Here is a 115343-nt window from a genome sequence, read left to right as displayed (position 1 = left end):
TGTATCGCTGAAGAAGGCGGCCGCAGGAGTTTATGGTGAGTGGTCTTTCCGGGAAACGCCGCGGTGGGTCAAGGAGGGCTGTTTCAAGAAACGGGAAAAAAAATTTGAGATCGACCCCCGGATCAAGCGGATGGTGACCTTCTCCTGTCTCAATCTCGCCGAAGATCCGTACCCCGCGATTGTCAATGCCGCCAGGGCGATAGATATCATCTTCTGTCGCAACGTCCTGATCTATTTTTCGCGTGACAAAGCCGAGACGGTGATTCGCAGCCTTTCCCGCTGCCTGGTCGATGGCGGCTGGCTCGTCGTCAGCCCCGTCGAGGTCCCCAGCGCCGTCATGCTGCCCCACCTCCATCCGGTCCGGTTTCCGGGGGCGGTGCTCTACCGCAAAGGGGCGACGATGGAGGAGATCATCCCCCGGACGACGACCCTGCCGGCTGTTGCAGCGGCAATGCCGAAACCTGCCGATACTGGGGCAATCAGGGAACCCTCCGAGGTCGCCCGGGCAGTCCGGCCTGCAGAGAAACCTCGGGTCCCGGTCCCCGCCGCCGGTGGCGGCAGAACGCCGGATCAGGCGAGGTTGCTGGCCGATCAGGGCAAGCTCGCGGAGGCGTTGGCGGTATGCGCAGAGGTGATCCCGGACGACAAACTCAATCCGACGCTGCACTATCTCCAGGCGACCATCCTCCAGGAGATGGGGAGGACGGCCGAGGCTGTGGCGGCGCTGCAGCGGGCGCTGTATATCGACCAGGAGTTTGCGATCGCCCATTTTGCCCTCGGCCATCTGCTGCAGGGTCAGGGCCGGCGCAGGGAGGCGGGCAAGCACCTGGCCAAGGCATGTTCGCTGCTGCAGGCGTTGGACGACGACGAGGCGCCGCCGCAGGCCGAGGGTATGAGCGCCGGTAGATTGATCGAACTGATTGAGGTGATGCAGGGTTCTGCAGGTCGGGGGTGAATACATGGGTACGGGAAGGTTTGACTGGGACGAGATCCATCGCAAGGTTCAGGCGGTGGGGGTGGCGATTGACAGCGGATATGCGCCAGGTCCGGAGGAGAGCAGGCGGATATTGCAGCGAAGGGCCGCACAACTGGCGCAGAAGGTGGAAAAAGAGGGTGACGCCGAGGTCATCGAGGTCGTCGAATTCCTGCTGGCGCACGAGCACTACGGCATTGGGTCGCATTACATCCGCGAGGTCTATCCGCTCCGCGACTACACCCCCCTGCCCGGGGTCCCGTCCTTTGTCCTCGGCCTGATCAATGTGCGGGGACGTATCCTATCGGTCGTCGACCTCAAGAAATTTTTTGATCTGCCGGCAAAGGGGATCAGTGATCTCAACAAGGTCATCATCATCGGCAACGAGACGATGGAGTTCGGCATCCTGGCCGATGCGATTCTCGGGGTGCGGACTATTGCGGTCAGCGCCATCGGTCCACCCCTCCCCACCCTCACCGGCATCCGGGAGGAATTTGTGCAGGGAGTGACCGGGGAACGGCTGGTGATCCTTCATGCCGCCCGGATTCTGACCGACGGAAAAATCATTGTCCACCACGATATATGAGCACAGGGAGAAGATATGAAATGGTTTGTTGATCTGGCAACGCGGACAAAACTTTTTTTCAGTTTCGGCCTGATGATCGTGTTGATGCTGGTACTGATCATTGCGGCCTACATAGGTCTTAGCGCTATCCATCAGTCGCAGGAAAGACTGTTTCGGGACGACTTTCTGCCTTCGATCGAATTGCTCAAGTTGAGGTCATCGCAGAATCGGGCCCATGCCCAGCTCCTCGAAATGATGATGACCCCGGACAGGGGCCGGCAGCAGGCACTCGAACGGGATATCGCCGCCAGGACCAGGGAGGTGGATGAGGGGCTCAAGCTCGTCGCCGCATCACTGCAGGGTCACCCCCGGGAATTGCGGCAGTTCGACGAACTGGTTGCCGCCCTGACAGAGTATCGGAGGGTGAGGGAGCAGCAGATCTCTTTGATATATGACGAGAAGTCGAGCGAGGCCGAAAGCCTCGATGCCGCGGTCCAGGACAAACTGTACAATCGGGTGAGGACAATCGCCGTCGATCTGGGAACCACCGCCATCGCCCAGGCCACGGAGCGGGTCGTGGCGGCCAATGCCCGGGCGGAGCGGTTGTCACGGATCTTTATCGGCATCAGTATCCTCGTCTTTGTCTTCGGTGTGGTTGTCGCCCTGTATCTGAGCCGGATCATCGCCCAGCCGCTGCGGGAGATCACGACCGCGGCCCAGCGGATCGCCTCGGGGGATCTCGAGGTTGCGACCCGGAGCAAAGACAGGCAGGACGAGGTCGGGGATCTGGCGCAGGCATTCGCCACGATGGTTCGGTATCTGCAGGAAATGGCAGTGATATCCAGGAAGATCGCCCAAGGTGACCTGACGGCGACGGTCAGGCCCGTTTCCGACCGGGATGTGCTGGGGAATGCCTTTGCCGATATGACCGGTTATCTCCGGGAGATGGCGACCGTATCCAAACAGATCGCGGAAGGCGATCTGACGGTACCGGTAAAGCCCGCATCGGACAACGACATCCTGCGGAATGCCTTCGCCAATATGGTTACCATTCGTCGCCGGATAACCCAGGAGATCAGCGACGGCATCAACGTCCTGGCATCGTCGGCGAGCGAGATCCTGGCCTCGACGACCCAGATCGCCGCCGGGATGTCGGAGACGGCGGCATCGGTGACGCAGACGACGGCGACGGTCGAACAGATCAAACAGACGGCGCTGCTGTCGTCGAAGAAATCGCGGGGGGTCTCGGAGAACGCTCAGAAATCGGCACTGGTGGCCGAGCAGGGCAAGTCGACGGTTTCCGAAACGATTGACGGGATCACCCGTATCAAGGAGCTGATGGAGACCGTCGCCGAGAGCGTCGTTATGCTGAGCGAGCAGACCCAGGCTATCGGTGAGATCATCACGGTGGTCACCGACCTTGCGCAGCAGTCCAACCTCCTGGCGGTCAATGCGGCGATCGAGGCCTCGAAGGCCGGCGAACACGGCAAGGGGTTCGCGGTGGTGGCTCAGGAGATCAAGAGCCTGGCGGATCAATCGAAACAGGCGACGGAACAGGTGCGGAAAATTCTCGGCGATATCCAGAAGGCGACCGGCAAGTCGGTGCTGGCGGCGGAGCAGGTGAGCAAGGCGGTGGAAGGAGGGGTGAAGCAGGCTTCCGAGTCCGGGGAATCGATCAGGAAACTGGCGGAGAGCATCAGCGGGGCGGCCCAGGCGGCGGAGCAGATAGCGGTGTCAAGCCAGCAGCAGTTGGCCGGGATGGAACAGGTGGCAATAGCGATGGAAAATATCAAACAGGCGACCCATCAGAACGTCCTGGGAACGAAGCAGGCCGAACAGGCCGCCCATACCTTGAACGAACTCGGACAAAAACTCAAGGAGATGGTGTCACGCTCCAAAGTATGATGCGGGCAGCGTGAGGAATGGAACTGAGAGGGATCTGACATGGAAACCAGGGACGCGGAGTTTTTACAAAGATTACTTGCCATGTTCAGGATTGAAGCCCGGGAGCATCTCAATGTTATATCGATCGAACTCACGAGGTTAGAGAAAGGCGGATCGAGGGATCAGGCCGGCAGCATCGAGATCATGTACCGGGAAACCCATACTCTCAAGGGTGCGGCTCGATCGGTGAACCTGGTTGATATCGTTGCTCTCTGCCAGGCGGTGGAAAGTGTTTTTTCGGCGTTGAAAAACGGCCGTATGGTGCTGTCGCCGCAGGCAGGCGACCTGCTCCATCACACGATCGATTTCTGCTTCCGGCTGGTTGACGGCAAGGAGGCCCCGGTCGCCGCGGGAACGGTTGTCAACGATCTCATCCGTCAACTGCACGGCCTGACAGCCGGGTCGGGATCGGCTGCGGTTGCGGAAGCGGGCAAGCCGGTTGCGGGCGAATCGGCGGACCTGCCATCAGTGGAGTTGGAGAGGGTGGCTCCGCTTCATCCGACGCCAGGCCCGGATGTCGCTGAACCGCCGGATCAGGGGGCCGGCAGCGGGCCGGCGGCGGCCGGGGCGGAGACGGTCAGGATTGCCACAGCCGCCCTCGACGCCCTTCTGCTCCAGGCGGAGGAGATGGTTGCAGTCAAGATCGCCGCCACGCAGCGGATGACGGAATTGCAGGAACTGCAGCACCAGTTCGACGCATGGAAAAAAGAGCGGCAGCGAGACCTTTCCTTTACCATTCCCCGGACTGGTTCCGGTACCGGCCAGATATCGACGGAACAGTTCATCCCCACATTCGGCGCCAGGCTGACGGCGCTGGTCAGGGCGTCTGAAGACGATCATCGGGCCTCCGCCTCCCTGATCGATACGCTGCTCTACGATATGAAAAAAACGTTGATGCTGCCCTTTTCGTCACTGTTCGAGATGTTCCCCCGATTGGTGCGCGACCTCGCCCGCACGGAAGGGAAAATGGCGGAAGTGACGATCGAAGGCGGAGAGATAAAGGTGGACAGAAGGATCCTGCAGGAACTCAAGGACCCGCTCATCCATATGGTGCGCAATTGTCTGGTCCATGGCATTGAATCTCCCGCGGAGCGGGAGAAGAAGAACAAACCGGTCCACGGCGTCGTCAGGATAGAGGTCGCGTCGCGGAACGGCAAGATCGAGATTGCGGTGGCCGACGACGGCAGGGGGATCGATCTCGCCGGCGTGGTCTCCGCCGCCGTCAAACAGGAGATGATCGCAGCGGATGCGGTCGCCGCCCTCGACGACCGGGAGGCGCTGCAGCTGCTGTTCCGGTCGGGGGTGACGACGAGCCCCCTGATCACCGATCTGTCCGGGCGGGGGCTGGGGCTGGCCATTGTCAGGGAGAAGGTGGAGAAGCTCAACGGCACGGTAACCGTTCATGCCGGGCCGGAGGAGGGGACGACCTTCCGTCTGGTCGTGCCGCTCTCGCTGGCGACGTACAGGGGCGTCCTCGTCAGGGTCGCGGAGCAGCAGTTTGTCCTGCCTTCCTCCAATGTCGAGCGGGTGGCGAGAATCAGATGGGAGGAGGTGGAGACGGTTGAGAACCGCGAAACGCTGGTGATCGATGGCCGGCCGCTGGCCCTGGTCAGGCTTGGGGATGTGCTCGAGCTGAAGACCGCTGTTGTCCGGCAGCCGGTTGATGAGGCGTTCATGCAGGTGGCGGTCGTCGGCGCGGCCGAAAAGCGGATGGCGTTCATGGTCGATGAGATCCTCGGCGAACAGGAGGTGCTGGTGAAACCGCTCGGCCAGCAGCTTCCCCAGGTCCGCAATATCATGGGGGCGACGGTCTTCGGCAACGGCAGGGTGGTGCCTCTGCTCAATATTTCCGACCTCCTGAAGACCGCGATGAAAAAGGCGCCGTCGTTTATGGCCGATCCTGGTGAAACGCCGGTGAAAAGCAACTCCGTTCTGGTGGTGGAGGATTCGATCACGGCCAGAATGCTGATGAAAAACATCCTCGAGGCCGCTGGATATGAAGTCCAGGCGGTGGTCGACGGGGTCGAGGCGATCGCCGCCTTGAGAAGCGGGGAGTTCGATATCGTCGTCTCCGATGTGGAGATGCCGAGGATGGACGGGTTCGACCTGACCGCGAAGATCCGTGCGGACAACAAACTCGCCTCTCTGCCGGTCGTGCTCGTGACCGCGCTTGAGTCCCGCGAGGACCGGGAGCGCGGGATTGATGTCGGGGCCAGCGCCTACATCGTCAAGAGCAGTTTCGATCAGAGCAACCTGCTGGAAGTTATCGGGAGACTGATATGATCAGGGTCCTTGTTGTCGACGATTCTCCCGTTGCCCGGGAACTGTTGATGCACATCCTCGACTCCGATGCCGATATAGAGGTCATCGGCTCGGCCGCCAATGGCAGAGAGGCGGTTGATTTCGTGGCCCGCGACAAACCGGATCTCATCACCATGGATATCCATATGCCGGTGATGGACGGCTTTGAGGCATCGCGGACCATCATGGAAACCACTCCCGTCCCCATCGTCATCGTCACCGCCAGTTACGATATGCGGGAGCTGGAGACCTCGTTCCAGGCGATAGAGACCGGTGCCCTCACCGTTCTGCAGAAGCCATTGGGTATCGGCCACCCCGACCACGAGCGGAACGCCAGAAATCTGATCGCGACCGTCAAGTTGATGTCGGAAATCAAAGTGGTTCGGCGCTGGTTCAGAACAGGCCAAAAACGGCCGCAGCCGCAGACGACGGCGGAGGAAAATCCTGTCTGCCGTCCCTGGCCGGTGAAGGTCGTGGCGGTCGGGGCGTCGACCGGCGGTCCGCCGGTGATCGAAAAGCTGCTGGCGGCCCTGCCGAAGGAATTTCCCGCGCCCATCCTGATTGTCCAGCACATGGCCGAGGGATTCATCCACGGGTTCGCCGAATGGCTGGGCCAGACATCCTCCCTGCCGGTGCATGTGCCGTTCCACGGCAGTATGACACGCTCCGGCCATGTCTATATCGCTCCGGACGGTAACCAGATGAAAATGGGGGCAAGCGGCAGGATCTGCTGCATCTGTGACCAGCCGGAAAATGGCCTCCGTCCCTCCGTCTCCTATCTTTTCCGGTCAGTTGCGGAGACCTTCGGCAGAAATGCGGTCGGCGTCCTGTTGACGGGGATGGGAAAGGATGGCTCGGCGGAATTGAAGCTGATGAAGGACAGAGGGGCCGTCACCATCGCCCAGAACGAGGAGAGTTCGGCAGTGTACGGCATGCCGGGGGAGGCGGTGAAGCTTCATGCGGCGCACTATGTGCTGCCCGCGGAGCGGATAGCCGGGGTCTTGACGAGCGTTGTCATGCCCGGGATCACAAGTGAAGACAGTGACGGGGAAACTGTATGAACACAACGGCGGCAGAAAATCATCTGGACATACTGATTGTCGAGGACAGCCGGACGCAGGCCGAACATCTGCGATATATCCTGGGGAAAAAGGACTTTCAGGTCTCGCTGGCGGCCAATGGCGAAGAGGCCCTGCAGTTTCTGGAGAACCGCCTGCCGGATATCGTCGTCACCGACATCGTGATGCCGGAGATGGACGGCTATGAACTCTGTCGCCGGATCAGGGCTGACCAGCGGTTGAAGGATCTGCCGGTCATCCTGGTCACCTCGCTGTCGGAACCGACCGACGTCATCAAGGGCCTCGAGGCCGGGGCCAACACCTTCATCACCAAACCCTACGACGAGAAGTATATCATATCCCGCATCGAATACCTCATCGCCAACCGGGAACTGCGCGAGACCGCGAAAGCGGATACGGGTTCGGAGGTCTTCTTCTCCGGCCATACGTATCGGATCAGTGCCGAGCGCCTGCAGATCCTCGATCTCCTGCTCTCGACCTATGAAAGTGCCTATCATAAGAATCAGGAACTGCTCGTCACGCAGACGAAACTGCGGGAGTCGCATGAGCGACTGGAACAGGAAAAGGCGAAGACCGAGTCGATCATCGCCGCGATCGGCGACGGTATCAGCATCCATGACCGGAACTTGATCATTCTTTATCAAAACCAGATCCACATTTCGTACTTTGGCGATCATCGGGGAGAAAAATGCTATCAGGCATACGGGGACATCGCTGCCCCCTGTCGATCCTGTCCAGTCCTGAAATCTTTCAGCGACGGCGGGATCCATACCCACGAGATGATCAAGCCCGTTGCCGGCGGCACCTCCTGCTTCGAGATCACCGCCTCGCCGCTGCAGGATGCGACCGGGGGCATCATCGCCGGCATCACCGTCGCCCGCAACGTCGATCAACGGAAAAAACTGGAACGGGAGCGGGAGAATCTCATCCGTGATCTTCAGGAGGCGCTGGCCAATATCAAGACCTTGAGCGGGTTGCTGCCGATCTGCGCTTCATGCAAGAAGATCCGTGATGACCAAGGGTACTGGAATCAGATCGAAACCTATATCAAGAACCACTCCGATGCGACCTTTACGCATGGTATCTGCCCTCAATGCATGGAGAAACTGTACCCGGACGTATATGAAATAATGCAGGCGAAAAATAAGGGGTGAGGTGTCCAAGATCTTTCACCCTCACCTGTTGCAGAAAAGACGATCGAGCGTCGGATTGAAATAATGAGAACATTGTCATTTTTTCTCTTGCACGATCAGATGAACTGTGATAAAGAACCGGTCCCGACACACTGCGGTGTCGCATGGCGGCAGGTGTTTCACGTCGCCGCGTTCCTTCCTGGTCAAATCACCTTTCTGGCCCACTGCGGCTTTTTCATATATTGACCTGCTACAGATAACCGTAGCAGGTCTTTTTTTTTACAGGTGGGGCTGGTTTGCCATGATCGGGGTGCCTGACCGATTTCGCTGCCATCAGATCGACGTGGTCATCCGTCATGAATTCCAGTGCCGGGGGCGTCGATGGCGCTGGCGGTCGACGCTACCCTTCCCGCTGTTGTTTCTCCTTTTCAATGCGGCGGTGTTGTTGTATCTTATTTAAGAAAACCAAATTGTTAACATCTTTCCTTCCGTCAACTTCAGTTCGGAACCCGTCAATGCACTCAATACGATATTCGAATTTGATCGTCCTCATTCTCCTGATGACGGGGCTGTGGATCTGTCCGGTGGTGGCCGTCGCGGAACCGGTTTCGACCGAAAGCACCATCTATGATCCAATCAAGGGCAACCAGCAGATCAAGAAGCTGATCGGGAGTCTTGACAAAAAATCCTGGGATCCCGACCAGTACGAATCGTTGCGCAACGAGATCGCCGGCCATCTGCGCCAGGGTGAGGAGCAGCAGAAGATCCTGCAGAAAGAGGTTGTGGAGATCGATGCCGCCCTGAAGGCCCTGGGGGACAAGGTCGAGGGGGAATCGGCCCGTATGGCCAGGGAGCGTGACGGGTTGGGCAGTATGCGCAAGTTGAAGGAGGCGCAACTGGGCGAATACCGGTTGCTTGCCATCAACGGCCAGGAAGCCTTGCGGAAGCTGGAAGTGAAACGGCAGGAAGGCCAGCGCAGCCGGGTTCTGGGCAAGGAGAAACCGCTCTGGGAACTGGTGACGGAACTTCGCCGAACCCCCGGCGAGGAGCTCCTGCCTGATTGGACGAAGGCCCGGCAAGGCATTCTGGCGGTGACCGGACACCAGATTGTGGCGCTGCTGCTGGCGGTGTGCCTGACGATATGGCTGTTCGGCATGCTGGCGGTGAAGATTGAACGCTATCTGAACATGGACAGAGGCGGCAGTCTCGGCCGGTTTGTGGCCCTGATCAACCGCCATTCGCTGCTGTTTCGCCTCGGGCTCGGGATTGTGGTCGGAACCACCGCTGTTTCCTGGCTGCTTCTGGCGGGGGACGAAGCGACCTCCTTTCTGCCATGGCTCTCTTCTGCTCTGCTGGTGGCCTTCCTGCTCCCGGCCCTGGTGGAATCCCTCTGCCGTTCGACCGGACAGTCGGCTCACGGCGGTTCGTTGAACATTCTGCAGCGATGGATGGTGAGGTGTGCCGCCGCCGGTGCGGCGCTTGTCGTTTTCATGCTTGGCGCCCCCGATCTCGATCTGGTGCCTGATGCCGTCGCTCTCCCCATTCGATTTGTCGCTGTCGGCAGCACCATTTTCCTGACGGCCCTGACGATCATGACGATCTCCGGTTTTTTCCCGGTTCTGCGGGCAACAGGGCGGATAATCCGATTTCTGCTGTTTGTGGCGATGGTGGTTGTCCTGTATCTCGAGATTTTTGGTTTTCGCGCCTTTTCTTCTCATCTGCTGGCCGGATTTGCCTGGTCGTTTGTGCTTTTCGCCGCAACGGTCATGCTTCTGGATATCGTCCAGTGGCTCCTTGCGATCGTTTACGACAACCGACACCGCATGTTTGACAGGCTCGGCATCCTCCTCGAAGACGGAGATGAAGATGAATTGTTGAGGGGAATCGGATGGCTACGGGCCATTCTCAAGTTCATCATCGCGGTGTCGATTTTTCTCGTGCTGGTGGCGATCTGGGATTTTGCCGAAGTGTACGCCCGGTTGCTGCTGGGTTTTCTGGTCAACGGTTTCCAGATCGGCAAGCTGCTGATCGTTCCGGCCCGTATCGTCCTCGGCGTTTTCCTGTTCATTGTCGGCTGGTCGCTGACCTTGTGGATCAAGAAAATACTCAACCGCAAATGGGAGCAGGAGGCGGTCTTTGCGGAAAGTACCCGGGAGGCGCTCCTCACCGTGACCGGGTACGTGTGCTACGTCGTTGCCGCCATTGCCGGTCTGTCGATCGCCGGCGTCAACTTTTCCGGCCTTGCGGTGATCGCCGGGGCCCTGTCGGTCGGTATCGGTTTCGGTCTGCAGAATATCGTCAACAATTTCGTGTCCGGACTGATTCTGCTGTTTGAACAACCGATCAAACGCGGCGACTGGATCGTCGCCGGGTCGACCGAAGGATACGTCAAGAAGATCAGCGTCCGGTCGACGATCATCCAGACCTTCGACCGTGCCGATGTCATCGTCCCGAACTCGGAACTGATCTCCTCGCCGGTCACCAACATGATGTTCAACGATCATCGCGGACGACTGAAGGTTTCGGTGGGCGTGGCCTACGGCTCGGATACCGCGCTGGTACGGCGTCTGTTACTCGAGATCGCCAACGGGCATGACGAGGTCATCGTCGATGGCAGTTCGCCCCGGCCCGATGTCGTCTTCCAGGAGTTTGCCGAGAGTTCGCTCAATTTCGATCTGTTCTGTCACCTCAAAACCATCGACAGCCGGGTTCGCGTGCGCAGCGAGATGAATTACCTGATCGACGAGGCCTTTCGCCGCCATGGCATCGAAATTCCATTTCCCCAGCGTGATATCCACATCAGGACAACCTCATGAGCGATCGGAACACGGCGCAGGGCGGTCTGGTAAAGGCGTTCATCCTCGACGGCGAAGGCGGGGGTACCGCCATAAACTGGTCCGAGATTGAACGCTGGCAGCCGGGTGACGGCAAATTTTTATGGCTGCATCTCGATTACAGTCATCCGTATGTCCAGCAGTGGCTGAAAAACCGCAAAGGCCTCGATTACCTTGTCGTCGAGAATCTGCTCGCAGTAGACTCCAGGCCGCGGAGCACGCCTTTTCATGATGGTCTGTTGATGGGACTGCGTGGGGTCAACCTCAATCCGGGGGCGGTTCCCGAAGACATGGTCGCGATCCGTCTGTGGATTGACGGGCAGGCGGTTTTCAGTACGGGCCAGCGCTTTCTGCCCTCGATCGACGATATGGGGTCGGCGATTGAATCGGGAGCAGGACCGGCCGCCCCGGGTGAATTTCTGGCGCAGATGTGTGAATACGTGATGAACCGGGTTGGTGATGTGGTCGAGGATTTCGAGATCATCTTCGACGGGCTCGAGGAGGAGATGGCGATGGAAAAAGGCAGCAGTCAGCGGCAGCTCCTCTCCAATCTGCGCCGGCAGATTATCGAATTGCGTAAGTATCTCGCCCCGCAGCGGGATGCCCTTGGATACATCCAGAGCTTGAAAATAACCTGGTTGCAGGATGCCGACCGGTTGCGCCTGCGTGAGGTTGCCGATCGTCTGTTTCGCTATGTCGAAGAACTTGATTCGATACGCGATCGTTCGGTCGTTCTGCATGAGGAGCTGGTGAGTCAATTGTCAGAGGAGATGAACAAGCGGATGTACATGTTGTCTCTGGTGGCGACGATATTCATGCCGCTTGGTTTTCTCGCCGGCCTGCTGGGGGTCAACCTCGGAGGAATACCCGGGGCCTCGGGAAGGTGGGGATTCTCTCTGTTCTGCCTTCTCGTTCTGGTGGTGTTTGCCATGCAACTGATATATCTGAAGAACAAAAAATGGATGTAAGATCGGAGACGGCTGCCGAGCCGGATTTCAGGGGGAAAAGAGAATGCATGAGGTATTAAGGGTCGATTCATCGTATTCAACGGCAATGGCGAGACGGAATCCGTCCGGAATCGCGAAGATCTGGCCGTCGCTCTGCTTTTACAGTTGTTTTATCGGCATTGTCATCAAGGCGAGCAGGTTGGCCAAGGCCGGCAGGTATGACGGCGAAGAGTGGACGAAAAGCAGCCTCGAGGTCCTGCGACTGCTGGAACGGATCGGATTGCAGATAGAGATCAGCGGCCTAACCGAATTCACCTCATTCGATGGGCCTTGTGTAATCATCGGCAATCATATGAGCATGATGGAGACGCTGCTCCTGCCGGTGATGATTCAGCCGCTGAAACCGGTCACATTCGTCATCAAGGAAAGCCTGCTGACGTATCCGGTCTTTCGGCATGTCATGCGATCCCGGGATCCGGTCGCCGTCACCCGCACCAATCCGCGCCAGGACTTGAAGACTGTTCTGGAGGAAGGCGCAAAACGGCTCGGGGAGGGGACCTCGATCATTGTCTTCCCTCAGACGACCAGGACCACTTCCTTTGATCCGGCGGAGATGACCTCGATAGGTGTCAAGCTGGCGAAAAAAGCCGAGGTCCCGATCGTCCCGCTGGCTCTGCGGACGGATGCGTGGATGAATGGGAAATATTTGAAAGATTTTGGACGGTTGAATGTTCGGCGAAAAGTCTACTTTGCCTTCGGCTCAGCGCTTCGGGTTATAGGCAAAGGAAATGAGGAACAGCATCGGATTACGGAATTTATCGCGGCTCAACTGACCAATTGGAATGAGGGGTGACCAATGTGCATCCGGGTGTGCGGTGTACCGGGGAAAGTTGTGCCCTGGAGAACGTTTCAGATTTCGTCGTCGTCGAGCATTGGTTCCTCATCGATATCTTCAATATCCTCAAGATCCTCGTCTTCCGCTTCGGAATCCTCGTGAAGATCATCTTCTCCACTGTCTGATTCTTCATCCTCCTCCTCTTCGGAATCGGCGCTCAACCGCATTGCCTTGGGAATTTTCGACTCTGGAAGAATGATCTCGGTGATCTTGACGATCTCATCGTGGATGACCGGATCGGCCTGGCAGACCTCGCAATGAGCGACGTGCTGCTCAATAAAGGAAATCATGCGGGCCGGGGCCATGGTTTCATCCCTGACGCTGAGGTACCATGACTTTGCCAGTTTTATAAGTCGTTCACACTGCATATCGGCTATTGTCGAAATTGAAAATACGTGTGGAGAAAAGGGTTCGAATTTCGGGAATTCAGTACGGCAAAGGCAATTCGTTCTTTTGGACTGTCAGTATCAAAACGCGACAGTATAATAAAAACTTGTTTTCAAGGTCAACTCTAATTAGTATAGTAGCCTCCTCTTTTGAACGGCACATGCGGAAGTGGACAGGGCACTGGTGGCTCTCCCGGACTTCAAATCCGGTGTGTGGGGTTAATAGCCTCTCAGGTGGGTTCGATTCCCATGCACTTCCGCCAATTTCACGCCTTCTTCAAAAGTGGATGTCCCATCTCCTGCCGCTGAGCGACATAACTCTCGGCGACCCGCCTGGCAATATTCCTGATCCGGCCGATATACCTGGTCCTCTCCGATACGCTGATCGCATTGCGGGCATCGAGAAGATTGAAGGTGTGTGAGCATTTGAGGCAGTAGTCGTAGGCCGGCAGGATGAGGTTCTTGTCCACCAGTTTTGTCGCCTCTTCTTCGTATATATCAAAAAAGGCCGTCAACCGTTCGACATTGGCTTCTTCGAAATTGAAGGTGGAAAATTCAACTTCCGCCTGATGGAAAATTTCACCATAGGTCACCGAGTCGTTCCAGGCGATGTCGTAAACACTTTCCACCCCCTGCAGATACATGGCGATCCGCTCCAGTCCATAGGTGATCTCGACGGTGGTCGGGTGCAGGTCAATCGAGCCGGCCTGCTGGAAATAGGTGAACTGGGTTATTTCCATGCCGTCTAGCCAAACTTCCCAGCCAAGGCCGGAGGCGCCCAGGGTCGGTGACTCCCAGTCATCTTCGACAAAGCGGATGTCATGCTCGCTCAGGCTCAGCCCGAAGCGTTCGAGGCTGCCGAGATAGAGGTCCTGTACCTCGAGCGGTGACGGTTTGAGAACAACCTGGTACTGGTAGTAATGCTGCAGACGGTTAGGGTTGTCTCCATACCGCCCGTCAGTCGGGCGCCGCGATGGTTGCGGGTAGGCGGCTCGCCATGGTTCGGGCCCGAGGGAGCGGAGCAGGGTCGCCGGATGGAAGGTGCCGGCGCCGACCTCCATGTCGTATGGCTGCTGGATCAGGCAGCCCTGATCGGCCCAGTAGGCGCCGAGATTGAAGATGATGTCCTGGAAATTCATTGAGTTTTCCCGTGTAATCTGTGTCGCCGAAGAGGGTAATTTCCGTTCAGCGGCCAAGCTGATGGCAAACGACCAATAGTGGCAATGTATATAATTGCTCTCTTGACTTTTGTCTATGGCCTCACCATTATAATTCAACAGGCTACCACAGCCCATTTCACTGGTAAATCATTTTCCTCCTTCCATTTCCGGGTGCTTACGAAATTATCGGACAGGATTCGTTATGCTGCAGATCAACCCCCATATGGAAATCGGTAACCTTCTGCGTCAGGCCCGGACAATCGCGATCGTCGGCCTGTCGCCCAAGGCAGATCGGCCCAGCCACATGGTGGGACGGTATCTTCTTGACGCCGGTTACTCTGTTTTCCCTGTGAACCCGGGACAGAGCGAGATCCTGGGGCTGAAATGCCATCCTGATCTCCTTTCTATTCCAGAACGGATCGATATCGTCGATATCTTCAGACGATCTGAAGATGTGTATCCGATAGTCGAAGCGGCCGTGAAGATCGGGGCTGGAGCGATCTGGATGCAACTCGGGGTCGTCAACCCGGAAGCCGCCGAATATGCCCGCCGGCATGGGCTGCAGACTGTCATGGATCGATGCATCAAGGTCGATCACAGCACTCTTCTCTGAACTCGTCCCTCCCCAGGCAGTTCTTCATCTTTTCCGACAATCCTTGATGGAACCGAAGCTACTCTGCATCCGCGGTGCGCGGATGCATAATCTGAAGAATATCAGCGTTGATCTCCCTCGAAACCAGCTCGTTGTTTTTACAGGGTTGTCGGGGTCGGGTAAATCGACCCTGGCCTTCGATACCCTGTATGCCGAAGGCCAGAGAAGGTATGTGGAATCGCTGTCGACCTATGCCCGCCAATTCCTGGGGCAGATGGATAAACCCGATGTCGACGTCCTCGAGGGGCTGTCTCCGGCGGTATCGATCGAGCAGAAGACGACAAGCAAAAACCCGCGCTCGACCGTCGGCACCGTCACCGAGATCTACGACCATCTGCGGTTGCTCTTCGCCCGTTGCAGCCACCCCCATTGTCCCCATTGCGGCAGCGAGATCGTGGCCCAGTCGGTGGAGGATATGGTCGATATCCTGCTTCAACTTCAGCAGGGGACAAAACTCCTGTTACTGGCTCCGATCGTCCTCGACAAGAAGGGGCGCCACGATCAGGTGCTGGAGCGTATCCGCAAGGAGGGTTTTGTCCGGGTCCGTATCGACGGCGCGATCATGGACATGACGGAAGCCCCGGAATTGGACAAGAATCGCCGTCACACCATAGAGGTTGTTGTCGATCGGGTGATCGTCAAGGATTCGCTCCGCAGACGGTTGTCGGATTCGGTGGAAACCGCCGTCAAACTCTCGGATGGCTACCTGCTCGTGCACTTCGTCGATCAGCAGCGGGACCAGCTGTTCAGCGAACATGCGGCCTGTCATCAATGTTCGATTTCCCTGCCGTCGCCCTCCACCCAGCTTTTCTCGTTCAACAACCCCCAGGGCGCATGTCCCGAGTGCGGCGGGTTGGGAGTAAAACAGTTTTTCGATGCCGCCTTGGTGATTCCCGACGAGAGCAGGAGTATCGTCGAGGGCGCGATTGCACCATGGGGTTGGAGAAAGGAATCGTCGTACAGCGGCCAGATTCTGGCCGCGGTCGCCGATCATTACGGTTTCTCGCTGGACACCCCTTTCGACAAGCTGCCGGCCAAGGTGCGCAAGGTCATCCTCTATGGTTCGGGGAGGGAAGATATCCGCTTCCACTACCGCAACGAGCGCCGGACGATGACCGATGAGCGCCGTTTCGAGGGGGTTATTCCCCAGTTGGACCGAAGGTTTCACGAGACCCGGTCGAACATGATCAGAGAAGAACTGGGCCGGTATATGAATGAACAGCTCTGTCCGTCCTGCCGGGGAGCACGGCTGAAGGCCGAGGCGCTGGCGTATCGGATCGGGAACTGGTCGATCGATGATATCGTCCGTCGATCGATTGCCCAGTTATTGGATGATCTGCCGGCACTTCCCTTTACCAGTCGGGAACGGAAGATCGGCGCGCCGATTCTCAAGGAGATCACCGAACGGTTGGCCTTTCTTCGCAACGTCGGTCTCGGTTATCTCTCGCTGGAACGCCGGGCGGGGACATTATCGGGGGGAGAAGCTCAACGCATCCGGCTGGCCTCCCAGATCGGCTCGCGCCTGGCCGGTGTCCTGTACATTCTCGACGAGCCGAGTATCGGTCTGCATCAGCGCGATAATCAGAAACTGATCAATACCCTGCGGGAACTGCGGGATCTGGGAAATAGCGTCATCGTCGTTGAACACGATACCGACACGATTCTTGCCGCCGACCATGTCCTTGATATGGGCCCGGGAGCCGGGGTGCATGGTGGCGAGGTCGTCTATAATGGATCGGTTTCCGGGCTCCTGCAGGAGGAGCGGTCGGCAACCGGGGCGTATCTGGCCGGCAGGAAAAAGATTGTCGTGCCGGCGCGCCGTCGCCCTGTCTCCAACGCTGGAAAAGACAGTCTGCGGGTCCGGCATGCCTCGGTGAACAACCTGCAGGCGGTCGAAGCCGTTTTTCCTCTTCGTGTCCTGACCTGTGTGACCGGTGTCTCCGGCTCCGGCAAAAGTTCTCTCGTCATCGAGACGTTGTACAAACTGGCCAGAAAGGGGCTCGAACGCAAGAAAGGTACGGCAGAACTTGACGGTGCGCTCCTGTCGGGGTTGGAACATATCGATAAGATCGTCGATATCGACCAGAGTCCTATCGGCAGAACCCCGCGCTCCAACCCTGCCACCTATACCGGGGTCTTTACCCCGATCCGGGAACTTTTCAGCCGTCTGCCGGAGTCCAGGGCCAGGGGATACACCGCCAGTCGTTTCAGCTTCAACGTCAAGGGCGGAAGATGCGAGACCTGCGAAGGGGGTGGTGAGATCAGGATAGCCATGCACTTTCTCCCGGACGTCTATGTCGTATGTGAAAAATGCATGGGGAAGCGGTATAACTTTGAAACCCTGGAAATCGCCTACCGCGGCAAAAACATCCATCAGATACTGGCGATGACGGTGGAGGAGGCCTTGGAATTCTTCAAAAATGTTCCGGCCATCAAGAATCGCCTGCAAACCCTCTGTGATGTCGGACTTTCGTATATCACTCTCGGCCAATCCTCGGTAACCCTTTCAGGTGGTGAGGCCCAGAGAGTAAAACTGGCCAGGGAGCTGTCAAGCCGGGCCAGTGGAAAAACACTGTATATCCTCGACGAGCCGACGACCGGGTTGCACCCGGCGGATATACAGTACCTGCTGGATGTCCTGAACAGGCTGGTGGATCAGGGCAACACCGTCGTCGTGATCGAGCATAATCTCGACGTCGTCAAAACAGCGGACTGGATTATCGATGTCGGTCCTGAAGGCGGGGCCGGCGGCGGCACGATCGTGACCTGCGGCCGGCCCGAGTCCGTCGCCGATGTCCCGGAATCCCATACCGGCAGATTCCTGAAACAGGTCCTGTGATTTTTCCGGTTCTCCTGAAAAACTTGCCTGATCGGCTCAAGTACAGTTTAATGGCGCGGCAGGACGGGGGATATCGACAACGCACAGACGATCTGAAAACCATTTAACGACGAGGAAAAGAATGGCTGAAAACAATGGAAGCCCTGAGGTCAATCCGCGACCGGAGTTCCGTATGCAGAAAATGTATATCAAGGACCTCTCTTTTGAAAACCCGTACGCCCCTCAGGTCTTTATCACGCCGCAGAAGACCGAGCCGAAAGTTGAACTCAATCTGAACATGAACAACAAGAAGATTGACGACGATCACTGGGAGGTCTCACTGCAGATCACTGCCAAAGTGATTTCCAAGGATGATGACAAGGCCATGTTTATTCTGGAAATTGAGCATGCCGCGGTATTTCTCCTGAGGAACATTCCGGAAGAACATATGGAGATGGTGCTGAAGGTCGATTGTCCGACACTGCTGTTCCCGTTTACCAGACAGATTGTCAGTCAGATATCGATCGATGGCGGGTTCACCCCCTTCCTCATGGAGCCGATCAACTTTATGGGTCTCTTTCAGAGTGCGAAGAAAAGAAGAGAGGCGGAAAAGCAATAAAAAAAGAGCCGCAGTTCTGCAAGGAACTGCGGCTCTTTTTCAGTGGGAGGTTGAAACAGTTTCTTCTATAAGCCGGTGGTGACGAAATTATCGACCAGGGTCATCACCCCTTTCTCAATCGCCTTGTTGAACAGGGCGTCATACTGGTTGTCGGCAAAGAAGGATTCCGGTGTGACCTTCACATCGACCCTGTTGGTCCACACGACGTTGCCGGAAGTCGCTTCCTGCACCCACATCCGCAATTGCACGACCGCTTGCTGGACATCGCCGCTGCGATACGCCTGTTTTCCGATTTCAGAACCGATCGAACCCCAGAGAATGGCATTGGCGTCATCGCCGTCGCTCATACCGAAGATGGCGTCGCCGTCATCGTTGTTGTCCCACGGCCAGTTGCTGTGTTCGTAGCCAATCCGTGCACCGTAGGCGGCGCCGGTGATCTGCTGGTTCCACTGATCGTACAGATCGGAGCTGGCAAAGCCGAAAATGATCCTGCTGGTGCCGCCGTTGATGAACGGCAGGATGCCTTTTTTCCATGGTTCCCACGTCGGATCCTGGCGGGACTTGTATTCAAGAATCCGCCCCCGGACGATATAGTCGGCCTTGAAGGATCTGCCGATCTTGGCAACGGTATTGGTTGTCAGAGCATGGGTCCCGGGGCTGTTGCCGGCATTGACTCCGGTTGTCGTGTTGTTTCCGGCGAGATAGCGCGAGATCTCCGCTTTCATGGTATCGGACCACTCGTTGGCCAACTCGTTGACCAGGGACACGGACCGGGTCTCTTCGTAGGGAACGATGTTGATCACGCCTTCATCGACGAGATACTGGAAAACATCTTCCTGGACGGGCATCGAAAAACCGTTGGCGGAGAACCTGTCGGTCAGCGCTTCGGTGACTGCCATGTTTCTCCTGAAGGCGGAGTCGAAATTGCCGGCATTCGAGTAGTCGGCAAAGGGGAGGATGACAACCGACCTCCCTTTGCCCGGGGCATCGAAGCCCGGGGCGTGCGGGACATTGAGCGTTTCGACGATCGTTTGACCGCAACCGGCCAGGGTCAGCGCGAGGATTCCAACGACCAGAAATTTCAGCCTCTCCATAATTGTCTCCCTACCTTGATAATGGACGTTATCCGTTACAGAAAATGGTGTATGCATCAGATGATGTTGGGCTTAAGCAGAATGATCAATTCGCGTTTTCGATTCGATTTCTCTTCATGGCCGAAGAGGTATTTGATCAACGGAATCTTGCCGACCACCGGGGCGAAATTACCTGTATTACCTTCAACGTCGCTTATTAATCCGCCGATGACGAGCATCTCGCCATTCTTCACCTTTACCGTCGTGCTCATTTCTCGAATTTCAACAACAGGTATACCAGCCTCTGACCCATCAGGAAATCTTCTGTAAGCAACTTCACCGTTTTCGAGTTCAGTCGTGACGGGCACTAGATTGAGTATAATTTGATTGTCATCAAGTATGGTGGCAGTTAAAGACATACCTACGCCTGACAGTATGCTTGCAATTTCAGGAGTGTACTCAGTATCGTTTTCTGTTCCAGCGGATCCTTTAGTAATGGTCTTCGTGAGAGCCTTAATATATGTGGTGTTTCTTCCAACTGAAATAAGAGCCGGTTGGCCATTCATTACACTGATCTTCGGGTTGGAAAGAACTTTGGTATCACCTTGTGTCTCTAAAGCGTTCAAAAAAACATCAAAATTTGCGGTATTGATAGAAACCTTGGATACGAATCTGGTAGGGTCCTGAATTTTCCCATGATTGGTTCCATCATCCCAATTGCCGTCGGTCCCGTCCTCGTTGGCAAAGATATAGGGGTACACCTGCCCCCCAAGAGCCTTTGATCCAAACTCAACCGCGCCGCTAATTTTGAAATTTTGGAGTACTTGAGTCCAATTGATACCTATGCTGGACTCTTGGGTGAGTTTGACTTCAATAATCTTGGCCTCTATGGAGATCTGTTTATACAATTCTTTTTTCAAATTCTTGATGTAGGCATCGACGCGATCAAGTAAAGGCCGAGGAGCGGTAACTGTGATCATGCCTACTGGCTTGTCGATCATAAATACATTTTGATTCCCAGATAGTCTTCTAGTTGCTGCAGTTTGCTTTTCAGCTATATCTAATGCTTTATTATCATTATACGTAGTTTTAGAATCTTTACTCGTTGTCGTATTTATTTCAGTAACAGCCTCGGTTGTCCACACCTCAAGGATGGAGTTGAGGTTCGCCTCAATGCTTTCCCATACATTGAAAACATTGTCTTTGCTTTGTATAGCAATAGTACCTTCTACACTTGTACTTTTTGAACCTTCTTGAGAATCGCCCCCTCCTAATGAATTGCCACCTATTCCAGTGGAATAACTTTGTTTAATGAAGGGCATAGCGATATAAAACTGTCGGGTCTCCTTGTATTTGACGACGATGGTATTGCCCTCGATCTGGTGGAAATAGTCGACCTGGCGCAGGAGGTTGGCGATCGACTCATTGTAATCGTCGTTGGCATTGATATCGACATCGACCAGCACTTTTTGATCGACGTCGCTGGCCCAGGAGATGTTCATCCCCTTGATGGCCGCCAGCCGTTTCATGATGTCCCAGAGGGGTTGGGGGCCTCGCGTCGATTTGATCGTTGCCCCCACCTTCATGCCGACATCCTCTGACCTGCTCAGCTCTTCCCTGCTTTCCTCGCCGACTTGATACGAGGGGGTTTGATACTGGACAGGGAGGGTGTTGGGGGTGGCAGGCCTGGCCGCGACATTCTGTTCGGTCGGAGCGGCAGGCGCTGCCGCCGATTTGTCCGAAGCCTTGTTCGGGGCGCTGCATGAGGTGAGCATCAGGAAGAGCAGGAGGCTCGCGACAAAGAACATGTTCTTTTGAGACTTCATAAAAACCTCTCGGGATTATAAAATTGCCGTATGTGGATTCATGTCCTGCAGGAATGTGCGGGTCAATCCGGCTTCAAAAGCTGCTGGCGGCCATTCTGCCATGAATATATTGTTTCAAGTCCGGAGGCAAAGGGAAGCCGGAGGCGAGCAATGCCTTGTACTGGGTGATTGCCATTTTTGAATTTCCGAGTTTGTCGTAGATGCGGGCCTTGGCGATCATCGTATCCATCGTCTCACCATACGACGCGTTGTATCTGTCCAGGAGTTTGATCGCCTGTTCGCTCTGGCCGCTGGTTTCACAGAAGGTCGAAAAGCTGATCAACGCCTCCTTCATCGGTGGATTGCCGCTGATGCTCTGAGTGAAGTATTCCAGGGCTTCGGCGTTGCGCTGCATATTGGCTGAGCCGATCGCGGCGTACAAGGCGGCGCGATTGTTGCCCGGTTCCTGTTTGAGGCTCTCTTTGGCATAGTGGACGGCCTTCGCGTTGACCCCGAGGCTGACGAGGTAGAGGGTTGCCAGTCTGTTGGATATCTTGGCATTGGCAGGCCAGAGTCTGTACGCCTGTTCATACAGCTCCGCCGCCTCTTCAAAGTTCTCGTTTTCATCGGCAATCTGGGCGTTTCGCAGAATTTCCTGGGCCTGGATGACTTCTTTGGGCAGATTGGCGGATTGTTCGATGATCAATGCATCCTGTTCGACAATCTCCGCATCCGCCTCGACTGCCAGGTTGTCCTCGAGGCGATCGGGCCAGACGAATGTTTTTTTGTTTGGATAGATGACAATGGTATTGAAACGTTCTTCCTTCTTCAGGTCCTTGAGGTTACAGATGATATCCAGAGCAAAATCCCACGGAACATCGGTCAGTGCCAGGGTTAAGGAACCGGTCACAGCCTCGTCGACGATAATGTTGATATCGGTAAACTGGCGAAACAACCGAAAGACATTGTGGAGATCGATTTTATAAAAATCGACACTGATACGCTGTTTGTCATATCCGGCAAATGAAAATGTATCTTCGAGTGCGAGCTTGGGGTCTGTTGCTGCCGTTTTGACAGTCGACTTCTTCCCCTCTGTGGCGAGAATGGTTTCCGTCTCGCCAATCAGAGAATCAAGGGTTTTGTCGGTTGGTTGGGAGGATTTCTGATTTTTGCCGGCGGAGGCGGTCTGGCCGGGCAGGGCCGGATTTTCATTGACCGTTACCACGACCTGGCCGGCATTGTCGGCGACGGTGTAATCGAACAGCGATGCGGTCGCCGAGTCGAAAATGAAACGGGCGCCATCGCCCTGCTGGATCACGCGGATCTTGTCGACCGATGTACCGATCCGCTTTTCCCGAACCAGCTGAGCAATATCGACATTCTCGATATCGATATACATCTTCGGAGTTTCATTGGCGTTACCGGTAATGGTATCCGTAGTGTATTTCGCGATGGGAGCCGAACTGACGAAGGTCACAGATGTTGCCGATGGGGTGGTCTTGACGACGATATCGGAAATTGCCGGGATAGCGGCGGGACTTGGGGACGTCCCCGGCTTTTCAGCGGCGGTTTCTTTTGCCGCCGGTGCAACCTGTACCTTGATCACAAAGCCGTCGCGGGTGATCTTATAATCATGGGAGTCGGCGATGGTGAATTCGAAACGGGTAACCGAAGGATCCTGTTCGGAGAGAACAGAGGTCTTGAGCGAGATGAAGGGATTGTCGGCAATGAGCTGTGATTGCAGATTGATCGATTTGTCGAAAGCGGCATTGGCAATGTCGAGAACGGCCCGGAACGGTGAAAATCGTTCGGAGACGGTATAGGCCGGTTCGGAGTTGCCGACGATCGACAGGTTGAGAATGTCGCCCTGAAGGTCAGACTCGATCTTTGTTACCTGGTACAGGGAGGTTTTGGCTGTGCCGGGGACAGCTTCCGTCGCCGCCGCTGTCGATGCCGCCAGAAACAGGAGCAGACTGAGCACAGAGAAAATGGCCGATTGGGATATAATGAACCTTTTGTACATTTTCTATTTTTCTCCCTCTTTTTTTAGTACCATATCGATATATGAAAGAATCTTTTTCCCTCCGCGAGTCTCGGCCAATTCTTCGATCAGTACCTTGTTCGGCGAAATGGCCTTCACTGTCCCCCGCCGTCCGATTTTCGTTCCTTCGGTCAGGACATACCCTTTTCCGGTTGAATCCTGGACCATGGCGAGTTTTTCCGTACCGGTTTCCATCAGGGCAACGAGGCTCAGCTGGGCCGGCTCGAACAGCTGCATCCCGGTTAATGGTTCATTTTGATCGATGATCTCATTGGGATCGCCCGTTTCCTGATCCGTGGTTTTATCGGTAATAAAGGGCAGGAACGGGTCGGGCCGGTTGGCCATGATATAATCGAACGGCCTGGTCTGAGGCGGTTTCGTCGTTTCAGGCTGCTGTGCGGCCACCGATGGTTGAGATACGTCTGCAGCCATGGATTCAACCGGGGTGTAGAGAAGGAATGAAAAAAGCAGCACAGACCCGTAATACAATAAAAAGCTTGACGTAGTCAGGCTCAGAGATGGCAAAGATGGTTTTTTCATTACAGAATCCCTTGAGCGTTATTTCTTTTTCCCGTCCTGTTTAGGGAGTTCAACATTGGTAAAACGGTAGGTTACCAATGTACAGTCTGAAGTGAGCAGCATCTCTCCTCTGTCTCTGGTGGGGGCTGTCATCTTTATGTTGGATACGGTGACTATACGGCCCAGTTTGCTGACTTTGTCAAGGAAGGAGCCCATATTGTGATAGGGGCCGCGAACGTTGATGGAGATCGGGATTTCAGCGTAAAAATCCTTGGGGACATCGGGCAGGGGTTTAAACGTCAGGAATTCGAGATCCGCTTCCTGTCCCAATGCCGATATATCCTTCAGCAGTTGAGGAATTTCCTTCTCCTTGGGAAGCAGCACCGCCGCTTCACTGAAGATCCTTTCGGTTTCCGCCAGTTCTTTTTGCAATCGCGGTATATTGCTCTGTTGCACGCGCAACGCCGCGATTTCTTTTTCCAGTCCGGTTTTTTGTGTTTTCAGTGCTGAAATTTTTGTCGCGTTTGGTTGAAAGAACAGAAAATAAAAGAGGAGGACCGGGATGAGCACGAGGAGGATGGAAATGGCAGCCTTGTACTTCGGCTCGAGCGGTATAAATCTCTTGTCTATGAACTGTTCAAATGCTGCGTTGCTTTTTTTCATGCTGGCAAATGGTCCGTTGTCCGAGGAGGATCTATTTTTTTGCTGCCGCCGCTACTTCAACCGGGGGTTGCGCCGTAGTCGTGCATGTCATGACAAAGCTTTTGAGGTTTCTTCCGGCAATAACCTTCAGAGATGAGTTGGCAAGATTGACGTCGACAATGAATTCCGATGATTTCAACTTGTCCATGAACTGCGCCACCGTCTCGTTATCCAAAGCAACTCCGGTCAGGCTGAGAGTCGGTCCCTGCTGGCTGAGAGAATCGAGCCATAGCCTTTTATTGTCGACGTTTTTCGCTACATCGTCGAGGAGCCGCACGGTCAGCGATGATTCGGCACGTAATTTGTTGATGATGGCAGTCTTGCGCTCAAGCTCCTCTTTTTGCTTTTTCATCGTTTCAATTTGCGCGAGGATAGGCTTGAAGTCGTCTTTCTGCTTGTTCAGCTGGGCAATTTGGTTGTTGAGTGAGTTGATCATTCTGTTCTGCAGGACACCGACAAGGCCCAAAAAAACGAGCAGGCAGCAAAATGCTATGATCATGCCGATGAGCTGATTGCGTGCCTTGGCGCGTTTCTTGAGCTGTCTGACCGGTAGCAGGTTTATTCTGAGCATATCTTTTCCAGTGACAGAAGGATGAACTAAATTATTGATGGTCTGATTGCGATTCCGGTAGCGATCGCCATTTCAGGGCCGATATTTTTCAGATAATCGGGATCTATTTTTTTGTCGCTCGCCCGCATTTTGATGAAAGGGTTGAAGATCTCGACATGCAGTGCGGTTTCTTTCGCCAGAAAATCGGCGAACCCGGCTACTTTCGACCCTCCGCCGCTCAGCACCAGTTTATTCAAGGATGCATCGGGATTGTTGGAATGGTAGAGATCGATGGCTTTTTTAATTTCGAGGACCCATTGCGTGCAGGTTGTCGCGAAGATCTTTTCGATCTGCGGCTGTTTGTCGCCGGCCGGGACAAGACCGAGTTTGAGGGCCTCCGCTTCTTCGTATTCGAGGTCGAAGGCGCCCTGGAGCTGTTCCGTCAATTGCCGGCTGCCGACGACAATGTCACGGGCAACGGCGGAAATGCCCCCGGACAGAATATTGATGTTCATCTTCGAGGCGCCGATATCGACCAGGGCGACATTGTCGATATCGGGATAGCTGTATTCATAGGTATTCTCAAGCGCGAACCCGTCGACATCGACGATCACCGGCGTCAGGTTGATGCCTTTCAACATCTCCAGGTATTCGTCGACAATCTCTTTTTTTGCGGCGACGAGCATGACGTCGGTGCGGTCATTTTTGTCTGTATTGGTCTTGAGATCCTGGTAATCAAGGTAGACATCTTCGATATCAAAAGGGATATACTGCTCCGCCTCGGCCAGGATGTGTTCTTCCAGGCGTTTTTCCTCCATCACCGCGAGATTGACCTTTTTGACGATGACGGAATAACCCGAGATCGAGAAACCGACCTTTTTGTTTTTGATCTTGAGATTATTGAAAAGACCGGTGATGGCTGTGGCCACCGCCTCCGCATCGTTGAGTGTCCCGTCGTCAACCGCTCCCTCGGGAAGGGCGGCGCTGCCGAGAGCCACGACCGAATAGGCGTTGTCGGTCCGTTTTAACTGGCAGATCTTCACGGCGTGAGATCCTATATCGACACCTACGACCAGGTTATCTTGAGACAGGAAGGGAAGCTTCATATTGACCGGCGGGAGGGGAAATTATTCAATAAATGCAAATTGGGGTATGTCAGGCTAATGCTCCTAACATACAGACTTTTCTAACAATTAGTATACAGGACATATCTGCAATTCTTTGTCAAGAAAAACAATTGGAGCGTAATAAGAAATATTCTTTTTTAACAGGGGGTTAATCAGGGGGTAGGCTGATTCGGGAATAACTACAATATATGGATAAAACTTGGGAGCGCGCTTCTTTATATGGTATGTAGTGGCTATTCTCAATTGATATTCAAAGGAAAAGCGCCTTGACACCATGATCTGGCCGACCTGGTAAAGTACCTTGTATTTAGGCGGCGATTCAAGTATTTTTGGCCCATTATTTTTGTTTGGCCATCAATAACCCTGCTTTACCGAATAAGGGGCTGAAATTGGGTAGTGAAACAAGAAGCAAATCAGTCATCAGAGAGTATGTCGAGGCGATAGTCGTCGCCGTGCTGCTCGCTCTCTTTATCCGTACATTCATCGTCCAGGCATTCAAGATTCCATCCGGGTCGATGCTTCCGACCCTGCAGATCGGCGACCATCTCCTGGTCAACAAGTTCATCTATGGTCTGAGGATGCCGTTTACCGGCAAACTTCTGGTTCCATGGAAAACCCCGATACGAGGGGATGTGGTTGTCTTTCGCTTTCCCAAGGACAGGGACATTGATTACATCAAGCGTGTTGTCGCCGTTGCCGGCGATAAGATCGAAATCGTCAACAAGCACCTGATGGTCAATGATGCCGAGGTAGTCGATCTTCATGCTCACTTTTCCTCAACGACAGAACTCAGCGCCTCCGCCAGTCCACGCGATAATTTCGGCCCGGTTACCGTTCCGGCGGGAAAGATTTTCGTCATGGGCGACAACCGGGATAACAGTTATGACAGTCGATTCTGGGGATTTGTCGACCATGCCGACATCCTCGGCAAGGCCTTCATTCTCTATTGGTCCTGGGATATCGAGACCCCGCTGCTCTCGGCGACACGGTTGACGTCGATTCGCTGGAACAGGATCGGGGATGTCATTCAATGATTCATCCTTCTGCGAGTGAGAGATAACAAGAGCCGTGAGAGCTGAATACAGTTTCAGACACAGGCACATTTTCGGCATGGAGCAGCTTTCCGTCCGGGATATCCATCATGTCATCGCCGCCGCCCGTTCTTTCCGCGAGATATCGGCTCGATCGATCAAAAAAGTGCCGACCCTGCGGGGTAAGACGATCGTCAATCTGTTTTTCGAACCGTCGACCAGGACCCGCACATCCTTTGAAATTGCCGCCAAACGGATGAGCGCCGACACCTTCAACATCGCCGCCTCGACAAGCTCCGCCACCAAAGGGGAGACCCTGATCGACACCGCCCGCAATATCGAGGCGATGAACCCCGATATCATCATCATCAGGCATTCCTGTTCGGGGGCGCCGCAACTGCTAGCCCGCCATATCGGCGCCTCCATCATCAATGCCGGTGATGGGGCCCATGAACACCCCAGTCAGGGTCTGCTCGACATCATGACTATTCTCGATCACAAGCAGGATCTGGCCGGGTTGAAAATTGCCATCATCGGCGACATCGCCCACAGTCGGGTCGCGGTCTCGGACATTCTCGGCTTCACCAAGCTCGGGGCGACGGTCTGTGTCGCCGGACCGGCGACCTTTATTCCGGCGGCGGTGGACCAGTTGGGGGCGCGGGTCTGCGGGTCCGTCGACGAGGCGATCGAAGATGCGGATGTCGTCATGGCGCTGCGGATACAGAAAGAGCGTCAGAACGATCCGTTGATTCCCAGCCTGCGGGAGTATTCCATCTGTTACGGCATCAATCGCCGGCGCCTGGCCAAAGCCAAACCGGATGTGCTGGTCATGCATCCCGGCCCGATCAACCGGGGGGTCGAACTGAGTCCGGATGTCGCCGACGGCCCCTCTTCCGTCATCCTTCAGCAGGTCAACAACGGGGTGGCGGTTCGCATGGCCCTGCTCTATCTGGTCATGGGTGGAGAGAAAAGCGGCGATGCCCAGGGAGATATATGATGTCCGAGTTGATCATCCTGCAGAACGGCCGTGTAATCGACCCAATGAACCAGACCGATGCGATCGCGGATATCTGGGTGGAGGATGGGAGGATTGCCGCTCCCCAGACAACGGCGCCTGAGGGCGCATGCCGTTACGACCTTGCCGGCAGGTGGGTGCTGCCTGGTCTGATCGATATCCACGTCCATCTGCGCGAACCCGGGCAGGAGTACAAGGAAACGATCGCAACCGGGACGATGGCGGCGGCTGCCGGCGGTTTCACGGCCGTGGCCTGCATGCCCAACACCCGGCCGGTGAACGACAACGCGGCGGTGACCCGCTATATCCTTGACAAGGCCGCCGACTGTGTGGCCCGGGTCTATCCCGTCGGCGCTCTCAGCCGGGACAGCCAGGGGCTGGAACTGGCGGAATACGGCGAAATGAAGGAAGCCGGGGTCGTCGCCCTGACGGATGACGGGATGCCGGTCGCCGACAGTCAGCTTATGCGCCGGGCGATGGAATATGCCAGCAGTCACGGGATGCCGGTCATATCGCATTCCGAGGAACTGTCCCTGAGTCGCAACGGCAGCATGAACGAGGGGGCGGTCTCCACCCGGCTCGGCCTGCGAGGGATCCCGACGGCTGCCGAAAGCATCATGGTGTACAGAGAGATTGCCCTTGCCGAGTTGACCGGGGCCAGGGTCCATATCGCCCACGTCAGCTGCGAAGCGTCGCTCGCCCTGATCCGCCTCGCCAAACAGAGAGGGGTCAAGATCACCGCCGAGACCGCACCCCATTATTTCGCCCTGACCGATGCGGCGGTCGATGGGTACAATACCCATGCCAAGATGAATCCGCCGCTCCGTTCCGAGGCGGACCGGCTGGCGATCCGCGCGGCATTGGCCGATGGGACGCTGGATGCGATCGCCACCGACCACGCCCCCCATTCCGTCCTGGAGAAGGATGTCGAATTCAACTATGCCGCCAACGGCATTGTCGGCCTGGAAACCTCCCTGCCGCTGGCCCTGTCCCTGGTCCATGACGGAATCATCACCGCCGGCAGAATGGTCGACCTGATGTCCTGCGCCCCGGCCCGGATCCTCGGGGTGCCCGGTGGCAGGCTGGCGCCCGGCGATCCTGCCGATATCACCGTTGTCGATCCTGACAGACCCTTTGTCTTTGCCGCCGGGGAAAGCCGGTCGAAGGGCAGAAACACCCCGTTCGACGGCTGGCAATTCCGCGGCAAGGCGGTGCTGACGATCATGAACGGGCGTGTCACCTTCAACGATCTGTAATCACAGATAATCCGTCGGATCGGCGACCCCTGCCGCCACGAAGCCGTTGCGCCGCAGGATGCAGGCGTCGCAATGGCCGCAGGCCTTCGTTCCCTGGGGATCGTAACAGCTGTGGGTCAGGCTGTAATCGACTCCCAGCGAGATTCCCTTCGTGATGATCTCCGCCTTGCTCAGATGCATCAACGGCGCTTTGATGCTAAATCGCGCCGCACCGCTGATCCCCGCCCTGGTTCCGAGATTGGCCATGTGGGCAAAGGCCGCGAGGAATTCCGGGCGACAGTCGGGATACCCCGAGTAATCGACCGCATTGACACCGATGAAGATGTCCCAGGCGCCGAGAACTTCGGCCCAGGCCACGGCGTGGGCGAGGAGGATGGCGTTGCGCGCCGGCACGTAGGTGATCGGGATCGTTCCCTGCCGGTCCGGGTTTCCGTTCTTCGGCACCGCGATATCGGCGGTCAGGGCCGAGCCGCCGATCCTGTCGAGGTCGAGGCGGAGAATCAGGTGCCGTTCCACTCCGTAGATGGCGGCGATCTTTGCGGCCTTGGCCAGTTCGACCGTCTGCTTCTGACCGTAATCGAAGCTGAGGCAATTGCAGGCATAACCCTCGGAAGTGGCGATTGCCAGGACGGTGGTCGAATCGAGCCCTCCGCTGAGGAGGATGACGGCTGATGGTTTTTCGGGCATGGCTCGTGGCTCTCTGGTTCAGGTGAAGGAAAACGGGAGCGGGCGCGTGACGGCAATCTCTTCCGGACTGATTTTGGCCTGGTAGACCAGGATGGTGACACCTTCCCCGTGCACCTTCTCGAGGGTCCTGGCGTAGAGCGGGTCGATGCCGGCAGCCGGCTTGAACCGGACGGCATCGGCGCGCTGGACGAGGAACAGGACCGCGCCGCTGTTGCCGCGGCGGACGAGATCCCGCAGTTCGAGCAGATGCTTGGTGCCGCGGGCGGTCACCGCGTCCGGAAACATCGCAGATTCCTGATCGACATAGGTGCAGCACTTGATCTCGACAAAGGTCGTCGCTGCTCCGTGGATGACGGCGAGATCGAGGCGACACCCAGGGGAGGTTGCGACCTCGGTGGCGATCCGATCGGGATCGGCCAGTTCCCCGACGATCCCGCCTTCAATGGCTTCGACGACAATTTTGTTGGTCCGCGCGGTATTGACGCCGACCCAGGCGCCGTTTTCCTGTACCATTTCGAGAGAAAATTGATATTTCCGGCGGGGATTGGGAGAGTGCGAGAGGCGCACCGGGCTGCCGGGGGTCGAGCATGACAGCATCGCCCCGGTGTTCGGGCAATGGGCGGTGATCATCCGGCCGTCGGCCAGTTGCACATCGACGAGAAAACGTTGGTATCTCTTGAGCAGAACAGCGGCGATGAGGGGGGTGGAAAAACGCATGCAGGCCGGGAAAAACGATAAGGCAACGGGGTCAAAGTAAAAAATATTTGCATTGCATATCAGCTGCGCAAATGATAAAATCCTTGCATAATCCACGGTTTCGCTGGCCTGTGAGGGATGTCCGCACTGACCGGAAAGGGAAACTCACGTCATTGACGCATGTCACTCTACTCATAAAGGAGATGCATTGCCATGAAATTAGGTATCAATGGACTTGGCCGGATTGGGAAGCTCACCGTGTGGCACCATGTATCGAAACGCTACTTTTCGGAAGTGGTTGTCAATATCGGCAGGGAAGTTGGCAGGAGTCTCGAGGATCTGGCGGCGGCGATCGAGCGCGATTCATCGTACGGTCGGCTGGGTACCTATCTTCATGGACACAAGGCTGGACGTGTCATCGAAGAGCTCGACAACGATAAGGGGACGATGCGGATCGACGGCGTTCCGGTGAAGATCCTCCGCAGCACCCGCAACCCCAGAGAGATCGCCTGGCGCGACAACGACGTCAAGCTGGTGGTCGACACCACCGGGGTCTTCAGTGATCCGACCACCGACGCCAACGATGGCAAAGGGGCGCTGCGCGGCCATATCGTCGCCGGGGCCGAGAAGGTCATCCTCTCCGCCCCGTTCAAGATCAAGTCGAAGGGGTTGCAGATGCCTGCCGATGCGGTGACGACGGTCATGGGCATCAATGACGACACCTACGACCCGGCCCGGCATTCGGTGATCTCCGCCGCCTCCTGCACCACGACCTGCCTGTCCTACATGATCAAGCCGTTGATGGAGACGATCGGGGCCGAGAATTTCCTCAGCGCCTCGATGGTCACCGTCCATGCGGCGACCGGCAGCCAGCAGGTGCTCGACCGGCTGCCCAAGACCGGCGCGACCGATCTGCGCAAGAACCGTTCGATCTTGAACAATATCATCCTGACCACCACGGGGGCGGCGAAGGCGCTCGCCCTCGTCATTCCGGAAATGGAGCGGATCGGCTTCATCGCCGAGTCGGTGCGCATCCCGACCTCGACCGGTTCGCTGATCGTGCTGGTCCTCAACTTCCAGGATGACAGCGACAATCCGATCAAGCGCAGCTATATCAACTCGATCTACCGTGAGTACGGTCAGAACAGCCCCTATCTGGTGTTCACCGAGGAGCAGAACGTCTCCTCCGACATCGTCGGACTGCCGGCCGCCGCAGTCGTCATCGAGGGCTCCGAGACCCACACCCGTACCGCCTCGATCCAGGTCAACCTGCAGAAGGTCAAAAAGGACTGTCTGGCCCCGGGAGCGGATGCGCTGCTCTCCGTGCCGGTCACCCAGGCGGTCGTCTATGGCTGGTACGACAACGAACTCGGCAGTTACACCAACATGCTCGGCGACTTGACGGTCCAGGTGGCGGAGAAGATGATCTGAGGGGTGTTGCGCATCCGGGATCTGACGGCGGCGGATATCGACCGTGTTGCCCAGCTCGAACAGGGGGAACCCTCGGCCTGGAACAGCGTCGATATCCGCCGTGAACTTGACCAGCCCGAAGGGTTCCGGCTGGTCGCAGTCGAGGAGTCCGGCGGCGGCATTGTCGGGTGGTGCTGCAGCCGCTCTCTCGAGACGGAGGCCGAGCTGCTGAAAATAACGGTGCTCGACCGCTGCCGGCGGCGCGGCGTCGCCTCGGCGCTGCTGGCTTGCCTCAAAGGTCGGCTTGTCGGCAAAGGGGTGCGGACACTCTTCCTCGAGGTCCGTTCGCACAATGATCCCGCCTTCCAACTGTATCGACGCGACGGCTTTGCCGAGGTCGGGCGGCGACGAAGATATTATTCCTCGCCGGAGGACGATGCCTTGATCATGTCAAGGGAGATTGCCGGCGCGTGATGATCTCATTTTATCTGTAAAGGAGAATTTGATGAAATCGATCCATGACCTCCAGCTCAACGGCCGGAGGGTGCTGCTCCGCGCCGATTTTAACGTGCCGATGAACGAACGGGGGGAGATAACCGACGATATCCGTATCCGCACCGTGCTGCCCACGATCGAGCATATCCTCGCCCATCAGGGCAAGCTGGTCATCTGCTCGCATATGGGACGGCCGAAGGGCCAGCCGGTGGCCGAATTCAGCCTCGCCCCCGTTGCCGCCCACCTCCAGTCGCTGATCGGCCGGCCGGTGCGTCTTGCTCCCGATTGCGTCGGCGATGCCGTTCAGGAGATCGTGGCGGCGATGGCGCCGGGCGAAGTCGTCATGCTCGAGAATCTCCGTTTTCACAAGGCCGAGACGGCCAACGACCCCGATTTTTCGGCCCAGCTGGCCGGTCTTGCCGATGTCTATATCAACGATGCCTTCGCCGTTTCACACCGGGCCCATGCTTCGGTCGTCGGGGTGGCCGAACGGGTGGCGGACAAGGCCGCCGGCCTGCTGCTGCAAGCCGAGATCGATTACTTCCACAAGGCGATGGATACCCCGGTCCGGCCGCTGGTCGCTCTGGTGGGCGGGGCCAAGGTCTCGTCGAAACTGGCGGCGCTGGAGAACATGCTGACCAAGGTCGACCGGATGATCATCGGCGGGGCGATGGCCAATACCTTCCTCAAGAGCCAGGGGATCGACGTCGGATCTTCGAAGGTCGAGGAAGATCTGCTGGAATCCGCCGCCCGCCTGATCGACAAGGCGCGCGAGAAGGGGGTGAAGATCTTCCTGCCGGTCGATTTTGTGGTCGCCGATGCCTTCTCCGCTGAGGCGACGGTGAAAAACGTCACCGTCCAGGACGTGCCGCCGACCTGGATGGCCCTCGATATCGGCCCGGCCTCGACCATCCTGTTCAAGGAGGCGCTCCAGGATGCGAAGACGATCGTCTGGAACGGGCCGATGGGGGCGTTTGAGATCGATGCCTTCGCCCGCGGCACGATGGCCCTCTGCCAGGCGGTGGCCTCGTCGCACGCCCTGTCGATCACCGGTGGCGGCGATTCCAATGCCGCGGTGAAGAAGGCCGGCGAAGAGCGCAATATCACCTATATGTCGACGGGCGGCGGGGCCTTCCTGGAATTGATGGAAGGAAAATCCCTGCCGGGGATCGAAGCCCTTTCCTGAAACCTGGACCTTGCATTCAAGAGGGAGGAAATTATGAAACGGAGACCGTTGATTGCCGGTAACTGGAAGATGCACACGACCACGGCCGAAGCCCGGGATCTGGCGACGGCCATCGCCGGGACCTGCGTCGGCGTCGACGACCGGGATGTGCTGCTGTCCCCGCCGTACACGGTTTTGCGCGATGTTGCCGAATGCGTCGGCAGGACCGGGATTATCGTTGCCGCCCAGAATGTCTGCTGGGAGGAAAAGGGCGCCTATACCGGTGAAATTTCGCCGGTCATGGTCAGGGCGGCGGGGGGTTCGGCGGCGATTGTCGGCCACTCCGAACGGCGGCAGATCTTTCTTGAGAACGACGAGATGGTCAACCGCCGGTTGACCGGGGCCCTGGCCTTCGGCCTGACGGTGATCCTGTGCATCGGCGAGACCCTGGCGGAACGGGAAAGCGGCGACACCTTCGCCGTCCTTGAACGCCAGATCCGCAAGGGCCTGGCCGGGGTCGGCGGCGAGGCGATGGCCGGAGTCGTGATCGCCTACGAGCCGGTGTGGGCGATCGGCACCGGCAAGACCGCCAGCAAGGAGCAGGCCCAGGAGGCTCATGCCTTCATCCGCGGTCTGCTGGCAGCCATCTACGAAAAAGATATTGCCGAGCAGACGAGAATACTGTATGGTGGCTCGGTTAAACCTGCCAATATTGACGAAATTATGGCCCAGCCCGATATCGATGGGGCCCTTGTTGGTGGCGCCGCTCTCGACGCACAGTCGTTCGGGCGGATTATCACCTTCAGATAAATCTTCACGAAGCGATTGAATGGAAACTCTGCTGATTGTCCTGCATGTTGTTGTCTGCCTGTTTCTGATCGGTATCGTGCTGCTGCAGCACGGCAAAGGAGCAGATATCGGCGCGACGTTCGGGGGCTCCAGCCAGTCTCTTTTCGGCAGCGAGGGGCCGTTGCCGCTGCTGAACAAGATCACGACGGCGGTGGCTGTCATTTTTATGTTGACTTCTGTCGCCCTTGCGTATATTTCATCGCACACCGGAACCGACTCGGTCATGAGCGGTTTGACGAAGCCGGAACCGGTGCAGACGACACAACCGCCGGCGCCGGTCCAGACCGAACCTGTCGGGCCGCAACCGGCCGGCGACACGATGCCGATCGAGCCGGCCAAGGCGCCGGAAGCAAAAACTGATGCACCGCCTGCTGCCACCCCGGCCGCACCGGAGAAAACACAGTAGTACTGAATGCCGAAGTGGTGGAATTGGTAGACACGCTATCTTGAGGGGGTAGTGACCCACGGTCGTGCGAGTTCGAGTCTCGCCTTCGGCACCAGTGATTGATACCAGGACATCTTGGGATCTTCGAAAAGACCCGCAGCCAGCAATGGTTTGCGGGTTTTTTATTGTCCGGGGCGGTACGATAGACTATCGTTGATATCCTGCAGGATGACGGCGCGGCAGCGTGCTGCCTTACGGAGATGCAATGGTGCCCCGGCTTCGGCAGTTCGGGCAGAAACAGTGCGGGATATCGTTCAGTTATTCCGCCCGCATCCGGATCAAAAACTCTTGCTGTGATGACCGCCGGTGAATGATCCCCTGAAAAAAATTCTCAGCCCGATCAAGGAACTCCAGAATATCCGCGGCATTGCCCTGCCCATCGGCCTGGAATTTCTCCAGTTGGTCATCACCGGTCCGCCCGGTGCCGGAAAATCGTATTACATCAATCAGATAGGGGGTTGGCCCAACGAGGGCTACATCGATCTCACCCAGAACAACTGGTGGAAAAACCAGTCGCTGGTGTACCGGCCCCGGGAGATCCATCTCGGTCTTCCGTTTGCCGGGATGGCCGAGGCGTTGACGGTGTTCGACAAGGATTACCTCGACTGTCAGCCGCGGCCGGCGCTCGAGCCGTCCCGCATCAAAATTCCGCCCGCCGGCAGCGGCCTGTTTGCGACGAACTGGCGGGATCGCTACATCTTCGAATTCCTGATCCCCGATCCCGAGGTCGTCCTCAGCCAGCGCCAGGCCCGACAAAGCCAGGGGTATTTCCCCGTCGACGACAACCTGTCCCTGGAAATGGTGGAACAGCAGGTCGCCATTTATCGCGAAGTCGCCCTCTACATGCACCGGGCCGGGATCCATGTCTATATCCGCAAGGGACTCAACAATCCCCCGATGCGGATCAACGAGCACAATGCCACCAACGTCCCCCCCTGGGCGATCATCGCCCGCCCGACCCGGCCCAGCCTCAAGACCCTGGCGGGCTGGAAATGGCTGGTCGGTCTGCGGACCCCGGCCGCATGGCTGACCCTGAGCAACGAGATCCGGCGGCTTCAGGGGAGCAGCCGGATCGCCCATGACGGCAAGGCCTTCGATATGCTGCTCGGCGAATACCGCCTCCGGTTTTCGCCGGAGATCACCCTCGGGGTCAGCAAGAAGGCGGTCAAGAAAAACTGGTTGATCCACCTGCCGGAAGACTGCCATGCCACGGCGATGAATGGTTTTGCCCGCATCCGGGTCGGCGACACCGTCGACATCGGCCGGGCCAGCAAGGAACTCGACGAAATTTTCCACTTTCCCAAGGATGTGGGGAAACGGCATCTGACGGTGACCAATCACCGCGGCGACCTGGTGCTGACTCCGCTTGACGAGATCCACGGGGTCCGCCTGGTGCGGCGGGAGAATTTCGACCTGCGCGAGAGATTGCCGGCCGTTCGCTATAATACCCTGGTCAAGATCAAGAAGTTGTTTGGCGGCGCAATTTCCCTTCTGCCGCCGTCCACGGCGCTGGAGCTGCTGCGGTCGGTCAACACCCTGCTGGAGAATGAACCGTACCGGATCCAGGATCAGGATGGCCGGCCGGGCGGCCTGATCGAGCTGCCCGCCCTCACCCCGCCGGTCATTGTCGGCGACCTGCACGCCCAGGTCGACAACCTGCTGAAAATCCTCAGCGAGAACTGCCTGCTCGACTGTCTCGCATCGAATGCCGTCAAGCTCATCATCCTCGGCGATGCCGTCCATTCAGAGATCGCCGGGGAGATGGAGAACATGGACAGCTCGATCCTGATGATGGACCTGATCCTCCGCCTCAAGCTGCAGTTCCCGGCCAACGTCTTCTATATCCGCGGCAACCATGACAGCTTCGACCCCCAGCTCAGCAAGGGCGGCATCTCCCAGGGGCTGCTGATGCGCAACCGGCTGCTGGAACTGCGCGACAGCGACTATGTCCAGGCCATGGAGAGATTCTACGATCTCCTTCCCTATGTCGCCCTGTCAACCTCCTATATCGTCTGTCATGCCGGACCGCCCCGTACCGCCGCCAGCCGCGAAGATATCATCAACATCCGCCGGTACCCGGAGCTGGCCCACGACCTCACGACCTCCCGCCTCCAGCTCGCCAACACCCTGGCCTCGGGCTACACCAAGGGTGACATCAAGCGCTTCCGAACCGCTCTCGGTCTGGGCAAGGGCGCCCGTTTCATCGTCGGCCACACCCCCCTCGATCCTTTCGGCAGCTTCTGGAAAAAGGCCGGGACGATCAAGGGCCATCACATTCTCTACAGCGCCCATAAGGAAGGCCCCGGGATCTTCATCGTCATCAACAACAAGTTCGTGCCGCTCAGCTACCCGGCCGAACCGTTGACCAAGATCATCAACCGCCTGCGGCTACCGTACCCCAGGTGACCCCCTGCTCGAAAAGAACGGGATTGCCCGCCTCGCTCGAATGGCAGGGGACCCGCTGATGATTTCCAGACACAATTCGCATCGAATCCTCAAAGTTTGGCGGAAGTCCGGCCATGACTCTGGTATAGTGACCTGCGAACTGCCCCGGTTCGACAATTAGTTTCTATCTTCCAAAGAGGAATCCGTTTATGTCATTCTTGAAGAAGCCCTCCCTTGCCGGTCTCATGCGGCGATCCCCGTTCAAGCTCATCCAGGAGCATATGCGGACGGTCTTCTCCTGCATCTGCCTCATCCCACCGCTGTTTGACGCCCTGTACCGCAAGGACCAGGAGCAGGTTCGCGATTTCGCCGCCCAGATCGACCAGCTCGAGACGGATGCCGACAGGCTCAAGACGACCTTCCGGCTGAATATGCCGAAATCACTGTTTCTGCCGGTCGACCGGGAAGATCTCCTCGACCTGATCGCCGTCCAGGACGACATCGCCGACACCGCCGAGGAGATCGGCCAGATCCTCTGCTACCGCGACATGGAGGTGCCGGAGGCGCTGAAGGAGGTCCTCGATGAGCTGCTCGAGGGGACGATGGAGATCAGCTCCGAGGCCAAGGCGATCATCGAACAGCTCGACGAGCTGCTGGAGGTGGGGTTCAACGGCCTCGAGGTCGACAGGGTCTCGGCGATGATCACCGGCCTCCGGCGCAACGAGCACAATATCGACGCGATCATGCACCGGGCCTACCGGACCCTGTTCGCCCAGGAGAAGGAGCTCGACCCGGTGTCCGCCATGTTCTGGTACAAGCTCATCGACCGGCTCGGCAACATTTCCGATCAGGCCGAGAACATTGCCGATCGCCTGCTTCTCTTTCTTTCCAAATAGGCACGAGGACGAACAATGGAGATTCTTGCAGCGCACGGCACGGTCCTGGTCATTCTGGCGATCGTTTTCGGACTCTACATGACCTGGGGCGTGGGGGCCAACGATCTCGCCAACGCCATGGGGACATCGGTCGGGGCCGGGGCCATCACGATGAAACAGGCGGTCTGCATCGCCATCGTCTTCGAATTTCTCGGGGCGGTGCTGGCCGGCGGCCATGTCACGACGACGATCCGCAAGGAGATCATCGACCCGAGCGGCATTATCGACAGTCCGGAGATCCTCGTCTACGGCATGCTGGCGGCGTTGCTGGCCTCGGCTGTGTGGCTGATGATCGCCTCCGCCAAGGGCTGGCCGGTGTCGACGACTCACTCCATCGTCGGGGCGCTGGTTGGTTTCGCCGTCGTCGGCATCGGCCCCGAGGCGGTGTACTGGAGCAAGATCACCAGCGTCGTCGCCAGCTGGATCGTCTCGCCGCTGGTCGGCGGCACGATCTCCTTCCTGCTGGTCATGAGCACCCGGGTCCTGATCTTCAATACCGACAACCCGCTGCAGAACGCCAAGCGCTACGCCCCCGGCTACATCTTCCTGGTCGGCTTCATCATCTCCCTGGTGACGATATTCAAGGGGTTGGAGCATCTGCATATCAACCTGACGACGATGCAGAGCTTTCTCCTCGCCTGCGCCTTCGGCTCCTTCACCGCCACGATCGGCTGGCTGTTCATCCGCAATATTAAGGAGGACCGGCAGGCCAACCGCGATTTCAATTTCGCCAGCGTCGAGAAGGTCTTCACCCCGATGATGCTGTTCACCGCCTGCTCGATGGCCTTCGCCCACGGCTCCAACGATGTCGCCAACGGCATCGGCCCGGTGGCCGCGGTCGTCAGCATCGTCGGTTCGGGCGGCGAGGTCATGCAGAAATCGGCCCTGCCCCTGTGGATCCTGCTGATGGGCGGCGGCGGCATCGTCCTCGGCCTGATCACCCTCGGCTACAAGGTCATGCAGACCATCGGCAAGAAGATCACCGAACTCACCCCCTCCCGCGGCTTCTGCGCTGAGCTGGCGGCGGCGATCACCGTCGTCATCGCCTCGCGGACCGGGATGCCGGTCTCGACGACCCACGTCCTGGTCGGGGCGGTGCTCGGGGTCGGCCTGGCGCGGGGGATCGGCGCCCTCGACCTGCGGGTCGTGTTCAACATCGTCATCTCCTGGCTCATCACGCTGCCGGTCGGGGCGGGCCTGGCGATGCTGTTCTTCTTTACTTTGAAGGGGATCTTCAGCTGAGATCGGGCGGGGATTGTCGTTCATGTCGCTTCTAGCCCTTGTCATTTCGACTTTTCCCCGCCGTCATTTCGAAGCGAAGCGAGAAATCTCGTGTTGCCGAGGATGCCCTTTTTTGCGATTGATGACGGCTGCATGAGATCTCTCCCTGGCGGTCGAGATGACAGCGGGGGATGGGGCGGCGATTGTCATCCGGCGCAAAAACAAAACCCCTCATCGATCACCGATCGATGAGGGGTTTTTGCTTTCAGGGCAAGTGGTGCGGCTTATTTTTTCCTTCTCCGGGCGATCCCGGCCAGACCGGCAAGGCCGGTGCCGAACAGCAGCATCGTGGCTGGCTCGGGGACGGGATTGACGGATTCGACCATCAAGACCATATCATTAAAGTCTTTATCGGAACCAATATATGGCAAGTCCTCAAATGCAATTACATAATGATTTAAATCTAAGCCATTAGCACCCGTTCCAGCAAATGAAACCATCTGGTCTTGTCCTAAGGGATTTTTGGACGCATCTGAATAAAAATTTCCATTAGGGGTACCAATGTAGAAACCAAATGTCTGGTTCATCGTGATGCCGCCAGCTCCTATTCCTGTCCACGCGCCATTGTTAAAAAATGAATAGCTTAAAAAGCCGTCAGTGTCCCAGGTAAAACTTATTTTGTCGTATGCTGAGTCAGTGCCGGTTAGAAATTGCTGGGTATGACCATCTTGATCGAATATACCAAAGGTATTTAAATTTGCATTTCCGGCAATTTCTACAATAACTGTAGCCCATGACCCCGATAAGGGTTCAGATACTTGCCAATATTCATCCTCGGTGAGTTGGTTTGTATTCGTATTAACGGTCATCCCCAACTCTTGAAATAAAACAGTTTGTAAAGGTGTTTCATTTCCTGGTAATACCAAGGTCGCCGACGCACTCCCCGCCATCAACCCAATCCCTGCCAACGCCATCAACGCACTTTTCAATATAGTCTTCTTCATAGTGTGTTCCCTCCTGCTTGTTTTAAAGGATGCCCCTTCGAATACAATCTTGCCCGCCCAGACCGCCTTGGTCGTCGTGCCATTACAGTTAACAAGCAAGTATCATGCCATGGATTGCATTCGAGAGGGGAAACGGATGAAGAAAACCACAGAACGCCTGAGAATCACCGGCAATGACAGGCGGGGCGGCAAAATACCAATGACGGAGTGTTGCAGGCCGATCTTCCTGGTCGACGCAAAAACCGGAGGGCGGCGGACAAATATTCTCCATCCCTGTCGAGGCTTCTCGGTAATACCAACCGGTTAGGCAAGGGTCTCCGTCGCTAACGTGTACAATCCGCGGCCGTTATGAGCTGATCCGCTTTTTCCGGTCGGGGGGGGTGTTTTCCGGCCTTTTGTCCGGAAAGACGGAAAAACGGAAAATCCGGCAGGCGGGCGGGGGAGGGGGCGGCTGTGCCGCAGCTGCGGCAGCACAAAAAAAGCGGGGAAAAGTATGAGAACTCCTGGTACAGTGTGGTACAGCGCAATCCACCTTGGCCGGTCAGCGACAGTCCCGGCCCTTTGCACACCACATCTCCCCGGGATCACGCCCATGTCGAAACTCGATCCACCGTCCCCGCCCGCCCCGCCCGTCATCAGCCCCTACATCTTTCCCGTCGTCCTGGCGGCGCTGGGTCTGTGGTGCCTGTATGACGGCTGGCTCTCCGCCGACCCGGAGATCCAGGAATATCTCCTCTTCAACCGCATCGGCAGTGTTGTCCTGCTGCTGTGGGCGGCCCTCGATGTCGTCCGCACCCGCCGGCTGGAGCGGGAGGAGGCGGCCGCCGCGCCACCCGACCAGCCTGGCGCCTGACGGCCCGCGGTCGTATCCGATGCTCGTCAACCGCCAGCTCCTTCTCCCCTACGCCGCTCCCTATCTCGCCTACGTGGCGATCGCCTCGCTGCTTGGCGAGCTGCTGGCGCCCGAGGTCAATTACATCCTGCGGATCGTCGTCGTGGTGCTGCTGCTCGCCTGGGCGCGAGGTTGGTACTGTGCGCTGGTTGGGCCCCGGGCGCCCGCGATTTCGATCGTCGTCGGCCTGGCCGCCGGTCTGGTGGGGGCGGTGCTGTGGATCGGGCTGCTGACGCCCTTTGTTCATCAGGGTCAGACCGCGCCGTGGTCGAGCGCTTCCTTTGTCCTGCGGCTGGCGGCGGCCGGGCTGCTGGTGCCGGTGTTCGAGGAACTGCTGATGCGGGGATTCATCTTCCGTCTCGCCCTGCAGTGGGACCAGGCGCGCAGAGGAGGCGACAGGCAGGCGCTGCAGACCGCGCTCGACGAGCGCTCGGTCAATGCGGTGCGGCCCGGCGAGTGGTCATGGCCGGCGATCGTCATATCGACGGCGGTTTTCACCTCCGGCCATGTTCTCCAGGAATGGCCGGCGGCGATCGCCTTCGGGCTGTTGATGTCCTGGCTCTGGATTGTCCGTAAAGACCTCCTGTCCTGCATCGTCGCCCATGCGGTGACCAATGTCAGCCTGGCCGGGTATGTGATGGTGAGCGGCGGCTGGCATCTGTGGTAACAGTCCGGCTACTCCCGGTTGTCAGGCGGCCGTCGTCGTCCGGTCTCTGCACTCATCCGAACCTGCTGCAAAAAAATCAGTTCGAGCAGGGCTGAGAGGCATGCACCGCAGAGAAAAGCAAGATTTCTCGCTGCGCTTCGAAATGACAGCGGGGGCGGTATCGCGTCCTTGGCCCTATCGGGAATGACGAGATTTCTCGCTGCGCTTCGAAATGACAGCGGGGGCGGTATCGCGTCCTTGGCCCTACCGGGAATGACAAGATTTCTCGCTGCGCTTCGAAATGACAGCGGGGGCGGTATCGCGTCCTTCGCCCTATCGGGAATGACGAGATTTCGCCCTTGCTGCACTGCCTTCACGCCCTTCCCCAAATGTCGCCTCGACCTCCCCCCGCTGTCATCGCGACCGCGGGGAGAGATCTCCGGATTTCAGTAGTGGCTGCTCCCGTCCCAGCAGTGGGTGCACAGCCGTTCCCGGGGCAGGCCGATCGCCGCCACCAGATCGTCCATGGTCTGGTAACGGAGCGAGGTCAGGTGCAGCTGGTCGCGGATCGCATCGATCATCGCCAGGTTCCGGGCCGAACCGGCCTGGGCGTATTCGTCCAGGTTCTTGTCCTCGACCCCCTCGAGCCTCTTGATGACCTTCCGCCCCGCCAGGTCGAGGGTCGAGCGCGACGACGAGAAGTTGAGAAACTCGCAGGGATGGATCAGCGTCGGGCAGGCGGTGCGCATGTGGACCTCGCAGGCGCCGCAGTCGAACAGGATCTGGACGTTCTCCTTGAGCTGGGTGCCGCGGACGATCGAGTCGTCGCAGAACAGCAGGCGTTGACCGGCGATCAGCCGCCGCACCGGGATCAGCTTCATCTTCGCCACCAGATCGCGCATTGCCTGGTTCTGGGGCATGAAGCTGCGCGGCCAGGTCGGGGTGTACTTGACGAACGGCCGGCTGTACGGGAGTTTGCGTTCGCTGGCATAGCCGATGGCGTGGCCGATCCCGGAATCGGGGATGCCGGCGACGAGGTCGACCTTCACCTCGTCATGGCGGGCCAGGGCGGCGCCGCAGCGGTAGCGCACGTCCTCGACGTTGATGCCCTCGTACTCCGAGGCCGGGTAGCCGTAGTAGACCCAGAGGAAGGAACAGATCTGCATCTCCTTGCCGGGAGGGCGGCGCTGCTCCCAGCCGTCGGCGGTCATGAACAGGATCTCGCCGGGGCCGAGAAAATAGGTCGTTTCGAATCCCAGGTTGGGAAAGGCGCAGGTCTCGGAGCTGATCGCCGTCGCCCCCGGCCGCCGTCCCGCCACCAGCGGGGTGCGGCCGAGGCGGTCGCGGGCGGCGTAGATCCCCCCCTTTGTCAGCAGCAGCAGTGAGCAGGAACCGTGGATCGCCTCCTGGGCGGCGCGGATCCCGGCCTCGAAGCTGTCCTCCTGGCAGATCAGCATCGCCATGACCTCGGTCGGGTTGGTGATGCCGTCGCTGGTGCCGGAAAAATAGCTCCGGCGGGCAAAGGCCTTCTCCACCAGCTCGGCCATGTTGTTGATCCGGCCGACGGTGACGATGCCGAAGGTCCCGAGGTGCGAGCCGATGATCAGCGGCTGGGGATCGGTGTCGCTGATGACTCCGATCCCCAGCCGGCCGTGAAAGCGGCTCAGCTCCGCCTCGAATTTGGAGCGGAAGTAGCTGTTCTCGATATTGTGGATCGCACGGTGGAAGCCGTGCTGGTTGCGCACCGCCATGCCGCCGCGCTTGGTGCCCAGGTGGGAGTGATAGTCCGTGCCGTAGTACAGATCGGCGACGCAATCGCTGTCGGAGACAACTCCGAAAAGACCGCCCATGATGACCTCGAGTTGATGAAATTCACTTCTGTATCCGCCCAGTCGCGGCGGCAGCGGGGCCGGGCCGACAGCCGCCGGCGGCCGCCGGGCCCCAGGCCCTCACACGTTCAGCGCAGTTCGCTGTGGTAGTCCTGCAGCGACCGCACCCTGGTCTCGCCCTCGCGGATCGCCTCGATCCCTTTGGCGGCGGCGATCGCCGCCGCGGTCGTGGTGATGTAGGGGATCTTGTACCTGATCGCCGCCTTGCGGATGTTGGAGCTGTCGGCCGAGCCCTTCTTGCCGCTGGGGGTGTTGATCACCAGGTGGATCCGGCCGTTCTGGATCGCGTCGAGCAGATTCGGGCCGGGAGTGCCGATCTTCGCCACGGCCTCGGTCGCGATTCCCTTTTCTTCGAGAAAGCGGTGGGTGCCGGCGGTGGCCATCAGGGTGAATCCCAGTTCGCGGAAGCGGCGCACCGATTCCAGCGCCGCCTGCTTGTCGCGATCGGCGATCGTGAACAGCACGGTGCCGTGCTGCGGCAGGATCGACTGGGTCGCCTCCTGGGCCTTGAAGAAGGCGCGGCCGAAGGAGCGGGCCATGCCGAGGACCTCGCCGGTGGAGCGCATCTCCGGGCCGAGCACCGGGTCGACCTCGGGGAACATGTTGAACGGGAAGACCGCCTCCTTGACCCCGTAATAGGGGATCCGGATCTCCTGCAGGTGGAGGTCGGCCAGGGTGCTGCCGAGGATGATCTGGGTGGCGAGGCGGGCCATCGACAGGCCGCAGACCTTGGAGACGATCGGCACCGTGCGCGAGGCCCGGGGGTTGGCCTCCAGCACGTAGACCGTGTCGTTGTGGATCGCGTACTGGATGTTCATCAGCCCCACGACTCCCAGTTCGATGGCGATGCGGCGGGTGTATTCGCGGATCGTGTCGAGGTGGCGGGTCGGGATGCTGATCGGCGGGATGACGCAGGCCGAATCGCCGGAGTGGATCCCGGCCAGCTCGATGTGCTCCATGACCGCCGGGACGAAGGCGTTGCCGCCGTCGGCGATGGCGTCGGCCTCGGCCTCGATGGCGTTGTCGAGAAACTTGTCGATCAGCACCGGCCGCTCCGGGGTGATCTCCTCCACCGCGACGTTGAGGTAGCGCTGCAGCATCTGGTCGTCATGGACGATCTCCATGCCGCGGCCGCCGAGGACGTAGGACGGCCGCACCATCAGCGGGTAGCCGATCGTCGCCGCGATCTCCAGCGCTTCGGCGGCGCTGGCGGCCATCCCCGATTCCGGCTGGGGGATGGCGAGGCGGCGCATGATGCCGTTGAAGCGGTCGCGGTCCTCGGCCAGATCGATGGTCTCCGGCGAGGTCCCGAGGATCGTCACCCCGGCCTCGGCCAGCTCCCGGGCGAGGTTGAGCGGGGTCTGGCCGCCGAACTGGACGATGACCCCCTCCGGTTTCTCCTTGCGGTAGATGCTGAGGACATCCTCGACGGTCAGCGGTTCGAAGTAGAGTTTGTCGGAGGTGTCGTAGTCGGTGGACACCGTTTCCGGGTTGCAGTTGACCATGATCGACTCGAGCCCGGCCTCGCGGATCGCCATTGCCGCATGGACGCAGCAGTAGTCGAACTCGATGCCCTGGCCGATGCGGTTCGGGCCGCCGCCCAGCACCATGATCTTGCGGCGGTTGCTGACCGGCACCTGGTCCTGGCCGTTGTAGGTCGAGTAGTAGTAGGCGGCGTTGTCGACCCCGCTGACCGGCACCGGTTCCCAGGCCTCGACGACGCCGATGGCGACCCGCTGGTCGCGGATCGTCCGCTCCGGCACCCCCAGCAGCCGGGCGAGATAGAGGTCGGCGAACCCGTCCTGCTTGGCGCGGCGCAGCAGGTCGTCGGGCAGGAGTCGGCCCTTGCAGGCCAGGATCTCCTCCTCCAGCTCCACCAGCTCCCGCATCTGCTGTAAGAACCAGGCCTTGATATGGGTGAGCCCGTGCAGCTGCTCGATCGTCGCGCCCTTGCGCAGGGCCTCGTACATCAGGAACTGGCGCTCGCTGGTGGCGTAGGCCAGCCGCTCCAGCAGCGTGGCGAGCGGCAGTTTGTTGAAGTCCTTGGCGAAGCCGAGGCCGTAGCGGTTGATCTCGAGGCTGCGGATCGCCTTCTGCAGCGCCTCCTTGTAGTTGCGGCCGATGCTCATGGCCTCGCCGACGGCCCGCATCTGCGTGCCGAGCCTGTCCTCGATGCCGGCGAATTTTTCGAAGGCCCAGCGGGCGAACTTGACGACGACGTAATCGCCCGAGGGGGTGTAGCGGTCGAGGCTGCCGTCGCGCCAGTAGGGGATTTCATCCAGCGTCAGGCCGCCGGCCAGCAGTGCCGACACCCGGGCGATCGGAAGGCCGGTGGCCTTCGAGGCCAGGGCCGAAGAGCGGGAGGTGCGGGGGTTGATCTCGATCACCACGATCCGGTCGCTACTCGGGTCATGGGCGAACTGGACGTTGGTGCCGCCGATGACCTCGATCGCCTCGACGATGGCGTAGGCGTAATCCTGCAGCCTCTGCTGCAGGGCCGGGGTGATCGTCAGCATCGGCGCGGTGCAGTAGCTGTCGCCGGTATGGACGCCCATCGCATCGACATTCTCGATGAAGCAGACGGTGATCATCGTGTTGTTGGCATCGCGCACGACTTCGAGTTCCAGCTCTTCCCAGCCCAGCACCGACTCTTCGACCAGCACCTGGTGGATCAGGCTGGCGGCCAGGCCGCGGGTGACGATCGTGCGCAGTTCCTCGAGATTGGCGACCAGGCCGCCGCCGGTGCCGCCCATGGTGTAGGCCGGGCGGATGACGACCGGATAGCCCAGCTCGGCGGCGACCTTCTCGGCGTCCTGAAGGGTCGTGACGGCCGTGCTGCGCGGCATCTCGATGCCGAGGCGGTCCATGGTCTCCTTGAAGGCGATCCGGTCCTCGCCGCGCTCGATCGCGTCGATGTTGACGCCGATGACCTTGACCCCGTAGCGTTGAAGGATCCCGGCGCGATACAGTTCGGAAGAGAGGTTGAGGCCCGACTGGCCGCCGAGGTTGGGAAGGATGGCATCGGGCCGTTCGGCGGCGATGATCTTTTCCAGGGTCTTGACGTTGAGCGGTTCGATATAGGTCGCATCGGCGGTGGTCGGATCGGTCATGATCGTCGCCGGGTTGGAGTTGACCAGCACGACCTGGTAGCCGAGGGAGCGCAGCGCCTTGCACGCCTGGGTGCCGGAATAGTCGAATTCACAGGCCTGGCCGATAACGATGGGGCCGGACCCGATGATCAGAATCTTATGGATGTCGTCACGTCTGGGCATGGGTGCTCCTTATGGCAGAAGGGGTATCTGGCGTCGCATGGAACCGGCGATCGTTGACGGCCGGGTGTCAGGTGCGGCGGCGAACCGGCCGGACCTTTTCCAGGTAAATGAAGCCACAGTGAAAATCAAGCTATAGTTGCTGCCGATCATGATCTTTTCGGTCGCCGCCGTCAAGAGCTAAACCCTCAGCCGTTGCTGCGGATTTTCGGGAACAGGGCGATAATCGGCAGGGTCAGCAGGGGGATGGCGGCGATCGCCAGCAGCACCGGGCGGATGGTATAGGTATCGGCCAGTTTGCCGACAAGCGGGGTGATGACGCCGCCGAGGCCGTAGGCAAAACCCATCATCAGACTGGCCACCATCGACCGGCCTTTCGGGGCCAGGGTCTGGGCCATCGTCACCCCCAGGGGGAGGGGAGCCAGGACCAGGGCGCCGGCCAGGGCCGAGCCGAGGTACACCCAGTCGCCGCTCACCTGCAGCAGGAGCCAGAGGGCCGGGGCCATCAGCAGATAGGAGAAGAGGAAGACCGGTTTGAAGCCGATGCGGTCGGAGATGTGGCCGGACAGCAGACCGCTGACCGTGCCCGACACGGTGAACAGGGCATAGATGGCCCCGGCGGCGACGACGCTGAACCCTTCCCTGACGTAGAGCACCGGCATGAAGGTCAGAAACGACTGGCCGACGATCGCCCGCATGAACATCACCAGCCAGATCAAGGCGATGACCTTCCAGGCGTCGCCCAGGCTTTCCTGCAGCGCCCCGAAGAATCCCGAACGTTTGAGGCCCTCGCTCTGCGGCGGCGGGATGACCTTGACCAGATAGGCCAGGACCAGCAGCCCGGCGGCCATCGTCCACGGCATCGCGGTCAAGCCGAAGGTCGCGACGTACCAGGTGATGAACAGGGGGCCGAGGCCGAAAGCCAGGGTCCCGCCGGTGTTGAACAGCGACATCGAGAACCCGGCCTTCGAGCCGGCATAGACCGGCACCATCCCGGTGACCGAGGGGTGGAACATCGATGAGCCGATCGCCCCGAGGGCGACACAGAGCAGCAGCACCCAGAAATTGGGGGCGATGCCCGCCAGCGGGATGAACACGATCGTCAGCGCCAGACCGGAGAAGATGAAGACCCGGGTGGGATTGCGATCCGCCAGGTAGCCGACCGTCGGCTGGATGATGAAGGCCAGCAGCCGCATCGTCCCGGCGAGGATGCCGACCTGGGTCAGGGACAGGCCGAGTTTGTCGACAAACACCGGGAACAGCGGGCTGATGAAGGCGGTGTAGAAGTCGCCGGTGAAATGGATCAGGGTCAGGGCGAACAGGATCTTGAGGTTGGCGGACATAGGGCGGGGACCGGATCGGTGAGCGGGGCGGCGATCAGTACGTCAACAGCCTGGGCTGCCGCCAGTTGGTGTCAAACCCCATTTCCGCGAGAATGGCCACCCCTGTTTCCATGTGCGCCGCCACCGATTCGAGGCCGTGCGAGTCGTCACCGGGGACGACGGCGATCCCCATCTCCCTGGCAATCTGCAGAATAGGCCGGGAGATGTACGGTTCGCTTGCCCCCTTCAGCAGGGAGCGGAGGTTGAAGTCCATGATGAGGTCGAGATCGCGGATGAGGGCCAGGTTTCTCCTGATCCGCTCCATGATCGCCGGCTGCAGCAGTCTCGACCGGTACTCGGGATCGAAGATCCGGATGAGGTCGAAGTGGCCGACCACCGCCGGCTGCAGCAGCTTGATCATCTCGTACTGCTGGTCGAAATAGCGGCAGTAGAGGGCATCGACACCGCCTGCCGCGGCGGCGGTCCGGTCGTACTGTTCCCGGGAATAATCGAAGCCCAGATCGTCGACGAAATGGACGGAGCCGACCAGGTAATCGGGCTGGAATGTCTGTATCAGAGAGGGGATGAACTGCTCATAGCCGCTGTAGGTCTCGATCTCCATGGCGGTATAGATCCTGATCTCGGCATCGTATTTCCGCTGCAGTCTGCGGCACTCCCTGATGTAGTCGCGAAAGCGGTGCAGCAGGAAGTCGGCGGTCAGTCCGGCCTCTATCTGGTCGGGGTAGCGCAGTTCGTCGCTGATTGCCGGCACGTGCTCGGTGATCCCCACCCAGGGGAAGTCTTTGAGGATGTACTGCTGGATGATTTCTTCGAGGGTGTTGGTGGCATGGTGGCAGAATTGGCCGCTATGCCCGCCGTGGACGGATACGTAGGATATGGTTTCCATTGTGTTGCGCGTAAGGTTCCCGGTGATGACGGAGGGCGGCCAGGTCGGCGTGCCATGATGGGGAGCAGGCGGCGTCCGGGAAGGAAACGCCGTCGGCTGCAAGCCGCGGCCTCCGGGACACAGGCGCCTCGGAGGTCGCGAGCCCCGGATTGTAACATTGTCCATCGCCTTGTGAAAGCGCTATATGAATTCGGCGCCGTCGATTGAGGGCGACGCGGCGATCCGTCCGGGCGGTATTTCAGCATACATGGGGCTTGACATGGCTCGCGATCAATGGTTAACCAGTTTCATAATTATGGTTAACGAATCGGTGCGACGATGAAAAAACGCATACTGGAAATGCTGCAGAAATCTTCCCGGCCCTTGTCGGGACCGGAGCTCAGCCGGGAGTTGGAGGTCTCGCGGGTGGCGGTGTGGAAGCACATCGACCAGCTGCGGCAGAGCGGCCATGAGATCGAATCGACGGCCGGGGGCTACCGCCTCGTGACGGTCCCGGATACCCCCTTCCCGTGGCTGTTCGGTCCCCGCTCGGCGCTGATCCATTATTATCCCGAGCTCGACTCGACGATGAACCGCGCCACGGAGCTGGCCCGCGCCGGCTGCCCTTCCCACACCGTCGTTGTCGCCGATCGCCAGCTCCAGGGGCGCGGCCGGATGCAGCGCCAATGGGATTCCGGGGAGGGCGGCCTGTATTTTTCCATCGTCGTGCGGCCGGCGCTGCCGCCCCGCGAGTGCCCGATCATCAATCTCGCGGTCGCCCTCGATCTGGTGGCGACCCTGGCCCGGTGCTGCGGCATCACCGCCCGGGTCAAGTGGCCGAACGATCTCCTGGTCGACGGCCGCAAGATCGCCGGCATCCTGTCGCAGATGGAGATCGAGGGCGATCAGGTCGCCTTTGTCAATGTCGGCATCGGCCTCAACCTCAACAACGAGCCGGAAGTTGCCGACAAACCGGCCGTGTCGGCGCTGCAGCTGACCGGGGAGAAGGTCAATCGGGCCCAGGTCCTGGCCGATTTCCTCCAGCGCTTTGAAACCCGGATGGCGACCTTCTCCCGCCGCGAGGTCCTGCGGCAGTGGCGGGAGCGCACCGTCACCCTCGGCCGCCAGGTGACGATCACGACTCTGCGCGACGACTGCGAAGGGCTGGCGGTCGATATCGATGACGAGGGCGGATTGATCGTCGAGCTGGCCGACGGTTCCCGCCGCACCGTCTTTTACGGCGACTGTTTCCATACCTTGTGAAGGCGATCGCCGGCGGGGTCGGCGTCTGCCGCCCTCAGGCAGAACCACAACATCAGCTTATGGTGAGAAATACCATGAACGCTCAACAACCGGACCTGCACCGCCTGGTCCTCGCCTCCCTGCTGGCGGCGTTGATCGCCGTCGGCGGCTACATCGCCATCCCGGTCGGCCCGGTCCCGATTGTCCTGCAGAACCTGTTTGTTCTGGTCGCAGCGCTGCTGCTGGGCAGTCGCTGGGGAGCCGCCGCCGTCGCCGTCTACCTGCTGGCAGGGGCCTGCGGCCTGCCGGTATTCGCCGGTGGCGGCGGCGGCCTCGGTCATCTGTTCGGCCCCCGTGGCGGCTATCTCTTCGGATTTCTGATCGCCGCCTGGGTCGTCGGCCGGATCTCGGAATCGTTCCGCCAGCGGCCGGTGGCGGAGATTGTCGCGATGGTGGTCGGCAGCCTGATCATCTACGCCGTCGGCGTGCCCTGGCTGCAGATGCTCCTCGGTCTCAGTCTGGGCAAGGCCCTGGCGATCGGCATGTACCCCTTCGTCCCCGGCGACCTCATCAAGATCGCCGCCGCCTATGCCATCGTCAAGAGCGTCCGGCCGTTGCTGCACTTCGGCCGCCGGCCGGAACCGGGCCGGTCGCCGGCGGACCCGGTTGCATAACGGCGGACGGTCATGGATATCATCAAGATTTCAGGGCTCACCCACCGCTATCCGGACGGCCGCACCAGCCTCGAGGAGATCGATCTGTCGGTCGCCCGCGGTTCCTTCGTCGTCCTCGCCGGGGCCAACGGCGCCGGCAAAAGCACCCTGCTGAAGCATCTCAACGGCCTGTTGCGGCCCCAGGAGGGGAGCGTCGAAATCGCCGGAGTCCCCGTCCATCAGGACCTGCGCCATGCCCGGCGGACCGTCGGCATGGTGTTCCAGGACGCCGACAGCCAGATCGTCGGCGAGACGGTATATGACGATGCCGCCTTCGGTCCGGAAAACCTTCACTGGCCGGCCGCCAGGATCCGGGAAAGCGTCGACTCGGCCCTGGAGACGGTCGGCCTTGGGAAGCTGCGCGACCGCAGCCCGCATCTGCTGTCCGGCGGCGAAAAACGTCGCCTGGCGATCGCCGGGGTCCTGGCGATGGCGTCGGAGGTCATCGTCCTCGACGAGCCCTTCGCCAATCTCGACTACGACGGCGTCCGCCAGGTCCTGGCCCATATCGTCGCCCTCCATGCCGGCGGCCGCACCATCATCGTCTGCGTCCACGATCTGGAGAAGGTCCTGGCCCACGCCCAGCGGCTGATCATCCTGCAGCGGGGCCGGATCGCCGCCGACGGCCCGCCGGAGCAGGTCGTGCGGGCGGCCGAGGCCTGCGGCATCCGCCTGCCGGCCGCCATCAGGATGGGGGGAATGGTGGAATCATGGCTGCGCTGATCTTCGGCTACCAGCCGGGGCACACCGTGGTTCACCGGATCGATGCCAGGATCAAGCTGGCGGCCCTGGCGCTGTTCAGTATCGTCAGCCTCCAGGCCGGCTTTCCGGGGCTCGGTCTGGCCCTGGTCGCCGCCCTGCTGCTGCTGCCCGCCGCCCGCTGCCCGCCGCTCCTCTGCCTGCGGAGTCTGAGATGGTATCTGGTCCTGCTGCTCTGCATCGTCGCGGCGCGGGCGGCGACGACGGCGGGCGAGCCGCTGCTCGCCTCGCCCTGGCTCCCTGCCAGCCGCCAGGGCCTCGAGGCCGGTCTGGTGCTGGCCGGGCGCCTGCTCGTCATCGCCCTTCTCGGCCTGCTGGTGACCGTCACCACCCGGCCGTCCCATATCCGGGCGGCGGTCGAATGGTACCTGCGCCCGCTCCCCTTCATCCCGCACCAGCAGATTGCGACGATGATCGGTCTGCTGGTGCGCTTCATCCCGGTCATCCTCACCCAGTCGGCGGAACTTCATGACGCCCTGCGCGCCCGGGCGATCGACCAGCGCCGCAACCCGCTGCGCCGCATCACCTATCTCGGCATGCCCCTGCTGCGTCGGACCTTCGTCACCGCCGACCGCTTGGCGCAGGCGATGGAGGCTCGCTGTTACGGGATGGAGCGCACACGTCATCAGTGGCGGACCGGGGCCTGTGACTGGACGGCGCTGGGACTCGTCACCGGGTTCTGCGCGCTGCTGCTGGCGATCTCCTGAAACGGCAGCGAGGGTCCGGGGCGTCAGTGCAGGAACCGGCCGGTGCTGCTCATCGCCAGATGGCCGTCACGGATGCCGCGCAGGGCGACCAGTTTGTCCGACAATTCCTGGATCTCCCTGGCCTTGCCGCGGACGATGATGACTTCCAGGCAGTTGTCGTGGTCCATGTGGACGTGCGTCGTGGAGACGATGTGGTGGTGGTAGCCGTGCTGGACCTCGGTGACCTTGTCCTGCAGCTTGTGCTGGTGATGGTCGTAGACCAGGCTGATGACGCCCATGACCTCCTTGTCGGCCTGCCACTCCTTTTTGACGAAGGCCTTGCGGATGAGGTCGCGGATGGCCTCGGAGCGGTTGGTGTAGCTTCTGGCCCGAATGTGGTTGTCGAAGATTTCGAGCAGATTTTCCTCGAGCGAGATCGAAAATCGTTTCAGCATGTTCTGTTTGCTCCCTGTCGGTAAAGGTCCGTCGGATTTCAGGCCTTGTCGCTGCCGCTCCCTGGCGGCGATGGCGGGCGGTTGCCGTGCTGCAACTATACAGCCATTTTCACTAAAAATGCAAAGAGTTGCGGCCGGGGCGGCAAATCGGCGCCCCGGCGGCGCGGAGGCGGCAGGAGGCAGCCCGGCTCAGCCCCTGCGGCGGATCTCCTCGGAATTCCTGAGACGGAGACTGAAGTAGGCGATGATCGGCACGAGGACAACGAGGGCGTACCACGGCAGCCACCCTATCGCCCCGATGAAGGCGGCATCGGCGATCGGCAGTGGCTGGTCAGCGGCGCCGCGGTGACGGAGCTCGGCGACGAGCACGGCGAAGAGGATGCCGATCATGCCGTAGGCCAGGTTGAAGGCCATGCCCTTGAAGCTGAGGACGGTGGCCCGCTGGTGCGAGGGGGTGATACGGTTGAGATAGTGGCTGCTGAAAAACGACTCCAGCATCATCAGGAAGAAGATCAGAGCGATCGGCAGCAGGCCGAGGTAGGGGAAGAAGGCGGCGGTGGCGCTGAGGGCGATCAGCGTCAGGGCCGCCAACCACAGGACGTTGGCGGCCGGGGAGAAGCGTTGAACCATCGCTTCGGCGACCTTGGGCGAGACGATGCCGAGCAGCGACATTCCCGCCCCGATCAGGCCGAAGCTGGCCTCGGGCAGGGAGATGAGGCGGAAATACTGGCTGGTCAGGGTGACGATCAGGCGCAGCACGTGGTCGTAGACCATGCCGAAGAGGATGACGGCGAGGGCGAACGGGGTCCGGAAGATCCACCGCCCGGCCGCCAGGGTCATCCGCCCGGTCGCGTTCATGGTGCGGAGGATATCCCCGGGGCGGGGGGGTTGCCCCGAATCGTCGGCCGGTTCCCGTATCCGCAGCGTGACGACGCAGGCGGCGACCGCCAGCAGCAGGGTCAGGAAGATCGGGTAGCGCATCGTCGTCTGCTGGGTCACCTGGAGATTCGATCCGATCCAGGCCAGCAGCCGGTTGACGGTCGCCGGGTCGTAGATCAGGGCCCCGACCGCCATCGAGATCACCGCCGCGACCGAGCGCAGCCGCATCTGGACGCTGAGGACCCGGGGCCAGTCCCTGGTGTCGCCCTCGGCGGCGAGAGAGTCGTAGGCGATGGCCTCGTCGGCCCCCGAGGCAAGGGCCTCGGCCAGACCGCTGAGAATCCGGTTGAGCAGGAAGACCGAGAATATCAGGGTGCCGTTGCCTAAGGGGACGAAGCAGATCAGGGCCATTTCGACGACCATCAGAAACGAGGTGCCGACGACCAGTTGCCTGCGGCCGATGATGTCGGCCAGGGCGCCGCTGGGGACCTCGGCGCAGAAGATGGTGATCGCCCAGACCGTATTGAGGAGGGAAAACTGCTCGATGGTCAGACCGTAGTCGAGGAAGAGGATGGTGAAGACCGGATAGTAGAAGCGGGAGTTGAACAGGATCCGGAACAGGATGAAGAGTCTGATGTTGGGGATGGAAAAGGGGGACGGCGGTTTCATCATCGGGGGCTCCGGGGTGTGGGGGGCGGGACGGCGCGGGTGCATACGTTTCGCTGCCGTTCGTCACTGCACGGTCTGGCGGTACTTCCGTTCGAGCCGGTGCACCGCCAGCGACAGGCCGAGACAGAGGACAAGATACATGGCGGTGACCGTAATCCAGATCTCGATCGTCGCCTGGGTCGAGGCCATGACCTGCAGGCCCTGGAAGGTCAGTTCCTGGATCGAGATGATGGAGACGATCGACGAGTACTTGATGGTGTTGATGAATTCGCCGGCCAGCGGCGGCAGCATGACGCGGATGGCCTGGGGCAGGATCACCAGCCGCAGCACCAGGATCTTCGGCAGGCCGAGGGATCGCGACGCCTCCCACTGGCCCACCGGGATCGACTGGATCCCGGCCCTGACGATCTCGGCGATATAGGCGGCCTGGAACAGGCCGATCGTCATGGCCCCGGAGATAAAGGGCGAGAGCAGGGTCGGGTCGCCGGCGGCCAGGGTCAGGAATTCGTGGACATAGGGCGGGCTGCGGCGGATCAGGGCATCGATCTCGAAGTGGGAGAGCAGGCGGTCGTTGACGAAGTAGTAGAACAGAAACACCAGGACCAGGGCCGGGGTGTTGCGGATGAATTCGATATACAGGCGGCTGATCAGCCGTGGGGCGAGACGGGTCGCGACCCGCATGACTCCGAGCAGGACCCCGAGCCCCAGGGCGAGGAGCATCCCCCAGACGCTCAGCCGGATCGTGGTGAACAGGCCTTCGAGCAGGGCGTTGGCGACCCAGCGCTGCCGTTCAGCGTCGAAGCGGATCAGGTAGGTCGGGATGATCCCCCAGTTCCAGTTGTAGTTCAGATTGAAGAACATCCGGTAGAGGAGGAAGACCGCAGCGCCGATAAGCCCGGCGAGGACGAACCAGTCGAGACGGCTGAGCTTGCGTTGCAGTCGTGGCATGGGGGCGTTGGCGTTGTTGCGGGAAGGAGAGGGGGGAGACGATTGTCGGTTCCCCCCTCCGGGCATGGTGAGAGTTACTGGACCTGGCTGGCCCAGTCCTTGCCGCCGAACCAGTAGTCGTGCCGCTCCTGCAGCCAGCCTTCCAGCTGGACCAGGGTGATCCAGCTGTTGAAGCAGGCCAGGGTGTCGGGATCACCCTTGGGCAGCGCGAAGGCCATCGGTTCTCTGGTAAAGGTTTCGGTGAAGGGGAGAAACAGCGTTTCCTTGTAATCGGCGGCCTCGAAGGCCGGCCGGGGGGCGTTCTCGACGACCGCATGGACCCGGCCGTTGCGCAGCTCCTGGTACAGCTGGGTTTCGTTGTCGAACATCCGCAGGGTGGCGTTGGGCAGATATTTCTTGGCAGAGGCGGCGGCAGTCGTCCCCAGTTTGACGGCGATCTCCACCTCCTGCTTGTTGAAATCCGCCAGTTGCGTGAAACCGGCCGCTTTCTGCCGGTGGGCGACGAGCGACATCCCGGAGTAGTCGTAGGGGACCGTGAAGTTGACCTTCAGCGTCCTCTCGGGGGTGATGCCCATGCCGCCGATGATGACGTCGAACTTGCCGGTCAGCAGGGCGGGGATGATGCCGGACCAGGCGGTGGGGACGAATTCGACCTTGACTCCGAGATCCTTGGCCAGCCGGGTGGCGACATCGATCTCGAAGCCGATGAGCTTGCCGTTCTTGTCTTTCATCGCCCAGGGCTGGAAGATGTCCATGCCGACGCGCAGGACCCCTTTCTTTATGACCCGCTCGATCGTGCTCTCGGCGGTGAGCTGCTGGCGGGTGGATGCGGCATAGGTCATGCCGGTCATCGCCACCAGCAGCAGGACCAGGGTCATGAGCAGTGTTCTCTTCATTGTCTTCTCCTGTGGTTGATTATCCTGTGGTTGATTATAAAGGGTGAACGCCGGAAGATCATCGGGTTCAGGTCAAGGCAGTTTCAGCCGTTGTTCCAGGACCCCCGCCGCCAGGGACAGGGTAATGGTGATGAGCAGGTAGAGGGCGGCGACCGTCAGCCAGATCTCGAAGGTCAGGAAAGTCTCGGCGATGATCGCCTGGGCGTGCATCGTCAGGTCGTAGATGGCGATGGTGCTGACCAGGGCCGAATCCTTCACCAGCGAGATCGTCTGGCTGGCCAGCGGCGGCAGGGCGGTGCGGAAGGCCTGGGGCAGGATGACCTTGCGGTAGGTGGCATAGGTCCCGAGGCCGAGGCTGTAGCTTGCCTCGACCTGCTGGTGCGGTACCGACATGATGCCCGAGCGCAGGATTTCGGCGACATAGGCCCCCTCGAAGAGGCTGAGGGAGAGGACCGCCGCCGGCAGCCGCTGCAGGCCGAGCAGCGGCCCGAGGACGAAATAGATGAAGAAGATCTGGATCAGCAGCGGGGTATTGCGCACTCCCTCGACATAGAGCCTGGCCAGCAGCGACGCCAGCGGCGAATGGGACAGCCGCAGCACGGCGGTGATCAGGCCGATCGCCAGGGCCAGAACGAGGCTGTAGGCGGAGAGCTGGAGGGTGACGAGCAGGCCGTGGAGCAGCGGTCCGGCGATGAGATCGCCGGCATCGACGGTCCACAGGTAGCGGGGGATCCGGTACCACTGCCAGTTGTAGCCCATGCCCTGCGATCCCGAGAGCAGGACCGCGCCGATGCCGGTCCCCAGGATCAGGAGGATGGCGACATCGACCAGCGGCGAGCGGGACAGGCGACGCAGGTGGCGTGTGGTGGCGGGGAAGGACAGGTTCATCGGCTTGTGGACAGGCTGCTGATTCATTATGATAATCAATATCATCTGAAACTACCTGCTTCGCCGCCAAATTGCCAGATTCTTTTGCCCGTTGCCGGGAAAAATTTCCGACGGCGTGATCGTTCGACCGTGGGAGAAACGAGTGTTTACTTTTCAGTGCCGCTCACTATACAATGAAAAAAAGGCCGCAGATGTTGAGGGATCGGAGAGATGGGAAGCGGCCGGTGATTCGGCGCGGGAGAGTGCATATGAAGATCGTGATTGTGGGTGGCGGGGCGATCGGCCGGCTTTTCGGTTCTTTTCTGGCGAAGGGAAACAACGAGGTGACGCTCGTCGATATCGACCGCGAGGTCGTCGGCGCGATGCAGAATCAAGGCATCGGTGTCCTCGCCAACGGCGAGGAGGACCCCGAGGCGGCGACGGTGGTGCCGGTGAAGGCGGTCAGCGACAGTTCCTCCATCACCGCCTGCGATCTGCTGCTGTTGATGGTGAAGTCGTATTCAACCAGGGTGGCGGTCGAGAGCATCTCCCACCTCGTGTCGGCGGACTGTCCGCTGCTGACGGTCCAGACCGGTCTCGGCAACATCGAGGTCATCAGCCGGATCATCCCGGCGGACCATATCCTCGCCGGCATGACCTATATGTCGGGAACCTCCCTTGGCGGAGCGACGGTGAGGCACGGCGGTGACGGCCTGACCTATATCGGTGAACTCGACGGCAGCCTCAGTCAGCGCCTCGAGAAAATCACCAAGCTCTTCAACGACTGCGGCATCAGGAGCCTGACCTCACGGCGGATCATCGGCGGGCTGTGGTGCAAGGTCATCGTCTATTCCGCCATCAACCCGATGTCGTCGATCCTCAAGGTCCCGAACGGCTGCCTCACCAGCCGCATGGAGTCGATCATGCTGATGAAGCGCCTGCTCGACGAGGGCCGCACCGTCGCCGAGGCCTGCGGCGTCGACCTGTTCCGTACCGATCTCTACGCCGATCTGTTCGACGCCTGCCAGCGCAGCGCCAACAACCTGTCGTCGATGCTGCAGGATATCCTCAACGAGCGCAGCACCGAGATCGACGCCCAGAACGGGGCGATCTGCCGGTACGCCGAAGATCACGGGATCGCGGCGCCCACCCACCAGACCATTTTCGAGCTCATCAAACTGCTCGAGAGGTGGCGGCCGGGGCTCGAACAGCTGTGACCGTCCGTTTGCGATACGGGTATGACCATTTTTTAAAGAGGAAGACATGGATGACTGGCAGAGATTTCTGATTGCGATGGACAAGTCGGAGACGTCGCGGCGCGCCGTACGGTATGTCGGCCATATGGCCCGCGGGCTGGCGGAGAAGCACATCTGTCTCCTTCACGTCTACCCGGAACCGCCGCCCGATTTCTATACCAGGGGGGGGCGGCTGGACCGTTACCAGATGGTGAAGGATGAGCGGGCCGGCATCTTTCTCCAGGATGCATCGATCATCCTCGAGGAGATGGGGATCAGCGGCCGGGATATCAGCCAGCAGATCAGCATGGCCGAGGGCCGGACGATCAGTCAGGCCGTGCTGGACATCCGCAAAGAGGGCGGTTTCGGCACGGTGGTGACCGGCAAGCGCGGGGTGTCGAAGGCCGAGGAGTTCCTCTTCGGCTCGATCTCCAACGCCCTGGCCCGTCATGCCCGCGATTTCACCGCCTGGATCGTGGGGTAGCCGATGATCGACCTGAATCCTTTTCCACTGCGGATCCTGCCGCGGCTCAAGGACCATCCGGCCCTCAGGAGCCTGCGCCGCCAGCCCCGGATCTGGCGGGACACGAGTGATTTTACCAGTATCGACTACGGTGACATCATCCTCGTCGACAACCGCTGGTTTCTGGTCGTCGGCTACATGCGCGAGGGGCGTTTCGGCATCGACGAGCAACCGAAACAGTGGGTGCCGAAGGTCAGCGACCTGGAGACCGGGGAATCGAACATCCTCAAGCTCGTTTTCCACGAGACCTACTCCATCAAGTTCGGCGATCTCAAGGTCACCTGTTACCGCAACCCGGAAAAGGAGGCGCGGGTCCTGGAACTGGTGCGGGGCAACCCGGCCTTCATGCAGGGCTATTCGGTCCTCGACGATGCCGACAACCTGGTGCGCATCCTCGATGTCGTCCAGGGTAACAGGATGGACAAGTATCTCCAGCGCCTGGGCGAGGGCCATGAGGAGTATTTCCGCGACCACCTGGTCGGGGTCCTCCAGCGCTTCCTCCTCTCGGTGCAGGCGATCGCCTACCTCCACAGCCACGGTCTGAAGCACGGCGATATCCGCCGCGACCATATCTTCGTCGACTGGGACAGCGGCCACTTTTCGTGGATCGATTTCGACTACGACTTCTACCTGCCGGAACGGCCGTATGCGATGGACCTGTTCGGGCTCGGCAACTGCCTGCTGTATATCGTCGGGCGCCGCAATTTCCGCTTCCAGGATGTCCTTGAGGACCCGGAGCTCGGGGAGAAGATCGCTTCCTCGCTGCGGGTGGAGGACATGTCGTTGCTCGCCCGGGACCGGGTCTTCAACCTGCAGAAGATCTACCCCTATATCCCGGACCGGCTCAACGCCATCCTGATGCATTTTTCCGCCGGGACTTCAGTCATATACGATACGGTGGACGAGTTCCATGACGAACTCGCCGACTGCATCGCCTCGCTGTAGCTGGGGGAGGAACAGCCGTCAGGCCGACAGCTTCTTCCGGGCGAGTTCGGTGATGGTGCGGAAGTCGATCTTGCCGCTGCCCATCTTCGGCAGGGTGTCGCTGACCATAAAGGTCTTGGGCAGGGCGATCTGCGGCAGGTGTTCGGCCATCTTCTTCAGGGTGGCCTTTTCGTCGAGTTTGGCGGTGACGACGGCGACGATCCTCGCCCCCTTGATGGAATCGGGGACCTCGACGACGCAGCATTCGATATCCTCGGCCAGGGTCTTTTCCAGGACATCCTCGATCTTGACCAGCGACACCATCTCGCCGCCGATCTTGACGAAGCGTTTGAGCCGGCCGACATGCCAGAGGAATCCGTCCGCGTCGATGTTGCCCATGTCGCCGGTGTCGTACCAGCCGCCGCGGATATGCATGGAGGTCTCCTCGAAATCGTCGAAGTAGCCCTTCATCACGTTGTCGCCCTTGATCAGGATGCGTCCGTCTTCGCCCGGGCCGCAGGTCTCGCCGGTCTGGTAGTTTTCGATGCGGACCTGGACCCCGGGTATCGGCTTGCCGACGCTGCCGGGGCGATTGAACTCCGGGGTGTTGGTGGAGATCACCGGCGAGCACTCGGTGGCGCCGTAGCCCTCGTAGAGGACGATGTTGTGCCTGGCCTTGAACCCGTCGCGCAGGGCGTCGGGGCACTTGTCGGCGCCGGCCAGGGCGATCCGCAGGCTGGCGAAATCCCCTTCCTCCGATTTGCGCAGGTAGCCCCAGAAGAAGGCCGGGGTGCCGACCAGAAAGGTGGCCTTCTCCTCCCGCACGATCGTGCAGATTTTCTTGAAATCAAGGGGATTGGCGTAGGTGAGCAGGGTCATGCCGTGATAGATCGGCAGCCAGAGGTTGGTGGTCAGCCCGAAGACATGGAAGAAGGGCAGGGTGCACATGAAGATGTCGTCTTCCTTGAACTCGAAGATCGGGGTGACCGACTCGATGTTGGCAAGGATATTCCTGTGGGTCAGCTGGACCGCCTTCGGGTCCTTTTCGCTGCCGCTGGTGAAGAGAATGACCGCGGTGTCGTTTGGGTCGCCGCCATGCACCAGTTTCTTGATCCCCGCTGCCGGCAGTTTCGAGATCAGAGCGGCGACGGCCTTCTGCATCCCGGTCAGCCCGGCCATGATGTCCTCGATATAGATCATCCCCTCGACATAGGGGCAGTCGATCTTTTCCAGCAGGGCCTTCGAGGTGATGATGGTCTTGAAGGCGCACTTGTTCTGGGCGTAGCGGGCATTCTGCTCGGCGCCGGTCGAGTAGTTGATCATCACCGGCGTCCGGCCGCTCATCAGGATCCCGCACTTGACAAGGATACAGCCGGCCGAGGTCGGGATCATGACGCCGATGAAGCCCTCGTCGAGCTTGCGGAAGATCCGCGACAGCAGAACGGCGGCGAGCAGGGCCCGGCCGTAGGTCAGGTCCTTGTCGGTGGAAAAATCACGGATCCCGGTCTTTGTGGCCAGCCGCTTGGCGACCTCGATGAAACGGTGATGTAGCAGCACTACGGTCTCCTCCTGTTCCTGCTGTTGTCCCTAGGTCAACGCCGGCCCCTTTTCAGAGGCGTGATGCTGCAGAGGCATGATGCGGCGTTTCCCCCTGATACTGAAAAAACCCAAGTACCATGTTTCATTGGCTTTGGCAACTTCGAGTCGCCGCTCCGCCGGTGGCCCGGGGCGAGGATCGGGATCGACGGCCGCCATTGCCGGGGGTGTCTTCGGGGTGGAATTACCGTGGCGTGACATATTTTTTTTGCCATGGGAATAGTTCCTACTTATCGTCTAGTCCACGCCGTAGCACGTGAAGGAATTCAAGAACAACCCTCTCCCCCCGGAGTCAAATCGATGCGAAAAATTACCTCGATGACCATGCTGGTATCGCTGGTCCTGCTGATCCTGAATTCGATCGTCCTCTATGTCGTCCCCGAGGGACGCGTCGCCTACTGGGCCGACTGGCGTTTCTGGGGCTTGACCAAGACCGAGTGGGGTGATCAGCACGTCACGATCGGTTTTCTCTTTGTCCTTGCCGGATTGCTCCACCTCTATTACAACTGGGCGGCGGTGATCTCCTACCTCAAGAACAAGGTCAAGGAGATCAAGGTGTTCACCCTGCCGTTCAACGTCGGCCTGATCATCACCGCCCTGGTGGCCGTGATGACCTATTTCCATGTGCCGCCGGTGGGTCTGGTCCTCGATCTCGGCGCCCATTTCAAGGAGGCGGGGGCCCGGAAATACGGTGAGCCGCCGTATGGCCACGCCGAGCTGTCGTCGCTGAAGATGTTCACCCAGAAGGAGGGAATCGAGCTGGATACCGCCCTGTCGCTGATGCAGCAGGCGGGGCTGCGGGTTTCCGGTGGTGAGGAGACCCTGCTCGCTGTAGCCCAGAACAACGACATGACCCCGCAACAGGTTTATCAGGTCATCAGTCCGGCCAAAAAGCCGGCGATGTCGGTAAACGGCGCTGCCCCGGTCTTTCCCGACGAACCGAAACCCGGGTTCGGCCGCAAGACCCTCGAACAGGTCTGCACCGAGCTGCAGCTCGACCATGCCGTCATTGTCAAAGGTCTGGAAGACAAGGGGTTGACGATCGCAGCCGGCACAACCATCCACGAGATCGCCGAGACCAACGGCCGGGAGCCGATGCAGATCTTCGAGGCGATCCGGGCCGTGGTTCTCGGAGAATAACGGCGGCCAGTTGTCTTCGCCATTGCCCCACAGACTGCAGAACTTTTTCTCGAGAAAGCAGCAGCTATGTCGACACCAGCCTCACCCACCGCTTCTTCCCGGGGACACAGAACGACAGGCGGGATCCTGCGGACCCTGTTTCTCAACCGGTATCTCCTCTTTCTGCTTGTTCTCACCCTGTATACGGGGCTGATCGAGCGGCTGGGCGGGTTGAAGGGCGGCTGGACCTTTCTCAGTCACCAGTATCTCGAGATTGGGCTGGTCCTCTGCCTCTACTGGTATCTCAACGCCGTCGTCCGCCCGTCGCGCTGGCAGGCCGTCCTGGCCGCCGCCCCGATCCTGCTCGCCTATATCGGTCAGGACATCTACTACCTGCTGCTCGGCAAGGTGTTCCGGTTTGTCGAGTTGACCGAGGTCAGGGAGCTGCTCAACGTCACCTCGACCAGGTTCCTGATCCTGATCGTCCTCGCCGGGCTCATCCCGTTCTGCGGTGTGCTGTGGTGCATCAACTACCGGCGGCCGAAGGCCATCGTCCTCGGCCTGCTGCCGCTGGTCCTGATCGTCGCCGCGACCCGGTTTGCCCCTGAACAGGTTCTGCGCAGCTACAAAGTGATGCGAATCTGGGTCGTCAATTGGTCCGACGAGATGCCGGTCGAACTGAACGGCCGCTTCGTCATGCTGGTATACCGCGAGGCGGAGCGGCGGATCTCCCTGAACCGGACCGCGACCTTCCAGGATCGGCCGGCGTACGAACTGGAGGCCAGAAAGCGGGCGGAATGGCTGAAAAAAACGGGATCGAGACGGAATGTCCATCTGGTGGTGATGGAGAGCTTTGTCGATCCGACCCTGTTCAAGGGGGCGGCCTACACCAAAGACCCGATTCATCCCGATTTCCGCCGGCTGTTCGGCAAGCGGATGGGTTTCTCGATCTCTCCGGTCTTCGGCGGCAAGACGTCGCAGGCCGAGTTCGAAGTACTGTGCGGGGTCCCGGCCTTCCAGGAGCTGGCCGGGGTCGAGTTCAACTCCTTCACCGGCGTTCCCGCCTACTGCCTGCCGGGAACCCTGGAACTGGCCGGCTATCGGACGGTGGCGACCAACTCCTTCAAACCGACCTTCTTCAACGCCGTCAGCGCTTACGAGGGGATAGGTTTCGGCGAGATGTACTTCCCCAGGGAATATGTCGACGACGCCACCACCTATCTGTCGACCGGCGATACCACAGGCGAGATCTACATGTTCGACGGCGAGCTGTTCCGCCAGAACCTGGAGTTTGTCGAGGATGCCTTGAGCGATCGGGACGCGCCGCCGCTGTTCAATTACGTGCTGACGATGTTCGGTCATCTGCCTTATGTGCTGAACAAGGACAAGCGGCCGTACCTGCTGAAGCTGGTTTCCCGCCATCGCGATCCGACGCTGGAACGGGTCGCCAACCTGTTCTACTACCGCTCGCAAGCGGTCGCCGCGTATGTCGAACGGTTGAAGAAGATCGATCCCCGGAGCCTGATCATCCTCGTCAGCGATCACGTGCCGCCGCTGCAGGGGTTGACGACCTACAAGAAGCTGCGGTATCTCGACAACCGCAAGGGCAACCTCCACCTCAATCGCATCCTGTTCATCGAGGACGGCCGGGTCAGAACCCACGCCACGATCCACCATTACGATGTGCCGAAGATCATCCTCGACTACCTGTCCCAGGGGCAGTACTGCCGGGAGAATCGCTGCGGTTTTAACGGCAACAAGCTGCTTGTCGACCGGGACGGCCTGCGGGACGAGTATCTGCGGCTGATGGCCCATGCCATCGACTAGGGAAGGGCTGCGGCAACCGGGGATGTTCAGTTCGGCAGTTCGATATCGGTCCTGTCGAGGACGGCGCGCGGCATCTCTTTTCTGGCTTTGACCCCGAGTTCGGTCAGCTGGCCGGCCTGGGCGATCAGATTGCCCCGCCCCTGGCTCAACTTGGCCATTGCCGCCTCGTAGGTGTGGTGGCAGTTGCCGAGCTGGCGGCCGATCTTCTCCATGTCCTCGATGAAGCTGCAGAGCTTGTCATGGATAAGCCCCGCCCGCCTGGCGATTTCCTGGGCATTGCGGCTCTGGTGTTCATAGCGCCAGATGTTTTCGACCGTGCGCAGGGTCGCCAGCAGAGTCGTCGGGGTGGCGACGATGATCCCCCGGCGGAAGGCCTCGTCGAAGAGCCTTTCGTCCTGCTGCATGGCGGCGACGAAGGCGGCCTCGATCGGCATGAACATGATGACGAAATCGAGTGACCTGATCCCCTCCAGGTCGCTGTAGTTCTTGTCGCCGAGGGAGGTCAGGTGGTCGCGGACCGCGGCGGCCAGATCGCTCAGGGCCCGCTGGCGGGTCTTTTCCTCCTCGGCGGCGACGTAGCGTTCCCAACTGATCAGCGACACCTTCGAGTCGATGACGATGTCCCGACCCTCCGGCAGGTGGACGACGACATCGGGGCGGAACAGGCGGCTGTCCCGGTCGCGCAGACCTTCCTGGCAGTCATATTCATGGCCGCGGCGCAGGCCGGATTGCTCGAGCACCTTTTCCAGCACCATCTCCCCCCAGTTGCCCTGGACCTTCTTGTCGCCCTTGAGGGCGCGGGTGAGGTTGACCGCCTCGACGCTGATCTGGCGGTTGAGGTCGCGGAGACGGAGAATTTCGTCCTTCAGCGAGGTCCGCTCCCGGGTGTCGTTGGCATAGATGTCGCCAATCTCCTTCTTGAAGGCGGTCAGCTGGTGATGCAGGGGCTGGAGGATGGCCTCGAGCCGCTCCCGGTTCTGGCTGCCGAATTTTTCGCTCTTTTCCTCGAAGATCCGGTGGGCGAGCGCTTCGAACTGCAGGCGGAGTTCGTTCCGTGCCTCCTCCAGCAGGTTGAGCTTGTCGCCGGCGTTGCGCCGCTCGCTCTCGAGCAGGGTCTCCAGTTCGACGAGCCGCAGCTTCTGCTCGACGATCTGCTCCCCCGCGTCGGCGGCCGCGGTCTGTGTCGCCGCCAGGTCCCTGATCAGGGCAAGGTGGCGGCGATGCAGGCGACGATGGCGGAGGAGCAGCGCGGCGAGCAGGGCCAGGACGAGGACCAGGGCAGCGGTGAGGATGAGCAGGAGCAGAGGCGGCGGGATTTCAGGGAGCAGCGGTGTGAGGAGATCGATGAGGGACAGGGAATTCGGATGATTCTGCATGCAGACGTTATACCCGTGAGCGGAGAAATGGGCAACAGGCGGTTCGGCGGTGTTCCCGGCAGGCCCCGGTTGAGATCACCGTCAAGGGCCAGGCTCGTGCAAAACAGGCGTGGTGCGTCAATCCGGGAGGTTGCGGTCGGACCGCACCGATCAGCCCGGCGGCCAGTGCAGCGGCCGGCCGCCGATGATGTGCATGTGGATGTGGAAGACCAGTTGTCCGGCATCCGCCCCGTTGCTCAGGACCAGCCGGAAGGCGTTGCCGATGCCGTTGTCCGCCGCCACCGTGCCGGCGACGCGCATCATTTTGCCGATCAGCTGTTCGTCCTCAGCGGCGATCGATGACGGTCCGGTGATATGTTTTTTGGGGATGATCAAGATGTGCTGCGGCGCCACCGGGGCGATATCCCGGAAGGCCACCAGATCGTCGTCCTCGTAGACGATCTCGGCCGGAATCTTGCCGGCGGCGATTTTGCAGAAAAGACAATCGGTCATGGGCATGCTCCTGGCGGTGAAAAAAGGGCAGGGCCGTCCGGGTGGACGGCCCTGCCGTGGAGGTCGGGGTCAACGCGTATAGGTGAAGTGCAGGCGTCCGTCCTCGAGGTCGATCCCGGCCTCACCGCCCCGGCTCAGCTCGCCGAAGAGGATCTCGTCGGTCAGAACATCGCCGATCTCCGCCATGATCAGGCGGCGCAGCGGCCGGGCGCCGAAATCCGGGTCGTAGCCTTTCTCGGCGAGCCAGGATTTGGCCGCCGCCGACAGCGTGATGCTGACCCGCTTCTCGGCCAGCTGGCCTTCCAGTTCCCGGATCAGCTTGTCGACCACATTCTCCATCGCCTCGTGATTCAGGGCCCGGAAGGTGACGATGGCGTCGAGCCGGTTGCGGAACTCGGGGGCGAAGATGCGGTTGATCGCGGTCTGGTCGCGGCCCTTTCTGTCGCTGACGAAGCCGATGCTCCTGGTCGTCAGTTCCCGGGCCCCGGCGTTGGTGGTCATGATCAGGATGACGTTGCGGAAATCGGCCTTGCGTCCCGAGTTGTCGGTCAGGGTCGAATGGTCCATGACCTGCAGCAGGATGGAGTAGATATCGGGGTGGGCCTTTTCGATCTCGTCGAGCAGCAGCACGGTGTGCGGATGCTTGCGGATCGCCTCGGTCAGCAGGCCGCCCTGGTCGAAACCGACATAGCCGGGGGGTGAGCCGATCAGGCGGGAGACCGCGTGCTTCTCCATGTACTCGCTCATGTCGAAACGCTCGAAGTGGACGTTTAAGACCCGGGCCAGCTGGCGGGCGACCTCGGTCTTGCCGACGCCGGTGGGGCCGGCGAAGATGAAGCTGCCGGTCGGCGAGTCGGGGTTGCCGAGTCCGGCCCGCGACCGCTTGACCGCGGCGACGACGGCATCGATCGCCTCGTCCTGGCCGAAGACGACCTGGCGCAGCCCCGTTCCGAGCTCCCGCAGCGAGCCGATGTCCGAGGTCGTGGTGCTCTGGGCCGGGATCCGGGCGATCTTCGAGACGACCTTTTCGACATCGGCGACCTTGACCATCGCCCCTTTGCGGCCCTCGAGACGGAACATCGAACCGACCTCGTCCATGACGTCGATGGCCTTGTCGGGCAGGAAGCGTTCGTTGACGTAGCGATCGGCCAACTCGGCCATGGCCCGGATCGCACTTTTCGAGTAGCGGACCTGGTGGTGATCCTCATACCTGGCCTGCAGCCCCTTGAGGATCAGGCAGGTGTCATCGACCGAGGGCTCCTCGATATCGATCTTCTGGAAACGGCGGGACAGGGCCCGGTCCTTTTCGATCTGGTTCTTGTACTCCTCGTAGGTCGTCGAGCCGATGCAGCGCAGGATCCCCGACTGCAGGGCCGGCTTGAGCAGGTTCGAGGCGTCCATCGAGCCGCCGCTGGTCGCCCCGGCCCCGACGATGGTGTGGATCTCGTCGATGAAGAGGATGGCGTTGTCCTTGTTCTCGATGGCCTGGATGACGCCTTTGAGGCGTTTCTCGAAATCGCCGCGGTACTTGGTGCCGGCCACCAGCCCGCCCATGTCGAGGAGATGGATCTCGACATCCTGCAGCAGATCGGGGACGATGGCCTTGCGCCCTTCGGCCCGGGCGATCTTGTCCTCGTGGATGCGCAGGGCCAGGCCCTCGGCCATCGCCGTCTTGCCGACGCCCGGTTCGCCGACCAGCAGCGGGTTGTTCTTCTTGCGCCGGCACAGCACCTGCATGATCCGGTTGACCTCGGGTACCCGGCCGATCAGCGGATCGAGCTTGCCGTCGGCGGCCTGCTGGGCCAGGTTGACGGTAAAGTCCTTCAGCGATTTCTCCGCCGCCCCCTGTTCCCGGGTGTCGGGTGATTCCGGCGGCCGTGGCAGGGGTTCCTTCTGCAGCCCCTCGGGCAGCTCGTGGGAGATGAAGTTGACCACGGCCATCCGCCCGACGCCGACCGAACTGAGGAAATACACGGCGTGCGACTCGGTCTCGGCAAAGATCGAGACGAGGACGTCGCCGCTGTCGACCTCCTGCTTGCCGCAGCTCTGGACGTGGGCGACGGCCCGCTGCAGGACGCGGTTGAAGGCGATGGTCTGGGCCGGTTCGGCCGCCCCGGTCGAAGACAGCTTCGGGATCTCGGCGGCGAAATAGCGTTCGAGTTTTTCCTTGAGGGTGTCGGTCGAGCCCCCGCATTCACTGATGATATACGAGGTCAGCTCGTCATGGAGCAGACCGTAGAGCAGGTGCTCGACGGTGACGTATTCATGGTGGTGGTTCTTGGCTTCCCTGATCGCCCGAATAAGGGCTTTTTCCAATGTTTTACTCAGCATATGTGTACCGTCTGGGCTGCGGTTGATATTTCGTGCTCAGGCCCTCTCCATGGAGCAGCGCAGCGGGAACTCCTTCAGCCGCGCCAGGCTGTGAACCTTGTCTATCTTTGTCTCACAGATCTCCCGGGTATAGATTCCGGCGATGCCAATCCCCTGTTCATGGACATTGAACATGATCCTTGTCGCCTCGGCCGGGGATTTGTGAAATATCCCGATCAGGATCGACACGACGAATTCCATCGACGTGTAGTCATCGTTGTGCAGCAGCACCTTGTACAGCGGCGGTTCGGTGATCTTCGTCCGGTCTTTGGTTGCGACCGAGCCCTGCAGCGATTCTTTCTTCCCTGGCATCGAAATTTGTCTGTTGTCGAAAAGGATTGCTCGTCGGTATATCCGTTCAGTCTTTTTCTATCATAATAACGAAAGAGACATTTTCAACAGCGAAAGAGAGCGTTGCCCTCCTCGCTTTCAGACTCCTCCTCTTCCGGCCTGCCGTGCCTGCAGCATCGCGAGAAAGAGCTCTTCGAGGACCAGGCGCGGCGGCAGCGGCGATCCCTTGAGCCGGAATTCCGCCGCCAGCAGCATCTCCAGCAGGTCCCGGAGGACCCGGCAGGAGAAACCGGCGGCAGTGGTGAAGCTCATGAACAGGGCGTAGGGATGGCCTTTGAACAGCTCCGGCCATTCCCCCGTTTCCTTCAGCGCCGGGAGGTAGTCGTTCTGGAACTGGCGGGCGTTCATGCCGTTGTACCATCGGGGTTCGGGCCGCAGCTGCAGCGAGCGGAAGATCAGCAGCCGGCGCAGGTAGTTGCGCATCGTCGCCAGGATCGCCAGGCCGTGGGTGCCGCTGTCCTGGAGCCGGTTCAAAATCTCCAGTGTCCGTCCGGCCTGGCTCTTGCCGAAGGCGTCGGTCAGTTCGAAGAGGGCGTCTTCCCGGCTCCGGCCGACCATCGCGTCGAGGTCGGCGACGGTGATCAGCGGGCGGTCCTCGGCGTACAGGGCCAGTTTTTCGGACTCCATGACGACCGCCACCGGCTGGAAGCCGACCCGCTCGAAGAAGAGATCGAGGGCCCGCGGTTCGATCTTCTTGCCGAATTCGCCCAGGGTCTGCTGGACCAGCCGGCGCAGGACATCCTTCTGCTCGCCCTGGGCGGCGGCCCCCGAGCCGGCGGCGACGGCGCAATCGATCACCAGCCCGTGTTTCTTGATCGTGGTGAAGAGTTTCTGGCGCCGGTCGGCCTCTTCGACCGTGAGGATCAGTATGTTCGGCGGCGGCAGGCCCTTTTCGATCGCGGCGACGTACCTGTCGGCGATGCCCGCCTCCCTGCCGCCGGCGCCGGCGGCAAGGTCGGCCCCGGCCGCCAGGCCGTCGGCCCAGCCCAGGTCGCCGGCCGGTCTGGAGAAACCGAAGGCCGTCTGCCACTGGTCAGGGGTGAGATCGGTGAAGGGGGTGGCCGATTCACGACCGATGCCGCCGATCTGCAGCAGGGTAACGAGCGGCCGTGCGGCCGCTTCGGGATGGCCGCTGTCCTTCGCCTGGACGGCCCGGTTCCAGACCGCCGCGGCGGTGACCTTCGACTGGAAGATCCGGCTGTCGCCGACCCGAAAGATCTGCCGCCCCGGCAGCAGCGAGAAACTGGTGAGCTTGGCCAGGGTCGTCGCCGGATCCTCGAGATCGCCGTCGATGCTGTGCACCGTCGCCGGGGCTGCGGCGAGAAGGGCCTGCTGCAGCATGTCGGCGGCCTCCCGGGCGAGGTAGCGCTCGCCGATGCAGAGGCAGACCCGGGGCGGGTCCTGACGCGGCAGGTCAGCGAGCAGTGGCGGGAGTTCGGCGCGTTTGATCAGGGGCATCGTTTTTCGGTTTCAGGTCCATGATTTTATGGAGGATAGCCGGCAGTGAACCCGGCTGCAGGTAGTCGTCACCGAGGTTCCGGTGAAAGATATCGGCCGACTGCCGGGCCAGTTCCTCCCAGCTCAGGCCGCCGCGATGGCGGGCGATGATCTCGAAGATCTGACGGTTGTAGGGATTGTTGATGGTCGTCTTGCCGGTGCCGATGGTGGCCAGGATGTCGACATGGTTGTAAAACATCCGGTTGAGCTCGGAATAGGCGCGGATGCCGCCGCAGGAGCCGATGCTGAGGAAACGCTGCTTGGCCCGGAGGTCGGCCGGGGTGATCCCGCCGGCGGCGAGGAGGTCCGCCAGCGGATCGAGCAGCTGCTCCCGGCGCCAGTAGCTGTGGCCGCGCTGGGCGAACATCTCGCTGCGGCTTCTGAGGAACCGGGCGAGCAGGTGCTGCTGCGTCGTCTTGCCCTGGTAGACGAAGACCGAATGGCTGATCGCGAGGCCGTTGATCGTCCTGCTCCAGTCGACGACCAGGGGGTGGGCGGCGGCAAGCTGCAGCAGCCGGCCCAGTCCCTCGCCGCCGGCAGCGACCGCGGCAACGGCTGAACGCGCGGCGGCGGCGGCCGAGGTCGACAGTCCGGGCAGGGAGTAGATCGCCGACAGCTGCGGCCGGTAGCCGCCGGCCAGCAGGGTCCGGCTGTTGGAGAGGTAGGAGGAGCGGCCGTCGTCATCGTCCTGGAACACCGACAGGCTCTGGAGCCGGCCGTCGGCGGCCCACTCGGCGAAGGGGGTGCGGGTGTACGGGGCGAGATCGATCGGGCCGAGGGTCGCGAGCATGCCGCCGATCCCGGTCTTGTCTGCCGCCGTCAGCAGGGCCGGGTATTCGTCGAGATAGTACTGGAGGATGATCCGCACCTGGCGGGAGAACAGGCCGTTGGCGCTGGCGGCGGCGTCGAGCAGCAGGCCGATGAGGTAGGAGCGGGCGGGCGGAGCGATCGTTTCGAGGATGCGGCCGAAGGTCGCCGAGAACAGGATCAGGCTGAACTCGCTCTGCAGCGCCGACCGGGCGACGAGGTCGAGGACCTGCTGCTGCCTGGCCGGGTCTGTCGGCAGGAAGTCGGTCAACTTGCCCTTCTGGGCCAGGCTGGCGATGCAGTCGGAGGCGAAGATCCCCTCCGGGTCGGTGGCGACCAGAAAGGACAGCAGGTCGTTGCCGAAGCTCGCGCCGATCCGTTCCTTCAGCACCGGGACCAGGATGTCGCGGAAGGAGGAGTCGTAGAGGTCGCTGCCATGGGCGAGGAGGACGTAGATATTGGCGCTGGTGAGGTCGACCGCCGTCTGCTGTCGTGCTGCCGCCGTCGCCCGGCGGAGAACGGCGACCGCCTCGCCGCGGTTGCCGAGCTGGAGGGCGCGGCGCATCCCGGTGCCATACTGGCGCTGCACGACCAGCGGCAGACGGTGCAGCAGGGTGAGGAGGCGGTCGCCGGAATAACCGGCCAGGGTGCCGCTGCCGATCTCCCGGCCGCGCGCGTCGGTGATGTCGTGGAGGTTGTTGATCCGCCACAGCGGATAATCGGCGGCGGCGGCGAAGACCCGCAGCAGGATCGTTCGGTCGCCGGGTGACAGCCGGAGGAAGGCCTCCTCCCGCTCCGGGCCGGGGATGCTGAAATATCGCCGCAGCCAGGCGGCGGCGAGGTCGGCAGTCATGCCCGGCTGCATGAACAGGGCCCGGGCGTTCCAGGCATCGCTCTCTCCCAGGTACTGGAGTCGCTCCAGCCCCGCCAGGGCCTCACGGGCGGTGATCCCCGGAATCCGGCACTGCTGCTCGGCGGCCCAGCGTTGCCGCTCCCCCAACTCGTCGATCAGCTCGAGGCCGCGTCTGGTCTCGGCGGCGGTGATCGCGGTCACTGAAAAAAGGCTCGCCGCCGCCCAGCGTCCGGGTTCGTCGAGCTCCGCGATCCGGTCGATCAGCACGAACAGGTCGTCGACCGTCATGGCGGCAACATGGGCCAGGCCGGCGAGGGCCCGGGCGGTGACGAAATCGACCGGGGCCAGCCGGTCGATCAGGCGCCAGCAGTCGTCGACCGTGGCGCCGTTTATCGCGACCAGCTTCTCGAGCAGCGGCATGTGCTCATAGCGGATTGTCGTGGTCGGCAGCCGGCGCAGGGCTGTGGCCGCCTGGTCCCTGGTCAGCGCCGGCAGGGAACAGAGGGCCCGGAAGGCTCGCATCCCGGTGTAGGACAGGGCCCGGATCAGGCGTTCGTCCGCGGCCCCCGGCGGGGTGCCGGCGCCGGGGAGCCTGGCGTAGATCTCCAGGGTCGTGGTGTAGGCGGTATCCTTGATCGAGGCCGCCGGAGCCGTTGCTGTCGATGTCAGCAGGACGATGAGGCTGAGGAGAAGGAGGCGGTAGGGGGGGAATATGTTCACGTGTCGCCGTTGTCGGGGTGTGGATAGGGCCTGGTCCGGATCGCTGCCGGATACAGTGTACCGGATTCGGGTCCCGATTTCATCACCGAAGGCTGTGCCGCCGCTGCCGGGGATGGCGTCGATCCCCCGCGATGGTTGGTCCCGCGGGCTCAGAACACGCCGTGGTCGTGGAGGATATTGACCCCGATGGCGAGTAGGACCAGGCCGCCGAGGATTTCGGCACAGCTGCTCAAGCGTTTGAAATTGGCGACGCGGTTGCCGAGATAGAGGCCGCCGACGGTGAAGGCGGCCGCCACCAGGCCGATGACCAGCGCCGGGGTGGCGATTGCCAGGTTCAGCAGCGACATGGAGAAGCCGACCGCCAGGGCATCGATGCTGGTCGCCACCGACAGGACGACCAGGGTCAGGCCGCGGGTGGCATCCTTCTCGCTCTCGCTTTCCTCCTCGTCGCCGAAAAAGGCCTCCTTCAGCATGTTGCCGCCGACCAGCGTCAGCAGGGCGAAGGCGATCCAGTGGTCGTAGTCCTGGATATAGGAGCGGACCGAGGTGCCGGCGCCCCAGCCGATGACCGGCATCATCGCCTGGAACAGGCCGAAATGCCAGGCCAGGCGGAAGACTTGGCGATAGTGGATCGATTTGAGACTGATGCCGATGGCGACGGCGACGGCGAAGGCATCCATCGCCAGGGCGACGGCGATGCCGATGAGGGCGAGCAGCGACATGGGGACTGAGGGGCCCGAAGTCAGCGAGCGGCGGCAGGGAGGAACAGGATCATCAGCGGAACCGTGCGTTGATCTGCTCGAGGGCGGCGGCGCCGGGGCAGAGTTCGGCCTGTGTCAATTGGTTGAGCGGGGTCAGCGTAGTGTTGAGGATGGCGTGGGTGTCCTCGCTCTCCGGGTCGAGGAAGAGGATGCCGGTCAGCAGCCGGCCCTGCTCCCGCTCGGCCTCGAGCAGGTCCAGCGCCCGGCGGCGGCTGGTGACATCGACGCCGCCGACGTTCTTGTGCAGCTGGATGATGCTGCCGTCGTGCATGGTGACCGCCTGGGTGGCGCCCTCTTCATACTGAACGACGATCTCCTGCTGCAACGGGATGAAATCGAAGGTGCCGGTGGCCTCGATATGGTCGCGGACGTACTGATAGCTCTTGGTCGAGCCCGAGGAGTTGTTGAAGGTGACGCAGGGGGAGATGACATCGATCAGGGCGATGCCCCGGTGCAGCAGGGCAGCCTTCAAGAGCGGCACCAGCTGCTGTTTGTCGCCGGAAAAGCCGCGGGCGACGAAGCCGGCCCCGAGCTGGATCGCCATTTCGCAGAGGTCGATCGATTCGAAGGGATTGGGAGCCCCCTTCTTGGTCCGCGAGCCGCGGTCGGCGGTGGCCGAGTCCTGACCCTTGGTCAGGCCGTAGCAACCGTTGTTCATCACGACGTAGGTCAGATTGAGGTCGCGCCGCAGGGCATGAATAAACTGGCCCATGCCGATCGAGGCGGTGTCGCCGTCGCCCGAGACCCCGAGGTAGATCAGGTCGCGGTTGGCCATGTTGGCGCCGGTGGCGATCGACGGCATCCGCCCGTGCACCGAGTTGAAACCGTGCGAGCGGTCGAGAAAGTAGGCCGGGGTCTTCGACGAGCAGCCGATACCTGACATCTTGACGACCTTGTGCGGTTCGACCGGGATCTCGAAGCAGGCCTGGATGATGGCGTTGCTGATCGAATCGTGGCCGCAGCCGGCGCACAGGGTCGAGATCAATCCCTCGTAGTCCTTTCTGACATAACCGAGGGCGTTGGTGGGCTGCTGGGGATGGCGGAAACTGGGGCGGACGAAGGTCATGGTTTCTCTCCGGATGGTTCGGTGTCGCCGTCGGGATCAGGTGCCGCCAGCAGGGGCTGGATCTGGTCGACGATGGTGGCGGCGGTGATCGGCAGGCCGTCGAAATTGAGGACCGACAGGAGCTTGGCGGGCGGGAAATCGCCTTCGCCGATCAGCAGCTGCCGCATCTGGCCGTCGCGGTTCTGTTCGATGACGAACACCCGGCGATGCCGATCGATAAAGGTCTTGACCTCCGGGCCGAAGGGGAAGGCCTTGAGGCGCAGCAGGTTGATCGCCACGCCCTCGGCAGCGAGGAGGTCGATGGCCTCGAGGGCGGCGGCGCTGGTCGTGCCGTAGAAGATGGCGCCGATGATGGTTTCGCTGTCCCGTTCCGTTGCCTCCGCTGCCGGTACCAGGTCCCTGGCGGTCTGCCACTTGCGGGCCAGCCGCTCCATGCCCCGGCGGTAGATCGTGTTGTCTTCGGTGTACCCCGAATATTCGTTATGCGAGGTGCCGCGGGTGAAATAGGCTCCTTTGCTGGGGTGGGTGCCGGGATAGGTGCGGTAGCAGATGCCGTCGCCGTCGACATCGAGATAGCGGCCCCACCTGGTCGGCAGGGCCTCGAGGGCGGCGGCGTCGAGGACCTTGCCGCGATCGTAGCGGCGGCTGTCGTCCCAGGAGAGCGGGGCGCAGAGGTGGTCGTTCATGCCGAGATCGAGATCGCTCATGATGATGACCGGGGTCTGCAGCCGCTCGGCGAGGTCGAAGGCGGCGACGGCCATCTCGAAGCATTCCGTCGGATCGCTGGGAAACAGCAGGACGTGTTTGGTGTCGCCGTGCGAGGCGTAGGCGGCGTCGAGAATATCGGATTGCTGGCTGCGGGTCGGCATGCCGGTGCTCGGGCCGGCGCGCTGGACATCCATCAGCACGACCGGGATCTCGGCGTAGTAGGCCAGACCGAGGAATTCGGCCATCAGCGACAGGCCGGGGCCGGAGGTGGCGGTGAAGGCCCGGGCCCCGTTCCACGAGGCGCCGATAGCGATGCCGATGGCCGCCAGTTCGTCCTCGGCCTGGATGATGGCGAAGCGCTTGCGGCCGGTCTCCGCTTCGATCCGGTAACGGTTGGCGTAGCGCTCGAAGGCCTCGACGACGGAGGTCGAGGGGGTGATCGGATACCAGCCGGCGACCGTCGCCCCGGCGTAGATGGCGCCGAGGGCGAGGGCGCTGTTGCCGTCCATCAGGATGGATTCGCCACTCGTCGGCTGCGGCTCGACCCTCAGGCCGCAGGCGCCGGCGAAATGATTGGCGGCGTAGGTGTAACCGATTTCGAGGGCCTGCAGGTTCGACTCGGCCAGCTGCGGCTTTTTGGCGTACTGGCCGCTGATCGCCGCGGTCAGGACCCCGTGGTCGATGTCCAGGAGCTGGGCCAGGGCGCCGATATAGATGATGTTTTTCAGCAGCTGGCGCAGCCGGGGATCGGTGAAGGCATCGTTGCACAGTTGGGTCAGCGGGATGGCGATGACGTTGAGGTCGTCGCGCCGGCACTCGTCGGGCAGCCGTTTGGTCGAATCGTAGAGGAAATAGCCTCCCGGCAGGACCTCGTTATAATCCTGGACCAGGGTCTGGCCGTTGACGGCGACCGTCAGGTCGATGCCGGCGCGGCGGGCGAGGTAGCCGCTGCCGCTGACCCGGACCTCGAACCAGGTCGGCAGCCCCTGGATGTTCGAGGGGAAGATGTTCTTCGGGGTGACCGGCACCCCCATCCGGTAAATCGCCAGGGCGAAGAGGTTGTTGGCGCTGGCCGACCCGGTGCCGTTGACGTTGGCGAAACGAACGACATAGTCGTTGACCTTTTCAATCCTGCTCATACGTCCTCCGCCTGGGCTTCGTGATAGGTGAATTTCGACATCTCCCATGACGCGGTCGGGCAGCGTTCGGCGCACAGGCCGCAGTGGAGGCAGACGTTTTCGTCCTTGACCATGACCCGCCCGGTCGGCAGCGGCGGCGAGACGTAGAGGGCCTGCTCGCGGTTGTCGGCGGGGATCTGCAGGCGGGAGCGGAGATCGTCCTCGTCGCCGCCTACGATGAAATTGATGCAGGTCACCGGGCAGATGTCGGCGCAGGCGTCGCACTCGATGCAGGTCCGGTCGATGAAGATCGTCTGCACATCGCAGTTGAGACAGCGCCGGGACTCGCGATGGCCCCGATCCGCGTCGAAACCGAGTTCGACCTCGAGCAGCCGGTCCTTCAGCGATCTGACCTTCTCGACCGTCGGCACGAGCTGGCGCTCGTCGTCGGTGACATGGCTGTCGTAGATCCAGTCGTGGAATCCCATCTTCTGGCCGGTCAGGTTGACCCGCGGGTGCGGCCGCTGCCGGAGGTCGCGGCCTTCGCAGAAGAGATGGATCGAGATCGCCGCCTGGTGTCCCTGGGCGACGGCGGTGATGACGTTTCTGGGGCCGAAAGCGGCGTCGCCGCCGAAGAAGACCTGGGGCAGCGTCGACTGGTGGGTGATCTCGTGGAGCACCGGCAGGCCGTTGCGGCCGAATTCGATGCCGATATCCTTTTCGATCCACGGGAAGGCGTTCTGCTGGCCGATCGCCAGCAGGACCTCGTCGCAGGGGAGAAAGACCGGGGCCTCGCCGGTGGCTGTCAACCGGCGTCGGCCCTGGTCGTCGACCTGGCCTTCGACCCGTTCGAACAGCATGCCGGCCAGACGGCCGTCCTTGATGACGAATTCGAGGGGCGAAAGCTTGTCATGGATCGGGATGTCTTCATGCAGGGCGTCCTCGATCTCCCACGGCGAGGCCTTCATCTCGGCCCGCGGGCTGCGGACGACGACCTTGACCTTGTCGCCGCCGAGCCGCCGGGCGGTACGGCAGCAGTCCATCGCGGTATTGCCGCCGCCGATCACCAGGACCCGTTTGCCGATGCGGTCGATGTGGCGATACAGCACCGCCGCCAGCCAGTAGATGCCGACATGGATGAAGCGGTCGCCTTCCTTGCGGCCGGGCAGCTCGGGGAGGTCGCGGCCGCGGGGGGCGCCGGTGCCGATGAAGATCGCGTCGTAGCCGCGGCCAAGCATCTCCTTCAGACTGCCGACATAGTGGTTGAAGTGGCAGTTGACCCCCATGTCGAGGATATAGTTGACCTCTTCGTCGAGGACCTCCTGGGGCAGGCGGAAGGAGGGGACCTGGGTGCGGACGAAGCCGCCGGCGGCGCTCTGGTCGTCGAAGAGGTCGACCTGGTAGCCGAGCGGCAGCAGGTCGCGGGCGACCGTCAGCGACGCCGGACCGCCGCCGATCAGGGCGATGCGACGGCCGTTTTTGGTCTTCGGCGGGACCGGCAGGCGGGCCTTGATCGATTCCTTGAAATCGGCCGCCACCCGTTTGAGGCGGCAGATGGCGACCGGCTCCTTTTCCACCCGGCCGCGCCGGCAGGCCGGTTCGCAGGGACGGTCGCAGATCCGGCCGAGGATGCCGGGAAAGACGTTGGAAATCCAGTTGATCATATAGGCGTCATCGTAGCGGCCGGCGGTGATCAGGCGGATGTACTCGGGCACCTGGGTGTGGGCCGGGCAGGCGTACTGGCAGTCGATGACACGGTGGAAATATTCCGGATGTTCGATTTTTGTCGGTTTCACAGGATCATCCCTTCAGTGGAAAAGGTGAAGCGGTCGGCAGCGTGCATGCGGTATTGTAATCGATTTGCCGCCGGAATACCTGCAGGAATCCGGGGCTGCCGGCGACGGGCAGGGCGCGTGGAGGCAGTCCTCCGGCCGCGGCTCAGTACGGGCTGATGACCCGGGCGGCCGTGGCCATGGTATTGACGATGTCGAACATGTTGGTGATCCGGCCGACCTTCAGGTCCTTTTCCAGATGGAAATACTCGAGGCAGGTGCCGCAGGCCCAGATTTCCACCCCGCGCCGCTCCATCTCGATGACCGCCTCGACCGCCTTGTTGTCGGTGGCGACGATTTTCACCCCGCCGTTGTAGAAGAAGATCCTGCTCGGCAGCGGCGACAGCTCCCTGAGGGTCTTGACGTAGTTCTGGAGCAGGGCCCATCCCAGCTCCTCGCTGCCCCGGCCCATCGAGTCGGCCGGGATGATGCAGACCGGTCCGATCGTCGTCGGGGGACAGGTGAGCACGGCGGGATCGACCTCGGTCGACGCCGCTCCGGCCGTAATCCCGCTGATCTCGACCCGGTACTGACCGTCGGCAAGGACCGTGACGGTCGTGGTGCAGCCCTGGCTGCGGGCGAAGCGCTCGACGTTGTCTTTCGAGCCCTCGTTGTCGACGATGACGGCCAGCCCTTCCGGCGCCCCGGCCGCCATGGCCTGCCTGGTCTGCAGGACCGGTTCGGGGCAGTTCATGCCCCGGCAATCGATAATCTTCATCGGTTAATTCTCTGGTAAAATTCGGACCGCCCCCTTGTCGGCCGAAGCGGCAAACAGGGCATAGGCCTGCAGGGCCTTGGAAACCGTACGCTGGCGTTCGGCCGGGGCATAGGCCCGGGACCCTTTCTTTTCCACTTCCTGCCTGCGGGCGATGAGGACATCCGGGGCGACCCTGACGCTGATCGTCCGCTGCGGGATGTCGATGTCGATGACGTCGCCGTCTTCGACCAGGGCGATCGCCCCCCCCGCCGCCGCCTCCGGTGAGACGTGGCCGATCGACAGGCCGGAGGTGCCGCCGGAGAAGCGGCCGTCGGTGACCAGGGCGCAGGCGGCACCGAGATGGACCGACTTGAGGTAGGAGGTCGGGTAGAGCATCTCCTGCATCCCCGGGCCGCCCTTCGGTCCCTCATAGCGGATGATCACGACGTTGCCGGCGGTGATGGCGCCGTCGAGGATGGCGTCGCAGGCGGCCTCCTGGGAGTCGAATACCCGGGCCGTGCCGGAAAAGGCGAAGATCGAGGGATCGACGCCGGCGGTCTTGACGATGCAGCCGCGTTCGGCGATGTTGCCGAACAGCACGGCCAGCCCGCCATCGCGGGTGTAGCAGTGGGCCAGGTCGCGGATGCAGCCCTTTTCCCGGTCGCGGTCGGGCTCGGGGTAGCGGTTGTCCTGCGAGCCGAGGACGAGGTTGATCCGGCCGCCGGGGGCGCCGCGGTAGATGGCCTCCGCCTCGCGGCTGCACGAGGGCCGCATGATGTCCCAGGCGTCGAGGGTCGCCGCCAGGGTCGGGCTGTCGACCCTCGACACGCTCGTGTCGAGGAGGCCGGCCCGGTCGAGTTCGCCGAGGATGGCCATGATGCCGCCGGCCCGGTTGACGTCCTCCATGTGGAAGTGGGAGGTCGGGGCGACTTTGCAGAGGTTGGGGACCCGGCGCGACAAGGCGTCGATGTCCTCCATCGTGAAATCGACGCCGGCCTCCTGGGCGATCGCCAGCAGATGGAGGACGGTGTTCGACGATCCCCCCATGGCGATGTCGAGCGACATGGCGTTGAGGAAGGCGGCGCGGCTGGCGATGGTCCGCGGCAGGACCGAATGATCCTCGTCGTCGTACCAGGCCCGGGCCATCGCGACGATGCGTTCGGCCGCCTGCCGGAACAGGCCGAGGCGGTCGGCATGGGTCGCCAGCACCGTCCCGTTGCCGGGCAGGGCCAGGCCGAGGGCCTCGTTGAGGCAGTTCATCGAGTTGGCGGTGAACATCCCGGAGCAGCAGCCGCAGGTGGGGCAGGCGCAGCGTTCGACCCGCTCGACCGTCGTGTCGTCGACGTTGCGGTCGGCGGCCATGACCATCGCATCGATCAGGTCGTAGCGCTTGTCGCCGTCGACTCCGGCCTCCATCGGCCCGCCGGAGACGAAGATCGCCGGGATGTTGAGGCGCATCGCCGCCATCAGCATCCCGGGGGTGATCTTGTCGCAGTTGCTGATGCAGATCATCGCGTCGGCGGTGTGGGCGTTGCACATATACTCGACGCTGTCGGCGATCAGTTCGCGCGACGGCAGGGAGTAGAGCATCCCGTCATGACCCATGGCGATGCCGTCGTCGATGGCGATGGTGTTGAACTCGGCGGCGAAACAGCCGAGATCGGCGATGATCTTCTTGATCTGCTGGCCGATGTCGTGGAGGTGGACGTGGCCCGGGACGAACTGGGTGAAGGAATTGACGATCGCGATGACCGGCATGCCGATCTGCTCCTCGGTCATGCCGTTGGCCCGCCACAGGCTGCGGGCGCCGGCCATCCTCCGGCCCTGGGTGGTGGTGGCGCTGCGGAGAGGGATTGCCATGCTGGACTCCTTATGCGGTCTGCCGGTCCGGTCGTGATGCGGGCCGGATACGGCAGAAAAAAAATGAACATGCGGTATATTTCTTGTTTCTTTGTTCGCAATATACTATGAAAATTAGTGGTATTGCACATTTTTTCAGGAGGCGGCGATGAAAAAGACAGAAATCGATTACTGGATTACCGCGATGCTCGAGTCCAACAGCAACGTCTCTGACCTCAACATCACGGTGGGAAAAACCCTGCAGGTCGAGTCGGCCGGGCAACTTGTTCCCGTGGCGGTCGAGCCGCCGGTGCGCGAGCTTACCCCGTTTCAGACCGAGACCTTTGCTCTCAACCTGATCGGCAACAATAAACGGTTGCTTACCGACCTGGTGGAGCACGGCTCGTGCGACCTGCCGTATGCCCTCGGCAACACGGCACGCTTCAGGGTCAATATTTTCAGCCAGAAGGGGTATTACACGACTGTTCTGCGTAAGCTCGAATCCCAGATCCCGACCATCGAGAACATGAACTTCCCGCCGGCCTTCGACAAAATGGCGCGGGAGATCAACGGCCTGATCCTGTTTACCGGCGCCACTGGCACCGGCAAGACGACGTCGCTGGCGGCGCTGCTCGACCGGATCAACCATGAGCGGGCCGTTCATGTGGTGACGCTCGAGGATCCGATCGAGTACGTTCATCCCCAGCACAAGGCGACTTTCAACCAGCGTGAACTGGGCAGTGACTTCAGCGCCTTCGCCGTCGGTCTGCGCGCCGCTCTGCGCCAGGCGCCGAAGGTCATCCTGGTCGGCGAGATGCGTGACCGCGAGACCATGGAGATCGCGATGACGGCGGCGGAGACCGGTCATCTCGTCCTCTCGACCCTGCATACCATCGATGCCGGTCAGACGATCAACCGTATCCTCAGTATGTTCGAGCAGGAGGAACAGCCGCAGATCCGCAACCGTCTGGTTGATACCATCCGCTGGATCGTCAGTCAGCGCCTGCTGCCGAAGATCGGCGGCGGCCGGGTGGCGGCGATGGAGATTCTCTGCACCAGTCTGCGGGTCAAGGACCTCATCCTCAACGGGGAGACCGAAGAAAAGACGTTCTACAACATCGTCAGGGAAGGCTCGGCCTTGAACATGCGCACCTTTGACCAGCACATCCTCGAGTTGTACAGCCAGAACCTGGTGACGGAGAAGACCGCGATCACCTACTGTTCGCATCGCAACGAGATGAACCGCGGCCTCGACCGGCTGAAATCGGAACGCGGCGAGGCGACGACGTCGCTGACCGGTCTGGCGATGGAGGAAGAAGAGGAGCGGGGCAGGTTTCGCCGGTAGATGGGGGGCGGGCAATGGTAAGCGAAGATGATGTCTACATGGGGCCGGAGGAGAGGGCGATATGAACGTGAACTGTCCGCACTGCGGAAAACAGATGAAACTCGGCGGCAAGATCCAGAGCAGCCTCGAGGCCCTGGCGCCGGGGCAGCAACTGCGAGTCAAGTGCATCCAATGCGCGCAACCGTTTGGTATCGATGCGGCGATGGCGGGAAAAGCGGTTCCGGCCAGTCAGCAAAAAGTCGTCGTCCGGCCTCCTGATCCCCCGGATATCTCCTGGCTCAAGGAAGAGGACTTCGAGGAGGCCGAGACGGTCGAGGAGGTGCCGCGGGCCCTGGTGCTGATGGCCGGCCTGCCGGCGCGTACCACTGTTGTCGCCGATCTCGAGAAACTCGGCTACAAGGTGGAAGTGGCGGAATCGCCCGAGGATGGCATGACCAGGATGCAGTTCGTCAATTACGCCTCGGTGGTTCTGCATTCGCAGTTTGAAAATTCCGGACTCGAGGGGACGTTCCATAGTTTTATGAGAGCGATGAACATGGCGAAGAGAAGGTATATCTTCTATGTTCTGATCGGCAGCGAGTTCAGCACGATGTATAATCTGCAGGCGCTGGCCTGTTCTGCCAACCTCGTCGTCAATGACAAAGATATCCCACGCTTTTCCCTGCTGCTGCGCAAGACGATCCCCGAATACGAGGCGCTCTTCGGCCCGCTGATGGAGGAACTCCGCCTGGTCGGGAGATAGCGGTCTGCGTTGCGCTGTGCTGGCACGGTTGGAGTCGATCCGAGGCGCTTGAGCCCTGTCGTCTTCGATCGTCGCTTCTCGATTGCCGAAACCGTCTTCCATCGCTCTGGCCGGTAGGGCCGGAGAATGGGGGGATGCCCCAGGGCGTATCGCCCGAATTTCATTTATTGGTATTATTTATTTGATATGATTAAAAGAATTGTTCTCTCTGCGGGGAGAAAAATACGGAACCTGGCGCGGGCTGGACGCCTGCATTCGAGGCAGCTGTTCGGCCGCCGGCAAGCTGTGGAGAGACCGGCTGAAGATCTGTCGACCATGGAGGTCCCGGTTGCGCCGGTCGTTCGGGACAATCAGCCGGCCGAGGGGCAGGAGCGGCCGGGAAGAAAAAGGAAAAGACGGGATCCTCGCCCCCCTGCCGCCGTTGAGGTCGAGTCCGCCTGGACCATCGATCAGTTTGCGGTCGAGCCGATCGCCGGGCAGACTCGATTCCATGATTTCGATATTCCCCCGGAGGTCATGCATGGTATCGCCGATCTCGATTTTCGCTACTGCACGCCGATCCAGGAAAAATCGCTGCCTGAGGTTCTGGCCGGACACGACCTGATCGGCAAGGCGAACACCGGCACCGGCAAGAGCGCGGTGTTTCTCGTGGCGATTCTTGCCCGCCTGATGCGGGACGATCGTGAGGGGAAGCGGCCGCGGGCGCTGGTGATCGCGCCGACCCGTGAGCTGGTGCTGCAGATTGCCAGGGACGGGGTGGCATTGGCAAAGTATACGGGGCTCCGGGTCACCGCCGTGTTTGGCGGGACGGACTACCAGGCCCAGATGAACGACCTGACGCGGGGGACAACCGATATCGTCGTCGCGACCCCCGGCCGCCTCCTCGATTTCCTCGGCAAGGGCATTCTTTCCCTCGACGGCTGCGGGATCATGGTCATCGATGAGGCGGACCGGATGCTCGATATGGGGTTTATCCCCGACGTCCGCCGCATTATCGGCCGCCTGCCGAAAAAGGAGGAGCGCCAGACCCTGCTCTTCTCGGCGACGCTGTCCGAAGACGTCAAGCATCTGGCGTCCCAGTGGTGCGTCCATCCGCGGACGGTGGAGGCCGAGGTCGAGCAGGTCGTCGTCGCCACGGTGAAGCAGATCGTGTATCTGGTCACGGCCGATGAAAAGTATACCGTGCTGTACAACCTCATCGCCAGGCATCGAGACGAGCGCATCATCGTCTTTACCAATATGAAGAACGAGGCCAAGCGGCTCAGCGACCGTCTGCAGCGCAACGGCGTCGAATGTCTGCTGCTGTCCGGCGAGGTGCCGCAGGTCAAACGGACCAGCCGTCTCGAAAGCTTCCGGACCGGCCGGACCAATGTCCTGGTGGCGACCGATGTCGCCGGCCGCGGCATTCATATCGAGGGGATCACCTACGCCGTCAACTACACCCTGCCCTACGAACCGGAAGATTATGTCCACCGCATCGGCCGGACGGGGAGGGCCGGGGCGGTCGGCACCGCTGTCAGTTTTGCCTGTGAGGAAGGGGCGTTCTATCTTCCGGCGATCGAAGAGTATATCGGCAGGAAACTGGAGTGCGTGATGCCTGACGAGTGGCTGCTCCAGCCGCCCCCCAAAGGCGCCCCGGCCCCGCGTCAGGAGCGGGGGGAACAGGCGCCGCGCCGGCAGTCGTCGGGCCGGAGAAAAAGGCGGCCGGGCCAGCGGGGTGGGTCGTCCGGCAATTCGGCATAGCCGTTCTTCCAAACCTTGCCTCGGCAATTGATGAGGGGTTGGATAAGAAGTACTTGTCTGGCGATGGAATTTTTGGTATGAAATAGTGTTATGCTGTGAGCGGAGGTTGCCTTCTATTCGGAGCGCGACCTCTATTTATTTGATGCAACCTGTCTGGGACAGGGTGTGTCGCACCTTCAACCCATTGGCCCTGTTGGCCGAAATACGAGCGAATCCATGACAGATCTGAACCAATCAACCCTGGATAATGACAGTGAAGAGCTGAGCTTTGCCGAGCTTTTCGAGATGGAAGAGAACAACAAGGTTATCGCTGTCGGTGATGTGGCGTTAGGAACCATCATCGGCAGTGTCGACGACTTTTACCTTGTGGATGTCGGCGACAAGGCGGAGAGCTATATTTCCAAGGCCGAATTCCGCCAGGATAGTGAAACCGAGATCAAGGTGGGAGATTCCTTCGAGGTATTCGTCGAGCGGCGCAAGGAGGAGGGTGGTCTTCTTCTGTCACGGGAAAAGGCGATCGCCATCAAGGTCTGGGAGGATATCGCCAAGATCCAGGAAAACGATGGGACGATCGAGGGCAAGGTGGAAAGCAGGGTCAAGGGCGGCATGTCCGTCGATATCGGCGTTCCCGCGTTTCTCCCCTATTCGCAGATCGATCTCCGTCCGGTCAAGGACCTCGACGCTCTGATCGGTCAGGCGTTCGAGTTCAAGATCCTCAAGTTCAACCGCAAGCGCAACAACGTGGTTATTTCCCGTCGCGCCATTCTCGAGGAAGAAAGGAACAAATTGCGCGAGAAGATGCGGTCCAGGCTCGAGGAGGGTCAGATCATCAAGGGGGCCATCACCAATATCACCGATTACGGTCTGTTCATCGACATGGGCGGCATGGATGGTCTCTGCCATATCACCGACCTGTCCTGGGGACGCGTCTCGCACCCGTCGAAGCTGTACAAGGTCGGCCAGGAGCTCGAGGTCAAGGTGCTCAAATACGACAAGGAGCACGACCGGGTATCGCTCGGTGTCAAACAGCTGCGTGAAGATCCGTGGGAGACGGTGATCTCCCGCTATCCGGTCGGCCAGAAGACCGCCGGCCGGGTTGTCTCTATCACCGACTACGGTGTCTTCGTCGAACTGGAGGAAGGTGTCGAGGGCCTGATCCATGTCTCCGAGATGACCTGGTCGAAAAAGCCCCGCCATCCTTCCAAGATGGTTGCGGTCGGCGACGAGGTCGAGGTCATGGTGCTCAACATCGAGACCGAGACCAAACGCATCTCGCTCGGCATGAAACAGCTCCAGCCGAACCCGTGGGATCTGGTCACCGAGAACTATCCGGTCGGCTCGATCATCGAGGGCAAGATCAAGAACATCACCGATTTCGGCGTCTTTATCGGCATCGAGGAGGGTATCGACGGCCTGATCCATGTCTCCGACCTGTCCTGGACCGAGCGGATCAAACATCCGTCCGAGAAATACACCAAGGGCGAAACCATCCAGGCCGTCGTGCTGAAGATCGACAAGGAGAACGAGCGCTTCTCCCTGGGCATCAAGCAGATGGTTCCCGATCCGTGGCAGGCTGCCTATAACAAGTACCCGTCGGGAACGGTGGTTGAGGGAACGATCACCAACGTCACCGATTTCGGCATCTTCGTCAAACTCGAAGAGGGCATCGAGGGACTGGTCCATGTTTCCGAGATCAGCAAGGACAAGGTCAAGACCCCGGTCGGCATGTACCAGGTCGGCGACACGTTGAAGGCGATCGTCATCAATGTCTCGGCCAAGGATCGCAAGATCGGTCTCTCCGTCAAGACCCTCGAAGGGGATGACGAAGCGCAGGCCGTGGGAAGCTATAAACAGCATGAGAAGGACCAGGCGGACAGCTCGCCCTCGACCTTCGGCGACCTGTTGAAGGCTGCGGCTGAAAGCGGCAATCAGTCGGATGGAGAATAACCGCATTCTGCGGGCTGCAAGCAACCGTTGACGAAAGGTTGTTCCACCGGAGATAGAATGGTGGAACAACCTTTTTTTATACCTGGACGGGGCGTTGCGGAATGGTGGAAGGATGATCAGAGAGAGACTGGAATGCTGAAAAAAGATATCGTCGACAAGGTGAGCATGGAACTTGGCCAGCAGAAACAGGATATCGGGCTGGCGGTTGACATTATCCTCGAAACCATGGCCGAGGCCCTCAAAGAGGGACGACGGATCGAATTGCGGGGATTCGGCTCGTTTTCAACCAGGGAACGACGGCCGCGCAACACCAAGAATCCCCGAACCGGCGTGGTAATGGAAATCCCGGAGCGGCGGACGCTCCATTTTACGATGAGTAAATCACTGAAAGAACAGTTGATCAGCGAAAAAGACTGATATCGCCCTTGCCGACACGAAGAATTTCCGGGGAATCACGGGTCAGGTCGACAACCGAGGAGGGGTCGGGCACGATCCGGCCCCCGTCTATGATCAGGTCAACCCGATTGCCGATGAGTTCGTCGATCAGGAAGGGTTCGCTGGGGGCGGGCTGGTCGCCGGCCGTCGGCACGCTGGCGTTGAGCAGCGGATGGCCGAGGGTCGCGATGAGCAGCCGGCTGATGGGATGGCCGGGCACCCTGATGCCGACGGTCTTCTGCTTGGTGAGCATGATCCTGGGGACCAGCTTGGTCCCCGGCAGGACGAAGGTGTAGGGACCGGGCAGGCATTTTTTCAGCAGCCGGTAGGCGGTGTTCGAGACATGGGCATATTCGCTGATGTGCCTGAGATCGGAACACATGAAGGAGAACGGCTTGTTTTCCGGCCGTCCGGTGATCTGCTGGATCCGCCTGATCGCCTTCTGATTGAAGATGTCACAGCCGATGCCGTAGCCGGTGTCGGTCGGCGAGGCGATGACCGCTCCGTTGTTCAGTTTCTCAACGACCTGCTGTATCAGCCGGAGCTGCGGGTTTTCTGGATTTATTTCCAAGAGCATGGGGAACCTGTAGGGCGTAAAAAATTCCGGACGGTTGTTGCTGCAATTATACTCACTCCCTGGCCGCTTGAACACCGATGAATGCGGCGGGGGTTTGAGATTTCGCTGAAGTATGCTTTACTTCAAAGAGCCTTATTGAAGGCGGAAGGTCATTGCGGACGGTGGAGAAGGGTGCCGCCGGATGCCGCAGACCCGAGCCGGTATTCCCGCACAAGGAGGGACTATGTTACCAGATACAGTTGAGATGGCACTCACTTTCGATGATCTGCTGCTGCTGCCGGATGCATCCGAGGTCCTGCCGACGGAAGTTTCGCTGGCGACGATGCTCACCGACAGCATCCCCCTCAACACCCCGCTCGTCAGCTCGGCGATGGATACCGTGACCGAGCATCGGACCGCCATCGCCATGGCCAGGGAAGGCGGCATCGGCATTATCCATAAGAACATGAGCATCAACCAGCAGGTCCTCGAGGTCGAGCGGGTAAAGAAATCGGAGTCGGGGATGATCATCGACCCGATTACCGTCCGCCAGGATCAGTCGGTAGCCGAGGTCCAGGAGATCATGAGCGCCTACAAGATTTCCGGCCTTCCCGTACTGCATGAGGGACGGCTGGTGGGCATTGTCACCAACCGGGACCTGCGCTTCGTTTCGGATACCGACCTGCGGGTCTCCGATGTCATGACGAGCAAAAACCTGGTGACGGCCAAGGTCGGCATCGATCTGAAACACTCCAAGGCCCTGCTGCATGAGCACCGCATCGAAAAACTGCTGGTGGTCGATGACGAGGGGCAGCTCAAGGGACTGATCACGATCAAGGACCTGGAGAAGATCAAGAAATATCCGCTGGCGGCGAAGGACCAGTTCGGGCGTCTGATCGTCGGCGCGGCCCTCGGAGTCGGGCCGACGATCGAGGAACATGCCGAGCGGCTGGTCCGGGCTGGCGTCGATGTCGTCGCCATCGACTCGGCGCACGGTCATTCCGCCGGTGTCCTGCGGGCCGTCGAGATGGTGCGGGCGGCCTTCCCGAACCTGTCGATCATCGCCGGCAACGTCGCCACCGGTGAGGCGACCGCCGACCTGATCAAGGCCGGCGCCAACGCGGTGAAGGTGGGGGTCGGCCCCGGTTCGATCTGCACCACCCGGATCGTCGCCGGTGTCGGCGTCCCGCAGATGACGGCGATCCAGCGCTGCGTCCGTGAGGCGAACAAACATGATATCCCGATCATCGCCGACGGCGGCATCAAGCATTCCGGCGACCTGACCAAGGCCATCGGCGGCGGCGCCCACTCGGTGATGATCGGCAGCCTCCTGGCCGGGACCGACGAGACCCCGGGCGAAACCTTCCTCTACCAGGGCCGGACCTACAAGAGCTATCGCGGCATGGGATCGCTCGGGGCGATGAGCCAGGGCTCCTCCGACCGCTATTTCCAGTCGGAGATCACCTCGGCGTCGAAACTGGTACCCGAAGGCATCGAGGGCAAGGTGCCGTACCGCGGCTCGATCATCTCCGTCATCTATCAACTGCTGGGCGGGTTGCGTTCAGGCATGGGGTATGTCGGGGCGGCGACGATCGCCGACCTGCAGAAGAAGGCCAGGTTCGTCCGCATCTCCGCCGCCGGACTGCGCGAGTCGCATGTCCACGACGTCATCATCACCAAAGAGGCGCCGAACTACCGGACGGCCTGAACTTCCACCCGTGCCGCAGAGGCCTGAACAGCGGCCGGCGCCGACCAGGGCCGGTTTCCATCAGAATATGTGAGGACCATGGATATCCACAGCGAAAAGATCATCATCCTCGATTTCGGTTCGCAGACCACGCAGCTGATCGCCCGCCGGATCAGGGAGCAGAAGGTCTACAGCGAGATTCATCCCTTCTCGACCTCCCTGGAGAAGATCAAGGCCTTGAAGCCGTCGGGGATTGTCCTCTCCGGCGGTCCCTGCTCGGTCTATGACGACGATGCCCCGCATTCGGACCCGGCGCTCTTCGACCTGGGGATCCCCGTCCTCGGGATCTGCTACGGGGCCCAGCTGATGATGCAGCAACTGGGCGGCCGGGTCGAGAGGGCGGAAAAACGCGAGTTCGGCAAGGCCGATCTGTTGATTCACCAGACGGACGGCCTCTTCGCCGGCCTCGAATCCGATGCGATCCATTACCAGGTATGGATGAGCCATGGCGATCGCATCGAGCTGCTGCCCGACGATTTCGTCGTCACCGCCACCAGCGCCCATTCACCCTATGCCGCCCTCAGACACCGGACCAGACCCTTCGTCGCCGTGCAGTTCCACCCGGAGGTGGCCCATACCCTGATCGGCACCGACATTCTCCGCAACTTCATCTTCGCCATCTGCAACTGCAGCCCGTCGTGGACCATGCATTCCTTTATCGAATCGACGGTGGCGGCGATCACCGCCAAGGTCGGCGACTCCCGGGTCATCTGTGCGCTGTCCGGCGGGGTCGATTCGTCGGTGGTGGCGGCCATCGTCCACCGGGCCATCGGCGACCAGCTGACCTGCATCTATGTCAACAACGGCCTGATGCGGACCGGCGAATCGGAGGCGATCCTGCGTTTCTTCAAGGAAACGAGCAAGCTCAACGTCATCGATGTCGATGCCACCGACTACTTTCTCGGGCAACTGCAGGGGGTGGTCGACCCCGAGATCAAACGCAAGCGGATCGGTCTCGGCTTCATAAAGATCTTCGAGGAAGAGGCGGGCAAGATCGGCGAGGTCCGCTACCTGGCCCAGGGCACGCTGTACCCGGATGTCATCGAGTCGGTGTCGTACCGCGGCGAGGCCCCGATCAAGTCGCACCACAACGTCGGCGGCCTGCCGGAGATCATGAAGCTGGAGTTGATCGAGCCGCTGCGCGAGCTGTTCAAGGACGAGGTCCGCGAGCTCGGGCTGGAGCTCGGCCTGCCCGAAGAGGCCATCTACCGCCAGCCCTTCCCCGGACCCGGCCTCGGCATCAGGATCATGGGGGAAGTGACGGCCGAGCGGCTGCGGGTGCTGCGCCAGTCCGATGTCATCGTCCTCGAGGAGATGAAGAAGAGCGGCTGGTACCGCCAGGTCTGGCAGTCGTTCGCGGTATTGCTGCCGATCCAGACGGTCGGGGTCATGGGCGACGGTCGGACGTACGAGAATGTCATCGCCCTGCGGGCCGTCGACTCGCGGGACGCGATGACCGCCGACTGGTCGAAACTGCCCTACGAGCTGCTGGGAACGATCTCGAGCCGGATCATCAACGAGGTGCGGGGAGTCAACCGGGTCGTCTACGACATCTCCTCGAAGCCGCCGGCGACCATCGAGTGGGAATAAGCGAAGGCGGAGCGGATAACAACCGATGCTGAAGACGGGAATTTATGTCGATGCCGAGAACATCCGGCTGTGCGGCGGCTACGGGATGCGCTACGATGTCCTGGTCGAATTGGCCGGCGCCGGCAAATCGGTGCTGCTGCGGGCCAACTCCTATCTCGCCGAGGACCGGGCCCGGACCAAGGAGGACGCGGAGTATCGGCAGAAACTGTACCGCTACCACGATGTCCTGCGCCAGTGCGGTTTCCGGGTCATCAAGAAATATGTCAAGCATTTCGTCGACGACGAGGGCATCCTCACGACCAAGGCCAATGCCGATATGGACCTGGCGATCGATGCCCTGCACCAGGCCCGCAACCTCGACCGGGTCATCCTGCTGACCGGTGACGGCGATTTCATCCGCCTGGTCCTGGCCCTGCAGAACATGGGCTGCCGGGTCGAAGTCATCGGCTTCAAGTATGTCAGCTCCGAGCTGAAGGAGGCCGCCGACAGCTACCTCTCCGGCTTTCTGATCCCCGGCCTGCTGCCCATCCAGGCGCCGCCGGGGGAGAACCGCCAGCGCGGCATCGCGATCAACTACAACCCCGATCGGGGCTTCGGTTTCATGCGCTATTACCGCCTGCGGCCGGAGGGGCTGATCCCGGAATCGGTCTTCTTCCACTGCTCCAAGGCTGCGGATGTCAACGACGCCCTGTTTCTCGACACCACCCAGATTTTCGAGTTCACCATCGTCAAAAACCCCGATAACAACAGCCGGACGGAGGCCTGGGATATCCGGGTCCTGGACGCCTGACAGCGGTTCTGACGGCACGGTATTCACGGCATGGAGGCAAGCCCGCTCATGACGACGCTTCTCGCCGCCGATATCGGCGGTACCAAATGCGAACTGGCGGTATTCGCCCTGGGCGGCGATGACTGCCGGCCCCTGGCCAGCCGCCGCTACCCCAGTCGAGATTATGGCGGCATCGACGAGATCATCGCCCTGTTCCTGCGGGAGTGCGGTCTCCGTCCCCGGTTCGCCAGTCTCGCCGTCGCCGGGGTGACCGGGAAGAAGAGAGCGATCGTCACCAATCTGCCGTGGATCATCGAGGCCGAGCGGGTGGCGGCCGCCTTCGGTTTTACCCGCGTTGTCCTGCTCAACGATATGACCGCCGTCTGCGCCTCGGTGCCCCTCCTCGGTCCCGAGGATCGGATTGAACTGCAGCCGGGGGATGGCGAGGGCGGCGAGATGGTCGCGGTCATCGCCCCCGGCACCGGTCTCGGCGAAGGGCTGCTGGTGCAGTCGGACAGTGTGTTTTTTCCCTGTGGCGGCGAAGGCGGGCATAGCGATTTCGCGCCGGTCGACGAGGAGCAGCAGGACCTGCTGCGGTGGATGCTGCGACGGGGCGGGCCGGTGAGCTGTGAAGACCTGATCGCCGGACCCGGTATCGCCAATCTCTATGATTTTCTCAAAGAGACGGGGCGCGGGCAGGAGAGCGGCGCCGTGGCCGAGGCGCTGCCCGCGGCCGACGACCGGACCCCGGTCATCGCCGATGCCGCTCTGGCGGGGGAGCCATGTCCGCTCTGCCGCCGCACCCTGGAGCTGTTTCTCTCCATCCTCGGCAGCGAGGCCGGCAACCTGGCGTTGAAGACCTATGCCCGGGGCGGCCTCTATATCGGCGGCGGTGTCGTCCCCCGTCTGGCCGGGAAAATCTCCTTTGCCGGTCTGCTCGCGGCGTTCCGCCGCAAGGGCAGGATGGAGGAGTTGATGGCGGCCATCCCCGTCCGCCTCATCACCAGGAAAGACTCGGCCCTGCTCGGGGCGGCCAGTTACGGCCGGGCGGCACTTGCCGGCGCCTGTAAAGCGGAATGACGACGAGCGGCAGCCGGCCGACTGCGGACCCGACGGGAAAGAGTCGGGACGCGCTGCCCGAGGTCGACGCCGTCGCCGCGCGATTCGCCGGCGATGTGGTCGACGTCCGCGAACTGGGCCGGGGCAACATCAATCGCACCTACCTGGTGGCAACGACCGGCGCTCCCTTCGTTCTCCAGCGCCTCAACCAGGGGGTCTTTGCCGATCCCCTCGCCGTGGTCCGCAATTTTGCCCTTGTTACCGCATGCCTGGCCGAAAAAGCCGACCACGCCGGCGGCCGTTTCCGTGTCCCGACCCTGAGGAAGACGGAGGCCGGCCACGATTGCTGGACCGATGCCGGCGGCGGGGTCTGGCGGGCCCAGACCTATATAGACGGCCGGGCCGTCAGTCGCCTTGCCCGACCTGACCAGGCGGCGGCGATCGGCCGTTGCCTCGGCTGGTTCCACCGCCGGACCGCCGATATGCGCAGCGAGGGCCTCGAGGTCGCGTTGCCCGGATTCCATGTCCTGCCCGGCTACCTCGCTGAATACGACCGGGTGGCGGCCGGCCGGGCAGTTTGCGGTACCGCCCTTGAACGGCAGTGCATGGCGGAGGTCGAGATCATGCGGCCGCAGGCCGCATTGTTCCAGGAGGCCTGCGCCGACGGGCGGATATCGGCCCGTATCGTCCACGGCGACCCCAAGATTGAAAATTTTCTGTTCGACGGCAACGGGGAGGTTGTCAGCCTCATCGATCTCGATACCGTCGGTCCCGGCCTGCTGCACCACGATATCGGCGATTGTCTGCGTTCGTGCTGCAACCGGGGCGGCGAAGGCGGTGATGCCGCGGCCGTCCGCTTCGATCTTCATACCTGTCGGGCGTGGTTCGCCGGTTACTCAGCAGAGATGGGCGGACTGCTGAGTCGGCACGATCGTGAACTGGCCTGCCCGGCGATCATCCTGATCACCTTCGAACTGGGGCTGCGCTTTTTCACGGACCACCTGCGCGGCGACACCTATTTTCGGGTGCGGCGGCGGGGCGAGAACCTGGAACGGGCCCGGAACCAGTTCGCCCTGATGCACAGCATCGTGGAGCAGCAGAAGATCATTCGGCAGGTATTTTTGAAAGACGATTAAACGATTAAACGATCAAGCGATTAAGCGATCAAACGATCAAGCGATTAAGCGATCAAACGATCAAGCGATTAAACGATCAAGCGATTAAACGATCAAACGATTAAACGTTTAAACGTTTAAACGCTTAAACGCTTAAACGCTTAAACGCTTAAACGTTTAAACGCTTGAACGCTTGAACGCTTACAAAGGAACCCCATGACCCCATTCACCCTGCATACCCGATCCAGCGAGTGCGCCGCCCGGCGCGGCGAGGTGCGGACGAGGCACGGCATCTTCCAGACGCCGGTCTTCATGCCGGTCGGCACCCAGGCCACCGTCAAGGCGGTGACGCCGGAGAATCTGCTGGAGATGGGCGCCGGGATCATCCTCGGCAACACCTACCATCTCTTTATCCGACCCGGTCATGAACTGATACGGCGCTTCGGCGGTCTCCACGGCTTCATGAACTGGCCCGGATCGATCCTGACCGACAGCGGCGGCTTTCAGATCTTCAGCCTCAAGGATCTGGCGACGATCACCGAGGAGGGGGCGGCCTTCCGTTCGCACCTCGACGGCGCGAAACTGTTCCTCAGCCCGGAAGGGGCGGTGCAGGTGCAGGAGAGCCTCGGTTCCGATATCATGATGTGCCTCGACACCTGCATTCCCTACCCCGCCGACCGGCGGCAGGCCCAGGCGTCCACCGACCTGACCACCCGCTGGGCCGGGCGCTGCCGCCAGGCCCACAGCAACAGAGAGCAGCTGCTGTTCGGGATCGTCCAGGGCGGGATGTATGCCGACATGCGGCAGTCGGCGGCGGCGGCTCTCGTCGATATCGGCTTCGACGGCTACGCCATCGGCGGCCTCAGCGTCGGCGAATCGAAGACCCTGATGCACGAGATGACCGAAGCGACGGTCCCGGCCCTGCCTGCCGACTATCCGGTGTACCTGATGGGGGTCGGCACTCCGGCCGATCTGGTGGAGGGGGTGTGGCGCGGCATCGACATGTTCGACTGCGTCATGCCGACCCGCAACGCCAGAAACGGCACCCTGTTTACCTCCCATGGCAAGGTCGTGATCAAGAATGCACGGTACCGGGACGATCCGGCGCCGCTCGATGCGACCTGCACCTGCTATACCTGCAGGAACTACTCGCGGGCGTACCTGCGGCACCTGTTCGTCAGTCGGGAGATCCTCAGCTACCATCTCAACACCATCCACAATCTCCATTACTACATCAACCTCATGGACCAGATCCGCACGGCGATCGAGGCGGATTGTTATGCCCGGTTCAGGAACGATTTTTATAGCAGGCTGACCGATCAGTGATTATCATTGCCCGACATCAGGATAAAGGATATGCAGTCTTCTGCGGCGAAGTTTGTGGTCACGGCCGCATCTCATTTCAATTTTCGGAGGAAATACCATGACAGGAGTTGCTTTTGCGGCCGATCCCGTTGCCGGGGCCGCCGCCGGCGGGGGCATGGGCGCATTCGGCCAGTTCATCCCGTTGATTCTTATCTTTGTTGTCTTCTATTTTCTGCTCATCCGGCCGCAGCAGAAACAGGCAAAACAGCACCAGGCATTTCTGAACGATCTGAAAAAAGGGTACAAGATCGTCACCAAGGGTGGGATTCATGGCGAGATCACCAACCTGACCGACAAGGTCGTGACCCTCGAGATCGCCAAAGGCGTGGAGATCAAAGTTTCCCGTGACGCCATCGCCGGGGGGCTGACCAAAGAGGGGGTCCCGGACTCCGACAAGAGCGAGGCCAAGAAGATCGGCGGCTGAGGCATCAAGGGCTGCTGATTCCCTGCAGTGTGCAGGAACAGTTGAGAGGCTGCACGTCCAACCGGACGCTGCAGCCTTTTTGTTAGTGCTCGCCTTCGATCGCTTGAACATGGGCGCTATGGCAGTATGGGCGCCGGCGATCGGGGCTGGGGGCGGTGGCACCGGCGATGGGGCTCGATCCGGGGCCGATTCCGCTCCATTCGGGTCACCACCCGGCGGACAAGGCCAGGGAGGCGGAGATGAAAATTGAGCATTTCGGCAGGGAGCGGATCAGGATCCTGGCCGTCGACGACAATCCCGTCGCGTTGCTGCTGCTCGAGAAGCTGCTCGGTCGTCATGATGGGTACACCGTGCGGACGGCGGTCAACGGCAGGGAGGCGCTTCAGCACCTGCGCAGTCAGCCCGGCGCGATTGATATCGTCCTGCTCGACCGGATGATGCCGGAGATGGATGGCCTCGCGGTCTGCGCCGCGATGAAGGCCGATGAGCGGTTGCGGTATATTCCGGTTATCATGCAGACGGCGGCCGACCGGCCGGAAGAAATCGTCGAGGGCATTCGGGCCGGTGTTTTCTATTACCTGACCAAACCGCTGGACAAAGATACCCTGCTGTCGGTCGTTGGCGCCGCCGCCAGACAGGTCAAGCTCTTCAGGCAACTGCGGGGCGAAATGAACCAGTGGAAGGTAGGCTTCGGACTCGTCCGGACCCTCAGCTCTACGTTCCGGACGATCGGGGAGGGGGAGAGTCTGGCGACCATGCTGGCCAATTTTTTCCCCGTGCCGGAGCGGGCCCTCACCGGCATATCGGAACTGCTGGTCAATGCCGTCGAGCACGGCAATCTCGCCATAGATTACGATGTCAAGGGCCGCTTGATCAGGGACAACACCTGGGATGACGAGATTGTCAGGCGTCTGGCCGATCCGCGCTACAGCGGCCGCAAGGTCGAGGTTCTGTTTGAGCGTCGGGAGGATGCCTGCTGTATCCGGATCACCGATGACGGGGACGGGTTCGACTGGCAACGGTACCTGGAGTTCGATCCGGCCCGGGCGACCGACAACCATGGCCGCGGGATCGCCATGGCCAACATGCTGTGTTTCGACTCGCTGCTCTTCAATGAGCGGGGCAACCAGGTTACCGGGATTGTTGCCCGGTAAAGGCAGGGTGGACCACGTTACACGAAACAGAGGATAGATCAGGACGGAATGGGAAAGAAATTCTATGCGGTAGCGGCCGGGCGGGAGCCGGGGATCTACACGCAGTGGCCGGAGGCCGAGCGCCAGGTCAGGGGTTTTCCGGGCGCGAAATTCAAGGGATTCGCCTCGCGCGCCGAGGCCGAGGCCTGGCTGGAGGCACCGCTGTATTCGCCGCGGTCGGCGCGCAAACCGCGGCCTGTGGCGGCAGCGCCGGAGAACGATGGGACCGCTGCCGATACGGTGATCGTCTTTACCGATGGCGGATGTATCAACAACCCCGGCCCGGGCGGGTATGGCGTCATTATCGTCGATGGCGCCGTGGAACAGGAATTATGCGGCGGCTTCAGCCTGACGACCAACAATCGCATGGAGCTGATGGCCTGCATCGTCGCCCTGCGGCAGCTTGAAGGATCGGGCCGGCCGGTCGTTCTCCACTCGGACTCGAGCTATGTCGTCAACGGTATCGAAAAGGGTTGGGCGCGGAGCTGGAGGAACAGGGGCTGGCGCCGGTCGGACGGTCATCCGGCCCTCAATGCCGACCTGTGGGGAGAGCTTCTCAGGCTGACGGAGGCGATGGCGGTACGTTTCGTGTGGGTCAAAGGCCACGCCGGCAACAGCCGCAACGAACGCTGCGATGTCCTCGCCACCTCCACCGCGCGGGGCGGCAATCTTCCCCCCGACAGGGGCTACGTCCGCTAGCGGCGGCCCGGGGCCGGCGATAGTGCGGTTCAGATGCTGAACGACTGGCTCTGGGCGACCTCGATCGCCAGCTGCGACCGGGCCTCGGCATTCATCGCCAGGCCCTTGTGCCGGCACCAGGCCGTGAAGGTCTCCGGATCGATATAGACCTTGATGACGATATCCCCGGCCGCCTGGGCCTGGGTCTTCATCTCTTCCGCCCGTTGCAGCCAATCGCCGTAGGTCGGCGGCAGGCGATCGGCATCGGTGAAGAGTCTCTTCAAGGTCTCCCAGTGCTCTTCCCTATACCAGACCATGGCCTGGATGGTCGGTTGCGCCGGGGTATCATGCGGTGCTGTTGCTTTCGGTTGTGACATGGGCTTTTTACGGTAGTCGGTTTCGATCATGGAGCTGCAATACGCCGATGCTGCGGCGCCTCTGCCGGATCGGCCCTGCAGCAGGAGGGTCGAGGCGGTGCCGGGGCAACCGCCTCCTGTGATACCATCCGTCGCCCTGGTTGTAAAGATTGTTCTGCTCCGGCTGATCCTGCCCGCAGCTCGCAGGCGGGTCGGAGCTCAACCACCCATCCCCTTCATCGCCGATATTCGCAGACACCGCTTTGCGCGTCGATGTCTGCGGAGTATAATGAACAAAATTCTCGTATCCTGCGGATAATCCGGAACCGGGGCGGAAGAGACGTCGCCGTACACTGAAGGAGGCCGGAGTTGAACAGCAAGGGGAACCGTAGCGATCAAGCTGCCGCCCTGGCAGATACGATCGGCTTGTCGCGGACAGGCACGGATCGGGGCGAATCGGCGCCGGCCATGCAGACCCTGCGGCACCAGGCCGGCGAGATCAGGAATGAGCTGACGGCCTTGTCGGAACAGGGCCTGAAGGCGCTGTCGCCTGACACAACTCTGCAGATTCTTCTTGAATTGCAAACGCGCCAGCTTGAGCTGGAATCGCGGATCGAGCGGCTGAGCCGGACGCAGGCGGCGGAATTCCGGCGCCATCCTGTCAAAGAAACGACGGAGAGCGGTCTGCAGCTCCTGTCCGTCGTGCTCGATGCCCTGCCGATCGGAGTCGCCATTACCGACACGAAGGGTGGATGCATATTGACGAATGCCGCCTATGAACAGGTGTGGGGCAACCCGAGACCGGAGGCTCGATCGGTCGATGACTATGCCGCCTACCGGGCGTGGTGGGACGGCACCGGAAAGCCGGTCGCTCCCGAGGAATGGGCGTCGGCCGTCGCCAGTCGGCAAGGGGAAGCCGCGGTCGGTCAGGTCATGCGCCTGCAGCGGTTCGACGGGTCCGAAATCTTTGTCATCAACAGCGCCTCGCCGATCCACGACGGCAAGGGCGCCATCGTCGGCAGTGCGGTAGCCATCCAGGATATCACCGAGATGAAGCAAGCCGAACTCGCCCTCCGTCAGAAAGAAGAGGATTTCGCCCGGGCCCAGGCTGTCGGGAGCATCGGCAGCTGGCGTTTCGACGTCCGGCGCAACGTGCTGATCTGGTCCGATGAAACCTACCGTATCTTCGGCATACCGGCAGGGACGCCGTTGACCTATGAAACGTTTCTTTCCAAGCTCCATCCGCAGGATCGCGCCGGCGTCAACAGCAGCTGGAAAGAGGCGCTCCGCGGCAAACCCTACGATGTCGAGCACCGGATCGTGGTGGATGATCAGGTGAAATGGGTTCGCGAAAAAGCGTACCTGGAGCTTGACCATGAAAACAGAGTGGTCGGCGGTTTCGGCATCACCCAGGACATCAGTGAACGCAAACTGGTGGAGGCGGCGTTGCGCCAGAGCGAGGAACGCTACCGCCTGCTGGCCGAGACGATGCTGCAGGGCGTGGTCCATCAGGATGGCGACGGCACGATCATCGCGATGAACCATGCGGCCGAGAACATTCTCGGCAAGAGCCGGGCGGAGTTTCTGAACATCACGTCGGTTGATACGGAGCACGACACCATCCGCGACAACGGCGAACCTTTCCCCGGCCTCGAGCATCCTTCGATGATCGCCTTGCAGACCGGCAAACCCGTCCGCCATGTCGTCATGGGCGTCTTCAACCCGAGGCTCGGCGCGTATCGCTGGATCCGCATCGACGCGATGCCGGTATTTGCTCAAGGTGAAGATGCTCCGTCCGAGGTCTACACCGTGTTCGAGGATATTACCGAGCACAGGGAGGCCGAGGCGGCACTGCGCAAAAACGAACGCACGATGCGCACCCTCATCGATGCCGCCACCGAATCGATCTGGCTGTTCGGCCTTCATGGTGAGGTTCTTGCGGCCAATGAGACCGCGGCCTCGCGGTTCGGGATGAGCGTGGAGGAGCTCGTCGGCAGAAAATGGCAGAGCTTTGTGCCGGCCGAGCTGGTGGCGTCGCGTACGGCCCAGATCAACGAGATCATCGACAGCGGCCGACCGGTTTCCTTCGAAGATATCCGCAATGGTATCTGTTTCGACCATACCGCGTATCCGGTGCGCAATGACAACGGCACGATCACGGCGGTCGCCTTTTTCAGCCGCGATATAACTGAACGCAAGCTGGCGGAGAAGGCGCTGCGGGAAAGCCGGGAACAACTGCAGGCCCTGAACAACGACCTGGAACAGCGGGTCGAGCGCCGAACCCTGGAACTGCAGGAGACCCAGCGCCAGTTTCTCCACGCCGAGAAGCTCGCGGCGATCGGCAAGTTGTCGGCCTCCATCGCCCACGAGTTCAACAACCCCCTGCAGGGAATCCAGTCGGTTCTCAAAGGCCTGAGGAAACGGGCGATACTGGAGGAGGAAGACAGGGAACTGCTGGAGGAGGCGATCAAGGAGAGCGACCGGATCAAGGATCTGATCCGCAGCCTTCAGGAGTTCAACCGCCCCTCCTCCGGGACGATGAAACTGGTCGACCTGCACCAGGTCCTCGATTCCATGCTGCTGCTCCACAAAAGCGACTTCAGGAGAAAACGGATCTCGTTGACGCTCGACTATGCCCGACGGCTTCCGCAGATCCAGGCGGTTGCCGACCAGATCAAACAGGTGCTGCTGAATCTGCTGACCAATGCGGTCGACGCCTGTCAGCAACGCGGCGGGGTGATCACCATCCGCACCTGGCAAAAAGACGAGGATACGGTCGCGGTGGCGATCAGGGATTCAGGGGTCGGCATGAAGGCCGACGCTCTCGACAGGATCTTTCAGCCCTTCTACACCACCAAGCCTGAGGTCAAAGGGACCGGACTGGGGTTGTCGGTCTGTCACGGCATCATCAAAAAACACCGCGGTGCAATCTGTGTCGACAGTCAACCGGGGATGGGCTCGACCTTCACCATCCTCCTGCCGATCAGGAATTCCGTTGCCGATTGAGCCGCTGACCACCGGTCGATGTTGGAGGGTGTTCCACTGGAAATGCGCAATGAAAGGGGGATTGGAGCTTTATGGACCATGATGACGTGAATGCTGTTTCCATTCTGTTCGCCGACGACGAAATGCTTATCCGCAAATCCTTCACCCGTGAACTCCGGGCCGAAGGTTTTGCGGTTACCGCCGTCGCCGACGGCAACGAAGCGATCGCCGAGTTGGAGAAAAGGCAATACGATCTGGTTATCACCGACCTGATGATGCCCGACGTCGATGGTTTCGGCGTGCTCAAGTACGTCAAGCAGCATACCCCGTTCACCGGCGTCATCATCCTCACCGGCTACGGCGACATCCGCGCGGCGATCGACGCCTTGCGCCTCGGGGCCGATGACTTCACGCTGAAGCCCTGCGAGGTCGAAGAACTTGTGTTCCGGATCCGGCGCTGCCTCGAGAAACAGAGCCTGCTGCAGATGCTGGCCGCGAAAAACCGGCAGCTGGAAGAGGAGATCCGCCGCCGGCGGGGGGTTGAAGAGGAACTGCGCGAGAGCGAGGCCCGCTTCCGTCTGGCGCTGGATGCCGCCTCCAATGGCGTCTGGGACCGCAATCTGGTGACGGGCGAGACCTACCACGGCGCCAATTGGCTGACCAGCCTCGGCTACGATGCCGGCGAGGCCGAAATGACCGGCGAGCTGTCCTTCGACAACCTGCTCCATCCCGATGACCGCGACAATGTCCTGGCCCGGCGTCAGGCCCATTTGACGGGAGAAACCGAGCGCTACGAGGTGGAATACCGGCTGCGCAACAAGGCCGGCGGCTGGCAGTGGATGCTGTCCCGGGGCCAGGTGGTGGCGCGGGATGAGCAGGGGCGGGCGCTCAGGTTTATCGGCACCATCACCGACATCACCCGGCTGAAGGAGGCCAAGGCCGAGTTGCGCCGCATCAAGGCCGAGCTGGAGCAGCGGGTGGAGGAACGGACCGCCGAGCTGTCGGAATCGAATGTCGCCCTGACCGTGCTGCTGAAGAAACGGGAGGAGGATCGGGAGAAACTGGCCGAGCAGGTCCTGTCCAATGTCACCAAACTGGTCGAACCGTTTTTCGATCGCCTGTGCGAATGCAGGTTGACCGAGCAGCAGAAGACCCTGGTGGAAATTCTCCGTACCAACGTCAAGGAACTGACCTCGCCGTTCGCCAGCAATTTCTCCACCAAACTGATCCGGCTGACCCCGGTGGAGATCCAGGTCGCCAATATGGTCAAGCAGGGCAAGCGGAGCAAGGAAATCGCCGAGATCCTCCGGCTTTCACCGGGAACGGTCAATGTCCACCGCAAGAACATCAGGAAAAAACTCGAAATATCCCACCAGAAGACCAACCTCCAGACGATGCTGTCGATCGAAAGCTGAGCGCGGCGGTCCTCCCGACCTTCCCCTTGGCTTTATGCCCCCTCATCCTCTGTCATCTCGACCTTTCCCCGCTGTCATCGCGACCTTCGCCCCCTGTCATCTCGACCTTCCCCCGCTGTCATCTCGACCGCAAGGGAGAGATCTCATGCCACGAAAGACTCACCACCCATCACTCAAATCTTTCCCAATAGGATTGGAGCCGACAACCAGAGCATTCTTTTTCTCTTTCCAACGCGGCGACGATATCCTGGTTTTTTTCGAAGTAGACCAGTTTGTCCAAGTTGTACTTTTCCGTAAAGCCCGGAACCAGTTTCATCCTGAGCTCTTGCAGCCGCCGCTCAAGATTTTCGGTTTTGCCCGCAAACGATCTTGTTGTTTCTCAGAAAGCTGAACAGATGTACCCGGTTCCTGATCCTCGATTTCAACACTATCCCCGGGGTCGAGGTCTGGGCGATCGGCAACGAGGGCGGTTTCCTGGCCGCGCCGGTGAACCTCACCGCGCTGGGCAATCAGTTTCTGCTCGGTCTTGCCGAGCGCGCCGACATCATCGTCGACTTCTCCAACGTCCCGGTGGGGAACTATGTCCTCGGCAACGTCGGGCCGGATGAACCGTTCGGTGGCGGCGTGCCCGGTACAGATTTCACTTCGGCTGAGCCTGAGACCACCGGCCAGATCATGCAGTTCCGTGTCGTGCCGGCACTTGCCGCCGATCCCACGACGCCGCCGCAGTTCCTGCAACTACCGGCTATCAGCCCGCTGCCGGCTGAGACGGTCACCCGGCCGCTGGCGCCATCGAAGTCTGGGAACTGTACAACACCACCGGCGACGCCCACCCGATGCATGTTAATTCCGCCCGAGCCCTGGGAGACCGGCTTCAAGGACACGGTGGTCGCCTATCCCGGGCAGGTCACCCGCATCAGGGCCCAGTTCAACAATCCCGGTCAATTCGTCTGGCACTGCCATATCGTCGAGCACGAGGACAACGAGATGATGCGGCCGTACCGGATCGGTCCCGAGCAGCCTGGTCAACCTGTACCGCCCGGAATGCCATCTCTGGAAGGTGGGCCCGGGATGTAGGTTTTTTATGGATCAATCCTGCTGAACTGTCCCGCCGGCCTGCCAGGGCCGGTGGGACTCTGTTGTTGCGCCGCCCCATCCTCGCTCGTATCCGCACCATGCCGTCTGGGCAGATTCTCCCCCCTCTCTGTTGAGTATGATATTTTATATATCATATTTATATTGCATCTTAGCTCATTGTCGCTTCTCCCGCTTTTGATACGATTGGATCAGGATCACCTGCGTTATCGACAACTTTATCGTGGAGGGGCGTATGAACCCACAACATCCCAAGGGCAGGGCCAACAGCATCGACAGCCGGATCGGAGGGAAGGCGGAACGGGACCTGATCCGGACGATCCAGGAGATGCAGGGGGAGGAACCCTGCTTTCAGACGGGCAGGCAATCCTGCGACCGCATCGATTGCGGCTGGCGCCGCGAATGCATGGCGGACGTTGAGCCACGGACGGGCCTGCGATGATTGCCGTCAAGGCTGGGAAGGAATCCGGAGGTGATTGTCTCGTTCAGGCTGAGATTGAGCGTTATGCTGACCGGCTCGGAATAGATGATATATACAATATCAATAATATACCGAAAAATAGAATATTGTGTTTTCTCCGGACCGAGGCCTATCATGAGTCAATGGAGGAATCCATGCACTCGAACCGATAGTGACAGGAATTGAAGGTTTGCTGAAAGGGCACCCGGCAGCGGCTGCCGATCTCGGAACAACAACACGGGAGGAAAGATGAAAAAAACATTGTGCACGATGACGCTGCAGACAGCGAAATCCCGGGATGGAGCGGCTGAGATTGTAGCTGTTTCCCGGGCAACACAAACATCGGCCATGATTGTATTGCCAGGCTTCTCTGAAGAAAGTCTAGGCGCTTTCAATGGTCGAACCATCCGATATTCCGATGGATACACAAGGGAGGATTAAATTATGAGCTCACAACTGAGATTACGAGCTGCCATTCTGGCCGGGGCCCTGCTGTTGACGTGGGGGGTTAATATGGGTCTGGCCGCGCCGAAGGACGGCACCGGCCAGACCTTGACCAAGGATGGTACCGGTCTGGCGCCGAAGAGGAACGACGGTAAGGGGATGACCAAACAGCTGGCTAAAATTACCCAGAAGGACCGGGATGCTGCCGCTGCCCGCGCCCTGCAGAAGGGCGCCCTTAACCCGCTGATGGTAACGGCGCAGCCTGACACAGCGACCGCGGCCATGGCAATGCCGGGAATGAGTGCAGCAGCAGCGCCTGGGGACGCCCCTCGCTACTTCAGCCACCCCAACTACGCGAACAGTCCGCTGCCCGAGGTCACCGTCACCCCTGGCGCTGAGACGCCCCTGGGCAACGACCTCATCGATCGGCAGTACGCCACGGACACTGCCGCCAACGTGCTGGTCATGCTGCCGACTCCGCTTGGGGACGGCCTGCTCACGGCCTTCGAGACCTTGAACCAGGCGATAGCCGATGCGAATGGGAACGTTTCGGCGGGCAAGCAGTTCCACGCCTATGTCCTCCGTCCGACAAGGTTCGCCAATCAGTACAGCGTGGTCTTCGACTCCGGGCTCCTCACTGTGCCCGAACCCACCACACCGGGTGTCAGCGAAGTCGCAGTCTTCGGCGTCGCCAACCTGGCCGTCCAGGCGGGCGACCGGATCGCCTTCTACGGCCAGGGCGTCCCACTCGATCTCAACGGCACCGACGTGGTCTCCCACCCGGCGAACATCAGCCCGTTGCAGGGTGACACGATCACGGTGCCAGGCGCCGACTTCCCGGTGATTGCCCCGCGTACATACTCGTTCGCCGCCACCCTCGCGGGCGCGGACCAGGTCGAGATCGCACCGGGGACTGGTATCCGGAAGTTCGTGGATGACTTGCCCATCATTGGCGCGGCGACACCCGACACCACGTCCTACCCCGGGTCCGACTTCTACAAGATCGGGCTTGTCGAGTACGAACAGCAGATGCACTCGGATCTCGCCAACCCGACGAAGCTGCGGGGCTACGTCCAGCTGAATGCCGACGGAACCTATGACCCGAACGCGCCGAGCTACCTCGGCCCGGTCATCGTGGCGCAGAAGGACCGGCCCGTCCGGATCGAGTTCCACAACCTCCTGCCCACGGGCGCGGGTGGCAACCTGTTCCTCCCGGTGGACCCCACCGTCATGGGCGCGGGCATGACGCCCGAGGGCCACGAGATGATGGAGGCCAACCCGGACATGGTCGACCCGCAGATGCCGATGTGCGACGACGGCATGTTCATGGACGGCATGCAGACGTTGACCAAGACACAATTGGTGGAAATGGGCCTCTGCTACACTGAAAACCGGGCGATCATCCACCTGCACGGCGGCATCACCCCGTGGATCTCCGATGGAACACCCCACCAGTGGATCACCCCGGCGGGCGAGAACACGTCGTTCCCCGAGGGCGTCAGCGTGCAGAACGTCCCGGACATGACGAACGTCGACGATTCGAAGGACGGCGTCCAGACGTTCTACTACACCAACGCCCAGAGCGCGCGCCTGATGTTCTACCACGACCATTCGTGGGGCATCACCCGCCTCAACGTGTACGCCGGCCAGGCCGCGCCGTACATCATCCAGGACGAGACCGAGCAGGCCCTCGTCGACGGGGGGATCATCCCTGACGACACCGCGACCATTCCGCTCGTCTTCCAGGACAAGACCTTCGTGCCGAACGCGGCACAGCTCGCCCTCCAGGACGAGACCTGGGACACCACCCGCTGGGGCGGCGAGGGCAATCTGTGGCTGCCCCACGTCTACTCCCCCGCCCAGAACCCCGGTGATGTTTCCGGCGTCAACGCCTACGGCCGCTGGGCCTATGGCCCGTGGTTCTGGCCGCCGACGTCGAACGTGGAGTACGGCCCGATCGACAACCCCTACTACGACCGGGACTGCGACCCCGACGACCCCAACACCAAGTGGTGCGAACCGCCGCTGATGCCGGGCGTGCCGTACAACTCGATGGGCATGGAGGCGTTCATGGACACCCCCGTGGTCAACGGCAAGGCCTACCCGACCGTAACCTTGGAGCCCAAGCCGTACCGCTTCCGGATCCTCAACGCGGCCAATGATCGCTTCTTCAACCTGTCGCTGTACAAGGCCGTCGACGCCGAGGGCAACCTCTGCGACGGCACCGGGACGCCGGTCTCTGAGAGCACCGGCGTCGCCTGCACCGAGGTGGCGCTCAACCCGGCCGAGGTGGCAGCGGCGCTCGAGGACCCGACGGTCTTCCCGACGCCGGTCGCCGGCACCGAGGGCCCGGACTGGATCGTCATGGGTACCGAGGGCGGCTTCCTGCCCTCGCCCGTGGTGGTCCCCGCCCACCCGACCACCTGGGTCAATGACCCGACCGTGTTCAACGCCGGCAACGTCGACCAGCATTCGCTGCTTGTCGCCCCCGCCGAGCGCTTCGACGTGGTCGTGGACCTGTCCGCGTACGCCGGCCAGACACTGATCGTCTACAACGACGCCCCGGCGGCCTTCCCGGCGCGCGACCCGCGCTACGATTACTACACCGGCGACGGTGACTACCGCGACTCCGGCGGCACGCCGCCAACCCTGCCTGGGTACGGGCCGAACACCCGCACTGTGATGCAAATCAAGGTCGCGGACGCAGCAGCTGCCGAACCGTTCGACCTCTCCGCACTCAACGCTGCCTTCGCCGGTGCCGACGGAACAGGTGTGTTCGAGTCCGGGCAGAAGCCGATCATCGTCGGCCAGGGCGAGTACAACACCGCCTACGGAACCTCATTCCCGACAAATGGGCCGCTGAACGGCACGGTGCAGATCTACGACACCTCGCTCACCTTCAACCGGCTCGTCGACCCTGACGCGGACACCGCACCCGGCGCCCCGTTCCTCACCTCCACGGCGGCCGAGCGGCTGACTATCGACCTCAAGCCCAAGATGATCCAGGACGAGATGGGGGAGGCGTTCGAGCACGAGTACGGGCGCATGAGCGGCTTTCTGGGGGTGGAGACACCCAACGCCCAGGCCGGCCTGCAGAACATGATCCTGTACGGGTTCTCCTTCCCGCCCACCGAGGTGCTCGACGGCCTCGAACTGCCCCCGGGCATGGAGGCCACCCCGATCGCCTCGGCGGCCGACGGCTCCCAGATCTGGAAGTTCACCCACAACGGGGTGGACACCCACCCCATCCACTTCCACCTCTACGACGTCCAGTTGCTGAACCGCGTCGGCTGGGACGGCATCGTCCGCAAGCCGGAGGCGACTGAACTTGGTTGGAAGGACACCGTCCGGATCAGCCCGCTCGAGGACACCATCGTGGCGCTCCGACCGATCATCCCGCCGATCCCGGACGTGTGGAACGGTCTGCCCAACAGCGTCCGCCTGCTCGATCCGTCGATGCCGGCAGGTGTCTTCCTTGAAGGCGCCAACACCACCCAGCGGGAGGCGCTGGGCCTGCCGCTCATGGCGTTCAACCCCGACGGCGAACCGATCGACGTGGTCAACCACTACGTCAACTTCGGGTGGGAGTACGTGCTCCACTGTCACATCCTCAGCCATGAGGAGATGGACATGATGCGCACCCAGGCGGTCGCGGTGAACCCCGAGGAGCCGACGTTCATCTCCGCGGTGCGGTCCGGCAACGGGCGGAACCGCATCTACACCGTCAACTGGACGGACAACTCGAAGAACGAGACGGCCTTCGTCATCGAGCGTCGCGTCGAGGGCTCTACCGGTCCCTGGACCCAGCTCGCGATGGTCCAGACCGAGAACCGGGTTAACTTGATAACGCTGCCCACAGCGTCGACCACCACGGGTGCGGCAACCGGTCCGGTGCAGTACGTTGACCCGATCGGCAACACGAACACCCTCTACGAGTACAACGTCTACGCGATCAATACGGTCGGTGACACCTGGGACTACTCGGACCCGGCGTTCAACGAGATCCCGGCCGGCGGCGGCTTCCCGACCATCACGGTCGACAGCCGTGGCACCGCCCAGGAGGTCGGCGAGCCCGTCGACGCTCCGACGGCACTCACCGGGAACCTCACCGTGAAGAACAAGAAGACCTCCACGGTGTCTCTCAGCTGGACGGATAACTCGGACAACGAGACCGGATTCCTTATCCAGCGGACCAACAGCGACGGCACCAACGTCGTCAACGCCACAGTGGGGGCGAATGCCACCACCTTCACCCAGACGGTGACTTCCGGCGTGGCCTACATCTACCGGGTCCAGGCCTTCAGCGCCACCACGCAGTCGTCGTGGTCGAACACCCTTAATCTGCCATGACCACGTCATGACCCATTGAATCAGGAGGTTGTCTAAAAGGGGGGAGGGAGTTCATCCCTCTCCCCTTTTTCCTGCACCAGCAGGGGTGAAATGTGTCAGTGACATTTTTTCAGTCCCATTAACATGGAATAAATCTTTGGAAGGAGGGCCAATGAAAAAATCATATTCATTCATCTTATCCCTTGCCGTCCTGATGGGCATCAGTGGCATGGGGTCGGTATCCGCCCAGGAGGGAATTGACGAACAAAAATTGATCGAGGTCGGCAAAAAGCTCTTTTTTGACGTCAACCTGTCGGTCAACAAGAAGCAATCCTGTGCCAGCTGCCATGATCCCGCCGCAGGATTCACCGGGCCGGATCCCGAGATCAACACGGCCGGCGCGGTCGAACCGGGGGCGATTGGCGAGCGGTTCGGCAACCGCAAGCCGCCGAGTGTCACCTATACCGGAGAGAGTCCGAACCTATCGAACGATTATTACAACGAAGCTTTAGGGATAGAGACCTGGGCCGGCGGCATGTTCTGGGACGGGCGCGCCACCGGCGAGACCTTGGGCGATCCTCTGGCCGAGCAGGCCATGGGCCCCTTCCTCAACCCCCTGGAGATGGCAATGCCGGATGCTCAGCTGGTTGTCCAGCGAGTCGCCAAATCCGAGTATGCGGAAGAATTTGAAGCGGTGTGGGGCCCCCGGTCACTTGATTGGAAAAAGGACCCGGAAGGCAGCTACGAGCGCATCGTCAGGACCATTGCCGCCTACGAGCGGAGCCCAGAAGTCAATCCCTATACTTCCAAGTTTGACCTGTTTTACGACAACGCCAGGGATGCGAAAAAGGATATCAAACTGATCACCACCAAGGGCTTTGGGAACAGTAACAGGCCCAAAGGGGTGCCATTAGGGCAGCATTGGACCGATTACCGGGGTCTTGGGCTGAGCGACAACGAACTCAAGGGCCTGGCCGTCTTCAACGATTCCCAGCGCATGGGGGCCGACTGCGCCTCCTGCCATACGTTCACCGAGGGTTCGGCCGGTTATCCGCTGTTTACCGATTTCGGTTTCTACAACCTCGGTATCCCCAAAAACCCAGACAATCCATTTTACGACATGCCCGAGAAATGGAACCCGGACGGCGAGGACTGGATCGATTACGGCCTCGGTGGCTATCTCAAGAGTTCTGGCTGGGATGCTGCTGTTTATGAGCCGGAAATGGGCAAGCACAAAACACCGTCGCTGCGTAATATCGACCAGCGGCCATCTCCCGATTTCGTCAAGGCCTTCGGCCACAACGGCTTTTTCAAATCGCTGGACGGGATGGAGGGGATCGTCCATTTCTACGCCTGGCGTGCCACGATGGATGACGGCGGTATGGGTGACGGCGGTATGGGCGGCGGCATGGGCCCTGGCGGTGGGATGGGTGACGGCGGCATGACACCCAATCTCAGCCTGTTCCCGCCGCCGGAAGTCGACGAGAACCGGATTGCTATGAAACCCTTCAACTTCATGATGGTAGGCGACTATCTCGTCGCCTTTCTCCAGACCTTGACTGATGGCTATGAACCTTCAGAGTAGACAAAAGGAATTTGCAGGGAATAGCCTCGCGTCGTAACAAACAAGCCATCTCAGCATATGCAAGAGATGGCTTGATTGTTGGTAGGTATTTGTAATCCGGTCGATTTTTGCAGACATTCTGGTGTTCTTCAGATGAAGCCGCCGTTTGGCGGATTCGTGCTATTCTACAAGGCTTTCAGGCGTCATAAAGAGAAATGACGATGTCAAGTTCTCACTTTGAGGCAGTATCTTATGAACATGGGGAGGGCAAACAAAAGTAAAGGATGGCGGAACGCCGGGTACTTTCTGAAATTATAGGGTTTGATGGCGATCATTATTCTTGTCGTCCTGTCATATGATTTCGTTCTTGGTGCCATGGGTTGTGGTGGTGGAGTTATGGATGGCGGCGGCGGAGGAGGGATGGGCGGCTCCGGGGGCAGGCACAGTCCGCGGTTACACCACCGTATGGACACAACGGCTACTTTGCTACACTTGAGGACATCACCCATTTTTACAATACCAGGGATGTGGTCCGTGAGAAAAGGGACAAGCCGGAAGTCAAAGAGAATGTCAATGCAATTGAACTCGGCGATCTGGGCCTCACCCTCGAAGAAGAAGCTGCTATTGTCGCCTTTATGAAGACTCTGACCGATTGAACGGTGGGAGGGGAGGCGGAAACGTCTTTTCGATACTATCATGGGGGAGATCGGGTGCATAGAGGTGCATCTGGTCTCCCTCGTCGTATCTGGGCGGCGGTGAGCGCGGTCGTCGATGGTGATTTCTATCCCGTCGTCACAGTTTTATCTGAAAATCGGTGTTCATGTGACGGAGGATGACTCCGTCCCAGGTGATGCGCAGGAGTTTGAGCTGGTCGCCCACCCGTTCTCCTTCGCGGACGATCTTGTTGTTGATCATGATCATCCGCCGGGCCGGCACCTCGGAGTAGACGTGGCCGGCCATGGAAATTTCCGGAATCGATCTGCGGATCTCGGGCGGTAAATCCTTCAGCAGGGGCGGGCTGTCGTCCGGTGCTGCCGGGGATTCGGAAGGGGGTGGCGGGGATGGTTGCACCACCCGGGGCGGCGAGGCGGGCTCAATCCGTTCCGCCGGCGGCATCACGACGCGTTGGGGGGTTGTTGCCGGCGGCGTCGGTCTTTTGACCTGAACCGGCTCCTGTGACTGCGGTGGGGCGGTCTCCTGAGCCGGTGCCGCGATCTCCACTCCCTGAGTCGGCGCCGGTGCGGCGGGCCGGCGGGCGACGTTCGGTCCGCCGGTGGGAGGCGCTGGTGGAGGCGTTCCCCTCACCTCGGCACCCTGCTCGGTCGAGGCCGTTTTTTCCGCCGGCGGGGAGGTGAACAGTGGCGACCGCCATTGCCACAGGCCGACCGCGATCACGGCAAGGCAGGCGCAGCAAATCAGGAGGAACCTGTTGCGCCGATTCGTCGACCTCCGGACGCGGGTGGAGGTCAGATCGGTATGGACGCTTTCCAGGGTGGGGATCTCGCCCTGTTTCCGGTCCTGATCCGATTTTTTCAACGCATCGAGTATATAGGACATGGCGTTTCCCCCTATTTTTTCTGCACCGCTTCCTTGTCCGGATTGGTCTCCATTTTCGACACGGTCTGATCGATGAAAACTGACGACGGCTGCTGCTTGGTGTCCTGATCTGTCTTCGGGATGGATTGGCGATCGTCTGTCGCGGCGTTCGAGGCGTCATGCGACATCTGGCCCGTAGTCGGTTCGTTTGCCTCCGGAGTCGAATTTTTCAGCGGTTGCCATTGCTTGATAAAGGTCTCCAGCGCCGGTGTCTTCAGGTAATGCCAGGCCGCCGGCATGCCGATGCCGAGAATGGCCAGGGTAATCACGGTGATCAGCACGAACCGGCGGGAAAAAAACGACGGCCGTCCGTCCTCGAGCACTTCCCGCCCGGCCTTGCGCATGATCTTCCAGTTGACGCGATCGGCATTCTCGGCGTAGGCGCCGAGCAGGGCCCGGTCGCAAATGAGATTGATCAGGCGGGGGATGCCTTTGGATATCCGGGCAACGTGCTTTATCGCCGGATCGGTGAACAGGCGACGGGTTCCGCCTCCCGCCACTCTGAGGCGATGCTGGATATAGATCCGGACATCCTCGGGCTGCAACGGCTGGAGGTGGTATCGGCTCGTTATTCTCTGGTTGACCTGGCTCATCTGCGGACCGGCAAGCAGGGTCCGCAGTTCCGGCTGGCCGAGGAGAATGATCTTCAGCAGTTTCTGGGTGTCCGTTTCAAGGTTGGTGAGGAGCCGCAGCTGCTCCAGGACATCGGCTTCGAGATTCTGGGCTTCGTCGATGACCAGCGCCGTGCTTCTCCCTTCGGCATGGGTCTGCAGCAGATGGCGGTTGAGGGCGTCGATATAGCTCTTGCCGGTCGGAGACTCGCTCGGAACCGGGATCGACAGCTCCTCGCAGATCGTTTTCAGCAGATCGATGGCGGTCAGCTTGGGGTTGAGAATAATGGCGACATCCGTGTCTTCCGGCAGTTGTTCGAGAAGACAGCGGCAGACCGTGGTCTTGCCCGTCCCGACATCCCCGGTCAGCAGGATGAAACAGCCGTCGCGCTGGATGCCGTAGATGAGATGGGCCAGCGCCTCCCGGTGGAGCTCGCTCATATAGAGATAGCGAGGGTTGGGGGCGATGGCGAAGGGTTTGTCGTTCAGGCCGAAATAGTGTGTATACATTCGGGACGGTATGTGTCAAACTGGCATAGTGCCGCAGCAGAGTCTGTGTACGCCTCGGGCCTGGGATGTTGATTTTGGTTGAATTCGCTCCATCAGTATAGGAAATTAATGTCTTAAGGTAAACCCCCGGCTATCGCGACAGGAAAAAGAGTTTGACGGTTTCAGGGAAAGGTCGCAAAGGTCCCCGGCAAGAGGTCGTGTAGGCTGCAATCATATACAACACTGTGGATAATCGAACGGTATCCCGGGAGTGTCATGCCTGTCTATGAGTACAATGCCCTCGACCAGCGGGGCAAAAATCTGAAAGGGATCATTGAAGCCGACAGCGAGTCCCAGGCCAGGGCAAAACTGCGTGCAGCAGGCAACTATCCGATATCACTGAAGGAGAGCAAGGTAAAGGCGGAGGGCGCTTCCCCGTCCTGGTTCTCGGCCAGCATGTTCAACCGCATCACCCCTGAAGAGGTGTATGTCATCACCCGGCAGCTTTCCACCCTGCATGGCGCCGGCATCCCGCTGGACGCCGCCCTGTCGTCACTCGTCGAGCAGACCCGCAATACGGCCCTGAAAAAGGTCCTGGCCCAGATCAAGGGCAAGGTCAGCGAAGGGAAGACCCTGGCCCAGTCCATGGGCGAGCATCCGAAACTCTTTCCCCACCTGTATATCAATATGATCCGGGCCGGGGAGGAATCCGGATCGCTCAATGTCGTCCTCGAGCAACTGGCCGATTTCAGTGAGAAACAGCAGGAATTGAAGGGGCGTCTGCGGGCGGCGATGTATTATCCGGTGTTCATGGCCATCATCGGCACGGCCATCCTCTTCATCCTCATCACCTATATCGTCCCCAATATCACCCAGGTTTTCAAAGACATGGAGCAGACCCTGCCGCTGCCCACCCTGTTTTTGATCGGCACCAGTTCGTTTCTGAAAAACTACTGGTGGGTGCTGCTGGGCGTGGGTCTGGCGGTGGTCATCCTGTTGCGCATGTTCGTGAGGACGGTAAGGGGCCGATCGGTGTGGGACTTCATCAAACTCAGGATGCCGGTCTTCGGGCCGGTGGCGCAGAAGATCATCCTGGCGCGCTTCGCCTCGACCCTCGCCAGCATGAATCGCAGCGGCGTCGAGTTCATGGTGGCGATGCGCATCGTACGGACGCTGGTCGACAACGTCCGCATCGCCGAGGTTGTCGACTCGGCGATGGAGCATGTGCAGCGGGGGCAGAGCATGACTGTGGCCCTGGCCGCCTCGCCCTGGTTTCCACCGATGTTCGTCCAGATGATCGCCGTCGGCGAGCAGAGCGGCAGCCTCGAGGTGATGCTGAGCAAGATCGCCGATGCCTATGAACGTGATGTCGAGGCGTCTGTCAAGGGGATGACCTCCCTGCTTGAACCGTTGATGATCACCGTCATGGGGCTGGCAGTGGGTTTTATCGTCATTTCGATTCTGCTGCCGATCTTCGAGATGAACCAGATGATCCATTGACGACCTTCGGCAGCTGTGCAGGTCACTGTCCGTGTTCTTCATATTCATCGTATGGTATCAAGTTAATACCTGACAACCAGTTTTTCTGTGTGGTCGGCAGCGCTGTCGTTGCGCCTTGAGGTCCACCGCCCGGTCCCCGTCCTCTTTTTCTGATATCGCCCTCCAGCTTTGGCTGCTCCCTCGCCACGAATCCTGCGTTCTTTCCGTACAACTTGTTGAATCAATCCATTCAAAAATTAGGATTTTGATATCTGATTACCATCGAACTTCAGCCAGCTTGAGCAGGCGCTGCGGGACCGGCTGAGTTTGTAAGGCTATATAGGTTAACCGATCAACCATTGTATG

94 protein-coding genes, 2 tRNA genes and 2 pseudogenes (1 of these 98 running past the window's edge) are annotated in these 115343 nt (G+C 60.8%); 59 read left to right on the top strand and 39 right to left on the bottom strand.

The window, feature by feature from the left end:
• The 9 genes from HNQ81_RS08050 to HNQ81_RS08010 form a co-directional block, all read left to right on the top strand.
• Positions 1-955: the 3' portion of a CheR family methyltransferase gene (locus HNQ81_RS08050; protein WP_205240232.1), read on the top strand. It extends 476 nt beyond the left edge of the window; the window shows 955 of its 1431 coding nt (coding positions 477-1431); its start codon lies off the left edge, out of view; it ends in the stop codon at positions 953-955.
• A gap of 4 nt (positions 956-959) precedes the next feature.
• Positions 960-1559: a chemotaxis protein CheW gene (locus HNQ81_RS08045; RefSeq protein WP_183350152.1), complete on the top strand. Its 600-nt coding sequence runs from the start codon at positions 960-962 to the stop codon at positions 1557-1559.
• Positions 1560-1574: 15 nt separating this feature from the next.
• A complete protein-coding gene (locus HNQ81_RS08040) occupies positions 1575-3443 on the top strand; it encodes a HAMP domain-containing methyl-accepting chemotaxis protein (protein ID WP_183350150.1) in 1869 nt (622 codons plus the stop codon).
• A gap of 81 nt (positions 3444-3524) precedes the next feature.
• Positions 3525-5765 (top strand): hybrid sensor histidine kinase/response regulator, encoded by a 2241-nt coding sequence (locus tag HNQ81_RS08035; protein WP_205240233.1) that lies wholly within the window; start codon positions 3525-3527, stop codon positions 5763-5765.
• Positions 5762-6844, top strand: a complete 1083-nt coding sequence (cheB, locus tag HNQ81_RS08030; RefSeq protein ID WP_183350146.1) for a chemotaxis-specific protein-glutamate methyltransferase CheB — start codon at positions 5762-5764, stop codon at positions 6842-6844. Before HNQ81_RS08035 ends, cheB begins: the two co-directional genes overlap by 4 nt.
• Entirely contained in the window at positions 6841-8016 is a 1176-nt protein-coding gene (locus HNQ81_RS17305; RefSeq protein ID WP_205240234.1) for a response regulator, read from the top strand. The genes cheB and HNQ81_RS17305 overlap by 4 nt, the downstream gene beginning before the upstream one ends.
• A gap of 494 nt (positions 8017-8510) precedes the next feature.
• Entirely contained in the window at positions 8511-10811 is a 2301-nt protein-coding gene (locus tag HNQ81_RS08020) for a mechanosensitive ion channel domain-containing protein (RefSeq protein WP_183350144.1), read from the top strand.
• A complete protein-coding gene (locus HNQ81_RS08015; RefSeq protein WP_183350142.1) occupies positions 10808-11797 on the top strand; it encodes a zinc transporter ZntB in 990 nt (329 codons plus the stop codon). The genes HNQ81_RS08020 and HNQ81_RS08015 overlap by 4 nt, the downstream gene beginning before the upstream one ends.
• Before the next feature lie 43 nt (positions 11798-11840).
• Complete coding sequence (locus HNQ81_RS08010) at positions 11841-12629, top strand: lysophospholipid acyltransferase family protein (protein ID WP_183350140.1); 789 nt, start codon at positions 11841-11843, stop codon at positions 12627-12629.
• Between the two features lie 56 nt (positions 12630-12685).
• Here the strand turns inward: HNQ81_RS08010 and HNQ81_RS08005 are convergent, their stop codons facing one another.
• Positions 12686-12976: a hypothetical protein gene (locus HNQ81_RS08005; RefSeq protein WP_183350138.1), complete on the bottom strand. Its 291-nt coding sequence runs from the start codon at positions 12974-12976 to the stop codon at positions 12686-12688.
• A 246-nt stretch (positions 12977-13222) separates the two neighbouring features.
• Here HNQ81_RS08005 and HNQ81_RS08000 point away from each other — a divergent pair.
• Positions 13223-13320, top strand: a tRNA-Sec gene (locus tag HNQ81_RS08000).
• A 3-nt stretch (positions 13321-13323) separates the two neighbouring features.
• Here HNQ81_RS08000 and HNQ81_RS07995 read toward each other — a convergent pair.
• A complete protein-coding gene (locus tag HNQ81_RS07995; RefSeq protein WP_183350137.1) occupies positions 13324-14196 on the bottom strand; it encodes a glycine--tRNA ligase subunit alpha in 873 nt (290 codons plus the stop codon).
• A 223-nt stretch (positions 14197-14419) separates the two neighbouring features.
• Here HNQ81_RS07995 and HNQ81_RS07990 point away from each other — a divergent pair, with 223 nt between their 5' ends.
• The 3 genes from HNQ81_RS07990 (at position 14420) to secB (ending at position 18306) form a co-directional block, all read left to right on the top strand.
• Entirely contained in the window at positions 14420-14830 is a 411-nt protein-coding gene (locus HNQ81_RS07990) for a CoA-binding protein (RefSeq protein WP_205240235.1), read from the top strand.
• A 46-nt stretch (positions 14831-14876) separates the two neighbouring features.
• A complete protein-coding gene (uvrA, locus tag HNQ81_RS07985; protein ID WP_183350135.1) occupies positions 14877-17708 on the top strand; it encodes an excinuclease ABC subunit UvrA in 2832 nt (943 codons plus the stop codon).
• 121 nt (positions 17709-17829) lie between these two features.
• Positions 17830-18306, top strand: coding sequence for a protein-export chaperone SecB (secB, locus tag HNQ81_RS07980; RefSeq protein WP_183350133.1), 477 nt, complete (start codon positions 17830-17832; stop codon positions 18304-18306).
• Positions 18307-18371: 65 nt separating this feature from the next.
• Here secB and HNQ81_RS07975 read toward each other — a convergent pair whose 3' ends face one another.
• The 7 genes from HNQ81_RS07975 to pilM all read right to left on the bottom strand — a co-directional run bounded on the left by HNQ81_RS07975 (position 18372) and on the right by pilM (position 26102).
• Positions 18372-19400, bottom strand: a complete 1029-nt coding sequence (locus HNQ81_RS07975; RefSeq protein WP_183350131.1) for a hypothetical protein — start codon at positions 19398-19400, stop codon at positions 18372-18374.
• Positions 19401-19456: 56 nt separating this feature from the next.
• Entirely contained in the window at positions 19457-21205 is a 1749-nt protein-coding gene (gene mshL / locus HNQ81_RS07970; protein ID WP_183350128.1) for a pilus (MSHA type) biogenesis protein MshL, read from the bottom strand.
• A gap of 73 nt (positions 21206-21278) precedes the next feature.
• Entirely contained in the window at positions 21279-23165 is a 1887-nt protein-coding gene (locus tag HNQ81_RS07965) for a tetratricopeptide repeat protein (protein ID WP_183350126.1), read from the bottom strand.
• Between the two features lie 45 nt (positions 23166-23210).
• Complete coding sequence (locus HNQ81_RS07960; protein ID WP_183350124.1) at positions 23211-23765, bottom strand: pilus assembly protein PilP; 555 nt, start codon at positions 23763-23765, stop codon at positions 23211-23213.
• 18 nt (positions 23766-23783) lie between these two features.
• Entirely contained in the window at positions 23784-24407 is a 624-nt protein-coding gene (locus HNQ81_RS07955; protein WP_183350122.1) for a type IV pilus inner membrane component PilO, read from the bottom strand.
• A gap of 31 nt (positions 24408-24438) precedes the next feature.
• Positions 24439-25017, bottom strand: a complete 579-nt coding sequence (locus tag HNQ81_RS07950) for a PilN domain-containing protein (protein ID WP_183350119.1) — start codon at positions 25015-25017, stop codon at positions 24439-24441.
• A gap of 26 nt (positions 25018-25043) precedes the next feature.
• Positions 25044-26102 carry a type IV pilus assembly protein PilM gene (gene pilM / locus HNQ81_RS07945; RefSeq protein ID WP_183350117.1) on the bottom strand — a complete coding sequence of 353 codons (1059 nt, stop codon included), beginning with the start codon at positions 26100-26102 and terminating at the stop codon, positions 25044-25046.
• 410 nt (positions 26103-26512) lie between these two features.
• On the opposite strand from pilM, the gene lepB reads away from it, so the two are divergent.
• The 3 genes from lepB to HNQ81_RS07930 are packed head-to-tail and all read left to right on the top strand — an operon-like array spanning position 26513 to position 29425.
• Entirely contained in the window at positions 26513-27157 is a 645-nt protein-coding gene (gene lepB / locus HNQ81_RS07940; RefSeq protein WP_183350114.1) for a signal peptidase I, read from the top strand.
• Positions 27158-27191: 34 nt separating this feature from the next.
• A complete protein-coding gene (locus HNQ81_RS07935; protein WP_337833433.1) occupies positions 27192-28151 on the top strand; it encodes an aspartate carbamoyltransferase catalytic subunit in 960 nt (319 codons plus the stop codon).
• On the top strand, positions 28148-29425 hold the full coding sequence (locus tag HNQ81_RS07930; RefSeq protein WP_275888830.1) for a dihydroorotase: 1278 nt from the start codon (positions 28148-28150) through the stop codon (positions 29423-29425). Before HNQ81_RS07935 ends, HNQ81_RS07930 begins: the two co-directional genes overlap by 4 nt.
• Here the strand turns inward: HNQ81_RS07930 and queC are convergent, their stop codons facing one another.
• On the bottom strand, positions 29426-30112 hold the full coding sequence (gene queC / locus HNQ81_RS07925; protein WP_183350095.1) for a 7-cyano-7-deazaguanine synthase QueC: 687 nt from the start codon (positions 30110-30112) through the stop codon (positions 29426-29428). It abuts the gene before it with no gap.
• An 18-nt stretch (positions 30113-30130) separates the two neighbouring features.
• Entirely contained in the window at positions 30131-30829 is a 699-nt protein-coding gene (sfsA, locus tag HNQ81_RS07920; RefSeq protein WP_183350088.1) for a DNA/RNA nuclease SfsA, read from the bottom strand.
• 192 nt (positions 30830-31021) lie between these two features.
• On the opposite strand from sfsA, the gene HNQ81_RS07915 reads away from it, so the two are divergent.
• From HNQ81_RS07915 to HNQ81_RS07875, 9 genes are all read left to right on the top strand, one after another.
• Positions 31022-32239, top strand: coding sequence for a type I glyceraldehyde-3-phosphate dehydrogenase (locus HNQ81_RS07915; protein WP_183350085.1), 1218 nt, complete (start codon positions 31022-31024; stop codon positions 32237-32239).
• Between the two features lie 3 nt (positions 32240-32242).
• The gene (gene rimI / locus HNQ81_RS07910; RefSeq protein ID WP_183350083.1) at positions 32243-32692 is read left to right on the top strand and encodes a ribosomal protein S18-alanine N-acetyltransferase; all 450 of its coding nucleotides are present in this window, start codon (positions 32243-32245) and stop codon (positions 32690-32692) included.
• Positions 32693-32723: 31 nt separating this feature from the next.
• Positions 32724-33899, top strand: coding sequence for a phosphoglycerate kinase (locus tag HNQ81_RS17555; RefSeq protein ID WP_183350081.1), 1176 nt, complete (start codon positions 32724-32726; stop codon positions 33897-33899).
• Positions 33900-33932: 33 nt separating this feature from the next.
• Positions 33933-34688, top strand: a complete 756-nt coding sequence (gene tpiA, locus HNQ81_RS17550; protein WP_183350079.1) for a triose-phosphate isomerase — start codon at positions 33933-33935, stop codon at positions 34686-34688.
• A 19-nt stretch (positions 34689-34707) separates the two neighbouring features.
• Positions 34708-35133: a preprotein translocase subunit SecG gene (gene secG, locus HNQ81_RS07895; RefSeq protein ID WP_183350077.1), complete on the top strand. Its 426-nt coding sequence runs from the start codon at positions 34708-34710 to the stop codon at positions 35131-35133.
• Between the two features lie 8 nt (positions 35134-35141).
• Positions 35142-35227: transfer RNA gene (locus HNQ81_RS07890), tRNA-Leu, on the top strand.
• Positions 35228-35478: 251 nt separating this feature from the next.
• The gene (locus tag HNQ81_RS07885) at positions 35479-37578 is read left to right on the top strand and encodes a metallophosphoesterase (RefSeq protein ID WP_183350075.1); all 2100 of its coding nucleotides are present in this window, start codon (positions 35479-35481) and stop codon (positions 37576-37578) included.
• Positions 37579-37766: 188 nt separating this feature from the next.
• The gene (locus HNQ81_RS07880) at positions 37767-38453 is read left to right on the top strand and encodes a TIGR00153 family protein (protein ID WP_183350073.1); all 687 of its coding nucleotides are present in this window, start codon (positions 37767-37769) and stop codon (positions 38451-38453) included.
• 15 nt (positions 38454-38468) lie between these two features.
• The gene (locus tag HNQ81_RS07875; RefSeq protein WP_183350071.1) at positions 38469-39734 is read left to right on the top strand and encodes an inorganic phosphate transporter; all 1266 of its coding nucleotides are present in this window, start codon (positions 38469-38471) and stop codon (positions 39732-39734) included.
• Between the two features lie 263 nt (positions 39735-39997).
• Here the strand turns inward: HNQ81_RS07875 and HNQ81_RS17545 are convergent, their stop codons facing one another.
• Positions 39998-40717, bottom strand: coding sequence for a DUF4114 domain-containing protein (locus tag HNQ81_RS17545; RefSeq protein ID WP_183350222.1), 720 nt, complete (start codon positions 40715-40717; stop codon positions 39998-40000).
• A 592-nt stretch (positions 40718-41309) separates the two neighbouring features.
• On the opposite strand from HNQ81_RS17545, the gene HNQ81_RS07865 reads away from it, so the two are divergent.
• Positions 41310-41570, top strand: coding sequence for a hypothetical protein (locus tag HNQ81_RS07865; RefSeq protein WP_183350069.1), 261 nt, complete (start codon positions 41310-41312; stop codon positions 41568-41570).
• On the top strand, positions 41500-42276 hold the full coding sequence (locus tag HNQ81_RS07860) for a CPBP family glutamic-type intramembrane protease (RefSeq protein ID WP_240191838.1): 777 nt from the start codon (positions 41500-41502) through the stop codon (positions 42274-42276). Before HNQ81_RS07865 ends, HNQ81_RS07860 begins: the two co-directional genes overlap by 71 nt.
• 425 nt (positions 42277-42701) lie before the next feature.
• Here HNQ81_RS07860 and HNQ81_RS07855 read toward each other — a convergent pair whose 3' ends face one another.
• From HNQ81_RS07855 to HNQ81_RS07840, 4 genes are all read right to left on the bottom strand, one after another.
• Positions 42702-44105: an amidophosphoribosyltransferase gene (locus HNQ81_RS07855; RefSeq protein WP_183350067.1), complete on the bottom strand. Its 1404-nt coding sequence runs from the start codon at positions 44103-44105 to the stop codon at positions 42702-42704.
• 107 nt (positions 44106-44212) lie between these two features.
• Entirely contained in the window at positions 44213-47416 is a 3204-nt protein-coding gene (gene carB / locus HNQ81_RS07850; RefSeq protein WP_183350065.1) for a carbamoyl-phosphate synthase large subunit, read from the bottom strand.
• A 185-nt stretch (positions 47417-47601) separates the two neighbouring features.
• A complete protein-coding gene (locus HNQ81_RS07845; protein ID WP_183350057.1) occupies positions 47602-48756 on the bottom strand; it encodes an MFS transporter in 1155 nt (384 codons plus the stop codon).
• Positions 48757-48790: 34 nt separating this feature from the next.
• Positions 48791-49642: a histidinol-phosphatase gene (locus HNQ81_RS07840; protein WP_183350054.1), complete on the bottom strand. Its 852-nt coding sequence runs from the start codon at positions 49640-49642 to the stop codon at positions 48791-48793.
• A gap of 318 nt (positions 49643-49960) precedes the next feature.
• On the opposite strand from HNQ81_RS07840, the gene HNQ81_RS07835 reads away from it, so the two are divergent.
• From HNQ81_RS07835 to HNQ81_RS07820, 4 genes are all read left to right on the top strand, one after another.
• A complete protein-coding gene (locus HNQ81_RS07835; protein WP_183350052.1) occupies positions 49961-50884 on the top strand; it encodes a biotin--[acetyl-CoA-carboxylase] ligase in 924 nt (307 codons plus the stop codon).
• A 74-nt stretch (positions 50885-50958) separates the two neighbouring features.
• Complete coding sequence (locus HNQ81_RS07830; protein ID WP_183350050.1) at positions 50959-51537, top strand: biotin transporter BioY; 579 nt, start codon at positions 50959-50961, stop codon at positions 51535-51537.
• 12 nt (positions 51538-51549) lie between these two features.
• Entirely contained in the window at positions 51550-52299 is a 750-nt protein-coding gene (locus HNQ81_RS07825) for an energy-coupling factor ABC transporter ATP-binding protein (RefSeq protein WP_183350048.1), read from the top strand.
• Entirely contained in the window at positions 52287-53042 is a 756-nt protein-coding gene (locus HNQ81_RS07820) for an energy-coupling factor transporter transmembrane component T family protein (RefSeq protein ID WP_183350046.1), read from the top strand. Before HNQ81_RS07825 ends, HNQ81_RS07820 begins: the two co-directional genes overlap by 13 nt.
• A 23-nt stretch (positions 53043-53065) precedes the next feature.
• Here HNQ81_RS07820 and nikR read toward each other — a convergent pair whose 3' ends face one another.
• The 5 genes from nikR to HNQ81_RS07795 all read right to left on the bottom strand — a co-directional run bounded on the left by nikR (position 53066) and on the right by HNQ81_RS07795 (position 57783).
• Complete coding sequence (gene nikR / locus HNQ81_RS07815; RefSeq protein WP_183350045.1) at positions 53066-53476, bottom strand: nickel-responsive transcriptional regulator NikR; 411 nt, start codon at positions 53474-53476, stop codon at positions 53066-53068.
• A gap of 189 nt (positions 53477-53665) precedes the next feature.
• Positions 53666-55027 carry an MFS transporter gene (locus tag HNQ81_RS07810; protein WP_183350043.1) on the bottom strand — a complete coding sequence of 454 codons (1362 nt, stop codon included), beginning with the start codon at positions 55025-55027 and terminating at the stop codon, positions 53666-53668.
• A 60-nt stretch (positions 55028-55087) separates the two neighbouring features.
• Positions 55088-55972, bottom strand: a complete 885-nt coding sequence (locus HNQ81_RS07805; protein ID WP_183350041.1) for an amino acid ABC transporter permease — start codon at positions 55970-55972, stop codon at positions 55088-55090.
• A 74-nt stretch (positions 55973-56046) separates the two neighbouring features.
• Positions 56047-56868, bottom strand: a complete 822-nt coding sequence (locus tag HNQ81_RS07800; protein ID WP_183350039.1) for a transporter substrate-binding domain-containing protein — start codon at positions 56866-56868, stop codon at positions 56047-56049.
• Positions 56869-56940: 72 nt separating this feature from the next.
• A complete protein-coding gene (locus tag HNQ81_RS07795; protein ID WP_240191747.1) occupies positions 56941-57783 on the bottom strand; it encodes an amino acid ABC transporter permease in 843 nt (280 codons plus the stop codon).
• A 221-nt stretch (positions 57784-58004) separates the two neighbouring features.
• Here HNQ81_RS07795 and HNQ81_RS07790 point away from each other — a divergent pair, with 221 nt between their 5' ends.
• The 3 genes from HNQ81_RS07790 to HNQ81_RS07780 are packed head-to-tail and all read left to right on the top strand — an operon-like array spanning position 58005 to position 60438.
• Positions 58005-58952: a ketopantoate reductase family protein gene (locus HNQ81_RS07790; protein ID WP_183350037.1), complete on the top strand. Its 948-nt coding sequence runs from the start codon at positions 58005-58007 to the stop codon at positions 58950-58952.
• Between the two features lie 46 nt (positions 58953-58998).
• Positions 58999-59454 (top strand): universal stress protein, encoded by a 456-nt coding sequence (locus tag HNQ81_RS07785; RefSeq protein ID WP_183350035.1) that lies wholly within the window; start codon positions 58999-59001, stop codon positions 59452-59454.
• Between the two features lie 3 nt (positions 59455-59457).
• Positions 59458-60438 carry a serine/threonine-protein kinase gene (locus HNQ81_RS07780; RefSeq protein WP_183350033.1) on the top strand — a complete coding sequence of 327 codons (981 nt, stop codon included), beginning with the start codon at positions 59458-59460 and terminating at the stop codon, positions 60436-60438.
• A gap of 18 nt (positions 60439-60456) precedes the next feature.
• Here HNQ81_RS07780 and HNQ81_RS07775 read toward each other — a convergent pair whose 3' ends face one another.
• On the bottom strand, positions 60457-61974 hold the full coding sequence (locus tag HNQ81_RS07775; protein ID WP_183350031.1) for an AMP-binding protein: 1518 nt from the start codon (positions 61972-61974) through the stop codon (positions 60457-60459).
• 339 nt (positions 61975-62313) lie between these two features.
• Between HNQ81_RS07775 and HNQ81_RS07770 the strand changes: the two genes are divergently transcribed.
• Together HNQ81_RS07770 and HNQ81_RS07765 are read left to right on the top strand one after the other, a co-directional pair.
• On the top strand, positions 62314-63153 hold the full coding sequence (locus HNQ81_RS07770) for a DUF4405 domain-containing protein (protein WP_240191746.1): 840 nt from the start codon (positions 62314-62316) through the stop codon (positions 63151-63153).
• Positions 63154-63219: 66 nt separating this feature from the next.
• Positions 63220-64959 (top strand): LTA synthase family protein, encoded by a 1740-nt coding sequence (locus tag HNQ81_RS07765; RefSeq protein WP_183350027.1) that lies wholly within the window; start codon positions 63220-63222, stop codon positions 64957-64959.
• A gap of 26 nt (positions 64960-64985) precedes the next feature.
• On the opposite strand, the gene HNQ81_RS07760 is transcribed toward HNQ81_RS07765, so the two are convergent.
• From HNQ81_RS07760 to ilvD, 12 genes are all read right to left on the bottom strand, one after another.
• Complete coding sequence (locus HNQ81_RS07760; RefSeq protein WP_183350025.1) at positions 64986-66335, bottom strand: DNA recombination protein RmuC; 1350 nt, start codon at positions 66333-66335, stop codon at positions 64986-64988.
• A gap of 150 nt (positions 66336-66485) precedes the next feature.
• The gene (locus HNQ81_RS07755; RefSeq protein WP_183350023.1) at positions 66486-66833 is read right to left on the bottom strand and encodes a histidine triad nucleotide-binding protein; all 348 of its coding nucleotides are present in this window, start codon (positions 66831-66833) and stop codon (positions 66486-66488) included.
• Between the two features lie 63 nt (positions 66834-66896).
• Positions 66897-69158, bottom strand: a complete 2262-nt coding sequence (gene clpA, locus HNQ81_RS07750; RefSeq protein ID WP_183350021.1) for an ATP-dependent Clp protease ATP-binding subunit ClpA — start codon at positions 69156-69158, stop codon at positions 66897-66899.
• A gap of 36 nt (positions 69159-69194) precedes the next feature.
• A complete protein-coding gene (locus tag HNQ81_RS07745) occupies positions 69195-69509 on the bottom strand; it encodes an ATP-dependent Clp protease adaptor ClpS (protein WP_183350019.1) in 315 nt (104 codons plus the stop codon).
• 117 nt (positions 69510-69626) lie between these two features.
• Positions 69627-71006 (bottom strand): DNA polymerase III subunit delta, encoded by a 1380-nt coding sequence (holA, locus tag HNQ81_RS07740; RefSeq protein ID WP_183350017.1) that lies wholly within the window; start codon positions 71004-71006, stop codon positions 69627-69629.
• Positions 70963-73425, bottom strand: a complete 2463-nt coding sequence (locus tag HNQ81_RS07735; protein WP_183350015.1) for a hypothetical protein — start codon at positions 73423-73425, stop codon at positions 70963-70965. The genes holA and HNQ81_RS07735 overlap by 44 nt, the downstream gene beginning before the upstream one ends.
• 149 nt (positions 73426-73574) lie before the next feature.
• On the bottom strand, positions 73575-74147 hold the full coding sequence (locus HNQ81_RS07730; protein WP_183350013.1) for a manganese efflux pump MntP: 573 nt from the start codon (positions 74145-74147) through the stop codon (positions 73575-73577).
• 52 nt (positions 74148-74199) lie between these two features.
• The gene (locus tag HNQ81_RS07725) at positions 74200-75252 is read right to left on the bottom strand and encodes a 2-oxoacid:ferredoxin oxidoreductase subunit beta (RefSeq protein ID WP_183350011.1); all 1053 of its coding nucleotides are present in this window, start codon (positions 75250-75252) and stop codon (positions 74200-74202) included.
• Positions 75249-77099: a 2-oxoacid:acceptor oxidoreductase subunit alpha gene (locus HNQ81_RS07720; protein ID WP_183350009.1), complete on the bottom strand. Its 1851-nt coding sequence runs from the start codon at positions 77097-77099 to the stop codon at positions 75249-75251. Before HNQ81_RS07720 ends, HNQ81_RS07725 begins: the two co-directional genes overlap by 4 nt.
• Positions 77096-78874 (bottom strand): FAD-dependent oxidoreductase, encoded by a 1779-nt coding sequence (locus tag HNQ81_RS17915; RefSeq protein ID WP_183350007.1) that lies wholly within the window; start codon positions 78872-78874, stop codon positions 77096-77098. Before HNQ81_RS17915 ends, HNQ81_RS07720 begins: the two co-directional genes overlap by 4 nt.
• A 142-nt stretch (positions 78875-79016) precedes the next feature.
• Positions 79017-79628: a sulfurtransferase-like selenium metabolism protein YedF gene (gene yedF, locus HNQ81_RS07710; RefSeq protein ID WP_183350005.1), complete on the bottom strand. Its 612-nt coding sequence runs from the start codon at positions 79626-79628 to the stop codon at positions 79017-79019.
• 3 nt (positions 79629-79631) lie between these two features.
• Positions 79632-81467, bottom strand: a complete 1836-nt coding sequence (ilvD, locus tag HNQ81_RS07705) for a dihydroxy-acid dehydratase (RefSeq protein ID WP_183350003.1) — start codon at positions 81465-81467, stop codon at positions 79632-79634.
• A 148-nt stretch (positions 81468-81615) separates the two neighbouring features.
• On the opposite strand from ilvD, the gene HNQ81_RS07700 reads away from it, so the two are divergent.
• From HNQ81_RS07700 to HNQ81_RS07680, 5 genes are all read left to right on the top strand, one after another.
• The gene (locus tag HNQ81_RS07700; RefSeq protein ID WP_183350001.1) at positions 81616-82791 is read left to right on the top strand and encodes a type IV pilus twitching motility protein PilT; all 1176 of its coding nucleotides are present in this window, start codon (positions 81616-81618) and stop codon (positions 82789-82791) included.
• Between the two features lie 61 nt (positions 82792-82852).
• Complete coding sequence (locus HNQ81_RS07695; protein ID WP_183349999.1) at positions 82853-83533, top strand: hypothetical protein; 681 nt, start codon at positions 82853-82855, stop codon at positions 83531-83533.
• A gap of 285 nt (positions 83534-83818) precedes the next feature.
• The gene (locus HNQ81_RS07690) at positions 83819-85276 is read left to right on the top strand and encodes a DEAD/DEAH box helicase (RefSeq protein WP_337833432.1); all 1458 of its coding nucleotides are present in this window, start codon (positions 83819-83821) and stop codon (positions 85274-85276) included.
• A gap of 216 nt (positions 85277-85492) precedes the next feature.
• Positions 85493-87223 carry a 30S ribosomal protein S1 gene (locus HNQ81_RS07685; RefSeq protein WP_183349994.1) on the top strand — a complete coding sequence of 577 codons (1731 nt, stop codon included), beginning with the start codon at positions 85493-85495 and terminating at the stop codon, positions 87221-87223.
• Positions 87224-87355: 132 nt separating this feature from the next.
• On the top strand, positions 87356-87640 hold the full coding sequence (locus HNQ81_RS07680; RefSeq protein ID WP_183349992.1) for an HU family DNA-binding protein: 285 nt from the start codon (positions 87356-87358) through the stop codon (positions 87638-87640).
• On the opposite strand, the gene HNQ81_RS07675 is transcribed toward HNQ81_RS07680, so the two are convergent.
• Complete coding sequence (locus HNQ81_RS07675; RefSeq protein WP_183349990.1) at positions 87624-88235, bottom strand: L-threonylcarbamoyladenylate synthase; 612 nt, start codon at positions 88233-88235, stop codon at positions 87624-87626. The two genes, HNQ81_RS07680 and HNQ81_RS07675, sit on opposite strands and share 17 nt — an antisense overlap.
• 223 nt (positions 88236-88458) lie before the next feature.
• On the opposite strand from HNQ81_RS07675, the gene guaB reads away from it, so the two are divergent.
• From guaB to rnhA, 9 genes are all read left to right on the top strand, one after another.
• Positions 88459-89922, top strand: a complete 1464-nt coding sequence (gene guaB, locus HNQ81_RS07670; RefSeq protein ID WP_183349988.1) for an IMP dehydrogenase — start codon at positions 88459-88461, stop codon at positions 89920-89922.
• 78 nt (positions 89923-90000) lie between these two features.
• A complete protein-coding gene (guaA, locus tag HNQ81_RS07665; RefSeq protein WP_183349986.1) occupies positions 90001-91551 on the top strand; it encodes a glutamine-hydrolyzing GMP synthase in 1551 nt (516 codons plus the stop codon).
• Between the two features lie 25 nt (positions 91552-91576).
• Positions 91577-92341 carry a LabA-like NYN domain-containing protein gene (locus tag HNQ81_RS07660; RefSeq protein ID WP_183349984.1) on the top strand — a complete coding sequence of 255 codons (765 nt, stop codon included), beginning with the start codon at positions 91577-91579 and terminating at the stop codon, positions 92339-92341.
• Between the two features lie 48 nt (positions 92342-92389).
• Positions 92390-93400, top strand: coding sequence for a glucokinase (gene glk / locus HNQ81_RS07655; RefSeq protein WP_183349982.1), 1011 nt, complete (start codon positions 92390-92392; stop codon positions 93398-93400).
• Positions 93397-94515 (top strand): phosphotransferase enzyme family protein, encoded by a 1119-nt coding sequence (locus tag HNQ81_RS07650; protein WP_183349980.1) that lies wholly within the window; start codon positions 93397-93399, stop codon positions 94513-94515. Before glk ends, HNQ81_RS07650 begins: the two co-directional genes overlap by 4 nt.
• Positions 94516-94710: 195 nt before the next feature.
• On the top strand, positions 94711-95820 hold the full coding sequence (gene tgt / locus HNQ81_RS07645) for a tRNA guanosine(34) transglycosylase Tgt (RefSeq protein ID WP_183349978.1): 1110 nt from the start codon (positions 94711-94713) through the stop codon (positions 95818-95820).
• A gap of 97 nt (positions 95821-95917) precedes the next feature.
• Positions 95918-96283 carry a preprotein translocase subunit YajC gene (yajC, locus tag HNQ81_RS07640; RefSeq protein WP_183349976.1) on the top strand — a complete coding sequence of 122 codons (366 nt, stop codon included), beginning with the start codon at positions 95918-95920 and terminating at the stop codon, positions 96281-96283.
• A gap of 239 nt (positions 96284-96522) precedes the next feature.
• Positions 96523-97437, top strand: a complete 915-nt coding sequence (locus HNQ81_RS07635) for an ATP-binding response regulator (RefSeq protein WP_183349974.1) — start codon at positions 96523-96525, stop codon at positions 97435-97437.
• A 48-nt stretch (positions 97438-97485) separates the two neighbouring features.
• Entirely contained in the window at positions 97486-98175 is a 690-nt protein-coding gene (gene rnhA / locus HNQ81_RS07630) for a ribonuclease HI (protein WP_183349972.1), read from the top strand.
• Positions 98176-98204: 29 nt separating this feature from the next.
• On the opposite strand, the gene HNQ81_RS07625 is transcribed toward rnhA, so the two are convergent.
• A complete protein-coding gene (locus HNQ81_RS07625) occupies positions 98205-98531 on the bottom strand; it encodes a hypothetical protein (protein ID WP_183349970.1) in 327 nt (108 codons plus the stop codon).
• A 348-nt stretch (positions 98532-98879) separates the two neighbouring features.
• Here HNQ81_RS07625 and HNQ81_RS07620 point away from each other — a divergent pair, with 348 nt between their 5' ends.
• Together HNQ81_RS07620 and HNQ81_RS07615 are read left to right on the top strand one after the other, a co-directional pair.
• The gene (locus tag HNQ81_RS07620) at positions 98880-101516 is read left to right on the top strand and encodes a PAS domain-containing sensor histidine kinase (RefSeq protein ID WP_183349968.1); all 2637 of its coding nucleotides are present in this window, start codon (positions 98880-98882) and stop codon (positions 101514-101516) included.
• Between the two features lie 71 nt (positions 101517-101587).
• On the top strand, positions 101588-102910 hold the full coding sequence (locus HNQ81_RS07615) for a response regulator (RefSeq protein ID WP_183349965.1): 1323 nt from the start codon (positions 101588-101590) through the stop codon (positions 102908-102910).
• 169 nt (positions 102911-103079) lie between these two features.
• Here the strand turns inward: HNQ81_RS07615 and HNQ81_RS18100 are convergent.
• Positions 103080-103262 (bottom strand): annotated as a pseudogene (locus tag HNQ81_RS18100) (GIY-YIG nuclease family protein); the annotation flags it as partial.
• A 17-nt stretch (positions 103263-103279) separates the two neighbouring features.
• Here HNQ81_RS18100 and HNQ81_RS18260 point away from each other — a divergent pair.
• The 6 genes and pseudogenes from HNQ81_RS18260 to HNQ81_RS18085 form a co-directional block, all read left to right on the top strand.
• Positions 103280-103987: a multicopper oxidase domain-containing protein gene (locus HNQ81_RS18260; protein WP_205240267.1), complete on the top strand. Its 708-nt coding sequence runs from the start codon at positions 103280-103282 to the stop codon at positions 103985-103987.
• Between the two features lie 253 nt (positions 103988-104240).
• Complete coding sequence (locus HNQ81_RS07600) at positions 104241-104447, top strand: hypothetical protein (protein ID WP_183349961.1); 207 nt, start codon at positions 104241-104243, stop codon at positions 104445-104447.
• A 267-nt stretch (positions 104448-104714) separates the two neighbouring features.
• Positions 104715-104906: a hypothetical protein gene (locus HNQ81_RS07595; protein WP_183349959.1), complete on the top strand. Its 192-nt coding sequence runs from the start codon at positions 104715-104717 to the stop codon at positions 104904-104906.
• Positions 104907-104909: 3 nt separating this feature from the next.
• The gene (locus tag HNQ81_RS07590; RefSeq protein WP_205240266.1) at positions 104910-109259 is read left to right on the top strand and encodes a multicopper oxidase domain-containing protein; all 4350 of its coding nucleotides are present in this window, start codon (positions 104910-104912) and stop codon (positions 109257-109259) included.
• Between the two features lie 151 nt (positions 109260-109410).
• Entirely contained in the window at positions 109411-110823 is a 1413-nt protein-coding gene (locus HNQ81_RS07585; RefSeq protein WP_240191744.1) for a cytochrome-c peroxidase, read from the top strand.
• A gap of 431 nt (positions 110824-111254) precedes the next feature.
• A pseudogene (locus HNQ81_RS18085) lies at positions 111255-111458 on the top strand (hypothetical protein); the annotation flags it as partial.
• 136 nt (positions 111459-111594) lie between these two features.
• On the opposite strand, the gene HNQ81_RS07580 reads toward HNQ81_RS18085, so the two are convergent.
• A complete protein-coding gene (locus tag HNQ81_RS07580) occupies positions 111595-112359 on the bottom strand; it encodes a general secretion pathway protein GspB (protein WP_183349957.1) in 765 nt (254 codons plus the stop codon).
• An 11-nt stretch (positions 112360-112370) separates the two neighbouring features.
• Positions 112371-113519: an ExeA family protein gene (locus HNQ81_RS07575; RefSeq protein WP_183349955.1), complete on the bottom strand. Its 1149-nt coding sequence runs from the start codon at positions 113517-113519 to the stop codon at positions 112371-112373.
• A 255-nt stretch (positions 113520-113774) separates the two neighbouring features.
• On the opposite strand from HNQ81_RS07575, the gene gspF reads away from it, so the two are divergent.
• Entirely contained in the window at positions 113775-114998 is a 1224-nt protein-coding gene (gene gspF, locus HNQ81_RS07570) for a type II secretion system inner membrane protein GspF (RefSeq protein WP_183349953.1), read from the top strand.
• Positions 114999-115343: the final 345 nt, after the last annotated feature.

Source organism: Desulfoprunum benzoelyticum, from assembly GCF_014201505.1.
Lineage (GTDB): Bacteria > Desulfobacterota > Desulfobulbia > Desulfobulbales > Desulfocapsaceae > Desulfoprunum > Desulfoprunum benzoelyticum.
The sequence above is the reverse complement of the archived record's forward strand: the minus strand, read 5'-3'. Positions and strand labels throughout refer to the sequence as shown.

Bases quoted from the DNA above. Each gene is read 5' to 3' on its own strand.
- HNQ81_RS08045 (WP_183350152.1), top strand. From the start codon at position 960: ATGGGTACGGGAAGGTTTGACTGGGACGAGATCCATCGCAAGGTTCAG.
- HNQ81_RS08040 (WP_183350150.1), top strand. From the start codon at position 1,575: ATGAAATGGTTTGTTGATCTGGCAACGCGGACAAAACTTTTTTTCAGT.
- HNQ81_RS08035 (WP_205240233.1), top strand. From the start codon at position 3,525: ATGTTCAGGATTGAAGCCCGGGAGCATCTCAATGTTATATCGATCGAA.
- cheB (WP_183350146.1), top strand. From the start codon at position 5,762: ATGATCAGGGTCCTTGTTGTCGACGATTCTCCCGTTGCCCGGGAACTG.
- HNQ81_RS17305 (WP_205240234.1), top strand. From the start codon at position 6,841: ATGAACACAACGGCGGCAGAAAATCATCTGGACATACTGATTGTCGAG.
- HNQ81_RS08020 (WP_183350144.1), top strand. From the start codon at position 8,511: ATGCACTCAATACGATATTCGAATTTGATCGTCCTCATTCTCCTGATG.
- HNQ81_RS08015 (WP_183350142.1), top strand. From the start codon at position 10,808: ATGAGCGATCGGAACACGGCGCAGGGCGGTCTGGTAAAGGCGTTCATC.
- HNQ81_RS08010 (WP_183350140.1), top strand. From the start codon at position 11,841: ATGCATGAGGTATTAAGGGTCGATTCATCGTATTCAACGGCAATGGCG.
- HNQ81_RS08005 (WP_183350138.1), bottom strand. From the start codon at position 12,976: ATGGCCCCGGCCCGCATGATTTCCTTTATTGAGCAGCACGTCGCTCAT.
- HNQ81_RS07995 (WP_183350137.1), bottom strand. From the start codon at position 14,196: ATGAATTTCCAGGACATCATCTTCAATCTCGGCGCCTACTGGGCCGAT.
- HNQ81_RS07990 (WP_205240235.1), top strand. From the start codon at position 14,420: ATGCTGCAGATCAACCCCCATATGGAAATCGGTAACCTTCTGCGTCAG.
- uvrA (WP_183350135.1), top strand. From the start codon at position 14,877: ATGGAACCGAAGCTACTCTGCATCCGCGGTGCGCGGATGCATAATCTG.
- secB (WP_183350133.1), top strand. From the start codon at position 17,830: ATGGCTGAAAACAATGGAAGCCCTGAGGTCAATCCGCGACCGGAGTTC.
- HNQ81_RS07975 (WP_183350131.1), bottom strand. From the start codon at position 19,400: ATGGAGAGGCTGAAATTTCTGGTCGTTGGAATCCTCGCGCTGACCCTG.
- mshL (WP_183350128.1), bottom strand. From the start codon at position 21,205: ATGAAGTCTCAAAAGAACATGTTCTTTGTCGCGAGCCTCCTGCTCTTC.
- HNQ81_RS07960 (WP_183350124.1), bottom strand. From the start codon at position 23,765: ATGAAAAAACCATCTTTGCCATCTCTGAGCCTGACTACGTCAAGCTTT.
- HNQ81_RS07955 (WP_183350122.1), bottom strand. From the start codon at position 24,407: ATGAAAAAAAGCAACGCAGCATTTGAACAGTTCATAGACAAGAGATTT.
- HNQ81_RS07950 (WP_183350119.1), bottom strand. From the start codon at position 25,017: ATGCTCAGAATAAACCTGCTACCGGTCAGACAGCTCAAGAAACGCGCC.
- pilM (WP_183350117.1), bottom strand. From the start codon at position 26,102: ATGAAGCTTCCCTTCCTGTCTCAAGATAACCTGGTCGTAGGTGTCGAT.
- HNQ81_RS07930 (WP_275888830.1), top strand. From the start codon at position 28,148: ATGATGTCCGAGTTGATCATCCTGCAGAACGGCCGTGTAATCGACCCA.
- queC (WP_183350095.1), bottom strand. From the start codon at position 30,112: ATGCCCGAAAAACCATCAGCCGTCATCCTCCTCAGCGGAGGGCTCGAT.
- sfsA (WP_183350088.1), bottom strand. From the start codon at position 30,829: ATGCGTTTTTCCACCCCCCTCATCGCCGCTGTTCTGCTCAAGAGATAC.
- HNQ81_RS07915 (WP_183350085.1), top strand. From the start codon at position 31,022: ATGAAATTAGGTATCAATGGACTTGGCCGGATTGGGAAGCTCACCGTG.
- HNQ81_RS17555 (WP_183350081.1), top strand. From the start codon at position 32,724: ATGAAATCGATCCATGACCTCCAGCTCAACGGCCGGAGGGTGCTGCTC.
- tpiA (WP_183350079.1), top strand. From the start codon at position 33,933: ATGAAACGGAGACCGTTGATTGCCGGTAACTGGAAGATGCACACGACC.
- secG (WP_183350077.1), top strand. From the start codon at position 34,708: ATGGAAACTCTGCTGATTGTCCTGCATGTTGTTGTCTGCCTGTTTCTG.
- HNQ81_RS07880 (WP_183350073.1), top strand. From the start codon at position 37,767: ATGTCATTCTTGAAGAAGCCCTCCCTTGCCGGTCTCATGCGGCGATCC.
- HNQ81_RS07875 (WP_183350071.1), top strand. From the start codon at position 38,469: ATGGAGATTCTTGCAGCGCACGGCACGGTCCTGGTCATTCTGGCGATC.
- HNQ81_RS17545 (WP_183350222.1), bottom strand. From the start codon at position 40,717: ATGAAGAAGACTATATTGAAAAGTGCGTTGATGGCGTTGGCAGGGATT.
- HNQ81_RS07865 (WP_183350069.1), top strand. From the start codon at position 41,310: ATGTCGAAACTCGATCCACCGTCCCCGCCCGCCCCGCCCGTCATCAGC.
- HNQ81_RS07860 (WP_240191838.1), top strand. From the start codon at position 41,500: ATGTCGTCCGCACCCGCCGGCTGGAGCGGGAGGAGGCGGCCGCCGCGC.
- HNQ81_RS07855 (WP_183350067.1), bottom strand. From the start codon at position 44,105: ATGGGCGGTCTTTTCGGAGTTGTCTCCGACAGCGATTGCGTCGCCGAT.
- carB (WP_183350065.1), bottom strand. From the start codon at position 47,416: ATGCCCAGACGTGACGACATCCATAAGATTCTGATCATCGGGTCCGGC.
- HNQ81_RS07845 (WP_183350057.1), bottom strand. From the start codon at position 48,756: ATGTCCGCCAACCTCAAGATCCTGTTCGCCCTGACCCTGATCCATTTC.
- HNQ81_RS07840 (WP_183350054.1), bottom strand. From the start codon at position 49,642: ATGGAAACCATATCCTACGTATCCGTCCACGGCGGGCATAGCGGCCAA.
- HNQ81_RS07835 (WP_183350052.1), top strand. From the start codon at position 49,961: ATGAAAAAACGCATACTGGAAATGCTGCAGAAATCTTCCCGGCCCTTG.
- HNQ81_RS07830 (WP_183350050.1), top strand. From the start codon at position 50,959: ATGAACGCTCAACAACCGGACCTGCACCGCCTGGTCCTCGCCTCCCTG.
- HNQ81_RS07825 (WP_183350048.1), top strand. From the start codon at position 51,550: ATGGATATCATCAAGATTTCAGGGCTCACCCACCGCTATCCGGACGGC.
- HNQ81_RS07820 (WP_183350046.1), top strand. From the start codon at position 52,287: ATGGCTGCGCTGATCTTCGGCTACCAGCCGGGGCACACCGTGGTTCAC.
- nikR (WP_183350045.1), bottom strand. From the start codon at position 53,476: ATGCTGAAACGATTTTCGATCTCGCTCGAGGAAAATCTGCTCGAAATC.
- HNQ81_RS07810 (WP_183350043.1), bottom strand. From the start codon at position 55,027: ATGATGAAACCGCCGTCCCCCTTTTCCATCCCCAACATCAGACTCTTC.
- HNQ81_RS07805 (WP_183350041.1), bottom strand. From the start codon at position 55,972: ATGCCACGACTGCAACGCAAGCTCAGCCGTCTCGACTGGTTCGTCCTC.
- HNQ81_RS07800 (WP_183350039.1), bottom strand. From the start codon at position 56,868: ATGAAGAGAACACTGCTCATGACCCTGGTCCTGCTGCTGGTGGCGATG.
- HNQ81_RS07795 (WP_240191747.1), bottom strand. From the start codon at position 57,783: ATGAATCAGCAGCCTGTCCACAAGCCGATGAACCTGTCCTTCCCCGCC.
- HNQ81_RS07790 (WP_183350037.1), top strand. From the start codon at position 58,005: ATGAAGATCGTGATTGTGGGTGGCGGGGCGATCGGCCGGCTTTTCGGT.
- HNQ81_RS07785 (WP_183350035.1), top strand. From the start codon at position 58,999: ATGGATGACTGGCAGAGATTTCTGATTGCGATGGACAAGTCGGAGACG.
- HNQ81_RS07780 (WP_183350033.1), top strand. From the start codon at position 59,458: ATGATCGACCTGAATCCTTTTCCACTGCGGATCCTGCCGCGGCTCAAG.
- HNQ81_RS07770 (WP_240191746.1), top strand. From the start codon at position 62,314: ATGCGAAAAATTACCTCGATGACCATGCTGGTATCGCTGGTCCTGCTG.
- HNQ81_RS07765 (WP_183350027.1), top strand. From the start codon at position 63,220: ATGTCGACACCAGCCTCACCCACCGCTTCTTCCCGGGGACACAGAACG.
- HNQ81_RS07760 (WP_183350025.1), bottom strand. From the start codon at position 66,335: ATGCAGAATCATCCGAATTCCCTGTCCCTCATCGATCTCCTCACACCG.
- HNQ81_RS07755 (WP_183350023.1), bottom strand. From the start codon at position 66,833: ATGCCCATGACCGATTGTCTTTTCTGCAAAATCGCCGCCGGCAAGATT.
- clpA (WP_183350021.1), bottom strand. From the start codon at position 69,158: ATGCTGAGTAAAACATTGGAAAAAGCCCTTATTCGGGCGATCAGGGAA.
- HNQ81_RS07745 (WP_183350019.1), bottom strand. From the start codon at position 69,509: ATGCCAGGGAAGAAAGAATCGCTGCAGGGCTCGGTCGCAACCAAAGAC.
- holA (WP_183350017.1), bottom strand. From the start codon at position 71,006: ATGCCCCTGATCAAACGCGCCGAACTCCCGCCACTGCTCGCTGACCTG.
- HNQ81_RS07730 (WP_183350013.1), bottom strand. From the start codon at position 74,147: ATGTCGCTGCTCGCCCTCATCGGCATCGCCGTCGCCCTGGCGATGGAT.
- HNQ81_RS07725 (WP_183350011.1), bottom strand. From the start codon at position 75,252: ATGACCTTCGTCCGCCCCAGTTTCCGCCATCCCCAGCAGCCCACCAAC.
- HNQ81_RS07720 (WP_183350009.1), bottom strand. From the start codon at position 77,099: ATGAGCAGGATTGAAAAGGTCAACGACTATGTCGTTCGTTTCGCCAAC.
- yedF (WP_183350005.1), bottom strand. From the start codon at position 79,628: ATGAAGATTATCGATTGCCGGGGCATGAACTGCCCCGAACCGGTCCTG.
- ilvD (WP_183350003.1), bottom strand. From the start codon at position 81,467: ATGGCAATCCCTCTCCGCAGCGCCACCACCACCCAGGGCCGGAGGATG.
- HNQ81_RS07700 (WP_183350001.1), top strand. From the start codon at position 81,616: ATGAAAAAGACAGAAATCGATTACTGGATTACCGCGATGCTCGAGTCC.
- HNQ81_RS07695 (WP_183349999.1), top strand. From the start codon at position 82,853: ATGAACGTGAACTGTCCGCACTGCGGAAAACAGATGAAACTCGGCGGC.
- HNQ81_RS07685 (WP_183349994.1), top strand. From the start codon at position 85,493: ATGACAGATCTGAACCAATCAACCCTGGATAATGACAGTGAAGAGCTG.
- HNQ81_RS07680 (WP_183349992.1), top strand. From the start codon at position 87,356: ATGCTGAAAAAAGATATCGTCGACAAGGTGAGCATGGAACTTGGCCAG.
- HNQ81_RS07675 (WP_183349990.1), bottom strand. From the start codon at position 88,235: ATGCTCTTGGAAATAAATCCAGAAAACCCGCAGCTCCGGCTGATACAG.
- guaB (WP_183349988.1), top strand. From the start codon at position 88,459: ATGTTACCAGATACAGTTGAGATGGCACTCACTTTCGATGATCTGCTG.
- guaA (WP_183349986.1), top strand. From the start codon at position 90,001: ATGGATATCCACAGCGAAAAGATCATCATCCTCGATTTCGGTTCGCAG.
- HNQ81_RS07660 (WP_183349984.1), top strand. From the start codon at position 91,577: ATGCTGAAGACGGGAATTTATGTCGATGCCGAGAACATCCGGCTGTGC.
- glk (WP_183349982.1), top strand. From the start codon at position 92,390: ATGACGACGCTTCTCGCCGCCGATATCGGCGGTACCAAATGCGAACTG.
- HNQ81_RS07650 (WP_183349980.1), top strand. From the start codon at position 93,397: ATGACGACGAGCGGCAGCCGGCCGACTGCGGACCCGACGGGAAAGAGT.
- tgt (WP_183349978.1), top strand. From the start codon at position 94,711: ATGACCCCATTCACCCTGCATACCCGATCCAGCGAGTGCGCCGCCCGG.
- yajC (WP_183349976.1), top strand. From the start codon at position 95,918: ATGACAGGAGTTGCTTTTGCGGCCGATCCCGTTGCCGGGGCCGCCGCC.
- HNQ81_RS07635 (WP_183349974.1), top strand. From the start codon at position 96,523: ATGAAAATTGAGCATTTCGGCAGGGAGCGGATCAGGATCCTGGCCGTC.
- rnhA (WP_183349972.1), top strand. From the start codon at position 97,486: ATGGGAAAGAAATTCTATGCGGTAGCGGCCGGGCGGGAGCCGGGGATC.
- HNQ81_RS07625 (WP_183349970.1), bottom strand. From the start codon at position 98,531: ATGTCACAACCGAAAGCAACAGCACCGCATGATACCCCGGCGCAACCG.
- HNQ81_RS07615 (WP_183349965.1), top strand. From the start codon at position 101,588: ATGGACCATGATGACGTGAATGCTGTTTCCATTCTGTTCGCCGACGAC.
- HNQ81_RS07600 (WP_183349961.1), top strand. From the start codon at position 104,241: ATGAACCCACAACATCCCAAGGGCAGGGCCAACAGCATCGACAGCCGG.
- HNQ81_RS07595 (WP_183349959.1), top strand. From the start codon at position 104,715: ATGAAAAAAACATTGTGCACGATGACGCTGCAGACAGCGAAATCCCGG.
- HNQ81_RS07590 (WP_205240266.1), top strand. From the start codon at position 104,910: ATGAGCTCACAACTGAGATTACGAGCTGCCATTCTGGCCGGGGCCCTG.
- HNQ81_RS07585 (WP_240191744.1), top strand. From the start codon at position 109,411: ATGAAAAAATCATATTCATTCATCTTATCCCTTGCCGTCCTGATGGGC.
- HNQ81_RS07580 (WP_183349957.1), bottom strand. From the start codon at position 112,359: ATGTCCTATATACTCGATGCGTTGAAAAAATCGGATCAGGACCGGAAA.
- HNQ81_RS07575 (WP_183349955.1), bottom strand. From the start codon at position 113,519: ATGTATACACACTATTTCGGCCTGAACGACAAACCCTTCGCCATCGCC.
- gspF (WP_183349953.1), top strand. From the start codon at position 113,775: ATGCCTGTCTATGAGTACAATGCCCTCGACCAGCGGGGCAAAAATCTG.